At 39.9% G+C, this 113,820-nt stretch carries 103 protein-coding genes, 1 pseudogene and 2 riboswitches; of the genes and pseudogenes, 82 read left to right on the top strand and 22 right to left on the bottom strand.

Annotation, left to right across the window (positions count from 1 at the left end; translation table 11 throughout):
- Nucleotides 1-556: 556 nt before the first annotated feature.
- The 4 genes from FFR60_RS18600 (at nt 557) to FFR60_RS18585 (ending at nt 4,904) form a co-directional block, all read left to right on the top strand.
- On the top strand, nt 557-3,778 hold the full coding sequence (locus FFR60_RS18600; protein ID WP_137665307.1) for an InlB B-repeat-containing protein: 3,222 nt from the start codon (nt 557-559) through the stop codon (nt 3,776-3,778).
- A gap of 193 nt (nt 3,779-3,971) precedes the next feature.
- The gene (locus FFR60_RS18595) at nt 3,972-4,178 is read left to right on the top strand and encodes a helix-turn-helix transcriptional regulator (protein ID WP_137665306.1); all 207 of its coding nucleotides are present in this window, start codon (nt 3,972-3,974) and stop codon (nt 4,176-4,178) included.
- The gene (locus FFR60_RS18590) at nt 4,175-4,498 is read left to right on the top strand and encodes a hypothetical protein (RefSeq protein ID WP_137665305.1); all 324 of its coding nucleotides are present in this window, start codon (nt 4,175-4,177) and stop codon (nt 4,496-4,498) included. Before FFR60_RS18595 ends, FFR60_RS18590 begins: the two co-directional genes overlap by 4 nt.
- An 85-nt stretch (nt 4,499-4,583) precedes the next feature.
- On the top strand, nt 4,584-4,904 hold the full coding sequence (locus FFR60_RS18585; protein WP_137665304.1) for a hypothetical protein: 321 nt from the start codon (nt 4,584-4,586) through the stop codon (nt 4,902-4,904).
- A gap of 177 nt (nt 4,905-5,081) precedes the next feature.
- On the opposite strand, the gene FFR60_RS18580 is transcribed toward FFR60_RS18585, so the two are convergent.
- Nucleotides 5,082-5,894: a chitosanase gene (locus tag FFR60_RS18580; protein WP_137665303.1), complete on the bottom strand. Its 813-nt coding sequence runs from the start codon at nt 5,892-5,894 to the stop codon at nt 5,082-5,084.
- Between the two features lie 636 nt (nt 5,895-6,530).
- On the opposite strand from FFR60_RS18580, the gene FFR60_RS18575 reads away from it, so the two are divergent.
- From FFR60_RS18575 to FFR60_RS18560, 4 genes are all read left to right on the top strand, one after another.
- Nucleotides 6,531-7,640: a peptidylprolyl isomerase gene (locus FFR60_RS18575; protein ID WP_137665302.1), complete on the top strand. Its 1,110-nt coding sequence runs from the start codon at nt 6,531-6,533 to the stop codon at nt 7,638-7,640.
- 232 nt (nt 7,641-7,872) lie between these two features.
- On the top strand, nt 7,873-8,232 hold the full coding sequence (locus FFR60_RS18570) for an MmcQ/YjbR family DNA-binding protein (RefSeq protein WP_137665301.1): 360 nt from the start codon (nt 7,873-7,875) through the stop codon (nt 8,230-8,232).
- 313 nt (nt 8,233-8,545) lie between these two features.
- A riboswitch (glycine riboswitch) is annotated at nt 8,546-8,649 on the top strand.
- A gap of 3 nt (nt 8,650-8,652) precedes the next feature.
- Nucleotides 8,653-8,736: riboswitch (glycine riboswitch) on the top strand.
- A 292-nt stretch (nt 8,737-9,028) separates the two neighbouring features.
- Nucleotides 9,029-10,306: an MFS transporter gene (locus FFR60_RS18565; RefSeq protein WP_137665300.1), complete on the top strand. Its 1,278-nt coding sequence runs from the start codon at nt 9,029-9,031 to the stop codon at nt 10,304-10,306.
- Nucleotides 10,307-10,342: 36 nt separating this feature from the next.
- Entirely contained in the window at nt 10,343-11,545 is a 1,203-nt protein-coding gene (locus tag FFR60_RS18560) for a M20 family metallopeptidase (protein WP_137665299.1), read from the top strand.
- A 73-nt stretch (nt 11,546-11,618) separates the two neighbouring features.
- Here FFR60_RS18560 and FFR60_RS18555 read toward each other — a convergent pair whose 3' ends face one another.
- The gene (locus FFR60_RS18555) at nt 11,619-13,121 is read right to left on the bottom strand and encodes a DUF1846 domain-containing protein (protein ID WP_137665298.1); all 1,503 of its coding nucleotides are present in this window, start codon (nt 13,119-13,121) and stop codon (nt 11,619-11,621) included.
- 261 nt (nt 13,122-13,382) lie between these two features.
- On the opposite strand from FFR60_RS18555, the gene FFR60_RS18545 reads away from it, so the two are divergent.
- Both FFR60_RS18545 and FFR60_RS18540 read left to right on the top strand, forming a co-directional pair.
- On the top strand, nt 13,383-14,735 hold the full coding sequence (locus FFR60_RS18545) for an FAD-dependent oxidoreductase (RefSeq protein ID WP_249355041.1): 1,353 nt from the start codon (nt 13,383-13,385) through the stop codon (nt 14,733-14,735).
- A gap of 201 nt (nt 14,736-14,936) precedes the next feature.
- Complete coding sequence (locus FFR60_RS18540) at nt 14,937-15,614, top strand: type 1 glutamine amidotransferase domain-containing protein (protein ID WP_137665296.1); 678 nt, start codon at nt 14,937-14,939, stop codon at nt 15,612-15,614.
- 45 nt (nt 15,615-15,659) lie between these two features.
- Here FFR60_RS18540 and FFR60_RS18535 read toward each other — a convergent pair whose 3' ends face one another.
- Nucleotides 15,660-16,673, bottom strand: a complete 1,014-nt coding sequence (locus FFR60_RS18535; protein WP_171004976.1) for an NADP-dependent oxidoreductase — start codon at nt 16,671-16,673, stop codon at nt 15,660-15,662.
- A 185-nt stretch (nt 16,674-16,858) separates the two neighbouring features.
- On the opposite strand from FFR60_RS18535, the gene FFR60_RS18530 reads away from it, so the two are divergent.
- Nucleotides 16,859-17,176, top strand: coding sequence for an ArsR/SmtB family transcription factor (locus tag FFR60_RS18530; RefSeq protein ID WP_088935696.1), 318 nt, complete (start codon nt 16,859-16,861; stop codon nt 17,174-17,176).
- A 73-nt stretch (nt 17,177-17,249) separates the two neighbouring features.
- Here FFR60_RS18530 and FFR60_RS18525 read toward each other — a convergent pair whose 3' ends face one another.
- Nucleotides 17,250-18,179 carry a helix-turn-helix transcriptional regulator gene (locus tag FFR60_RS18525; RefSeq protein WP_137665294.1) on the bottom strand — a complete coding sequence of 310 codons (930 nt, stop codon included), beginning with the start codon at nt 18,177-18,179 and terminating at the stop codon, nt 17,250-17,252.
- Nucleotides 18,180-18,304: 125 nt separating this feature from the next.
- On the opposite strand from FFR60_RS18525, the gene FFR60_RS18520 reads away from it, so the two are divergent.
- The 6 genes from FFR60_RS18520 to FFR60_RS18495 all read left to right on the top strand — a co-directional run bounded on the left by FFR60_RS18520 (nt 18,305) and on the right by FFR60_RS18495 (nt 25,893).
- Nucleotides 18,305-18,946 carry a type 1 glutamine amidotransferase family protein gene (locus FFR60_RS18520; protein WP_137665293.1) on the top strand — a complete coding sequence of 214 codons (642 nt, stop codon included), beginning with the start codon at nt 18,305-18,307 and terminating at the stop codon, nt 18,944-18,946.
- A 238-nt stretch (nt 18,947-19,184) separates the two neighbouring features.
- Complete coding sequence (locus FFR60_RS18515) at nt 19,185-19,793, top strand: hypothetical protein (protein ID WP_137665292.1); 609 nt, start codon at nt 19,185-19,187, stop codon at nt 19,791-19,793.
- A 377-nt stretch (nt 19,794-20,170) separates the two neighbouring features.
- Complete coding sequence (gene licT / locus FFR60_RS18510) at nt 20,171-21,004, top strand: BglG family transcription antiterminator LicT (RefSeq protein ID WP_249355042.1); 834 nt, start codon at nt 20,171-20,173, stop codon at nt 21,002-21,004.
- A gap of 103 nt (nt 21,005-21,107) precedes the next feature.
- Complete coding sequence (locus tag FFR60_RS18505; RefSeq protein WP_137665290.1) at nt 21,108-22,541, top strand: glycoside hydrolase family 1 protein; 1,434 nt, start codon at nt 21,108-21,110, stop codon at nt 22,539-22,541.
- 12 nt (nt 22,542-22,553) lie between these two features.
- On the top strand, nt 22,554-24,005 hold the full coding sequence (locus FFR60_RS18500; protein ID WP_137665289.1) for a 6-phospho-beta-glucosidase: 1,452 nt from the start codon (nt 22,554-22,556) through the stop codon (nt 24,003-24,005).
- A complete protein-coding gene (locus tag FFR60_RS18495) occupies nt 23,995-25,893 on the top strand; it encodes a beta-glucoside-specific PTS transporter subunit IIABC (protein WP_171004975.1) in 1,899 nt (632 codons plus the stop codon). The genes FFR60_RS18500 and FFR60_RS18495 overlap by 11 nt, the downstream gene beginning before the upstream one ends.
- A gap of 137 nt (nt 25,894-26,030) precedes the next feature.
- Here FFR60_RS18495 and FFR60_RS18490 read toward each other — a convergent pair whose 3' ends face one another.
- Both FFR60_RS18490 and FFR60_RS18485 read right to left on the bottom strand, forming a co-directional pair.
- Nucleotides 26,031-26,630: a DUF2922 domain-containing protein gene (locus tag FFR60_RS18490; RefSeq protein WP_137665287.1), complete on the bottom strand. Its 600-nt coding sequence runs from the start codon at nt 26,628-26,630 to the stop codon at nt 26,031-26,033.
- 23 nt (nt 26,631-26,653) lie between these two features.
- Nucleotides 26,654-27,046 (bottom strand): hypothetical protein, encoded by a 393-nt coding sequence (locus tag FFR60_RS18485; protein WP_137665286.1) that lies wholly within the window; start codon nt 27,044-27,046, stop codon nt 26,654-26,656.
- A gap of 523 nt (nt 27,047-27,569) precedes the next feature.
- Here FFR60_RS18485 and FFR60_RS18480 point away from each other — a divergent pair.
- The 3 genes from FFR60_RS18480 (at nt 27,570) to FFR60_RS18470 (ending at nt 31,485) form a co-directional block, all read left to right on the top strand.
- A complete protein-coding gene (locus FFR60_RS18480; RefSeq protein ID WP_171004974.1) occupies nt 27,570-28,559 on the top strand; it encodes a LacI family DNA-binding transcriptional regulator in 990 nt (329 codons plus the stop codon).
- A 108-nt stretch (nt 28,560-28,667) separates the two neighbouring features.
- Nucleotides 28,668-30,062 (top strand): sucrose-specific PTS transporter subunit IIBC, encoded by a 1,395-nt coding sequence (locus FFR60_RS18475; protein ID WP_137665284.1) that lies wholly within the window; start codon nt 28,668-28,670, stop codon nt 30,060-30,062.
- Nucleotides 30,063-30,069: 7 nt separating this feature from the next.
- Entirely contained in the window at nt 30,070-31,485 is a 1,416-nt protein-coding gene (locus FFR60_RS18470) for a glycoside hydrolase family 32 protein (protein WP_137665283.1), read from the top strand.
- A 98-nt stretch (nt 31,486-31,583) separates the two neighbouring features.
- On the opposite strand, the gene treR is transcribed toward FFR60_RS18470, so the two are convergent.
- Nucleotides 31,584-32,306, bottom strand: a complete 723-nt coding sequence (treR, locus tag FFR60_RS18465) for a trehalose operon repressor (RefSeq protein WP_137665282.1) — start codon at nt 32,304-32,306, stop codon at nt 31,584-31,586.
- A 315-nt stretch (nt 32,307-32,621) separates the two neighbouring features.
- On the opposite strand from treR, the gene treP reads away from it, so the two are divergent.
- Together treP and treC are read left to right on the top strand one after the other, a co-directional pair.
- Entirely contained in the window at nt 32,622-34,571 is a 1,950-nt protein-coding gene (gene treP, locus FFR60_RS18460) for a PTS system trehalose-specific EIIBC component (RefSeq protein ID WP_137665281.1), read from the top strand.
- A 15-nt stretch (nt 34,572-34,586) separates the two neighbouring features.
- The gene (gene treC, locus FFR60_RS18455) at nt 34,587-36,152 is read left to right on the top strand and encodes an alpha,alpha-phosphotrehalase (RefSeq protein WP_137665280.1); all 1,566 of its coding nucleotides are present in this window, start codon (nt 34,587-34,589) and stop codon (nt 36,150-36,152) included.
- A gap of 149 nt (nt 36,153-36,301) precedes the next feature.
- Here the strand turns inward: treC and FFR60_RS18450 are convergent, their stop codons facing one another.
- Nucleotides 36,302-37,081, bottom strand: coding sequence for a glycyl-radical enzyme activating protein (locus FFR60_RS18450; protein ID WP_137665279.1), 780 nt, complete (start codon nt 37,079-37,081; stop codon nt 36,302-36,304).
- A gap of 301 nt (nt 37,082-37,382) precedes the next feature.
- Between FFR60_RS18450 and FFR60_RS18445 the strand changes: the two genes are divergently transcribed.
- The 8 genes from FFR60_RS18445 to FFR60_RS18410 all read left to right on the top strand — a co-directional run bounded on the left by FFR60_RS18445 (nt 37,383) and on the right by FFR60_RS18410 (nt 45,184).
- The gene (locus tag FFR60_RS18445) at nt 37,383-38,141 is read left to right on the top strand and encodes a DeoR/GlpR family DNA-binding transcription regulator (protein WP_137665278.1); all 759 of its coding nucleotides are present in this window, start codon (nt 37,383-37,385) and stop codon (nt 38,139-38,141) included.
- 12 nt (nt 38,142-38,153) lie between these two features.
- Nucleotides 38,154-38,903: an N-acetylmannosamine-6-phosphate 2-epimerase gene (locus FFR60_RS18440; protein ID WP_137665277.1), complete on the top strand. Its 750-nt coding sequence runs from the start codon at nt 38,154-38,156 to the stop codon at nt 38,901-38,903.
- A 1-nt stretch (nt 38,904) separates the two neighbouring features.
- Nucleotides 38,905-41,190 carry a pyruvate formate lyase family protein gene (locus tag FFR60_RS18435; RefSeq protein WP_137665276.1) on the top strand — a complete coding sequence of 762 codons (2,286 nt, stop codon included), beginning with the start codon at nt 38,905-38,907 and terminating at the stop codon, nt 41,188-41,190.
- Nucleotides 41,191-41,301: 111 nt separating this feature from the next.
- The gene (locus tag FFR60_RS18430; RefSeq protein WP_137665275.1) at nt 41,302-41,754 is read left to right on the top strand and encodes a PTS sugar transporter subunit IIB; all 453 of its coding nucleotides are present in this window, start codon (nt 41,302-41,304) and stop codon (nt 41,752-41,754) included.
- Nucleotides 41,755-41,777: 23 nt separating this feature from the next.
- The gene (locus FFR60_RS18425) at nt 41,778-42,548 is read left to right on the top strand and encodes a PTS mannose/fructose/sorbose/N-acetylgalactosamine transporter subunit IIC (protein ID WP_137665274.1); all 771 of its coding nucleotides are present in this window, start codon (nt 41,778-41,780) and stop codon (nt 42,546-42,548) included.
- Complete coding sequence (locus FFR60_RS18420) at nt 42,541-43,365, top strand: PTS system mannose/fructose/sorbose family transporter subunit IID (protein WP_206919390.1); 825 nt, start codon at nt 42,541-42,543, stop codon at nt 43,363-43,365. The genes FFR60_RS18425 and FFR60_RS18420 overlap by 8 nt, the downstream gene beginning before the upstream one ends.
- A 21-nt stretch (nt 43,366-43,386) precedes the next feature.
- The gene (locus FFR60_RS18415; RefSeq protein ID WP_137665272.1) at nt 43,387-43,803 is read left to right on the top strand and encodes a PTS sugar transporter subunit IIA; all 417 of its coding nucleotides are present in this window, start codon (nt 43,387-43,389) and stop codon (nt 43,801-43,803) included.
- Nucleotides 43,804-43,963: 160 nt separating this feature from the next.
- The gene (locus tag FFR60_RS18410; RefSeq protein ID WP_137665271.1) at nt 43,964-45,184 is read left to right on the top strand and encodes an ATP-binding protein; all 1,221 of its coding nucleotides are present in this window, start codon (nt 43,964-43,966) and stop codon (nt 45,182-45,184) included.
- 185 nt (nt 45,185-45,369) lie between these two features.
- Here FFR60_RS18410 and FFR60_RS18405 read toward each other — a convergent pair whose 3' ends face one another.
- Nucleotides 45,370-46,365 carry an ROK family protein gene (locus FFR60_RS18405; RefSeq protein ID WP_137665270.1) on the bottom strand — a complete coding sequence of 332 codons (996 nt, stop codon included), beginning with the start codon at nt 46,363-46,365 and terminating at the stop codon, nt 45,370-45,372.
- Nucleotides 46,366-46,906: 541 nt separating this feature from the next.
- Between FFR60_RS18405 and FFR60_RS18400 the strand changes: the two genes are divergently transcribed.
- The 14 genes from FFR60_RS18400 (at nt 46,907) to FFR60_RS18335 (ending at nt 62,496) form a co-directional block, all read left to right on the top strand.
- On the top strand, nt 46,907-47,221 hold the full coding sequence (locus tag FFR60_RS18400; RefSeq protein WP_137665269.1) for a PTS cellobiose transporter subunit IIB: 315 nt from the start codon (nt 46,907-46,909) through the stop codon (nt 47,219-47,221).
- A gap of 22 nt (nt 47,222-47,243) precedes the next feature.
- Entirely contained in the window at nt 47,244-49,280 is a 2,037-nt protein-coding gene (locus FFR60_RS18395; RefSeq protein WP_137665268.1) for a BglG family transcription antiterminator, read from the top strand.
- A 5-nt stretch (nt 49,281-49,285) separates the two neighbouring features.
- Entirely contained in the window at nt 49,286-49,612 is a 327-nt protein-coding gene (locus tag FFR60_RS18390; RefSeq protein WP_088935709.1) for a PTS cellobiose transporter subunit IIA, read from the top strand.
- 12 nt (nt 49,613-49,624) lie between these two features.
- The gene (locus FFR60_RS18385) at nt 49,625-50,143 is read left to right on the top strand and encodes a hypothetical protein (protein WP_137665267.1); all 519 of its coding nucleotides are present in this window, start codon (nt 49,625-49,627) and stop codon (nt 50,141-50,143) included.
- A 9-nt stretch (nt 50,144-50,152) separates the two neighbouring features.
- On the top strand, nt 50,153-51,520 hold the full coding sequence (celB, locus tag FFR60_RS18380) for a PTS cellobiose transporter subunit IIC (RefSeq protein ID WP_088935711.1): 1,368 nt from the start codon (nt 50,153-50,155) through the stop codon (nt 51,518-51,520).
- Nucleotides 51,521-51,809: 289 nt separating this feature from the next.
- A complete protein-coding gene (locus FFR60_RS18375) occupies nt 51,810-52,082 on the top strand; it encodes a SemiSWEET family sugar transporter (protein ID WP_137665266.1) in 273 nt (90 codons plus the stop codon).
- A 66-nt stretch (nt 52,083-52,148) separates the two neighbouring features.
- Nucleotides 52,149-52,472 (top strand): hypothetical protein, encoded by a 324-nt coding sequence (locus FFR60_RS18370; RefSeq protein WP_137665265.1) that lies wholly within the window; start codon nt 52,149-52,151, stop codon nt 52,470-52,472.
- A 204-nt stretch (nt 52,473-52,676) separates the two neighbouring features.
- Complete coding sequence (locus FFR60_RS18365; RefSeq protein ID WP_137665264.1) at nt 52,677-55,154, top strand: Cna B-type domain-containing protein; 2,478 nt, start codon at nt 52,677-52,679, stop codon at nt 55,152-55,154.
- 293 nt (nt 55,155-55,447) lie between these two features.
- Nucleotides 55,448-58,189 (top strand): sigma-54-dependent transcriptional regulator, encoded by a 2,742-nt coding sequence (locus tag FFR60_RS18360; protein WP_137665263.1) that lies wholly within the window; start codon nt 55,448-55,450, stop codon nt 58,187-58,189.
- A gap of 207 nt (nt 58,190-58,396) precedes the next feature.
- Complete coding sequence (locus FFR60_RS18355) at nt 58,397-58,885, top strand: PTS sugar transporter subunit IIB (protein WP_137665262.1); 489 nt, start codon at nt 58,397-58,399, stop codon at nt 58,883-58,885.
- 19 nt (nt 58,886-58,904) lie between these two features.
- Nucleotides 58,905-59,657: a PTS mannose/fructose/sorbose/N-acetylgalactosamine transporter subunit IIC gene (locus tag FFR60_RS18350; protein WP_088935714.1), complete on the top strand. Its 753-nt coding sequence runs from the start codon at nt 58,905-58,907 to the stop codon at nt 59,655-59,657.
- 1 nt (nt 59,658) lies between these two features.
- Nucleotides 59,659-60,498, top strand: a complete 840-nt coding sequence (locus FFR60_RS18345; protein WP_137665261.1) for a PTS system mannose/fructose/sorbose family transporter subunit IID — start codon at nt 59,659-59,661, stop codon at nt 60,496-60,498.
- Nucleotides 60,499-60,542: 44 nt separating this feature from the next.
- Nucleotides 60,543-60,935 (top strand): PTS sugar transporter subunit IIA, encoded by a 393-nt coding sequence (locus tag FFR60_RS18340; RefSeq protein WP_137665260.1) that lies wholly within the window; start codon nt 60,543-60,545, stop codon nt 60,933-60,935.
- Between the two features lie 43 nt (nt 60,936-60,978).
- Nucleotides 60,979-62,496: a carboxylesterase/lipase family protein gene (locus FFR60_RS18335; protein WP_137665259.1), complete on the top strand. Its 1,518-nt coding sequence runs from the start codon at nt 60,979-60,981 to the stop codon at nt 62,494-62,496.
- Nucleotides 62,497-62,726: 230 nt separating this feature from the next.
- Here the strand turns inward: FFR60_RS18335 and FFR60_RS18330 are convergent, their stop codons facing one another.
- Nucleotides 62,727-63,560 carry a MurR/RpiR family transcriptional regulator gene (locus FFR60_RS18330; protein WP_137665258.1) on the bottom strand — a complete coding sequence of 278 codons (834 nt, stop codon included), beginning with the start codon at nt 63,558-63,560 and terminating at the stop codon, nt 62,727-62,729.
- A 175-nt stretch (nt 63,561-63,735) separates the two neighbouring features.
- Between FFR60_RS18330 and FFR60_RS18325 the strand changes: the two genes are divergently transcribed.
- From FFR60_RS18325 to FFR60_RS18300, 6 genes are all read left to right on the top strand, one after another.
- Nucleotides 63,736-64,218, top strand: coding sequence for a PTS sugar transporter subunit IIB (locus FFR60_RS18325; protein WP_137665257.1), 483 nt, complete (start codon nt 63,736-63,738; stop codon nt 64,216-64,218).
- Between the two features lie 11 nt (nt 64,219-64,229).
- Nucleotides 64,230-64,985, top strand: a complete 756-nt coding sequence (locus FFR60_RS18320) for a PTS mannose/fructose/sorbose/N-acetylgalactosamine transporter subunit IIC (RefSeq protein ID WP_088935720.1) — start codon at nt 64,230-64,232, stop codon at nt 64,983-64,985.
- Nucleotides 64,985-65,815 carry a PTS system mannose/fructose/sorbose family transporter subunit IID gene (locus FFR60_RS18315; protein WP_088935721.1) on the top strand — a complete coding sequence of 277 codons (831 nt, stop codon included), beginning with the start codon at nt 64,985-64,987 and terminating at the stop codon, nt 65,813-65,815. The genes FFR60_RS18320 and FFR60_RS18315 overlap by 1 nt, the downstream gene beginning before the upstream one ends.
- Before the next feature lie 9 nt (nt 65,816-65,824).
- A complete protein-coding gene (locus tag FFR60_RS18310) occupies nt 65,825-67,024 on the top strand; it encodes a M20 family metallopeptidase (RefSeq protein WP_137665256.1) in 1,200 nt (399 codons plus the stop codon).
- 13 nt (nt 67,025-67,037) lie between these two features.
- Nucleotides 67,038-67,421 carry a PTS sugar transporter subunit IIA gene (locus FFR60_RS18305; RefSeq protein ID WP_088935723.1) on the top strand — a complete coding sequence of 128 codons (384 nt, stop codon included), beginning with the start codon at nt 67,038-67,040 and terminating at the stop codon, nt 67,419-67,421.
- Nucleotides 67,422-67,659: 238 nt separating this feature from the next.
- The gene (locus FFR60_RS18300; protein WP_137665255.1) at nt 67,660-68,178 is read left to right on the top strand and encodes a GNAT family N-acetyltransferase; all 519 of its coding nucleotides are present in this window, start codon (nt 67,660-67,662) and stop codon (nt 68,176-68,178) included.
- A 103-nt stretch (nt 68,179-68,281) separates the two neighbouring features.
- Here FFR60_RS18300 and FFR60_RS18295 read toward each other — a convergent pair whose 3' ends face one another.
- On the bottom strand, nt 68,282-69,232 hold the full coding sequence (locus FFR60_RS18295; RefSeq protein WP_137665254.1) for a sialidase family protein: 951 nt from the start codon (nt 69,230-69,232) through the stop codon (nt 68,282-68,284).
- Between the two features lie 200 nt (nt 69,233-69,432).
- Here FFR60_RS18295 and FFR60_RS18290 point away from each other — a divergent pair, with 200 nt between their 5' ends.
- The 6 genes from FFR60_RS18290 (at nt 69,433) to FFR60_RS18265 (ending at nt 74,472) form a co-directional block, all read left to right on the top strand.
- Nucleotides 69,433-70,125 carry a response regulator transcription factor gene (locus FFR60_RS18290; RefSeq protein WP_137665253.1) on the top strand — a complete coding sequence of 231 codons (693 nt, stop codon included), beginning with the start codon at nt 69,433-69,435 and terminating at the stop codon, nt 70,123-70,125.
- Entirely contained in the window at nt 70,118-71,440 is a 1,323-nt protein-coding gene (locus tag FFR60_RS18285) for a sensor histidine kinase (protein WP_137665252.1), read from the top strand. The genes FFR60_RS18290 and FFR60_RS18285 overlap by 8 nt, the downstream gene beginning before the upstream one ends.
- A gap of 61 nt (nt 71,441-71,501) precedes the next feature.
- Nucleotides 71,502-71,690: a hypothetical protein gene (locus FFR60_RS18280; RefSeq protein ID WP_088935732.1), complete on the top strand. Its 189-nt coding sequence runs from the start codon at nt 71,502-71,504 to the stop codon at nt 71,688-71,690.
- Nucleotides 71,691-71,906: 216 nt separating this feature from the next.
- The gene (locus tag FFR60_RS18275; protein WP_137665251.1) at nt 71,907-72,824 is read left to right on the top strand and encodes an ATP-binding cassette domain-containing protein; all 918 of its coding nucleotides are present in this window, start codon (nt 71,907-71,909) and stop codon (nt 72,822-72,824) included.
- 13 nt (nt 72,825-72,837) lie between these two features.
- Nucleotides 72,838-73,629, top strand: coding sequence for an ABC transporter permease (locus FFR60_RS18270; RefSeq protein WP_171004973.1), 792 nt, complete (start codon nt 72,838-72,840; stop codon nt 73,627-73,629).
- Nucleotides 73,630-73,668: 39 nt separating this feature from the next.
- Nucleotides 73,669-74,472 (top strand): CPBP family intramembrane glutamic endopeptidase, encoded by an 804-nt coding sequence (locus tag FFR60_RS18265; protein WP_137665250.1) that lies wholly within the window; start codon nt 73,669-73,671, stop codon nt 74,470-74,472.
- Between the two features lie 81 nt (nt 74,473-74,553).
- Here FFR60_RS18265 and FFR60_RS18260 read toward each other — a convergent pair whose 3' ends face one another.
- Nucleotides 74,554-74,694 carry a hypothetical protein gene (locus FFR60_RS18260; protein ID WP_171004972.1) on the bottom strand — a complete coding sequence of 47 codons (141 nt, stop codon included), beginning with the start codon at nt 74,692-74,694 and terminating at the stop codon, nt 74,554-74,556.
- Between the two features lie 187 nt (nt 74,695-74,881).
- Here FFR60_RS18260 and FFR60_RS18255 point away from each other — a divergent pair, with 187 nt between their 5' ends.
- The 7 genes from FFR60_RS18255 (at nt 74,882) to queG (ending at nt 81,323) form a co-directional block, all read left to right on the top strand.
- Nucleotides 74,882-75,586, top strand: a complete 705-nt coding sequence (locus tag FFR60_RS18255; RefSeq protein ID WP_137665249.1) for a Crp/Fnr family transcriptional regulator — start codon at nt 74,882-74,884, stop codon at nt 75,584-75,586.
- A 118-nt stretch (nt 75,587-75,704) separates the two neighbouring features.
- Complete coding sequence (locus FFR60_RS18250) at nt 75,705-76,313, top strand: ECF transporter S component (protein WP_137665248.1); 609 nt, start codon at nt 75,705-75,707, stop codon at nt 76,311-76,313.
- Entirely contained in the window at nt 76,306-77,043 is a 738-nt protein-coding gene (locus FFR60_RS18245; RefSeq protein ID WP_137665247.1) for an energy-coupling factor transporter transmembrane component T, read from the top strand. The genes FFR60_RS18250 and FFR60_RS18245 overlap by 8 nt, the downstream gene beginning before the upstream one ends.
- The gene (locus FFR60_RS18240) at nt 77,040-77,876 is read left to right on the top strand and encodes an energy-coupling factor ABC transporter ATP-binding protein (protein ID WP_137665246.1); all 837 of its coding nucleotides are present in this window, start codon (nt 77,040-77,042) and stop codon (nt 77,874-77,876) included. Before FFR60_RS18245 ends, FFR60_RS18240 begins: the two co-directional genes overlap by 4 nt.
- The gene (locus FFR60_RS18235) at nt 77,876-78,673 is read left to right on the top strand and encodes an energy-coupling factor ABC transporter ATP-binding protein (RefSeq protein ID WP_137665245.1); all 798 of its coding nucleotides are present in this window, start codon (nt 77,876-77,878) and stop codon (nt 78,671-78,673) included. Before FFR60_RS18240 ends, FFR60_RS18235 begins: the two co-directional genes overlap by 1 nt.
- Nucleotides 78,670-79,596, top strand: coding sequence for a nucleoside hydrolase (locus FFR60_RS18230; protein WP_137665244.1), 927 nt, complete (start codon nt 78,670-78,672; stop codon nt 79,594-79,596). The genes FFR60_RS18235 and FFR60_RS18230 overlap by 4 nt, the downstream gene beginning before the upstream one ends.
- Before the next feature lie 584 nt (nt 79,597-80,180).
- A complete protein-coding gene (queG, locus tag FFR60_RS18225; protein ID WP_137665243.1) occupies nt 80,181-81,323 on the top strand; it encodes a tRNA epoxyqueuosine(34) reductase QueG in 1,143 nt (380 codons plus the stop codon).
- A gap of 206 nt (nt 81,324-81,529) precedes the next feature.
- Here queG and FFR60_RS18220 read toward each other — a convergent pair whose 3' ends face one another.
- Nucleotides 81,530-82,831, bottom strand: a complete 1,302-nt coding sequence (locus FFR60_RS18220; RefSeq protein ID WP_137665242.1) for a PTS sugar transporter subunit IIC — start codon at nt 82,829-82,831, stop codon at nt 81,530-81,532.
- Between the two features lie 11 nt (nt 82,832-82,842).
- Complete coding sequence (locus FFR60_RS18215; RefSeq protein WP_137665241.1) at nt 82,843-83,460, bottom strand: AAA family ATPase; 618 nt, start codon at nt 83,458-83,460, stop codon at nt 82,843-82,845.
- Nucleotides 83,461-83,499: 39 nt separating this feature from the next.
- On the opposite strand from FFR60_RS18215, the gene FFR60_RS18210 reads away from it, so the two are divergent.
- The 4 genes from FFR60_RS18210 to FFR60_RS18195 all read left to right on the top strand — a co-directional run bounded on the left by FFR60_RS18210 (nt 83,500) and on the right by FFR60_RS18195 (nt 89,004).
- Nucleotides 83,500-84,192, top strand: coding sequence for a MurR/RpiR family transcriptional regulator (locus FFR60_RS18210; protein ID WP_137665240.1), 693 nt, complete (start codon nt 83,500-83,502; stop codon nt 84,190-84,192).
- 207 nt (nt 84,193-84,399) lie between these two features.
- Complete coding sequence (locus FFR60_RS18205; RefSeq protein WP_137665239.1) at nt 84,400-84,984, top strand: hypothetical protein; 585 nt, start codon at nt 84,400-84,402, stop codon at nt 84,982-84,984.
- Nucleotides 84,985-85,053: 69 nt separating this feature from the next.
- Nucleotides 85,054-86,964, top strand: coding sequence for a hypothetical protein (locus tag FFR60_RS18200; protein ID WP_137665238.1), 1,911 nt, complete (start codon nt 85,054-85,056; stop codon nt 86,962-86,964).
- A gap of 282 nt (nt 86,965-87,246) precedes the next feature.
- Nucleotides 87,247-89,004 (top strand): DUF2075 domain-containing protein, encoded by a 1,758-nt coding sequence (locus FFR60_RS18195; RefSeq protein ID WP_137665237.1) that lies wholly within the window; start codon nt 87,247-87,249, stop codon nt 89,002-89,004.
- A 300-nt stretch (nt 89,005-89,304) separates the two neighbouring features.
- Here FFR60_RS18195 and FFR60_RS18190 read toward each other — a convergent pair whose 3' ends face one another.
- Nucleotides 89,305-89,910 (bottom strand): rhomboid family intramembrane serine protease, encoded by a 606-nt coding sequence (locus FFR60_RS18190; RefSeq protein ID WP_137665236.1) that lies wholly within the window; start codon nt 89,908-89,910, stop codon nt 89,305-89,307.
- A 594-nt stretch (nt 89,911-90,504) separates the two neighbouring features.
- Complete coding sequence (locus FFR60_RS18185) at nt 90,505-90,666, bottom strand: CPBP family glutamic-type intramembrane protease (RefSeq protein ID WP_283205012.1); 162 nt, start codon at nt 90,664-90,666, stop codon at nt 90,505-90,507.
- Nucleotides 90,667-90,955: 289 nt separating this feature from the next.
- Between FFR60_RS18185 and FFR60_RS23005 the strand changes: the two genes are divergently transcribed.
- The 3 genes and pseudogenes from FFR60_RS23005 to FFR60_RS18170 form a co-directional block, all read left to right on the top strand.
- Nucleotides 90,956-91,093, top strand: a complete 138-nt coding sequence (locus tag FFR60_RS23005) for a hypothetical protein (RefSeq protein WP_249355040.1) — start codon at nt 90,956-90,958, stop codon at nt 91,091-91,093.
- 214 nt (nt 91,094-91,307) lie between these two features.
- Entirely contained in the window at nt 91,308-91,727 is a 420-nt protein-coding gene (locus tag FFR60_RS18175) for a DUF6680 family protein (protein ID WP_137665235.1), read from the top strand.
- Nucleotides 91,728-92,006: 279 nt separating this feature from the next.
- Nucleotides 92,007-92,564: pseudogene (locus FFR60_RS18170) on the top strand (C39 family peptidase); the annotation flags it as partial.
- Between the two features lie 133 nt (nt 92,565-92,697).
- Here FFR60_RS18170 and thyA read toward each other — a convergent pair.
- Complete coding sequence (gene thyA, locus FFR60_RS18165; protein ID WP_137665234.1) at nt 92,698-93,573, bottom strand: thymidylate synthase; 876 nt, start codon at nt 93,571-93,573, stop codon at nt 92,698-92,700.
- Nucleotides 93,574-93,816: 243 nt separating this feature from the next.
- Between thyA and FFR60_RS18160 the strand changes: the two genes are divergently transcribed.
- A complete protein-coding gene (locus tag FFR60_RS18160) occupies nt 93,817-94,590 on the top strand; it encodes a Cof-type HAD-IIB family hydrolase (protein WP_137665233.1) in 774 nt (257 codons plus the stop codon).
- A gap of 67 nt (nt 94,591-94,657) precedes the next feature.
- Here the strand turns inward: FFR60_RS18160 and FFR60_RS18155 are convergent, their stop codons facing one another.
- The gene (locus tag FFR60_RS18155) at nt 94,658-95,977 is read right to left on the bottom strand and encodes a sensor histidine kinase (RefSeq protein ID WP_137665232.1); all 1,320 of its coding nucleotides are present in this window, start codon (nt 95,975-95,977) and stop codon (nt 94,658-94,660) included.
- A 4-nt stretch (nt 95,978-95,981) separates the two neighbouring features.
- Nucleotides 95,982-96,656 (bottom strand): response regulator transcription factor, encoded by a 675-nt coding sequence (locus tag FFR60_RS18150; protein WP_137665231.1) that lies wholly within the window; start codon nt 96,654-96,656, stop codon nt 95,982-95,984.
- 440 nt (nt 96,657-97,096) lie between these two features.
- Here FFR60_RS18150 and FFR60_RS18145 point away from each other — a divergent pair, with 440 nt between their 5' ends.
- The 8 genes from FFR60_RS18145 (at nt 97,097) to FFR60_RS18110 (ending at nt 105,730) form a co-directional block, all read left to right on the top strand.
- A complete protein-coding gene (locus FFR60_RS18145) occupies nt 97,097-98,584 on the top strand; it encodes an ABC transporter permease (protein WP_137665230.1) in 1,488 nt (495 codons plus the stop codon).
- 489 nt (nt 98,585-99,073) lie between these two features.
- Entirely contained in the window at nt 99,074-99,733 is a 660-nt protein-coding gene (locus tag FFR60_RS18140; protein ID WP_137665229.1) for an ABC transporter ATP-binding protein, read from the top strand.
- Nucleotides 99,734-99,852: 119 nt separating this feature from the next.
- The gene (locus tag FFR60_RS18135) at nt 99,853-101,481 is read left to right on the top strand and encodes an aryl-sulfate sulfotransferase (RefSeq protein ID WP_137665228.1); all 1,629 of its coding nucleotides are present in this window, start codon (nt 99,853-99,855) and stop codon (nt 101,479-101,481) included.
- A gap of 734 nt (nt 101,482-102,215) precedes the next feature.
- Nucleotides 102,216-103,181, top strand: coding sequence for a trypsin-like serine peptidase (locus tag FFR60_RS18130; protein ID WP_137665227.1), 966 nt, complete (start codon nt 102,216-102,218; stop codon nt 103,179-103,181).
- 18 nt (nt 103,182-103,199) lie between these two features.
- Nucleotides 103,200-103,436: a hypothetical protein gene (locus FFR60_RS18125; protein WP_088935764.1), complete on the top strand. Its 237-nt coding sequence runs from the start codon at nt 103,200-103,202 to the stop codon at nt 103,434-103,436.
- A gap of 35 nt (nt 103,437-103,471) precedes the next feature.
- Nucleotides 103,472-104,593: a hypothetical protein gene (locus tag FFR60_RS18120; protein ID WP_137665226.1), complete on the top strand. Its 1,122-nt coding sequence runs from the start codon at nt 103,472-103,474 to the stop codon at nt 104,591-104,593.
- A gap of 101 nt (nt 104,594-104,694) precedes the next feature.
- A complete protein-coding gene (locus FFR60_RS18115; RefSeq protein WP_137665225.1) occupies nt 104,695-105,096 on the top strand; it encodes a PTS sugar transporter subunit IIA in 402 nt (133 codons plus the stop codon).
- A gap of 130 nt (nt 105,097-105,226) precedes the next feature.
- Nucleotides 105,227-105,730 (top strand): universal stress protein, encoded by a 504-nt coding sequence (locus tag FFR60_RS18110; protein ID WP_171004971.1) that lies wholly within the window; start codon nt 105,227-105,229, stop codon nt 105,728-105,730.
- A 300-nt stretch (nt 105,731-106,030) separates the two neighbouring features.
- Here FFR60_RS18110 and FFR60_RS18105 read toward each other — a convergent pair whose 3' ends face one another.
- Entirely contained in the window at nt 106,031-106,867 is an 837-nt protein-coding gene (locus FFR60_RS18105; RefSeq protein ID WP_137665223.1) for an AraC family transcriptional regulator, read from the bottom strand.
- A 130-nt stretch (nt 106,868-106,997) separates the two neighbouring features.
- Here FFR60_RS18105 and FFR60_RS18100 point away from each other — a divergent pair, with 130 nt between their 5' ends.
- On the top strand, nt 106,998-108,494 hold the full coding sequence (locus FFR60_RS18100; RefSeq protein WP_088935769.1) for an amino acid permease: 1,497 nt from the start codon (nt 106,998-107,000) through the stop codon (nt 108,492-108,494).
- Complete coding sequence (gene ebgA, locus FFR60_RS18095; protein WP_137665222.1) at nt 108,491-111,556, top strand: beta-galactosidase subunit alpha; 3,066 nt, start codon at nt 108,491-108,493, stop codon at nt 111,554-111,556. The genes FFR60_RS18100 and ebgA overlap by 4 nt, the downstream gene beginning before the upstream one ends.
- Before the next feature lie 91 nt (nt 111,557-111,647).
- Here ebgA and FFR60_RS18090 read toward each other — a convergent pair whose 3' ends face one another.
- Nucleotides 111,648-112,481 carry a coiled-coil domain-containing protein gene (locus FFR60_RS18090; RefSeq protein ID WP_137665221.1) on the bottom strand — a complete coding sequence of 278 codons (834 nt, stop codon included), beginning with the start codon at nt 112,479-112,481 and terminating at the stop codon, nt 111,648-111,650.
- 395 nt (nt 112,482-112,876) lie between these two features.
- Nucleotides 112,877-113,221 carry a helix-turn-helix domain-containing protein gene (locus FFR60_RS18085; RefSeq protein WP_249355039.1) on the bottom strand — a complete coding sequence of 115 codons (345 nt, stop codon included), beginning with the start codon at nt 113,219-113,221 and terminating at the stop codon, nt 112,877-112,879.
- A gap of 201 nt (nt 113,222-113,422) precedes the next feature.
- Between FFR60_RS18085 and FFR60_RS18080 the strand changes: the two genes are divergently transcribed.
- Nucleotides 113,423-113,820, top strand: a 398-nt coding sequence (locus FFR60_RS18080; protein ID WP_137665220.1) for a hypothetical protein, incomplete at its 3' end; no start/stop codon positions are given.

Here is a 113,820-nt window from a genome sequence, read left to right as displayed (position 1 = left end):
TTTTAGAAAAATAAAAACTGTGAAGCCACCACCTACCTAGGATTAGCGGTTACTTACACAGTTAATATTACACTCTCTAGAAAAGGGATAGATTAAACAAGACCGTTCCTGATTTGTTTAATCTATCTCTTTTTTATTTTAACTACAGCTTCCTCTTAATAAATGATTCGATTCTAATAGACCTCGATCAATCGGAGTAGTTTTTTATCTAACATTTTAGACACATTATGAACAATAATAAAAACTTTTGCAGCTTAAAAGATGTAGAAGTTTTAAAAGAGATTTTTTGATAATCTGATGTAGACTAAAGTCATGAAGGAGGAACCTAGGTTCTTCTTTTTTTTTGGATAAAATTAATCGAAAAAAGTAATAATAAACTATTTCTCCTTTTTTATTAAAAAAAAGAAAATTATTGGGCAAGGTACTTTCATTTTTAGCTATTTATTAGCAGGAGCAAATAGCTAAATTGCTTATAATTAACATAGGATAAAAAGAGCAAAATGGAAAACATTGGTTAGATATAAAGGCAGAAAGACAAAGAAACTGGGGGATCGAGATGAACAAATTGATGAACAGATTGAAAAAGAGGACTGAAAAACGTGTGCCGCGATTTGTTTTAAAGAAGATTAATAAACAATTGCTCAGCGTTGCTGGAAGTGTGTTGATTGTCTTAGGCAGCTACGCGATTGTACCAGTACAAGTATTGGCGACAGAAACAGCGACCGAAGCAGAAACCACGCAAGTACAACAAAGCAACACCGCTTTACCTACCGTAGCAAGCAGCGAGCTTAACTCAGAGACACAACCAACCACCACAACTGATGAAGAGATCACTGCCCAAGAGACACCGCCGAGTACAACCAATGACACACACCGAGCCTCAACAGAAACTGAGCAAAAACCCGCTAATGAGATAAAAAATCCAGAAGAAACGGAACAACAAGCCGACACAGCCAAAGCACAACCGCAAACTCAAACTGCGGATACTATTGAGAATGATTGGCAGTATATAAATCAAGGAACGTATGTAGAAATTACTGATTACAAAGGGAACTGGAGAAATATTACCGTTCCGGCAAAGATTGAGGATTTGCCAGTAAAAATTGATTTAGGGACTGTATTGCATACCCAACTGGTAAATAACAAACAAACAGAAGTTTTCAAGATCGAATCATCTGGTAAAGAGCAGAAACCTGTTGAATTGACAGGTTCGTTTAAAGAGTTGTTTGCTATACCTGATAGTTGGGGAGATTATAACAATAATGTTCTTACTACTGTGGATTTTGGAAACGCGGATTGTTCAGGCATCCAAGATATGAGCGGTATGTTTCGTGGATGTAAACAATTGGAAACACTGAGTATATCAGGTTGGAATACAAGCCAAGTGGAAGACATGAGTCATATGTTTGATGGTTGTAACCAGTTGCAAACGCTGGATATATCAAAGTGGAATACGAGCCGAGTGGAAGACATGAGCTATCTGTTTACGGATTGTAAACAATTGGAAACGCTGGATATATCCGATTGGGTTACGAGTAACGTCCAGAGTATGAAGAATATGTTTTACAATTGTATGCTGGAGCAACTATCTCTATCCAATTGGGATATGAGTAAGGTTGAGAACACGGAAAATATGTTTGGGGTTTGTAAACAACTACAGATGCTAGATATATCCGGTTGGAACATGAGCAGTATAAAAGAAATGTACCAGATGTTTTACAGATGTGAAAAGTTGACCACGCTAGATATATCAGGTTGGAATACGAGTCAAGTAAAGAATATGGAGAATGTGTTTGCAAGTTGTGATATGTTAGAAACGTTGAATTTATCAGGCTGGAATACAAATAAAGTAACGACAATGAACGGGATGCTTCATAATTGTTTAAAGCTTTCGACGCTAACGTTGTCATCGGATTTTAAATTTACGGGAAACCATATGTTACTTTCCCTTCCCAAAAATACTGAAACAACAACCCATCACTGGGTCAAAGATAACTACGCAGAAGTATATGATTTAACCAATGCTTTTACGGAAGCACACAATAAGTTGACTGGGCCAGCTACAGATCACGCATATACAATCCAGAAGAAATACAGGGTTTCTTTTGATGTAGACGATGGAATTGGCGATGCACCTGTTCCTCAATTTGTTTTTGAAAATAAAACGGCAGTCGACCCCAACTATACAGGGATTAAAATCGGGTGGGCCTTTGATTACTGGACGCTCAATAATCAACCGTTCTCTTTTGAGGATACGCTAATCACTGAACCTATCGAGTTGGTAGCGAGCTGGCGCAAGGCCAGATATACCATCCAATATGATGCTAATAAGGGTGATGGGAGTATGGCAGATCAAATGCTGACCGTTGATGAAGAGCAGTCATTATCCGAAAATCAATTTACTCGAATGGGGTATGATTTTGTTGGTTGGAACAAAGAGCCTGATGGCAGCGGAGACAGTTATTCAGATAAAGAAGTAGTCGAAAACTTATCTATGACAGAAGGTGCGCAGATAAAGCTTTATGCACAGTGGAATCCGATCACTTATACCGTCAATTTTGATAGTAATAACGGTTCACCCGTTTCACCAATGACTTACACGATCGAACAAGGAATCGACAAGTTTGATACGCCAACACGAACCGGCTATGATTTTGACGGCTGGTATGATGGGGAAGCTAAAGTATCGAAGATTGAAAAAGGCAAAACTGGCAACCGTACGTTAATTGCGAAATGGACACCAGTGACCTATAAAGTCACCTTCGACAGCGCCGGCGGCAATGCCATCGATCCAATGCCTTATACGATAGAAGAAACTATTTCAACGTTGCCAACGCCTACCCGAAAAGGTCACAAGTTTATGGGCTGGTTTGAAGGTGAAAATCAAGTGACGGAGATCCCAATTGGTGGGACGAGTGATCGTACGCTGACCGCGAAATGGGAGATCATTCCCTACACGATTCATTTTGAGGGCGATGTGCTAAGTCCGATCACGTATACGATTTCCGATCAATCGATTGCTTTACCAGACGGACCAGAACGAGCAGGCTATCGTTTCTTGGGCTGGTTGGTTTCTGAAGAGAAATTAAATCGCAGTGCACAAAGCAATAACGCCATCGTTCGCAGTTTGGCGGCAGGTACGATCGGGAACTTGAGACTATCGGCACAATATGAAGCGATCAAGTATACCGTGAACTTTGACAGTGCAAGTGGCAGCGCAATTGATCCGATTACATTCACCACTGAAAATTCTGTTACTAAATTACCAGAACCAGCACGGATCGGCTATCGTTTCCAAGGCTGGTATGATGGTGAAACGAAAGTGACCGAACTGCCGAAAGGAACGATCGGCGACAAAACCCTAACCGCTAAATGGGAAAAAATAAAAACAATAGAAGTCATTGAAAATATCCTAAAAGAAGAAAATCAAAAGAACCGCAAGGAACAGGATTATACTGAAGACAGTTGGAAAGTGTATCAAGAAGCCAAAAAAGCTGCCAAAGAATTACTGAAAGAAGTCAGTCCTGATCCACTCAAAGCCGAACAGGTACTGGCGAAGCTTCAATCTGCTATCCAAGGACTGACCTTGAAAAAAGCCGCTGTACCGACAGCACCTGTAGCGAAGATGACCAATATACCTACAAGTAAGAAGGTGTATCCAACATCGCAGGCAAAACAATATCCACGGATGAATATGGTCACAACCATTTGGCCAGGATTCATAGGAACAGGATTAGTTGCGGCGGTCATTGCTTTGATTAAGAAGAACAAGAAATAGGATGAGTTAGAGAAGAACTTGGGGCGTATGTCTCAGGTTCTTTTTTTATGCGCTAGGTATTATTAGTAATAGAAAAATGGAAATCCTGCGTCCTGTATCTTTTTAAACGTGTATTACCTTATTGACAAAATGTAATCAAGTGATTACTATTAGAATGTAACCACTTAGTTACATTTAGGAAGGGGTTAGCAACATGATAAAGAATCGTATTAAAGTATTACGGGCTGAACGGGACTGGACTCAAGCAGATTTAGCAAATTATGTGGGTATTTCTAGACAAGCGGTTATCTCAATCGAAAAGTATAAGTATACACCTTCTTTAGATTTAGCATTCTCGATCGCTAAAGCTTTTGGCGTTGATATTAATGAAGTTTTTAAACAGGAGGATGATGAAAAATGAGTAGATGGATTGCTCTTATAGGGTTATTGATTATGTTTATTTTTGTATTATTAAGTGATTCCTTTAGTAAGAGAAAAGAAGCCGAATACAAAAATGACGAACGCTGGCAGCAGATTAAGTTGAAGTCAAGCGGCATTGTATTAAAATTCTTTAACGTGATCGTAGGGATTAATTGTCTAGCCTTTCTCTTTGCGGCTTTATTTGCTGCCCCATCTGCTTCGATCTCTTTAGTAATGGTTTTTCGCTATGCCTTTTACATATTTGCGCTTCGTTATCCCTTTGAATACTTTGCTCTAAGATATTACGACAACAAACTATAATCTTCCTAGAAAAATAAAAATATGCGCGATCTTTAGAGTTAGTGCTTGATATCAAGCATGTATTCATGAAAGAGGAGGACTCCAAATGAAACAACCAGTACAGCTATTATTTATCGTATCTTTATTAATAGGCATTTTTTACAATGGCTATTATCGAGCTAGAAAGCAAACTCAATACAAAAATGACGAACGCTGGAATATGATCCAGGTAGAAGCTAGAAAAATCGGTTATTTGTATTTTGAAGCTTTGATCGTAGTTTTTTCTGTGATCATAGGCTATTTAGTATTTCGACCTTCAAGCTATCAAATTCCGCTACAAAAGGCTTGTTTCTATGGTTTCGGCATCATCATCATTGGACAATTGGTTGAACTAGTAGCGCTCAAGCATTTTGATAAAAATATGTGATACTAAGAGTTTCTAATTTATGACACGTAAAAGGCAAGTCTGATTTCAGACTTGCCTTTATGTGTAAACACAAGAGAGGTTTCGCTATTGATTTCCACAGGTAAAATTTTTCATCCATGCATATCATTTTCAACCATCACATTTTATTGATGGGCTACAAGTCGTTAAATCTCGCATTTAGAGCTTAAATTTTTCGCCATACATGACCCAATGAAGAGGTTGTTTCATTGTAAAATTTTCTTCTTTAAGGAATTTTCGTTGAGCAATTGTCCGACTTAAGTCTTCATGAACATCTTCTAAAGCCATCACTTTGTCGCGTGCATCTAAAAAACTAGTTAAGTACTCTGTTTCGTCGCCGCCTTCAGCAGGTGACTTTACTTTTTTCAACGCAGCCTTGCGAATGCCGTAGAAACATTCTTCATAAGGAACAGAACCGTCTCCAGGACCATGCATCACTATGGCATCATAATAGATGAATTGTCCTAAGACGGATAAACCGTCTTTTTTTGCTTGTTTTACCGCAGGATCAAAATATTGCTCATCGCGTATTTGGTTTTGCGCTTTTTGAAATTCTGGTTCTTTACTAGCCTTTTCCCAAGCAGAAGTAAAATCAGGATCTAGACCGCTATGAGAGTCAGAGCCATTTACTGTTTTTAGCGCAGGTAAATAAGCAGCTAACGGATTCTCAGGCTGGGTTTTCGTATATTTTTCTACTAAATCTAACATATCTCCCGTTCCTGAACAAAAACCAATAATTCCAGCGGTATAGCCTCGACCATCTTGAATATCCTCAATGTAATTGTATTGCGCCTTCCAATCAAGTGAAGAATTTTCCGCACTGGAAACCAGCGCCATTGCCTGTTCCTTTTTCTCAGGATCTTTTAGCGATACAGTAGATGTTTTTGCAGGTTTCTCGGCGGTTTGTTTTGTGCAACCCGTTATACCTAACGTGCTGCATAACAATAAGGTAAGGCAAATTTTTTTTAGCATGTTATTTCTTCCCTTCTTTTTTATCTAACTACTAATATAAAGAAAAAAAAGAAGATGTAAACGTTTTATAAGCATCTAGGCACGCGTTCCATTAATTGGCATTTGTGACAGAAAAAAAACAACTTGTACCATAGCTTTCTTTATTTGAAAACAGTATTTTCTAGTGGTGTTAACTTCGGCAGCGTTTCTTTGATAATTGGCAGAAAGTAAAAGAATCTAAGGATGTAGGAACAGTGGGGCGGTACAAACTGTTAATTTAATGCTTGTTTTACATAAAGATGATAGAAATGTGAGTACTATTATGCAAAATAAAAAGATGTTTTAAATATAGCAGTTGTGATAAACATAAATGATGATCGATTTCAACATTAGAAGACTACAATAAAATAACGTTAATCTTAATATTTTCGCATTCAAATATTCAAGAAATGCTTTCGATTATGCTGATAGTTTGTGTTTTAGCTATTTTGATAGTTTTTACAATTATGAATCTAATGATTGAAATCGGATTTATTTATACCTTGTTTGATGTAGTTGACTCTCAAGATTAGATTTCTCTAAGAAAAATTTAAAATAACGAATAATCAAGATATTTTACGATAAAATGTAAGCGATTACAAAATAAGGAGGTTTCTTATGAAATTCAGAAAAGGATGGTTATGTTTTGGCGCGCTGCTTATGTTAGGGAGTGTATTTTTTGGGTTGGCAAGTTCGACGGAGGCAAAAAGCAAAGTGCATGATTATTCGAAGGAAAAGACGGTCGAGCAATTGATTGGCCGCCATTGGGATGAGACAGAGATCAAGGAACAATATGAGAAGTTTTCGAAAAAGTTGACAGATGAAAAGAGTATTAAGGGCGAGATCGTCAGTGATATTTCAAAGGCGGATAAGAAGAAGATCACTGATTACTTTGACAAATTTGCTGGAAAAAAAGTGGAGTATGTTTACACGAAGTTCGATCAGTTTTATAAGGTGAAAGCTGACGATGACTACAATGATTTAAGAGCCATTTTGGAGTACAAATTCAAAGTGACGGAGAAGAAAAAGACGACGGAGTACAGCGTCTTATTGAAGATGGCACGTTTGGGTGATAAAGATGGTGTCAAATGGCAGATTTACGATATCTTATGGCAGGACACAGGCGTGGATGTTTCTGATATTGAGTTGACACAATTGGAAGCACCAAGTAAAGGTGAAGAAGTTTGTGTGATGGATACGGACGCGGGAGTCATTAAGATGCGTTTGTTCCCTGACCAAGCGCCTAAAGCTGTGAAAAATTGGATCGAGCTTTCCAAAGATGGTTTCTATGATGGTACGCCTTTTGCCCGTGTAATCAAAGACTTTGTGATTCAAGGCGGAGCGTTAGATGGTTCTGGTGATGAATCAAAATCAATCTATGACGGCTTTTATGAAGATGAGGTGGACAAAGGATTATACAACTTTGACGGCGCTCTTTGTTTAGGAAACAATGGGCCGCATACGAATGGAAATCAGTTCTACATTGTCCAAAATACTAAGATCGATGAAGAACAATTACCAATTCTTTCTCTTCCAGGAAATGTGGAAGAAAAATATAAAGAAATTGGCGGGCTGCCGGAATTAGACGGACGCTATACCGTTCTAGGGCAGGTTTATGAAGGAATGGATGTAGTTAAAAAAATCGCGGAACAAGAAACAGATGATGACGACGCACCAGTTTCAGACCCAGTAAAAATCAAGAAAATCACTTTTGAAAAAGTAGAGTAAAGTTAGAATACTGCGATCCTAGCTGTAGGGTCGCAGTATTTTTTTTTACGTTGTTGATCATTGTGTTCTGGAGCGACTGTGGTTAGTTCAGGCTCGCATCAATGAAAAGCGGTCTGAACTCGGATTGCTGAATGAGGCGATTTGCCATACAATTAGCTTGTAAGACAAACGAGGAGAAATGAGCACTTAGGGGATGCCCCAACACTACTTTTGTATAAAGGGATGATGTTTTTTGGTTACTAAAAATGAGATGATTGAAGCTATCGAGACGAGCTACAGGAGTTCGCCGGAGTATCTATTTAAAAAAAGCCCCGGTTTTTGTATTTTTCGTCATGAAAGAGGACGAAAATGGTTTTGTGCCGTAATGACGATTCCTCAAAATAAGTTATATGGAGAAAGTGAAGAAGAAATCGACGTGATCAATTTAAAGATCGATCCCAATTTAGGCGATATTCTTAAAACGAGTCCAGCGATTTATCCGGCGTACCATATGAATAAGCAGCATTGGATCACGGTTGATCTGTCCCAGATTGATCATTTTGAACAGGTGGCTGGTCTGATTGAAGACAGCTATCTGCTTACCGCCAAGTAGTGGAAAAAACAATTATGAGCAATTGCTAATAATTTTTCTCAATTTTATCTTAGTATCAAATAGGGGGATAGAAGAAAACCTTTTTACGCAGCCTAATAGTCTTTATTAGAAGTTATTGATACAGGTTGATGGCCGGTAGTCATTTTCGAATGATTACGCCTCAACTTTATTAAATAGGCTATTTTCGTGGAGGTCGTTTTATTCTTTTTTTATAGATTTCTTTTTATTTTAGAGTTATTTTTCAAAAAAAGAACTTGCGGTGTTGAAAACAAACTGGTAGTATTACTCAATAAGTGAAAGCGTTTACTTTTGAATGAAAATTACGAGAGAGTGTATTAAAATGCCGCCGAAGGAATAAGTATGGATGTTACAGAGCATTCATATGAAGATCTCAGGTAAAAGGATCGTAGTTGGACAAAACTCTGGAAAGTATAATTATACACCGAAGGGGCAATCATAGGAGATTATTGGCCTAATGAGAATCTCTCAGGTTAAATGACAGAGGATACCTGTACAAGGGACAGTTATCCTCTTTTTTGATGTGCGTAAAGGGAAACGCGAAGGTATATTTGTTACCTTTTTCACATGCAAATATATTATTTAAATAACTTGATTATAGTTATATTTGAAAGGACGCTTAATCGATCGAAAGGCTCAGGCAAGCGTTAAAAGAAAGAATATCGGACTGTTAAACGCGCCATGCTTTTGAACGTGTGGTTCGTTAAAACAGCCGTTAGCTATATAAATTTATGAGGGAGGGCAGGGTTACATCAATCATTAAAAAAGGAGATAGGATATGAAAGAAGGAAAACGCATTTTTTATGGCTGGTGGATTGTTGCGGGGTGTGTCGCAATCACGGCGACGATGGTCCCGTTGGTTATGTCCTTATCAGGAAAATATGCGCTGGCCGTGATTGACGAGCTGCAAATCAGTCGTAGTCAGTTTATGCTGGTAAACACCATCGTCCAATTGATCGGTATCTTTTTATCACCGATCGTATCGAAACGAATTGCCTCTGGTCAAATGAAAGTATTGCAAGTTGTCGGCGTTATTGGCTTTTGTATTAGTTATTTTACTTATTCGCTTGCTCAAGGAGCGGTCCATCTGTATATTTCCTCTATCTTTGTGGGGCTCTTTTATTGGGCATCTACGATAATCCCAATTACTTACATGATCACGATGTGGTTTAAAGAAAAACGCGGGTTAGCCATGAGTATAGCGATGGCCGGAATTGGTCTTGGCGGAACGATCTTTTCTCAAGTCATCACCATGTTTTTGAATAATTACGGCTGGCGCACAACCTATCAATTAATGGCGGGAATCGCGTTAGTGTGTTCATTGCCGATCGTTCTATTTGTTTTTAAGAGCTCTCCTGAAGAAAAAGGTCTGGTGGCTTTTGGCGCAAATGTTGCACCTGCGAATCAATCAGAAGGCGCGATTGAAGAAAGTAAAAATTCTTCCATCACGGTCAAGGCATCCTACAGCAAAGTGTTCTTCATATTAGCCATGATGGGGATGTTTTTAAACGGTCTGATCAATACAGGGGCGCTATCCAATTTCCCGGCGGCTATCCAAGAGATGCACGATCCAGCAACTTCGGCCAATATCATTTCTATTTATTCCTTTGTGGGGATTTTTGGGAAACTGATTTTGGGATGGGTAAATGACCGCTTCGGTGTGGTTGCCAGCAGTGTTTTCGGCTGCGGCTCATTTCTGTTGGCCTTTATTTTGATGTTGTTCGGTGATAGTTTAGGAATCATGTATTTGATGGCCTTTGCCTTTGGTCTGGGAACGCCAATCGGCACCGTTTCTCCGCCATTGATCACTGCCGGCGTTTTTGGACAAAAGAATTATCCCGAAGCGTACGGCTTAGTCAGCAGTGTAGGCACGATCGGGACGGCCTTAGGTTCTGTTTTTGTAGCTAGCATTTTGGATGCGTCTGGCTCATACCAGACCGCTTGGTTATTTATGATCGTCTTTACCGCATTAACCCTGTTCGGATGGGTCGGCTCTTATATCACTTCACGAAAATATTTTACTGGAAATGCAGAACTGTCAGAAACGGTTGATTAAGAAATTAATTTATAGAGCACTAGCAAAAAGGAGGAAATGAATTTGAATTTAAAAGAACAGCTATTTACGGAACTGCGTAAAAAAGAAGATCGAATGATCGAAATTCGCCGTTATTTGCATGAGCATCCGGAATTGTCTTTTTACGAGACAGAAACGGCAAAATATATCGTCGATTTTTATAAAAACAAAGATTTGGATGTGACGGTGGAAAGTCATATCAATGGAGAAAATGGCGTCATTGTGACGATTGATTCAGGAAAGCCAGGAAAAACATTAGCCATTCGCGCTGATTTTGATGCTTTACCAATCGAGGAAGCGACTGATTTGCCTTTTGCCTCTAAAAACGAAGGAGTTATGCATGCTTGCGGTCACGATGCGCATACTGCTTATATGCTGGTTTTGGCGGAAACATTAGCGGAGATGAAGGATCAGCTTCATGGAAAGATCAAGGTTTTCCATCAGCCGGCGGAGGAAACACCTCCCGGAGGCGCTATCGGAATGATCAAGGCAGGCTGTTTAGAAGGGGTAGACAACGTTGCCGGAATTCATGTAATGAGCAACTTTCCTTTCGGTAAAGTATTTTATCGCGAGGGTGAAGTCCAAACAGCACGTTCCTTCTTCAAGCTGACGATTAAAGGCAAGGGCGGTCACGGCTCTTCGCCTCATGAAGCCAATGATGCGATCGTTGCGGGAAGTTATTTTGTGACGATGCTTCAAACGGTGATCAGCCGTCGGATCAATCCTTTTGATATGGGTGTGGTGACGATCGGTTCCTTTGATGCAAAAGGACAGTTTAATATTATTAAGGACCAAGTCGTATTAGAAGGTGACGTCCGTTCCATGAGTGCGGAGGCGCGGAAAGTTATTGATGGAGAAATAAAGAAAGTCTGCGAAGGCGTCGAAGCAGCCTTTAGTGTGAAGTGTGAATTAGATTACACAACCGATTATCCGGTCTTGTATAATGATCCAGCATTCACTCGACAAGCAGCGGAAATCTTGAAAAATACGAAATTGGATCGCGTAGAATCAGTTGAGATCACCAAACCGATTCCGCCATCTGAAGATTTCTCTTATTTCGCTGAAAAAGTACCAAGCACCTTCATTTATGTCGGTGCCGAAGTGGAAGACAAAGCAGTCTATCCGCATCACCATCCTAAATTCGACATCAATGAAAAATCACTTTTGATCTGTGCCGAGGTCATGGGCAGTATCGTTGTCGATTATTTAAATGAAGAATAGTGAATTGAAGCCGCAGACAAGTGCATGTCTGCGGCTTTTTTTGTGAGCGATCTTCACCTAACCAAAGTGTCTTTTACTGATAATACAGCTGCTCGGATGGATAAGCTGCCGCTGAGGTAATATCGATTCCTAAGTTTCTAAAGGACTGTTCATTGGCTTTACTCAACATCACCGTCGAATGTGCCTGAGTGCCTTCAAGCTCGACCAGCTTCTCATAAGCGCACTGGGCTGTTGGATTCGTGACGGCACTAATGGCTAATGCAAGTAATACTTCACGAATATCTAGCATGTGATCTTTCATGTGCATCTCGTTTTTTTTCAAATTTTTGATTGTTTCTAAAATGATCGGCGATAATAAATGAATGTCGTCATCAATTTTAGCTAAAACCTTTATTGCATTTAAGATGACTGAAGCGGAAGCCTCCATCAATGAAGTTGTTCTGCCGGTGATAATTTTTTTGGAAGGAAGCTCCAAAGCAATCACGGCGGCCGATTCTTTTGACAAGGACTCTAATTTTTCGGAATATGCGTGAGCCGGAGTGACTACCGTCCGATCCTCTGGCTTCAAATCGATCTCTTCCATGATCAAATTGATTCTATTTACGGCTTCCTCATCAACCAGCCCTTTTTTGAAATCACACTCTGTCTGGAAAAATCGTCGAATGATTTCCTGACGGGAAGCTTCTTGAACGACTGCATCATTTACAATACCGGCTTTGACCTGATTCACGCCCATATCTGTTGGGGACTTATAAATCGATTCTTCGTCGGTGATTTTTTCAATGATCCGTTTGATTACTGGAAATGTTTGGACATCTCGATTGTAGTTGACCGCCATTTCTCCATAATAATCTAAATGGAAGGAATCGATCATGTTCACGTCTCCCAGATCGACGGTTGCTGCTTCATAAGCGATGTTCAATGGGTGCTTTAATGGAACATTCCAGACGGGGAAGGTCTCGAATTTTGAATATCCGGCTTTTTTCCCCAGTTTGCTCTCATGATAAAGCTGGTTTAAACAGGTGGCCAGCTTGCCGCTGCCTGCCCCTGGTGCGGTCACGATGACGATCGGCTTCTCTGTTTTGACATACTCATTTTTGCCGAAGCCTTCGTTGGAAACAATTTTATCTACATTTAAGGGATAATTTTCGATGGCTTCGTGTTTGTAGACTTTGATATTTTGGCGTTCCAGTTTGTTGATAAAGGCGTTTGTCGCCGGCTGATTGTTATAACGGGTAATGACCACACTATTAACCAGCAGATCATAGCCTCTTAATTCGTCAATTAAGCGTAAAACATCCATATCATAGGTGATGCCGTAATCGCCGCGGATTTTATTCCGTTCAATATCCCCAGCATACAAACAAATAAGGATCTCCGCTTGATCCTTGAGCTTTTGAAGCAGCTTCACTTTGACATCTTCCTGAAATCCCGGCAACACTCGTTTGGCATGCTTATCGTCGACCAATTTTCCGCCAAATTCCAGATAGAGTTTGTCATATTGATTTACTCGTTCCAAAATAAAGCGAGACTGCTCGATTAAGTATTTTTTTGAATCAAATCCTAGTTCCTTCATTTACTTCCTCCATAACATTGAGAGTGCGTTGCATTAAAAACAGACGTAATATTATAAGCCGTAACTAATCCATAATATTCTTTCATTAAATGCCTCATCCGTCAATGAAAAATCGCAGTGTTTTTTCTTTTTAAAGAAGCGTTCTGATTTGATAATTCCAGCCTGAAAAAAGAAGCGCATTTCACCATGAGCCAATATGTGTCTTTTCCTATTGGAAGTACGCTACAATGGAAGGGTATCAAATGATAGGAGGGATTTTTTATGAAGGTTATCGTTTTAGGATCTTCACACGGCGGCTATGAAGCAGTCGAAGAATTACTCCTTTCTCATCCCAATGCGGAAGTGCAATGGTACGAGAAAGGCGATTTTGTCTCATTTATGGGTTGAGGCACGCAAATGTATCTCGAAGGAGTCGTGAAAGACGTTAATTCAATTCGTTACATGACAGCCGAAGAGATGGAAAAACGCGGGGTTCGCGTTTTCACAAATACAGAAATTACCAAAGTAATGCCTGACCAACACGAAGTTGAAGTCTTGGATCATGTCAGCGGGCAGACTAGAACGGAAAGCTATGACAAATTGATTTTAAGCCCTGGGGCGAATCCATTTATCTTGCCTGTTCCGGGTCATGAGCTGGAAAATATCGAAACGATGCGCGGGCGTCAAGATACAATCGACCTTAAATTGCATTCAGTTGATCCAGACATCCAAAATGTTGTTGTAGTCGGCGGCGGCTATATCGGGATCGAAGCGGCCGAAGCTTTTGCGATGGTTGGAAAAAACGTGACGGTCGTGGATATTATCACTCGTCCATTAGGTGTTTACTTGGATCAAGATTTTACCGATATTTTAGAAAAAGAAATGACCGACAACGGTATGCATTTAGCGATGGAAGAAAAAGTCGTTGAATTTATCGGTGACGCTGGAAAAGTGACGAAAGTCGTGACAGATAAAGGCGAATACCCGGCTGAACTCGTTGTGATGTCAGCAGGTGTTAGACCGAATACCGCTTGGTTAAAAGACGCCGTGGAGATGCATCCAAATGGAATGATCAAAACGGACGAATATATGCGGACAAGTGCGGAAGATGTTTTCGCAGTCGGCGATGCTACCTTGATCAAATACAATCCGGGAAACACAGAAGTCAATATCGCGCTGGCAACAAATGCGCGTCGCCAAGGACGCTATGCGGCGAAAAACTTAGTCGAAGCAAACAATCCATTCCCAGGTGTACAAGGCTCATCTGCGCTGCGAGTCTTTGATTATAAATTTGCCTCAACTGGCTTGAACGATCAAATGGCAGACCGTTTGAAGATTGAGACGAAATCCGTGCTCTTGGATCAAGATACGTTAATGGACTTTATTCCAGCAGACAGAAAAGAACGAATGCTGTTCAAATTAGTCTATGATCCAGCTACACATGAGATTTTGGGCGGACAAATCATGTCGAAAGAAGATCTGACTGCTAATATCAATGCGATCTCGATCGCCATCCAAACAAAATTCACCATCGAACAGCTCGCTTACGCGGACTTCTTCTTCCAGCCAGAATTTGACACGCCGTGGAACTTGCTTAATATGGCGGGGTTAAAAGCATTGGAACAAGAAAAATAGAACAAATGATTACGCCGGAGGGAAGATTCCTCCGGTTTTTTTATGCAACATCCAGCCTTTGCAAGCAAGATAAATTGACAAAATCATCGCCCGATAGTTTAATAGTTTAAAAACATGAACGGATAATAATTTCGGCAGACTTTTTGCTGTTAAAGTCCTGCTTAATCATGTTGCGGAAATTATAGATGAGGGATGAAGGTTATGAAAAAGGTATTGATTGTTGAAACAAATGTCACGCGCTATCAAGGAACGAAGGACCCGACCGGTTTGTGGCTGGGTGAAGCGGCAGAGTTTGTTGATGAAATGCAAAAAAATGGCGTAGCGGTAGATTTCGTTAGTCCAAAGGGCGGATTTGTTCCCCTTGATCCGCGAAGCATGAAATATACGGATGAATCGATCATGCGGATTTACGAAAGTCAGGATTTTATTGATCGTGGATTGAAAAATACGCTGTGTCCTGATCAAATCGATCCGAACGACTATGCGGCGATCTATTACACAGGCGGTCATGGCGTGATGTGGGATTTTCCAGATAATCCAGAACTTCAGAAGTTGGCATTAACCATTTATAACAATGGCGGCTACATCAGCTCGGTCTGTCATGGAATCGCAGGACTGTTCAATATTAAGAATGAACAAGGCGAGTATCTGATCGCGGGTAAGAATATTACGGGCTTCACGACGGCTGAAGAGATCCTTGCCAGCAAGAAATCGGTCGTGCCCTTTCTAAATCATGAGGTGGCGGAAGCTCGCGGAGCCAAATTCTCGAAGAAACGCTTTTATAGCGAATATGCGATAAAAGATGGTCGACTGTTAACCGGACAAAACCCTTTTTCTGTACGTGCCGTAGCAAAATTATTACTAAATGAAATCAAATAAAAGGGTCCCGATAAAGCATAAACTTTGTCGGGACCCTTTATTTAGCTATTTTTCAGAATCATCGGTCATTTGCAGGATGATTTTTCCTTTGGCCCGACCGGATTGTGAATAGGTGAGGGCTTCTTCGATATCGGCAAAGGGCACGACGCGATCAATTATCGGTTTGATCACGCCGGTTTCGATCAACTGACCTAGTAGGGACAGCTGCGGACCGCTTGGCTTCATGAAAAGAAAGGTGTAGGAGGCACCTGTTTGCTTCTCCAATTTAGTAATCTTCCGAGTCACAAAGCGAAAGCCTAACTTTTTCCATAAAGGCACTCCGTATTCTTGCCCGAAGCGATAGTTGGGTAATCCAGAGATGCTGACGACTTTTCCGCCCGGTTTCACAATGCTGAAGGCATCCTCCAGCGCTTTTCTGCCCCGCGTATCAAAGACATAATCATAATCGGCAAGGATTTCTGTAAAATTAGTCGTTCGGTAATCAATCGGGTAGTCGGCGCCTAATGATTGGACCAGTTCAAAATTTTTCGCTGAGGTAGTGGTCGCTACATATGCGCCTAGGTGCTTAGAGATTTGGATGGCGATCGTTCCAATCCCGCCAGAACCGCCTTGAATCAGGACCTTTTGTCCCGGCTGGATATTCATGATGTCATGCAAAGCCTGATAACTAGTGAGTCCAACCAGCGGAATCGCGGCCGCTTCCTCAAAAGTAGTATTCTTCGGTTTTAGAGCGATATCGCCTGTATCAACGGCGATATATTCCGCAAAGGTGCCGATCCGGTTCTTCTGAACACGGCCATAAACAGCATCGCCGATAGCAAAATCATTAACCTGTTCACCAACCTCAACGATGATCCCGGCAAAATCACTCCCCAGAATCAGCGGCATATCATATTTCAGCAGCATTTTAAGTCCGCCGTCCTTTGTTTTTAGATCGATAGGATTGATGCTGGCCGCGACGATCTTGACCAAAACATCATTTGGCCGAACTTTTGGGAGCGCCACAGCCTTTATTTCTGGCATTGGTTGTTTATAAGAATCAATTACGGCAGCTTTCATTGTATTATTCATCTTTATTCCTCCAGCGTTTGAGTTTAAGCGTTTAACCTTTTAAACGCTTACGGATTAGAGTTTAGTTTATTGGTTTAAAAATGTCAACGGATGTTTCTTGACAATTTTTCCGATCTAGCGTTTAATAGTTTGAAATCATAAACATAAGGGCAACATGAAGGGGATCAGGACCAATGGCAGAACAAACATTAGATATTTTTAAAGAGAGTATCCCGATTTTCACGATGCTGCAGGATGAGAAGCGGCAGCAGATTCTGGTGATGCTTTGTAAAAATGGCCAAATGACGGTCAATCAGATCACAGACTCGATGTCATTATCACGCCCAGCAATATCGCATCATTTAAAGCTAATGTTAGGCGCGGGAATTTTGGCGGTGACTCAGATCGGCACCGAGCGATATTATCAAGCCAATATGGGGAATACACTGGATCTGTTGAAAAGACTGACGGCATCATTAGAAGCAGATGTTGAAAAGAAAGCTGGGGAGTAGGCATCAGCTTCATGGATAAACTAAAAAACCTTTTAGCGGTCGAAACAACGAATCGCTAAAAGGTTTTTGTGGTTCAATCATATAACTCCGCAATCTCACGGACTTTGCGCTGCATCTCCTCGCGTACATGCGGCGGCGCTAAGCACTCGCATTTATTGCCAAAGCTGAAAAGAATATTGTAGTGATAGTCATTTTCGATAAAAGGAAAACGAACGAGGTAATGGTCTTCGTCCTCTGGCGTAAAATGTTCAAAGGCACAATAATCAAGCACCTGATCCATGACCGAGCGATGAATTCGCAGTGTGATCTCGGTCTGCAGCGTGGTCAGGATATCCGAAAATTCCAGCTGCGGCTTTTGAAATGCGCGCGGCGTAAAGTCTTCGTCTTGTAGCTTCAGTCGAGACATACGAGCCAGCTTGAATAGGCGAAAGTCACTTCTTTGCTGGCAATAGGCTTGCACATACCAATGATTTCCCTTTAGGACAAGCTGATAAGGCTCGACGATTCGCGCGGTTTTATTGCCGCGGTGGCTGACATAATCAAAGGCAAGCAGCTTGTTTTCCTGCAAAGCGGTTTTGATAAGCTCTAAAAAAGGCTGGATGTTTTGATTGCCCATCCAAGGAGTCAGCTCGATATGGATTTGGTTCATTTTTACATCAATATCTTTGGCTTGGTCGGCGGGGATAAAACTTTTGACCTTCGCAAGGGCATTGACTAGCTCATCGCCCCGCATCACATTTGAAAGACTGGAAAGCCCCATCAAGAGGGTGGAAATCTCAGTCGTCGAAAAAACCTTTTTATCAAGCTTGTAGTTCTCCATGATCTCAAAACCGCCGCCCACGCCAGAGGTTGAGCGGATCGGGATTCCTGCCATACTGATCGAATCAATGTCGCGATAGATCGTACGGGGAGAAACTTCGAACATCTCTGCTAATTCCTGTGCCCCGATTCGTTTTTTATCCAGAAGTACCATAATGATGCTGACAAGCCGATCAACCTTCATCAAAAAACCGCCTTTACTAAAAGATCTTTTTTTAATTGTAGATTGTTGCCATACAGCTGTCAACAATTGCTAGGTATACTATAAACAAATCAACCAATCTTTTACAACGAAAATGGAGGAAAACAATGAATACTATTTATGTTTATGTACTTGATACTTTAGCTGACTGGGAATTAGGATATGTGACAGCGGAGCTGAATTCTGGCCGCTTTTTCAAAAAGGATGGACCGTCGGTGACGCTGAAAACGGTCAGTTCTTCTAAAGAGCCGATCAAAACCATGGGCGGGATGACGATCGTACCTGATTGCTTGATTGCTGACATGGTGGCAGATGAAAAAAGTATGCTGCTGTTGCCAGGGGCAGATACATGGAATGATCCAAAACATACTGCGATCCTAGAAAAAGCCAGCGAGTTTCTTAATACAGGCGCGACAGTGGGCGCAATTTGCGGCGCTACGACTGCCCTTGCCAGTTATGGGCTGTTGGATAATCGTCCCCATACCAGTAATGGAGCAGGCTTTCTTGAAATGTTTGCACCCAATTATCAAGGTCAGCAATTTTACGTAGACCAGCCAGCAGTAGCAGACGGCAATCTTATTACTGCCAGTCCCACAGGCGCTTTGGAGTGGGCTAAACAAATTATCGAACGCGCAGATGTGTTTCAAACGGACACCTTAAACGCGTGGTATGACTATTTCAATACTGGCAAGCCGGAATACTTCTATGCGTTGATGCAAACTTTGCCGGTTAATGAGGAAGCAAACTAGTTGGATAAAACAAAATAGCATATAAAGGACAGCGTGATTTCACGTTGTTCTTTTATTTTGGTGATTTTTAATTAACTTATTCTTTTTTTAGCGCTGTAAATATGATTAAAAGTTATTTTTTATATTGACTTTGCTGTTTCGCAACCTTAATCTGTTATTAAGTAACATCGGTTATAAAAAAGGTTTTGTAACCATTGCTTCAATGTTGGTCAAAATAAACGTGTTAGGGGATTAATGAATGAAAAAGTGGATTATTTTTACGGTAATGGCAGTTATGTTAGCAGGGTGCGGTTCTGGCGGCACAAAAGAAACGAGCAAGTCAGAAAAAGGTACAGCATCAGCCTCTTCAACAGAACAAACGACTTCCGCGCCAGAAGTTTCTTCTTCTGAAAAGAAGATTGAATTGAAGGAGGTCGATTTTGATGTCGAAGGAACGCCTTACAAGATGAAAGTGATAGACAGTTGGGAGATCATACCAGATGAAGAATTGTCTTTTAATGCAGAAGATGAGGATAAGGTACAAGGCTTGATGATCTATGGGTTCAAAAAAACAGATTTTGAGAGTTTAGCGGCGTTCAAAGATTTGATAAAAAACCAGTTTGTCTCAACCGAAGAGATTGAAATAAAGGAAGAAACTGTAAGTGAAACAGCTTATAAAACGGCACATTACGAGGGCTATCTGTATAATTTTACCGGTACCTATGAGGGCGCAAATGTACAAATGAACTTTTATTTTCTGGAGACAGAATCAGACTATGCGCTTGTAAATCTGATAGCATTTCCTTCATTTTATGATAAAAACGGGGACCTTGTTACAGAGATGCTGAACTCTTTTGTGGCGGAGTGAAGCGGCGGACTGGTTTTATTGTATTAGCGATAATGGTGAACGAAAAAGCAGATCGAGAGCTGGTCTGCTTTTTAGACGTTTGCTGAAGAACTAATGATTGTAAAGAATAAAATTTCCATTTTTTTAGCGATTTTTTGGGAGTTAATAGAAAATGTCATTATAGGGCAGCTCGCCTTTAAATGTTCTTTTGCCAAATTATTATTTTATTATAAAAAATAGGATGTTGACAATAATCGGGTATGCTGATATATTTTAGTTGTAGGCGTTACCAAATAATTAAATTAACAGGATTGTTACTGGCGAGGCAGGCGATACCACAATGATATGTGTGTATTTGCGTGTTCTTTTTTTTGCCTAGAGAGGTGGACTTATTGAAGATGATTATTAAGAAAAAGTTCAATAATAATGTATTGATGACCACCGATAAGGAAGGAAATGAAATCGTTCTGATCGGAAATGGTCTAGCTTTCAATTCTCGCCCAGGAGAACTTGTTGATGAGGAGAAAATCGAAAAAATATTTCGAATGGAGTCGACAAAGAATGCAGATTCCTTTGCAGATTTTTTGATAAACATTTCTAAATCCCAATTAGAGCTGATCGAGAAAATCATTGAATATGGTGAAGAAAAATTAGAGATACAACTCAACAAGTATTTGTATCTGAGTCTAAATGACCACATTGAAAATGCGCTGGAGCGCCATAAGGCTCAAATGGATCTAACTAATCCGCTGCTGTGGGAGATCAAGAAAATTTATCCAAAGGAATTTGAAATTGCCGCTCATGCCCTTGAGCTGATCGAGGAAAAAGAGGGAATCAGTTTATTAGAAGACGAGGCAGGCTTTATCGCGCTGCATTTTGTGAATGCACAGCAGAAACAAGAAAAAATGCATCAAACGATGCAGATTCCGAAGATCGTGAAGGATATTCTGAGTATCGTAGAGTATCATTTTTCAATTGAACTGAGTAAGGACAGTCTTTCTTATGAACGGTTTTTAGTTCATTTAAAGTTTTTTGCCCATCGAGCAGTCACCCATGCTGATTTTCCGAATTCGAATATTTCTATGTTAAAGCAGCTGGCTGCAACGTTGCCAAAAACCTATGCCTGTGTTGAAAAAATTAATCAATACATGCAGGAAAATCACGGGATTGAAATTAGTGATGATGAGAAGTTCTACTTGATGGTACATCTTCAGCGTGTGACTGAAAATTAAATAATAATAGGATTGTTACTGTTCGGCAGGCGATACCTTAGATGGGTCTTTAGCAAAGACTTTATTTAAGGTATCGCCTTTTTATTTTGAAAGGAGCGATAGGATGGCTAAAAGTAGTTTTCCTGAGAAATTTTTATGGGGCGGGGCGATCGCCGCGAATCAAATAGAAGGTGCGTGGAACGAGGATGGAAAAGGAATGAGTATCGCTGATTTGTTTTCTTATGATCCCGAAAGTGATACCTCCCAATTACATGTCTCCAATATGACCAAAGCGCAAGTACTAGAGGCACTGCATGATGACCAAAAGTATTATCCCAAGCGACATGGCATTGATTTCTATCATAGCTATCCGCAGGATTTGAAGTATTTAAAGGAAATGGGCTTTAAAACCTTCCGATTATCGATTAACTGGGCACGGATCTTTCCAAAGGGTGACGAGCTTCAACCAAATGAGGCTGGGTTAGCTTTTTATGATCGTTTATTAGATGAGGTGATTGCCAATGGAATGGAACCGATCGTCACGATGCTGCATTATGAAATACCAGTGAACATTACGCTAAACTATGGCGGTTTCCATAATCGTCACGTCATTGATTTATTTGTTCAATATGGAAAAACACTTTTGGAACGTTTTGGTGAAAAAGTGAAGTACTGGATTGTGATCAATCAGATCAATCTATTTCAGATCGAACCCTTCAATTCGACTGGAATCTGTATCGATCAGGTAGAAAATATGCAGGAAGCTTTGTATCAGGCTATTCATAATCAGATGGTCGCCAGCGCACAGATCGTCAAGGCTGCTCGCAAGCTCAATAAACAATTAAAGATCGGTACCATGCTGGCTGATTTGACGGCCTATCCAGAAAACAGCGCGCCAGAGAATAATGTGCTTGCCCTGCAGCATAATCGTATGAGCTATTACATGACGGATGTCCAGTTTCGCGGGAAATATCCGGGTTACATCTTACGGTATTTTGCTGAAAAGCAGTACACGATCACACAAACGGAAGCAGACGAGGAGTTGCTGGCGGAGTACACGATGGATTTTCTGGCAATTTCTTACTATTTTTCTCAGATGGTTTCCACCGAGAAAAATGGTGCCGATCGCTTTGCGGCAAGTCCGAATCCATATCTAAAGGCGAACCCGTGGGGCTGGGCGATCGATCCTAAAGGCTTATATCACTGTATTTCTCATTATTGGGATCGCTACGAAAAACCTATCATGATCGCTGAAAATGGATTAGGGATGTATGACAAACTGGAAAACGAGACGGTTAAGGATGATTATCGCATCGATTATTTAAGAAAGCATATCCAACAGCTAGAGGAATGTGTCAAGGATGGTGTCGACGTATTTGCCTACTGCGCTTGGGGTCCCATCGATTTAGTCAGTGCTTCTTCGCAGGAAATGGAGAAGCGTTACGGTTTTGTTTATGTGGATTACGATAATTTTGGTAAAGGTACTGGAAAACGGTACAAAAAGGAATCATTTGATTGGTATAAAAAAGTCATTGCAACAAATGGCGCAAAAATATAAGGGGGAAAACACATGTCAATATTTAATGAAGATTTTTTATGGGGCGGAGCAATCGCGGCGAATCAGTATGAAGGAGGCTATCAGGAAGGCGGAAAGGGACTTGGACCAGTGGACCTTTTACCGAACAAAGATGAAAATCGCGTTCATGTCATGTATCATCCAGAGTTGGCGATGAAGGAAAAGTTCAATTATTATCCTAGTCATCAAGCCATTGACGGCTATCACTACTTCAAGGAAGACATCGCCATGTTCGCTGAGATGGGCTTTAAGTGTTTGCGGATGTCTGTCAGCTGGCCTCGGATTTTTCCGAATGGTGATGAGGAAACGCCAAACGAAGCAGGATTGAAGTTTTATGATGAATTATTCGATGAGTGCTTGAAGTATAATATTGAACCAGTCGTTACCTTGAATCACTTTGATACGCCGATTTATTTATATGAAAAGTACGATGGCTGGACGAATCGGAAGCTGATTGATTTCTTTGTTCGTTATGCTTCGGTGATGTTTAACCGATATAAAGGTAAAGTCAAATACTGGCTGACCTTTAATGAGATCAATATTTTACAAGTTCTGCCATTTTTAGGCGGCAGCTTCGATCCAGAAAAATTTGAGAATCCTTTACAGACCAAGTATCAAGCGGCGCATCATCAATTAGTCGCTTCCGCCCTTGCAACAAAGCTGGCAAGAGAGATTGATCCGGCCAATAAGATCGGCTGTATGTTGGCAGCAGGCGAAGCGTATCCAAACACCTGCAATCCAAACGATATTTGGGCCGCAAAAATGTTGGATCGCGAGGGCTTCTTCTTTATCGATGTTCAAGTACGAGGCAAGTATCCTAGTTATAGCCGCCGCTTTTTTGAAGAACAGCAGCTGGAGATCAAGCAGGAAAAAGAAGACGCAGAAATTTTAAAAAACACTGTCGATTTCATTGGCTTCAGCTACTATTCAACCAAGGTTGTTTCCGCAGATGAACAAGTCCTTTCGAGTTCTGAAAAGACCGACGGCAACATTTTTTCTAGTTTAGAAAATCCATATCTTCCGAAAAGTGAGTGGGGCTGGATTATCGACCCAATGGGCTTGAGAATTACAATGAACACGCTGTATGATCGCTATCAAGTGCCGCTTTTTGTAGTAGAAAACGGTCTTGGTGCTGTCGATAAGCCAAATGAAGCAGGAATCATTGAGGACGATTATCGCATCAATTATCTAAGTGAACATATTCAGGCTGTGGGCGAAGCGGTTAAGGATGGTGTAGAGGTTTGGGGATATACGCCGTGGGGCTGTATCGATATTATCAGCGCAGGAACCGGTCAAATGTCTAAACGCTATGGTTTTATCTACGTTGATTTGGACGATAACGGAGTCGGCTCATTCAAACGCAGTAAAAAAGCCTCGTTTGATTGGTACAAACAAGTGATTGCCAGCAATGGTGAAAAAGTTGGGAGGAATAACGATGAATTTTAATGAATTAGCCAAAAAAATAATTCAAGAGGTAGGCGGCGCTAAAAATATTGAGCAGGTCTGGAACTGTACAACGAGACTTCGATTCAATCTGATCGATCACTCCGTTGTTGATGATGAAAAAGTTCAGGCAATCGATGGCGTGCTAGGGACACAGGACAAAAAGAATCAATACCAAATCATTATTGGAACCGATGTTGCTGAAGTATACAAGGAAGTTGAAAAATTATTAGGCGATCATGCCCCACAAGAGCCAGTGAAAAAAAGTAAAAAAGGTGTCAATCCCTTTAGCGAAGTTTTAGAAGTCATTTCAGGAATCTTCACACCGATCCTGCCGGCTATCATTGGAGCGGGGATGATGAAGTGTATTCTGACGGTTCTTTCACTTGCGAAGCTGGTAACACCGGAATCCGGCGTCTACAATGTTTTCTTTATGATCTCAGACGCGGCGTTTTATTTCTTGCCATTCTTGATTGCCGTTTCGGCTTCAAGAAAGTTCAAAGTCAATGAATATATCGGATTATCCGCAGCGGGCGTACTGCTATACCCAACGTTGATCAACGGCGCAGCAGAAGGCTTGGCGCCAATGAAATTCTTTGGTCTTTCGATTCCTTACCTGAGTTACAGCTCCTCTGTTGTACCGATCATTTTGACGATCTGGTTGATGAGTTATATCTATCATTTTGCAGATAAGCATATTCCAAACGTTTTCCGTTTTATTTTAACGCCAGTATTAACATTGATCGTCACAATTCCGATTGCCTTGATCGTATTGGCACCTTTAGGAAACTACATTGGGACTTATTTATCAATGGGCTTGGATTGGCTCTTCTCAACGGCTGGACCAGTTGCCGGATTCGTCTTATCCTGCTTCAATCCATTGTTGGTGATGACTGGGATGCATTTTGCGATTATGCCGATCGCTATTCAAAATTTGGCGATTACTGGATATGACAACTTTTGGCTTCCGTTTTGTTTGATTAGTAATATCGCGCAAGCAGGAGCAATCTTTGCTGTCTTCATGAAGACCAAAAATAAGGAACAAAAATCAATCGCTGTTTCCACCGGAATCTCTGCACTATTTGGTATTACAGAGCCAGGGATGTTCGGTGTCACCTTTAAATTGAAAAAACCATTTTATGCCGCAATGCTGGCAGGAGGAATCGGCGGTTTGATCGGCGTGCTGTTAGGAGTCAAAACGTATTCCTTCAGTGCACCTAATATTTTAGTCTTGCCAACTTATATCGCACCTGATGGAAATACCCAAAGCTTGATTGCGATCATCATTGCTCTAGCGGTGAGCTTTGTCCTTTCCTTTGGCTTTACGATGTTCTTGAAATTCGATCCATTGGAAGGAACTCAACCTGCCGATAAAAAAGCTAAATCTGAAGGTCCGGTCGAAGTAGGCGATACAGTGATCGGTACGCAAGGCATTTCTGAAGAGGTGGCGAGTCCATTAAGAGGTGAACTGTTAGATATTCAGCAAGTGCCAGATAAAACCTTCTCAGATGAGATTGTAGGAAAAGGTGTCGCCATCGAACCGACTGAGGGGAAACTGTATGCACCCTTTGATGGTGAGATTGCCTTGGTATTCCGAACAAAGCATGCGATTGCCTTCAAATCACTGAATGGGTTAGAGCTGTTGGTCCACATTGGTATTGATACCGTAGAACTTGACGGTGATGGCTTCACAATGCTAAAAGAAGCGGGTGATCCAATCAAAAAAGGTGAATTAGTGATGGAATTTGATCTTGCTGGATTGAGAGAAGCCGGTTACCAGACAATCACGCCGATAGTCATCACGAATTATGCCGAGTTTCAAGAAATAAATAAAAACAGCTTTGATCACCCTGTTAATGAAGATTCGATTCTACTTCAAGTAAGTAATTAATTCTGACTAAAAGGAAGGTGGAAAATTCTAGTAATGGATTTTTCACCTTTTTAAGTCATTAAGCCACCTTAGAAAACCAGTTCGTCACTCAATAGATCAATAACTGCGGTTATCCGCGGAATCCAGCTTTCACCTAGTTAGGGAGAGCGCCCCAGCAACAGACCTTTTATTTTATTCAACATTTTTTTACCGTTGCTTGTTTTCTGGGCTTGTTCTTTAGACGACGGTTCTGTTGGCTTTTCTACTGTGCATAAAGGGACACTAGAGTCAGACAAATCAGTGAATGGTTCAGGATATACTGTTGGCTTCGCTTCGGCGGCATTATTAATTGGTGCTAAAGCTGACTCTACATTTATGTTAGGTAACTTCTCTAAGGTGCGTGGGCAAACCAGATCAATATATTTCTCGTACTTCGGCTTGGGACCAGCAAAAACGATAGGTGCTTTAACTGACTTCGGTGTAACCGATGGTTCGGTCGCTTCTACAGGGTGCTCCTTGTCAAACTGGATATACTTAGTAGTTTCGACATATTTACAGGTATCGACCTCGGCATAGGTCTTCACACCGTCGTCCTCCTCAAAAATATCAAGGGTGGTCAATAGCTCCATGGCTTCGCGGATTTCTTCCGCAGATTTTTCGACGGTTGGATTTTTGATGATCAGATTTTTCTTCTTGCCGTTGCTCTTCTTAAAAGTGAAGACTAATTTTTTGGTTTTGATCGTTTTAACAGCGTACATTTTTTTTCATTCCCTTCTTATGATTATTCAACCTGCGCTTCTTGAGCGCCAAATATATTACTGATAGAGAAGCGGCTTCGCACAGCGGTGATCGCTTTTTCGGCGTATTGGCGAACAGGGAAGACGCGTAGATTCAAGTATTTCCATTCCTTTGAAGTGAAGTAATGCTTGAAATAGAAAAAGAATTTTTTGATGATCTTAGTAACTTTTCGTTGGGAGAATAAATGTTGGACAAGTTCTTTTAAAATTAAATGAAACTCACTATCTCCCAGACGCTCGCGAACTTGCAGCGCGACTAAATATTGCACGGTGCTGTCGGTATCTTTGGAAAGGTTGTAAAAGTCGTAAATTCGTTTTTCCAAAGTCTTTTTCTTTAAGCTAAAGAGTTTTTTGGCTGAAAATGCTTGTTCATTCATAATTAATACCTCCATAATTGTTTTTGGTTCCGATCGGTGACTAAAGAGTAGCAGAATTACTAAAAATCCACGATGTCCAAAATCGAAGTGAGATGTCCAATTTCGAAGTTTTAGGCCTTAGAAACGTTGAGTTACCGTTTTAGAGGCCGGTGATTGAACATTTTTGGCTGTGATTGGACTTTGACTTGACAGGGGTAAAAGGAGTAATATGAAAGGTTTGTCATTTATCGGACAACAGAAGGCATTAGAACTGGAAAGACGGAATCATCGAATCAGAAATGAAGTTGCCAAAAGCTGAGGAAATAACTTTACTCAGATATATGGTTCAACAAGTTAATCAAGCTAGTCAAGTTATCGTGATGACAGATATTTAGAGATTTAAGTCGCTATCTTAGATATAATGTTAAGAGATAGGGTGAAGCTATTTTTGATTTTCCAATATTTTTCAGATTTGTATATAATGAAGCTTGAATATACTTATCCGAATTTTGTAAATAATACATCGGGGAAAGGGTTGCTGCGAATGGTTACGATTCGTTTTATAGCGAAAGAGGCGGGCGTGTCAAAGAGTACGGTGTCCAGATATCTTAATAATGGACAGGTTAGTGATGACACAGCTGCGAAAATCGAAGAGACGATAAAAAAATATAATTATAAACCCAATGATTTTGCACGGAATTTGAAAAGTAATCATAGTGATTTTATTGGAGTTATTATCCCACGCTTTGATTCGGCGGCTACGATTGACATCTTAGAAGGAATCGATGATTTTGATTTTGGAAAAGAGTATCAAAAACTAATTGTGAATGCGAAACAAGACAGCAAAAAGGAAATAGAAGCCATGTATGATTTTGAAAAGAATAAAGTTGCAGGAATCATACTATTGGCGACCGAGATAACAACAGATCACATTGAGGCGATTCAAAAGATTGATATTCCAACGATAATTGTTGGACAATATGATGAGAAGCTCTACTGTGTAACACACGATGACTATCAGGCAGCGCAGGATTTAACGAAGCATCTGTTAAAACACCAGCCAAAAAAAATTATCTATATTGGAGTATCTGAACGCGATGTTTCAGTCGGACAAGAACGAAAATCCGGAGTGATAGATGCAGTCAAATCTTTAAAATCTGTTCCTTTCAAATTTATCGAAAGCACGTTTAGCGGGGACGAAGCCTACGAGTTGGGGAAAAAAGTTTTATTGCATGAGAACAATACCTTTGTTATTTGTGCGACAGATAATATCGCCATTGGGATGATGAAAGCAGCAAGAGAATTAGGGAAAAAGATACCTGAAGAAATCTCCTTGGCTGGTTTTGGCGGATATGGAATTGGTGAGCAAGTTTACCCAACATTGACTACTGTTGATTATCATTTCTATCAGACGGGAACTGCCGCCGCAAAAAGCCTAGAGAAACTCATTAATGGGCAGCAATTAGCTCATAAGGTTGTTATTGAAACAAGTGTTTTAGAAAAAGACAGTATAAAAAAGACAGAAAAGGCTTGAAAGCCTTTTCTTTTCGTGTTAAAGTATGACCAAACAAACCGGGACCGGTCCCGGTTTTAAAATATCTTTGCAGGGACCGGTTCCAGTAAATTGAGGAGGAGTTAAAAAATGTCGGAAAATGAAGTGATTGCAAAAGAAATTATTACAGCAGTTGGTGGTAAGGAAAACATTTCTTCCGTTGCTCACTGTGCCACGCGTTTACGATTAGAGGTGAAGAATGAGGAGCAGATCGACAAAGATACCGTTGAGAATATCAAGAAGGTAAAAGGGGCATTCTTCAATTCGGGTCAATATCAAGTTATTTTAGGTACGGGTACAGTAAATAAAATTTATGATGAAGTAAATCTTTTGTTAGGCAACATTTCCCCGAATGAAGGCTCTGAAAAGGTGCAGGATCAGCAAAATCCTGTAAAAAAAGTAATTCGCATTTTTGGCGATGTATTTGTGCCGATCATTCCTGTTTTGGTTGCTACGGGCTTGTTCATGGGCCTGCGCGGTTTACTTACTCAGCCGCAGGTGCTCTCAATATTCGGAATGACGCCTGATACGATTAATGAAAATTTCTTGATGTACACTCAGATACTTACGGATACCGCTTTTGCGTTTCTGCCAGCACTGATTGCGTGGTCTACTTTTAAAGTTTTTGGCGGTTCTCCGGTTATCGGTATCGTCTTAGGATTGATGCTGGTTAATCCAGTTTTACCAAATGCTTATAGTGTTGCGGCAGGCGACGCAGCACCTTTAATGTTTTTCAATTTCATTCCGATTGTTGGCTATCAAGGCACAGTCTTACCAGCATTTATTAGTGGCATACTAGGTGCGACGCTAGAGAAAAAATTACGGAAGATGGTCCCTGATACCTTCGACTTATTAATAACGCCATTTATCACCTTACTTGTGATGAGTCTGCTTTCATTGATGGTGATTGGTCCGATCTTCCATTCATTAGAAACCGTTGTTTTAAATGGTACCGAAGCGATTCTCGCTCTGCCATTTGGACTTGCGGGCCTTATTTTAGGATTTTTGAATCAGTTGATTGTGGTAACCGGTGTTCACCATATTTTCAACTTTTTGGAAGTGCAATTATTAGCTAATACGGGTAAAGATGCGTTTAATGCGATTATTACTTGTTCTATCGCGGCTCAAGGCGGTGCAGCGATTGCCGTTGGGGTCAAAACGAAATCAACAAAATTAAAGGCATTAGCTTTTCCTTCGGCATTGTCAGCTTTCTTAGGCATCACAGAACCGGCGATTTTCGGGGTGAATCTACGTTATGTTAAACCGTTTGTGATGGGCTTGATTGGTGGTGCAGTTGGAGGATTTGTTGCGAATCTGATTGGATTAGCCGGTACAGGGATGGCAATTACAGTGATTCCTGGAGCGTTGCTTTATATGAACGGACAGCTATTTCAGTATATTTTAGTAAATCTGATCTCCATAGCGGTAGCGTTTGTCTTGACGTATATGTTTGGCTATAACGATAAAATGTTGAAACAAAGGTAGGAAGAAAATGGATAGAAAAAGTTGGCAAGATAAAGTTGGCTATCATATTACGCCAGATTACGGCTTAATGAACGATCCAAATGGATTGATAAAATTTAAGGACGACTATCATGTGTTTTATCAATTGAATCCAAATGGCTTTGTTCATAAGAATAAAAGTTGGGGGCATATGGTTTCGACAAATATGGTGGATTGGGAACAACAACCCATCGCGCTCCATCCAGATTCTTGGTTTGATAAGGATGGTGTCTATTCTGGATGTGCCATTGAACACGAAGAGAAAATCTATCTCTTTTACACCGGAAATGTGATCGATGATGGTGTCAATAGAAGTTATCAGTGTGGGGCTGTTTCAGAAGATGGTCAACGTTTTGAAAAATTAGGACCGATCATGGAGCATCCTGCTGGCTACACTCGTCATGTCAGAGATCCGAAAGTTTTTAAAAGTCCTTTTCAAGCAGATGAATGGTACATGGTTTTAGGGGCTCAAACCAATGATTTGAAAGCAGATTTATTGGTGTACAAATCATCAAACTTACTAGAATGGGAGTTGCTTTATAACCTTCGGAGCGATCATGATACGGAGCTGGGTTATATGTTGGAATGTCCGGATTTGATCAAAATTGACGATCAATATGTTCTGATCGCTTCACCGCAGGGACTGAAAAAAGAGGACTACCGCTTTCAGAATAGGTATCATTCTGGTTATTTTATTTGTGATTTTTTTGAGGACGGCTCGATTAAATTGTTACAACCGTTTAAAGAGCTGGATTACGGCTTTGAATTTTACGCGCCGCAAACATTCAGAGATGGGAATCAAAACATTCTTTATGCTTGGATGGGAGTGATGGAGGATGAGCAAGAACGGCTGGTTCCGACCATTGAATCCTCTGGCTGGCTGCATAACTTGACCATACCTAGATTTTTGGAGTTGAAGGAAGGCGAGCTGCGACAGCAACCAGCCGCTGCTTTGTCTCAGCTGCGTGAAGGAAAGGGAAATAAAATGACTTTTGATAAAGCAGGTCATTTTCCCCTGCAAAGTCTGCAAACGGAAATCATTTTAACCTTTGAAAAAGAAACCGATCAATTCAACCTAACGTTAGATCGCTTATTCTCGTTATCTTTCCAGCTAGAGGAAGGAGTGCTGTCATTTACTCGTCAGTCATGGGTTACGGATGAAAAAGAACAACGAAAGCTCCTTTTTGATGAGGGATTGAAAGAGGTGCGGATCTTTATTGACCATTCAATCGTAGAGATATTTATCAATGGCGGAGCCTGCGTCTTTTCCTCGCGTATCTTTTCTAGAGCGGGGAGTACCAACGAACTATCCTTTGAGTTTTCAAAAAAGACTTCAAGTATGTCACTTCAAGTCTTTGACTTAAAAACGGTAGATTTTTCAGCAAAAGCGATAAACTCTATGTAAGAATGAATGCGATGTTTGAGAAATATCTATCGTAGGAAAACTATAAAAGCGCCCATAAACCTAAAAATGGTTTATGGGCGCTTTGCTATGCACTAATTCTAAAGAGTCGAAGGATGGCGTCTTGCGAAGTCAAAAAAGCGGAATTTATCGACTTGATGCCGACTCTCAGTAAATTGAAATTGACGAGCATTCTTAGTGAAAATACGGCTCTTTACAGAAACAATATTGATGTCGTTTTGATTAAGATCTAACAGCTTGTGATCCTCATCAGTAAGAGCATCAATAACAATTTCTTTTTCAGCAAAAGCAATGTTTAATCCTAAGTGGTCTTCGAAATAACGATAAAGAGAGTCACTGGCAATTTCAGCAGTCAGGTCGGGTGTGACTGACGTGAGAATCAAATCTTTATCTACTATGACTTTCTTTTGATCGATCGTACGAATCCGGATCAAACTCCAACAAACCGCCCCCTGCTCAAAGCCAGTAATAAGCGATAAATTATCATCAATCACGATTTGTTTTAGTTCAATCACTTCAGTTTTACTGCTGTAACCGTAAGAATTATGCAGCTCTGTGTAACTAGTTAATCCTGAAAGAGGGAACCGTAGCTGCTCACGTTTCAACACCAAAGAGCCCTTACCTTGAATCTTTTGAATATAGCCATTAGCCATCAAAAGGGATAAGGCTTTTCGAATCGTATCACGGGAAACGCGATAGGTTTCTCGCAGCCTGCTTTCACTTGGTAGAAAAGTTCCGGGTTCGTACACATTCTTCAATATTCCCCGTTCGATCGATTGGTAGATGATTTCATAGGTTTTCATCACGATTTCCTCACTTATGTCCGTAGAATTAAGTTCATTATAGAATAAAAAAAGTGGAAGTAAAGAACCTTTATTAGAAAACAAATGAGAAAAATCTTATTTTAGACGCAACCTGTATGTCTATCCACAAACCTCTTTAGGCGAATCAGAATGGTTTTTCCAGAATAACAAAAAGGAAGGGTCTGAAGATTAGATTGTTCTAATTTTAGCAGGCTGACAAAAAAAGTAAGCGGTTTACAATGTCCGTGAATGAATTTATAGTTATGCCATTAATCGAACGTATCTATGCAGGTTAAATTTCTGGGAGGGAAAAAAATGGGTAAATATGAAAAGGATACAGCCGAATTATTGGAGGCTGTCGGCGGAAAGAAAAATATTTCTGCCGTGACACATTGTGCAACGCGTATGCGTTTTGTTTTGATTGATCCTAAAGCAGCGAATGAAAGTCGGATCGAAGATATTCCTAGTGTTAAAGGGATGTTTACGAATGCAGGGCAGTTTCAGGTAATCATCGGTAACGATGTTGCTGTATTTTACAATGAGTTTGTTGCTATATCGGGAATTGAGGGTGTTTCTAAGGAGGCGGCAAAAGCTGCCGCAAAGCAAAATCAGAATCCGGTGCAACGCGCCATTACAGTTTTAGCCGAAATTTTTACCCCAATATTACCAGCAATTATCGTCGGGGGGTTGATTTTAGGATTTCGTAATATTTTGGAAGCTGTACCCATGGGCTGGCTCAACGGACAGACAATCGTTGAAGCTTCTACATTTTGGAGCGGGGTCAATGGCTTTTTATGGTTGCCGGGAGAAGCAATTTTTCATTTCTTGCCCGTCGGGATTACTTGGAGTATCGCTCGCAAGATGGGAGCAACCGAGATTTTGGGAATCGTACTGGGTATCACACTAGTGTCACCGCAACTATTGAATGCATATGTGGTGAATAGTACCACTGCTGCAGAGATCGCCAAGAACTGGACGTGGGATTTTGGTCTATTTACCGTCGATAAGATCGGTTATCAAGCGCAGGTGATTCCAGCTATGTTAGCAGGCTTTCTCTTTGTGTATTTGGAACGATTTTTCCGTAAACATATTCCAGAAGCCGTTTCAATGATCTTTGTGCCGTTTTTCTCCTTGATTCCGACGATTTTAGCAGCTCATATTATTTTAGGACCGATCGGTTGGAAAATAGGGACAATTATATCAGCGGTAGTAAATGCGGGCTTAACTTCTAGCTTTAGCTGGCTATTTGGCGGAATTTTAGGAGCTTTGACATCGCCGTTAGTTATCACAGGTCTGCATCATACGACTTTAGCGATCGATTCGCAATTGATTGCTGACTTTGGCTCAACGAATTTATGGCCGATCCTTTGTTTATCAAATATCGCACAAGGGGCATCTGTACTAGCGATTGTATTTGCGCATCGCGGGAACAAAAAAGAAGAACAGGTATCCATTCCATCAACTATTTCAGCCTGGTTGGGTGTAACGGAGCCAGCTATGTTCGGTATCAACTTGAAGTACACCTATCCGTTTATTGCAGCCATGATTGGCAGCGGGATTGCAGGATTGTTCGTTACACTATTCAAGGTTCGCGCATTGTCGATTGGGGTTGGTGGCTTGCCAGGGATCTTGTCTATTCGGCCGCAGGATTATTTGGTCTTCATCATTGGGATGATTATAGCCATCGTAGTACCGTTCGTTCTCACACTGCTTTTTCGCCGAATCGGTCTGTTTAATAAAATCGATAGGGTTGAAGAAGAGATTGTTCCAACATTAGGCAATGACAGTACGAAAAAAGCGGGTTCCATTGTGGAGTTATTTTCGCCGATCACAGGTGTTTTACATCCGCTAGGCAGTGCGAAAGATCCGGTTTTTGCAGAAGGGATGATGGGTCAAGGTGTTGTGATTGAACCTAGTGAAGGAAAGGTGGTAGCACCTTTTGATGGGCAAATTAGTTTGCTGTTTCCGACAAACCACGCGATCGGCTTAATTAGCGGAGAAGGGACGGAAATTCTCATTCATATTGGGATCGATACCGTTCAATTAGACGGGAAGCATTTTACCAGCTACGTGAAGCAAGGCGATAGTATTAAAAAGGGACAACTATTAATGGAGTTCGATATTGAGGCCATCAAAGCGGCAGGATATGAGGTTCAAACACCGATTATTGTAACGAATTCGACTGATTTTCAAGTTGATCCATTGATTGAAGCGGCTTCGCCTGTCGCAATTGATGAAAAAATATTAATGGCAACACCATTGTAAAGCTGGAGGGGCAAGATGAGTTTTAAAGAGAAGGTAATTTATCAAATTTATCCAAAGTCTTTTTTGGATACAAATCAGGATGGCGTAGGGGACCTGCAAGGTATCAAAAATAAAATCCCTTACTTAAAACAATTAGGCGTGGATATGCTCTGGTTAAATCCGATCTATCCAAGTCCGCAAAAAGATAATGGCTATGATGTCGCTGATTATACGGCGATTCATCCGATGTTTGGTACCATGAAAGACTTTGATGAATTAGTGGACATTGCAAAATCGAATGGAATTGACCTCATGTTAGATATGGTTTTTAATCATGTTTCTACTGAGCATGAGTGGTTTCAAAAGGCCTTAGCAGGTGAAAAAAAATATCAAGATTATTTTATTTTGCGCGATGAGCCCACAGACTGGCTATCCAAGTTTGGTGGAAATGCCTGGGCGCCTTTTGGGGAAACCGGAAGATATTACTTGCATCTCTTTGAGCAAACACAAGCAGATTTAAATTGGCGGAACCCAGCAGTGCGAGAAGAATTATTCGATGTTTTGCGTTTTTGGATGAATAAAGGGGTCAAAGGATTTCGTTTTGATGTTATCAATTTGATCGGTAAAGATGAAGTGCTAAAAAATTGTTCTGAAAATGATGGGAAACCGGCCTATACGGATCGTCCAATTGTTCATGACTATATTAAGATGATGAATCAAGCTTCCTTTGGAGACGATAAGGACATTATTACGGTCGGTGAAATGAGTTCCACGACACCGGAAAATTGTATTTTATATACAAGTCCTGATCGAGAAGAGCTAACGATGACCTTTAATTTTCATCACTTGAAGGTTGATTATCAGGATGGGAAAAAATGGACTAAAATGCCTTTTGATTTTGCCGCTTTAAAAGAAACGTTTCATGATTTTGGCACAAAAATGAGTGACCAAAATGGCTGGAATGCGCTGTTTTGGAATAATCACGATCAACCGCGTGCCTTGAATCGATTTGTGGATGCAAAAAATTATCGTGTTGCTGGTGCTAAAATGTTAGCAAGTGCGATCCATTTGAATCGTGGGACTCCATATATTTATATGGGTGAAGAGATCGGGATGCTTGATCCAAATTTTGATTCGATGACACAATATGCCGATGTGGAAACAGCGAATGCGTATCAGGAATTACTTGATTTAGGAAAATCTGAGGAAGAAGCGTTTGAAATTGTTAAAAGCAAGGCCCGTGATAATTCTCGTACCCCGATGCAATGGGACGATACAGAATTTAGCGGATTTACGGAAGGCACACCGTGGTTAGCTTTAGGGAAAACGGCGAAAGAAATTAATGTCGCGAAAGAATTGTCTGAAGGCTCAATTTTTAACTACTATCAACGACTCATTCAATTACGGAAAGAATATCCAGTTATTGCAAGAGGAAGTTACGAAGCCTTTTTGCCAGAACATCCGCAAATCTATGGCTATATCCGCCGATTCGAGGACCGTTCACTACTGGTGGTGAATAATTTTTATTCTCAGAAAACGAGCATCGAGCTGCCAGAAGAGTTTCAACAAGGAGAAGTTTTGATAGCAAATTACGATAATTGACTTCTGGGAGAAAAAATCAATTTAGAGCCGTATCAATCAATAGCGATTTATTGCTAAAAACAGGCTGAACACCCGATCCAATCTGGATCAGGTGTACAGCCTGTTCTTTTTTTTCACAGTAGGATTTGAGCAGCCCAGATTAACTTGCACTAAGCGATCGAACAAGTGATGCCAAACTTTTCAATGATTGCCGCGTAAGGCAGCAAGTCTTTACTTGTTAGCTGAGGAACACCTTCATACTCGTACGCTCGTTTCAAATAGTTATATTTACTTTTGCCAAACTGGTGGAAAGGGAGCAGTTCCACTTCTTTTACTTGATGGTGAAGGAGTAATTGCCCGAAAGCTTCGGCATCTTCCAAAGAATTATTATAAGCGGGAATAATCGGAATTCTTAATAGCATTTCCTTTTGACTATTGATCGCTTGATCTAGATTTTTTAGGATCGGTTCCAGTGAAACGCCTGTTTTGGCTTTATGAGCATCCTCTGAATGATGCTTGATATCCATAATCAATAAATCCAGAGGTTCGATCAATTCGTTAAAGTCGGAGCTTGATGAAAAAGCAGAGGTTTCACAAGCGGTGTGAATGTTTTCCTCTCGACATTTTTTTAGTAATTCAATGACAAACGCCTTCTGAGCCAGCACCTCACCGCCAGTGACCGTGATGCCTCCTTTAGATTCTTCATAATAATCTATGTCTTTGCGGATGACTTCCATCACTTCTTCGACAGTATAGTAAGCGCCGGTGATGATTTCTTGCTTCTTTTGATTGTCCCAGATAGGTTCAGGCTGCCTTTTTTGAGACTCTGGATTCGAGCACCACGTACAGCGAAGTGGACACCCTTTAAAAAAAATAGTTGTTCGGATTCCCGGACCATCATGAATACTGAACCTTTGAATATTAAAAATACAGCCTCTTCTTTCACTCATTACAAGCGCCTCCTCTTTCAAGTTCCTCTTTAGTATACGCCAATCCTCCTTGGAAATAAACGCCTTTTGACCTAAAATGAATCATAATGATTCAAAAAGATTGAAAAAGACTTGAAATGGAATGGACGTGGTGTTACACTACAGATGTGATAAAGAAGCAGTTGTACTAATAAAAGGGCTTTCAAGTTCTTGAGAAGGATGAATCAAAATGATTTGAAATGAATCAAAATAGTCTTTCTAGCTTTAAAACTCTCATTTTCATTTGTATAATAAAATAAAAGACCAAAAAGGAGAGTTAACTATGTTAGCAAAAGAACGTCAAATCTATATCTTATCTCGTTTGAAATCACAACCCATGATCAGTATCAGCGATCTATGTAAGGAAATGAATGTCTCCAAATCAACTGTTCAACGGGATCTAAAACTTTTAGAAGAGCAGGGGAAAGTCGATCGAGAACGCGGCGGAGTCGTTCAGATAGGATTGGAAGAAACCATCAGCGATCTGACAGAAGGACCTGTTTTGGAAAAAGTGAATATTCATCAAGAGGAAAAGAAGCAGATTGCTGAGATAGCTGCGAAGGAAATTAGAGACGGCGATTTGATCTTTTTAGATTCTGGAACGACACCGATGCAGATGATTCCATTCCTGCATAATAAGAAAATTAAAATCGTTACAAACAGCTATTTTGTTTTGAATCGTTTGAACCAGCTGGATGTGGAAGTTTACATGCTAGGTGGAAGGTATAGCAAAAAGCATGAGATATGCTATGGACCATCAACGATTGAACAGATGCAGGAGTTTCGTTTTGATAAATCATTTATTGGAGCAAACGGCGCCGATATAGATTTTGGCGAAGTATACACTAGCGAGCTGGAAATCGGCAGTATCAAAAAGGCGGTCATCAAACGCAGCAAGCATGCTTACCTGCTAGTTGATGATTCCAAGTTTAAATTAACGGCTTTAAGCACCTTTGGCAGTTTTGAGGATTTTGAAAAAGTCTTTACCAACAAAATACCTGAAGGTGGAAAAAAATATAAAAATATTATCTCGACAGAGTAAGGAGAATGTGAAATGAAAACAAATGATCCAAAAAAGCGTGAATTGCTTGAATCGTTAAAAAACGGTTTAATCGTTTCTTGTCAGACTCAAAAAGATGAACCGATTTACACGGATGACATGTCGATTAAAATGGCTGAATGTGCGAAATGGGGCGGGGCCGTGGCAATTCGCGCGAACATGCCTGAACAAATCAAAATGATTAAGGATAATGTCGATCTTCCGGTAATTGGTCTTTGGAAAATCTGGCATGAGGATACAGATGTTTTCATTACACCAACCTTAGATGCTTGTAAGGCAATTTGGGAAGCGGGGGCTGAGATCATTGCGCTAGACTGTACGACTCAAATCACCCATGAAGGCACAGTTGCAAGAGACTTACTGCCTATTCTAAAAAAGGAAATTCCGGAAGCAATCATTTTTGCGGATGTCTCAAACTATGAAGAAGCACGTTGGGCGGTTGACCATGGTGCGGATATCGTAGCCCCTACTTTATATGGCTACACCGAGGAAACAAAGCATATTGAAGGACCTGATTATCGTATGTTTGCTCAAATGTGCCGTGACTTTAAAGATGAAGCGTATGTCATGATGGAAGGGCATATTTATACGCCGGAAGATGCAATGAAAGTATTGTATTTGGGCGCTCATTCAGTAGTTGTTGGCAGTGCGATCACTAGACCTCACTATATTACCAAGCGCTTCACTGATCTGTTAAGCGGCTACCAAAATAATTGGCGCGAGGCTGAAAGGAGCAAACACTAACATGAAAAAGGCAAGTATTGCTGGGGTTCAAAATGTTGAAGTCAGTATCAAATTGCCAAGTGAAAAAACACCCAAAGAGCAGCTGGAAATCATGGAAGCTTATACTCAGGCTCACCAAGACTCTGAGGGGCTTTCCAAAGAAGCTAGAGAAATCAATTGCTTGAAGGTGATTTATCCGACGCTTTTTCGCAGCATCGAACCAACAGATTTGGTAGCTGGACGTCTTGATTTTCTGCCAATTGGATTTGGTTGTGTGACTTCTCTAGGTGGTGTCGGTCATTATTGTGTTTTTGACAAATTGGCAAAATTCAAAAATGAACTTGATTCTGAAGAAGATAAAGCCAGAGTTGATGCCATGTATGAATACTGGGAAGACCATGATGTTAAGGCGTTATATTGCGGAGATGTTTTGCAGGAAAATATCATCAACCGATTTATCGATGGAACAGCACCGCTAATGGCAACGGCACGCTTGAGTGGAATGATGCTCGATTATCCGAAGCTTTTAGATAATGGGATCGAGGGTTTGAAAGAACTCGTTTTAGAAAAACAAAAAGAGCTCGGTCCCAATGAGTTTCTGCAATCATCGATTGATGCGTTAAACATTTATCAGGCTGTTTGTGATCGTTTAAGAGAATTGGTCAATCAGGCTAAGAGTGGTGCAACTACTGAAAAACGGCTGCAGCAGCTTGGAATGATGGAAAATGACTTAAAGGTGATTACTTATCAAAAACCGCAGACCTTCCATCAAGCGCTTCAAATGGTTTGGGTCTATGCGTTATTAGCCGGTTGTATCAACTATGGACGATTAGATGATTACTTAGGTCCATACTTAAAACGTGATTTAGACAATGGGCTGATCACGGAAGAGGATGCCTATGATTATCTGAAATCCTTGTGGACACTGATTGAAAATCGTCGAACGACCGTCAATGGTCGGATCATTGTTGGCGGGTACGGGCGTAAGAACCCAGAAGCCGCGGACATTTTTGCCAAAATCGCTATGAGAGTCACGAAGGATTGCAAGTACGTCGAACCGCAATTTACACTGCGGTTTAACAAAGATACCCCAGAAGAAATTATGGATCTGGCCTATGACTGTATCGGGGCTGGTGCGACCTACCCGACGTTATACAACGATGAAGTCAATGTACCAGCGGTGATGCATGGTATGCGAGTCGATCGAAAGACCGCTGAGCAGTATGTTCCCTTCGGTTGTGGAGAATTTGTTATTCAAGGTCAGAGCGTCGGCACACCAAATACGCTGTTAAATCTTTTGATGCTATTGAATATGACCCTGAATGAAGGGGTTGATCCAATGGATGGCATCAAAAAATCAGGACCCGTACCGATTAAAAAGATTGAAAATTTCGAATATTTCGACGATTTGTATGCGAATTATAAAGAATTGTTGGATTACTATTTCGATCTCTCTGTTGACGCGCAATATTATAGCTATGAATTGATGAATCGAGAAGTTTCCTTCATGTTTGCGAGTATCCTGATGGATGACTGTATCTCAAGGGGCAAGGCGATCTTAGATGGCGGAATCCGTTATTTGGGCGGCACGAATGAAACTTACGGAAATATCAATAGCAGTGATGCTTTATATGCAATTAAGAAACTCGTCTTCGATGAAAAGAAATACACACTTAAAGAGCTGAACGAAGCAGCGAAGCATAATTTTGCAGGCTACGAAGCGATTCGTGAAGAGCTTTGGGCTCAAGGAAAATATGGCAATGATCTAGCAGAAGTTGATGAACTGGCAAATGACTTGTATGAATTTGTCGCAAACGGAATTCGCGATCGAGGGATTGAAAAGGGTATGCAATATTACCTGATCGTAATTTCTAATAATCAAACGAATACAGAATGGGGACGAGCAACCTCCGCCTCTTTAGATGGCAGGTATGCCGGACAGTTTATGAACCCGGCAAATAACCCACAAGGCGGCGCGGCGCAAAGCGGTCCGACAGCAGTCTTGAATTCGCTGGCAACCTTTGACGCGAAATATCATGGCGGCGCGGTTCAAAACATCAAGTTTACACCCAATATGTTCAACAAGAATAGAACGAAAATCAAGTATTTGTTCAATACCTATTTCAAAAAAGGTGGCTGTCATTTAATGGTAACCATCGTGGATCACGGGATTCTAGAAGATGCGCAAAAGCATCCTGAAAAATACCCCAATCTGATTGTTCGCGTCAGCGGGTTCAGTGCGATCTTTGTCAATTTAGATAAGGATGTACAAGATGAGCTGTTGAGCCGAACACTTTATGATGAATAACCTAATAAGAGATAGCAAACGCTATCTCTTATTTAAAAAAGGATCATGTGAATGAATCCCCAAGCTAAATAATTGACAAAAAACGCCTTTGGCGAAAAAAGGAGAATGACTATGTTTTTTAGAATTGATGACAGATTAGTACATGGACAAGTAGTGACGGCGTGGATCAAACAATTAGGAGCCAAGAAAATCGTGGTAATCGATGATCTTGCAGCTAGTAATCCAATTATTTCGAAAGCGCTAACAATGGCAACGCCCAAGCATGTAGAACTGGTTATAAAAAAATTGGATGAAGCCACACAATGTGTCAATGAGTATCCTGAAAATGAAACGCTATTTATCGCTAAGGCACCGGTTAGTGCCAAACAAGTCATTGAAGCAAACGATCAGTATGATTGGAAATTAAATGTTGGAAATGTCGGGATGGCACCAGGGCGAAAAAAATATGCACAAACCGTTCATTTAGACGACGAAAATTATCAAGCGATCGATGCATTGAACTGCAAAGATTGTGTAGAAGTATTTATGCAAACAGTGCCAGGGCAGCCTGTTTCAACATTTTAAATTAAACTGGGAGGAGCAAACAAATGAACTTATTGCAAGCAGTATTAATTTCACTTTTCACTTATTTAGCTTGGATCGCGACACCTTGGCTTGGCGGGCAGGGGATTGCCTATCATGTTTTTGGCAAACCTTTAGTTGCGGGATTAATCGTTGGGATTATCATGGGAGATGTACAAAATGGCGTAATCATCGGGGCAACGATCAATGCGTTATACATTGGTGCAGTGACTCCAGGCGGGGCTATGGCGTCAGATATAGGAATTGCAGGCTACGTTGGGACTGCCTTGGCGCTTTCAACAGGGGTATCGGCTGAAATGGCTGTCTCCATTGCTGTTCCGTTAGGGTTAATCGGGACTTTTGTTTGGCAATTATTCGCGACGATCAACTCGTTCTTGGTTCACAAAACAGATGAATATGCTGCTGAGGGCAATGTAAGAATGCTGACCTTTATGACACTCGGCCTGCCACAGATAATCGCCTTTGTTTTTCGTTTTGTACCAGCATTTTTAGTTCTTTATTTTGGTGCTTCGGCTGCACAGGACATCGTAAAAGTCATTCCTGAATGGTTAACAGCAATTATTACAGTTATTGGCGGCATGTTGCCAGCGTTGGGGATGGCCGTATTGTTAAAGATGCTGCTCACAAAACCAAGTTTGATGGGATATTTCATCGTCGGTTTTATCGCTGTTACAGCCTTAGAACTACCAATTTTCACTGTAGCGCTCGTTGGAATTGCGTTAGCGATGATTAGTTTCTTAAATCAAGAAAATGCGGGAGGACATGAACATGCCTAGTACAGCTCAAGAGGTGACAAAAAAAGATATTTATAAGGTTGGTTTTCGTTGGATCATGTCCAATACTTCGGCTTGGAACTGGGAACGAATGCAGAATGTGGCGTTTGCCTGGAGTCTCGTTCCGGTTTTGAAAAAAGTTACGAATGGTGATAAAGGTGAGATGGGGCATGCGTTAACAAGGCATATGGCCTTTTTCAATACTGAACCAACGATTGGTTTGCCGTTGATCGGAGCCGTTTGTGCGATGGAAGTTTCAAAAGCACAGGGTGAAGATATTCCTGATGATGTTTTTAATGCGATCAAATCGGGGCTGATGGGTCCTATGGCCGCGTTGGGAGATTCTTTATTCGCAAGTACAGGAAATGCGCTGCTGCTAAGCTTTGGTATGGGATTGGCTCTTGAGGGAAATATTTTAGGTCCGATCATCTTTCTTGTGGGCTGGACTGCCATCACATTAGGCTTTGGTCTTTGGGGCGTTCAGTTTGGCTTTAGAGAAGGCATGAAGATTATGGATTCTGAGATATTCTCTCCTGCGATGATTGAAAAAGTCACTGGGTTTTTATCCATTCTCGGATTAACCGTTGTCGGTGGCTTATCCGCTCAATTTGTTTCATTAAGCACACCAATCAAATGGGGCAGCGGTGGCGCTGTTACTAAATTGCAGGATATTGTCGATGGTCTAATGCCAGGCTTGCTGCCATTCATTTTAGTGATGGTTGTATGGTATTTGCACGATAAAAAGAATGTTTCGGTCATCAAGCTGTTGTTAATTTTAATTGTCTTAGGGGCAGCAGGTTCGTTACTGCATGTATTTTAGACTATAAATGAGGAGAATCAGATGGAAACCAATATGAGTAATGTTCTAGTTATGACCCACGGTGAATTCGCGACAGGAATAAAGAAGTCGGCCGAAATGATCATCGGTAAGCAAGACAATTTTGAGACCTTAGTTTTTACCCCTGAGATGTCGCTGGATACTTTAGTCAGCGCATTAAAAGAGACACTGAGAAAATTCGATAACGATTATCCAACACTTGTCTTTGTTGACCTGTTCGGTGGTTCGCCTTCAAACGCAGTGGCGCTGTTACTTGCTGAAGGATATGATGTTCAAGCAATTTCGGGAGTAAACCTGCCGATGCTTTTAGAAGTACTAGGCGGAAGAACCATTTTTCCACTGGAAAACCTCGTTTCGCAAGGAATCACTGCTGGAAGCGAAGGTGTGATCAATATTGTAAAGAAATTTACGGAAGAATAAAGTAAGGCTGTCTATTGTTTGCAATAGGCAGCTTTTTGCGATTTTCAATTGATTATTTCTTTGTACTCTAGTCTCAACAAATGACAATATTTCCAAATGTTTAACTTTAAGTCACAACATGGTATGATAATGATGGGAGTTTGGAATTGAGGTGAAACATATGAAGAGACTAGTGGAACGATCTGAATATTTAAATTTTTTGAAAAGACATCAGGACAAGCCATTAATCAAGGTTGTTTCAGGGGTGAGACGTGCGGGGAAATCCACGTTGTTTCAGCTTTTTCGAGATTATTTGACAGAAACAGGTGTGTCTGATGAGGCGATCATCAGTATTAATTTTGAGGATATGGCGTATGATTCTCTGAGAGGTGTGCGTTCTTTATACGATTATTTAATAAAGAAAATAGCAGACAAGAAAAAGGTCTATATATTTTTAGATGAGATCCAGCATGTTGAGAATTTTGAACGTGTTGTTGACTCCCTGTTCATTAAAGAAAATGTTGATTTGTATATTACGGGCTCCAATGCTTATTTTTTAAGCGGGGAAATCGCAACATTGCTGTCTGGCAGATATGTTGAGTTGAAAATGCTGCCGCTATCCTTTTCAGAATTTGTGGAATGGAAAAAGCAAAATGAAGACGATCAGCCCAATGCCCAGTATTTTAATGAGTATCTAAAAAGTTCGATGCCCTACACGCTGTTTACGGAAACGGATCAAGAAGCTTTAGAATATCTGCAGGGATTGTATTCTACGGTCGTTTTGAATGATATTGTTGCAAGGTTGAATGTTTCTGACGTTAGAGTGTTGGAGCGTTTGATCGAGACACTTTTCAGCAGTGTCGGGAGTCTGGTTACAGTGAATAAAATCAAAAATACGTTGGTTTCTAAAGGAACGTCAATTTCCAATAAAACGGTAGAGAAATATCTGCAGGGGATTTTGGATAGTTTAATTCTCTATGAGGCTAAGCGTTATGATGTACATGGGCGTGAACTGCTGGATACACAATCGAAGTATTATGTTGTAGACAGTGGGTTGAGGAGATTGATCTTGCGGGATCATCATCAGGATTTTGGTCATGTCTTGGAAAACATCGTGTATCTAGAATTGCGACGCCGTGGGAATAAAGTCTATGTTGGTAAGGTTGATCGGTATGAAGTTGATTTTGTAGCCATCAATGAAAAACAAGAGGTGTCCTATTATCAAGTAGCTCTGACCACTTTAGATGAAGCTGTCCTAAAAAGAGAATTGCGATCACTTCAAGCAATCAAGGATTCCTATCCTAAATACCTGCTGACCCTAGATGAGTATAATAAAGAAGCGAACTTTAATGGAATCAAGAAAATGAATGTGTTGGATTGGCTGCTGAGTGTGGATTCCTAGCCTTGCGCGAATTTTTTATCTGTCAATTGACCTTTTTGAGATCAAAAAAATCTCGAAAAGGTTTTTTGTGTTTAGAAAAGTACAATCAAGAGCAGCCTTTTCCCATTCAAACCCCCTTCAGATAACTGGTTATCAAACAAAAAATCAGTCGCAAAAAAGATCGTTTTTTTTTGCGACTGATTAAACTAATCAGAAAATGAAAATGGGGTGTTTTGAAACAGCATCCAGTGGATACCGAAGCGGGCGCTGTCTTCAAAATCCTCAACAAACTGCAAATTTAATTTATTTTTTTGCTGAGGGAAGATCGCATCTGCTGCGACTCTTTCCAGTATTGTGCTTTGATCGAGACCATCAACGTAAAGGACAAAGTTTTTAGGCGCGAAGGCAGCATTGTAAAATCCGAGGATATCAATCAAGCATTCCAGCATTTCTTGTTGATTTTGCGGGGCGCCGTTACGGATCAAAAAGGGCAGGTATTTAGCCTCGCCGGCAAGGGCATTGTTTCCCTCGATCAAATCGTTGTTGGCAATCAAAGTGATGCCGGGCATACTGTTTTTCGGCAAAAAAATGCCGACGATTGCTTGGTTCAAACTAATTCTATTTTGGATACAGTGTCCGATTGTAAGCAGGTGGGCATCATTTTGGATCGCCACCGGCACGGAAGTAAGCTCAGAAAAAATCTTTGCGAAATTCCATTGATTAAAAACATCGTGCAAGCTGGATACTGCGATGCCATTTGAAATTTTGCCGGGAAACAGGATTCCTATTTTATAGATGTCTTCATGAGAAGCGATCTGTTCCTTCATGATTGCCTGAAAGCCTGACTCTGTCACGTCTGAAAAAAAGATTTTCTTTGTCTCTAGGACGCGGCCTCTCACGTCGACATAATAGGAGTAGACATAAAGCTGCGCATCAATAGCACGGATCGAAACAAAGAGCGAGTTGAGTATCTGCGTATTTAATGAGTACTCGACAGCAGGTCGGCCAATTTCCTTTTGGATCAGCTTGCCTTCTAATACCTTGTTTTCTTTGACTAAATCCTTCAGCAGCGAATTAATGGTGACCATGCTTATTCCTGTCAGTTTGACCAGATCAGCGGCTAAGAGCCGCTCGTTTTTAAAAAATTGCCGCATGACAAGTGCTAGATTTCGCTCTCTGATAATGTTTCGATTTTTCGCCATGGTATACACCCCAATTTAATGAACTTATTTAATTAAGTATAGTATGCGAATTTTTGAAAGTAAACAGAAAAGAGTGAAGACTCGCGGAATGTGATCAAAGAGAAAATCATGAAAATGGGTGACGGCTTAAACGATATTGAGCGGATCTAGTCTGGAAAAAGCGTTTAATTTAAAAAATTTTTTTATAGAATATAGTGACTACAGCAGTCTTTTAAAAACACTTGAGGAGAGTTTATCGCTCCATTGATTCGTCTATTTAAGCCATGGGAAAAGGGCAGCCTGTAAATGTAGTTGTCCATTTAAAAACACTTAGTAAAGAAACTTAATTAAAGGTATTAAAAAATGCCGTATAGATGTGGTAAAATCCTGTATTTGGATTGTAACCGTTCTCTTGTACGATAGCAGTAACAAATGGAAGGAGCGAAATTTTGTAGGGAGTTTGGGGAATAATAGAACGCGTCAAACAGAAGGTGACTTCGAACAGGAAAAGGACAACACGGCATCTTCGCAGGTTCAAAAAAAATAAGGGGGGCAACATATTATGAAAAAGGCACTGATTATCTGTGCTGCAGGGATGTCTTCTTCAGTCATCGCCAGAAAGACAACCGCACATTTAAAAGAGCGAGGCAACGATATTGAAGTAAACGCCACTTCGCAAAGTCAAGGCGCGACGGCCATCGCCAAAGATGAGTACGATCTCTATCTGGTTAGTCCGCAAACAAAAATGTATTTTAATACTTTAGAAACCGCCGCAAAAAAGCAAAATAAGCCAATCGTGAACATTCCGCCACAAGCATATGTACCAATTCCGATGGGGATCGAGAAGTTGTCAAAAGTAATCACTGACCATATTTAGTTTAATCAAAGGGCTGAGGAAAATGTTGAGTAAAAAGGAAACATTGATTTTAAAACTTTTATATGAGAATAAGCATCGGTACTTAACGAGTCAAGAAGTTGCCAGCGGGATCAGTATGTCTAACCGGACAGCGCGAAAATACCTGCATTCACTTAATGAACAGCTTGAACAAATTCGGATGGGGAATATCAACGCGAAGCCTGGACACGGGTATCAGCTGAAGCTTTATGACGGTGAAGTCTTTGAAAGCTTTTATTTATCAGAGCTGAAAAATAAAAAAATTACGCAGGATAGCTGCATCGTTCAGGAATCAAAGGACCGGCAGTATACGATTTTGAAGCATCTATTTTTTGACCAAGGTCCCGTGTATGTCGATCATATAGCAGAAGAACTATTTGTTTCCCGCTCAACGGTTTCTAACGAACTGGTAGAGATAAAAAAGCAGCTCAAGCCCTACAATATCGTCCTTAAGCACAAAAGCAATAAAGGAATATACTTAGTCGGCAAAGAACAGAGTATTCGTCATTTCATTATGAACTACTTTTTTGTGAGTCGGCTGCACGATAATTTGTATACCTTTTCAATCTATGGACACCTGTTGGAAGGCATCAATATCGAGGAGATCGTTATTATCGTGTTGGATGAATGTCGCGAAAATAAACTGCGGCTGTCAGATTTTATCATTTACAACTTGGTGCTGCACATTGGCTTAGCGGTCAAACGAATCAAGTCAGGCTTCAAAATGGACAGCTCCGTGATAGTGGATATTACGCCAGATTTACCGGAATATCAGACCGCTCGAGCGATCATTCAGCGGATCGAAGCGAGCCAAGGCATCGTCGTTCCGACAGAAGAGGCACATTTTATTGCGCTGCACCTGTTAAGTAAGACTAGTTCGGCCAATGTTTTTAAAAAGACCGAATACAAGGAAAGCGAGATTCGGCAGCAGCTTTTAGCGGTGCTGAGCGAGATCGATCAGTCGACAGGATACAAGCTGCATAAGGATTCGATCCTGATCGAAGGTCTCATGCTGCATTTCATCCCTTTATTTCGCCGCTTACAGGAAAAGCGAACCAACGAAAATCCTTTGATGGCTGACATAAAGCAGCAGTATCAAGACATTTATGAAATGACCGTCAGCCATTTGAACCAAATGGCGATTTTCCAAACGTATCCAATGAACGAGAATGAGTGGGCGTATATCGCGATCCATTTCATTGCCGCAGTCGAACGGTTTTGCAACGAGCAAAAAGCGCATGTTTTAGTCATTTGCGCCACCGGCTTAGGCAGCTCTCAAATGCTGAAAAATCGTTTGGAAAGAGAGCTCGGTTCAAAGATCTATATTGAGAAGGTCATCAGCTGCTATGAGATCGTTGATCAAGATTTGAGTGAGATCGATCTGATCATCTCTTCGATCAATGTCTCAACGATCCTTCTAGGTGTACCGATCGTTACCGTCAGTGTCTTGTTGGATGAACAGGATATCGAAAGCATCAATCAAGCCATTGCCGCGGACAAAATCACTAAAAAAATCGACAATCTGCAATTTCGCTGCAATCAAATAACCATCAACGATCGTTTTTCAGCCTTTGAACAATGCGTGTCAGAGGAGCTGTTCTTTGTAGCCAACGAGTACGCGGATAAAACGACGATCTTAACAGAAATGCTCCGGCGGATCGAGCAAAAGGAGGAAAGAACGCTAAAAGAAACCTTTATGAAACAGATCAAATTAAGAGAATCCTATAGCAGTGTCGCTTTTTCCAACTACTTGGCAGTGCCTCATCCGATCGAACCGCTGACAAATGCGGCACATGTCGCAATCGCGATCCAGCCAGAAGGCTTCTATTGGGATCAAGCACACCCAAATATTCAATTAGTAGTGCTGTTGTCACCAGATAAATTCGGCCATTTAAACATGGATGTCATCAGTCAGGCGCTTGAACCCATCTTGGATAATAGAGAGTTCCAGCAAGCAATACTGAAATGCACAAGTTGTCAGTCTTTTATGGAGATATTAAAAAATGAAACGCTCAATGAACGAGTCGTATTGGAGGGATAAAGAATATGAATTCAGAAAAACTACAACAAATTGCTTTCGAACTTATTTTAAGCAGCGGAGATGCCCGGACACTAGTGCACGAAGCTTTTAAAAAGATGCGGGAAGATCAATTTAACGAAGCAGACGAAAAAATCAATGCAGCCAATGATTCTATTGTACAAGCTCATAAGGCGCAAACAGGTTTATTACAAAGCTACGCTAACGGTGACAAGATCGAAATGGAGATCCTCATGGTTCATGCGCAGGATCACCTGATGACTACGATAACTCTGAAAGAAGTCGCCGCCGAACTGCTGTTGATGTATCAAAAAAACTTTGAGCTCGTAAAATAGGGGATCGACTAGATGGAAAAAACGGCCTTTATGAAACAAAAACAGAAAGTCAGTAAAATTAATTTCTATTTCGGCCGATTTCTATTACTGAGATACTTATTAGCGGCGTTTTTCTTCAGTAATATTTACTGGATGCTCATGCTCGTAATGGCCAAAAGCTTCTATTGTATAGTGCCGATCGGTTTGCTTGCGCTGAGTCTTTTCGGTATAGCAGAACATCTAAAGCTTTATGGCGATACTTCAAACACGAAGGACCAAGCATTAAAATATTCTCTTTTGTATCAGAAATGCCAGCTTTTTCTGAACGCAGGACTGATTCTGGCAACGGCATTTGATTCAAGCTATAAGAGTCTATTTCCATTTCTATTGGCTAATTCTTTGGCAAAAGGTATTTTAGTGCTCGTTCTTCTTACAGGAATCGTCTTATCATGGGTGGTCATCAGCCGAATTAATCGTATCCGCAAAAATCAGGACAAGTATTACGGCTATCTTCAGGAGTTTAATAAACTATCAGAAAATGAAAGTGAGTGAGGAAGAAACATGGATGGATCAAACAACAAACTATTTAACTTTTTAGAAAAACGCTTGATGGGACCAATGGGAAAATTGGCGACCTTCAAAATCGTTCGAGCGATTATGGGCGCTGGGATGGGGGCGATCCCCTTTACGATCGTCGGCTCGATGTTCTTGGTGTTCAATATTCTTCCCATGACATTTCCCTTTTTAGAAGGCATTTTTAATTCAACTTTTTTTAAATTCAGTGAACTCTATATGTTGGCAAACAGCACAACCATGGGGATATTGGCCTTATATTTCTGTGTTGGACTAGGATATGAATATACGAAGATCATCGCAGAAGAAGAGGAGTTGAATATGGCGCCGATCACAGGTGCGTTATTATCGATGTTTGCTTTCTTCCTGTCGATTCCGCAATTAGTGATGGATGGCGGGAAAGTGATCCGAGTGACGAATTTAGACGATAGCATCATCAACGGCTGGGCGATCGGCGGCGATGGTGTCGCACGTCTAGGGACGGTCGGAATCTTTACTGGCATCATCATGGCGGCGCTCGCAGTACAGCTTTATCGATTATGTGTCGCTAGAAACTGGGTCATCAAAATGCCGGAGGAAGTTCCGGAAGGTGTATCGAGAGCGTTTACTGCCTTAGTTCCGGCGTTTGTCGTCGCTTTTGTGATTTTGATCATCACAGGGCTTCTCGTCTTGTTGAACACGGACATTTTCCAATTGATCGCTGTACCGTTCGGCTTTGTAACCCAGTTAACCAGCAGCTGGCTAGGTGTTATGGTGATTTATTTCTTGGTCCATGCACTATGGCTAGTAGGTATCCACGGGGCGAATATCATTTTCTCTTTGATCACACCGATCACTTTAGGAAACTTAGCCTTGAATGCTGAAGGCGCACACATTCCCTTAGCCGGAGAATTCAATAATGCCTTTGTCACGATCGGCGGCTCGGGTGCCACCTTGGGGTTATGTTTCTTCCTTGTATACATGGCGAAATCCGAGCAGTTGAAGGTATTGGGGAAAGCCGCTTTGGTCCCATGTATTTTTAACATCAATGAACCGATGATCTTTGGTATTCCATTGATCTATAATCCATACTTAGCCATTCCATTTTTCTTGGCACCAATGGCTTCAGCGAGTATCGGTTATTTTGCGATCCGGCTTGAGTTGATTCGTCCGGTCATCGCCAATATGCCTTGGCCTTCACCAGTCGGACTCGGAGCTTTCATCAGTACCGGAGGAGATTGGAAGGCAGCGGTCGTTGCGATCCTCTGTGCAGGAGTATCGTTCCTGATTTATCTGCCATTTGCCCGATCTTACGACCAACGCTTGGTCAAACAAGAGCATGAGCAAGAACAAGGCCAAGAAGCCAAAATAGCTTAAGCAGCGTGCTGAACACGGCTGTTCTTAATTATCAGAGTTTTGACAAATAAGCGGAAATTTTTAGTTTGAGAGATACAACAATCGTTCCTCGAAGCTGTGCATGAGTTTAAAAGTTGGGCGACTACGCAAGCTTGGTATATGTGATTTACAAAATCTCTGACTGTTTGGTCCGTTCGTATAAATCACATTTTAAGATGAAGCAAAGCTCTATTTCATCAGTGTGCTGAATGATAAGATGAATCTTAATTTGAAAGTGTTCAGCTTGTTTTTATACGAAGGAGGTAAATCCATGATTGGCAGTATCGCAGGAATCTTGACTACATTTGCGTTTGTTCCGCAGGTCATAAAAATAGTAAAAACCAAAAATACCGAAGCCATTTCCTTACAAACCTGTCTGTTACAGGTGATCGGGGTCTTCCTATGGACGATCCATGGAATCATTCAGTCTGACATGGCGATCTTAGGTGCTAATGCGGTCACACTCTGTCTAACAACAACGATCTTAGTCTGTAAAATAGGGTCGAGAAAACGTGAAGACGCAGAGCAGGAAGCATCTAAATAGAAAGAGAGTCCTTCATCGTTTAATGGGGAGGATAAAAACGCGTTAACCAGAGTCAACGGGTCAGAAATGAAAGTAACAAAAGCTGAAGAAAAGAATTGCTCAGTATATGGAACATATACGCAAATCCAATCTGTTTCAGTTATTGGCGATGGATATGTTTATGGAAAAATGGACAGAAAGTTTTGGAATTTTTTCAATAGAATAAAAAGTTACGACTGTTTATTGCTTTGCGATAGACAGTCGTTTTTTGTGGTTTTTCAGTTCGTTCCTAAAGGCTTATTAACAAAATATTTGTCAATTGTGCTATCAAAAACTCTGATTATCTATTTTAAAATATTAGAGAAAAATTATAGTAAAAAAATTTCTTTAAAAAAACAATATCTAGCATAATTTTCTTGTTGAAAAATGGAAATGGAACCCCTTGTATATTCGCTTTTTTGCCATATATTCGTTTTATCAAAATTATCATATATTAACTATTATAGTGATTTTTAAAAGTTTTTAACTTCATAAATAACCCGTTGCGCTCTGTAAATTATACATATATAATCATAATGGATTAAAAACAACCGAAATATAGAAAGGAATTATAAAATGAAAAGAAGATTATCTATCTATTTGAGTCTGCTTGTCATACTAGCATCGCTTCTGACGGCATCGTTAGTTGCTGTAGCAAAAACAACAGATTCAACTGAGAATACACAACAAACTATAGAGAATAGCATTAAACCAGAACCAATAAAAAGTGCGGAGGATGTTTCATTAAGCTCTTCCCAAGTAGAAACAGAGGGGAGTTCCTCTACATCTCAAGGACCAACCGCTTCAAATAGCACAGAAGTTGATCAAAAGCAGCAATCAACTTCAACTGCTAACCAGCCACGCGGACCCTCGACTCGTAAGGCGATTGCTGATATTGTTGATCACATATCATTAACAGACTCAGAGGGAAATTCATTGACCGAGGTCACTCAATATACGGATATTAGAGTCGCTATTGAATTTACATTACCGGATAATGAAGTCAGAAGCGGAGACACTAGTACCATCACACTTCCAGCTGAGCTAATGTTGGAAAGCAGTATTACTTTCAATGTAACTAACGCCGATAGAGAGATAATAGCTGTAGCAAAAGCTGACCCTATCAGTAATACAGTTACATTAACGTATACGGATTTTGTCGAAACGCATTCAAATGTTTCGGGAAAATTATATTTTAGCAGTAAAATTGACACCTCTACAGTGCAAAATAAAACCGATGTACCTATTTATATTGATGTAGAGGGAGAAAAGATATTTGCCGGGGACATTCATTTTGAGAATCAAGGGGATGACGAGAATGAAAAATTTTCGAAGTATTCTTGGTTTACAAATGATGAAGGAACCGAAATATATAATGAATTGCGAGTAAATCCATCTGGGAATACCTACACGGATGTCACCATAGAAGACATTTTAAAAACGGATGGGTTGTCTTATATGAAAGATACCTTTTCCATCAAAGTAGGAAATTGGGAATTAAATAGCAATCATATTTGGATATTTGAAGAAGAAGCCGATGTGACGAACCAATATAATATTGAGTTTAGTGAGAACGGCTTTTCGATCCATTTAGGAAATATAGGAAACAAAGAGTATAAAATATCTTATAAAACACAGTCCGATCATGAGCCGGTGGATGGTGAGACATTTACGAATTATGCTCGTATGACCGATAATCAAATGATCATAAAAGAAGTAGAGACAACTCGAAAATATCAATCTGGTGGCGGAGAAGCTGATGGGTATAACTACACAATTAAGATTCATAAGGAAAATGAAGCGAATGAAAGCCTAGCCGGTGCGGTATTCGAAATTATCCGCGACAGAACCGGATCAGTGGTAGGAACTATTGAGACAGACGCGAATGGTCTTGGCTTCGTTAATAATTTATTGAAGGATAATTACACCCTGAAAGAAACCAAAGCTCCGGATGGGTATATTTTATCAAATGAGGAAATCAAAATTTCTCCCGATGATTTTGGAAGTGATCAATCAGTTCTAAAAACAGTTCTAAATAAGAAAGACGAGCCTACATTAGAAATATCTGGTACAAAGAAATGGGAAGACAACGATAATCAAGCAGGGAAACGGCCAGAGAAAATTACAGTAAATCTATTAGCAGACGGTCAGCAGGTTGCTTCTAAACAAGTGAGTCAAAGTGAAAATTGGACTTATACTTTTTCAGATCTTCCAAAATTTAATAATGGAAAAGAGATTGTCTATACGGTAACAGAAAACATTGTTCCACATTACAATACTGAAATCAAGGGATTTGATATCACCAATACCTATTCACCGGAGTCAACGATTGTTAAGGGAACTAAGACTTGGGAAGACAACGATAATCAAGCAGGGAAACGACCAGAGAAAATTACAGTAAATCTTTTAGCAGATGGTCAACAGGTTGCTTCAAAGGAAGTAAGTGAAGTTGATGACTGGCGTTATGAGTTCAAAGATTTACCCAAGTTCAAGAAGGACCGGGAGATTGTCTACACGGTGACAGAAAACAGTGTCGCAAACTACACGACTAAAATTGAAGATTTCAATATCACGAATACGTACCAACCTGGAAAAATCAGTGGAACGGTTACGAAACAGTGGCAGGATAATGACAATCAAGCCCAGCTTCGTCCAGATAGCATCAAAATTCAGCTGTATGCAAATGGACAAACGCAAGGCGATCCGGTGGAATTGACTGAAAAGAATAAGTGGACATTTACTTGGGAAACGCTCGATTTGAATGATAAAGCTGGAAAATCTATTCAATATACTATCAAAGAAGTGGCTATTCCAGCTGGCTACACCTCATCGGTTACTGGAGAAAATAGTGGAAACCTGTTGATTACCAATACGTATACACAAAAAGCGATAAATAAATCAGAAAAAACAGACCACCCAGCAAATTCGATAACTAGTAAGTGGCTGCCGAAAACAGGTGAAGAAAAAACTATTTGGCTGACCATCATAGGTGCACTGTTAATTTGTGGGACAGCTGGATATCTTTATTTAAGAAAAAAAGTCAGACAGCCTTAAAAAATGAACGACGCTAACATCATGTTTTATTTATAAACGACGAAAAGATCATCTGATTTTCTAAATGGAAAATTAGGATGATCTTTTTGTATTTTAGTGCTATTAGGATCGATTTCTTTCTAAATATAGGCAATTTGCGTCACCTTGAATTTGAAAACTTGCGCAGGTACTTTATGATAAACTGAAAGTGTAGCGATTACATAAGGTTCGTCTAAGGTGAGGATAGATACTAGTCAATTGTATTTGAACTTGAGTATTTTGGATTTATCGCTATTGGGGGGAGGGGGATAGTTATGTACAGAAAAGACAGAGTATACAACTTCTTAGAACGATGCGTTAGCCATATTGGATATGCCGATATAAAAAATGGATTTAACGGAATTGGAACGACTGAAATATCTGAAGCAATCAATATTGACCGTACGAATTGTAGTAAAGAATTGAACAAGCTAGTTAACGAAGGGAAGGTCTTAAAGATTGAAGGCAGACCTGTTAAATTTTTTCCTACTAAAAAGGTTAACGAACTTTTTAATTTGGAGGTAACAGAAACAAGTATAAAAAAACTTAGCGACTTCTGTAGCGCGGAAAACTCGATCAACGCTTTTGATAAGGTGATCGGCAATCAAGGCAGTTTAAAAATGGCAATCGAAAAAGCTTGTGCGGCTATGATTTATCCGCCTCATGGATTAAATACTATCTTATCAGGTGAAACTGGAACTGGAAAAACAATGTTTGCAGAGATTATGTACAAGTTTGCAAAGTCGCATGGAATATTAAGTAAAGATGCTCCTTTTATTATATTCAACTGTTCTGAATACTCGGATAATCCGCAATTATTACTCTCTACGCTTTTTGGGTTTAAAAAAGGCTCATTTACAGGGGCAGAGAATGATCAGGAAGGTTTAGTTAGTAAAGCGAATAACGGAATCCTTTTCCTAGATGAAATCCATCGTCTGTCTTCTGAAGGTCAAGAGATGCTTTTTCATTTGATTGATACGGGAAATTATCGAAAATTAGGCGATAACGATAGCTACAATTCTTCCAAGGTATTAATCATAGGAGCTACGACAGAACCGCTCGAATCTGTATTATTATCAACTTTTCTCCGTCGGATACCGATGGTGATTGATCTGCCTAATATTAGTGATAGAGGAATGGATGAGAGACTAGAGCTGATCAGCATCTTTTTCAACTTGGAGTTTGATAAAATCCAAAAACCAATAACGATAAAAAAAAGCGTCTTAAAATCATTACTTGGCTACCAATGCGTGGGGAATGTTGGTCAATTGAAGGCAGATATCAATTTGATATGTGCTCGAAGCTATTTAGATTCCATCTCGAATCACGAGGAAAGGATCCAAGTAACTAAAAAGGTTCTTCCTAGTTATATATTGGAAGGCATATTGAATGCAGATAAGAACAGAGAGATTGATTTTTTATTAGATAAGTTAAAGGGAGATTTAGTGATCGATGGCACATCCATGCCAAAAACCTTAATAAATAGTCAAATGTGGTACAAGCGACTCGATAAGAACGCAAGCCTAAGTACAATAAAAAAAGAATTGGAACAAAGTATATTAGAAGAATATCCATCCTCTCCGTATAATCGAATGGAGCACGAAAATATTTTCAAGGTCATCGAACCAAGCATCTATTATGAGGTTGATATTATTCTAAAAATTGCGGAAAGGAAGCTGCAGAAGAATTTTTCAAAGCGAACCTACATTGCCTTTGCGATGCATATCAATTCGTTGATCAATCAGCCAGTGGTACATTCGGGCATTGATATTAATATTGAAGAGCTGAAGGCTAAATATTCGCAGGAATTGGAAGTCGCGCGTTTAGTGAAAAAACATCTCGAATTTGAGCTTGGTATCGAGTTCTCACCTGAGGAAGAGTATCTTTTCGCGTTGTTTCTGTCAATGGATGAACACAATAGCGAGGCAAATGAAAGTAAGCGAGTAGGTCTGTTACTAATGGCACATGGAAACGGTGTCGCTAAAAATATCGCAAAGGTTGCGAATTCTCTGCTCGATACAGACCATACACATGCTTTGGATATGCAGCTGGAAAAACGTGTCGATGAGTTTTATTTAGAATTTGAAGACACTGCAAATGAAGTGAATGAAGGAAACGGAATTCTGATTATGACAGACATGGGGTCATTGAATTCTTTCGGCGAATTATATACGGAAAAAACTGGAGTGCCAACGAAAACGATTAATTTCTTGTCGACGCCCTTTGTATTAGAAGCTTTAAGAAAGACACTAATATCAGATTACAAATTGGATGAAATCTATACAGAAGTGAAAGAGATCATGCATGCCTACGTTGAAGGAAATGTAAAAAAGAGCAAAATAAAAAAAGAGCCAAGAGAAGTAATTATAACCACTTGTTTGACAGGACAGGGAGCGGCGATTACGCTAGCTAATTTCTTAAGAAATTCAATCTCTTTGATTTCAAAATATAATATCGAACTATTCCCGACAAACAGCAGCGATTATCGAATAGAGGACTTCAAAAATAAAAGGATTATAGCGGTAGTTGGGATTAGTGACTTGAATATAGCTCAAGTTCCTTTTATTCCATCAGAAAAAATTCTTTTGGATAATGGTTTATCCCAGTTAAATGAAATCATCGAAAACTATTATTCTGATTCCAATGGACAGCAATCTTTTGAAATGACGAATGAAAATGGCCTAAGAATTATTCTGGAAGAAACACTGACATTTTTAAATCCGCAGAAAACAATTACTACTCTTGTTCATTCCTTTGATGGCATGAAAAAGGATTTATTGATGGGAGAAAATTCAGAGAGATATCTTATTATGTTTGTCATGCATGGTGCTAGTATGATTGAACGAGTCATACGAAATGAATGTATCGACTATCCAGACATAGAGTCTCTTATACGAGCTAAGTCGGATACTTATGCTATTTTGAAGAAAGGAATGGAAGAAATTGAGAGTACGTTTATGCTGAAAGTCCCAGATGTTGAAATCGGCTATTTAATGGATCTTTTTGACACGGAATGACACACAAGCTAAGTTCTTAATAATATTTTAACACGGTCTTTTACGTGGCAGAGTCAAATGCTGACTTTGCCACGTTTTTTTGACTTGATAAACTGGCACAGAATTTGCTCTATAAAAAGTACAAAGACAACTTTTAGGAAGATGGTAACGAGAGCATTGATCGGATTGTTGCAATTGAGAAAATGAATACGGAAGGAAATGAGGATAATGGGAAAAATAAAATTGATTCGAGCAGATTTTAGATTGATTCATGGACAGGTCATCACAAAATGGTTAAAAGAATCAGGCGCAAAAAAGATAGTCATTATCAATAATGAGTTGGCGAAAGACAGTTTTTTAGGAAATATCTATGTAATGGCAGCACCGCCGGGAATCAAGGTTGAGATTAAAACAATTGAGGATGCTGTAAAACAATGGGAAGAGGACGCGTTTGGTCAGGAGGAATTATTGATTCTATTTAAGGCAGTTAAGGATATTTATCAAGCGCAATTATTAGGATTTCCGATTGAGGAGCTGCAGATTGGCGGATTGGGCGGCGGACCTGGGAGAGTAAATGTATTAAATCAAATTTCACTCGATAAAGAAGATGCAGAATTATTAAGGGAAATACAAACAAAAGGGACTCATGTATACTTACATGTTTTACCAACGGAGCCTAAGGTTGAACTAGATGCTGCACTAAACAAGATGAAGTAAGAAAGGGGTAGGATGAAAAATGACTTCAAATTTCGGGATGGCATTAACAGCAGGACTACTATATTTTATGGGACACTGCAAAATCGGCTATTGGTTTTATGATGTTTTTGGACAGCCATTATTTATCGGGATGATTTTTGGGTTGGTCGCAGGGGATTTAAAAACCGGATTACTGTTGGGCGGAACGATCCAGCTCGTTTATTTAGGAATGATCATGCCTGGAGGAAACATTCCATCTGATCCTGCTTTAGCTTCGGTGATCGCCATTCCAATTGCACTGAACACGGGATTGACGGCGGAGCAGGCAGTAGTTTTAGCGGTACCTTTTGGTGTACTTGGCGTATTTATTGACCAAATTAGACGAACAATGAACGCTATGTTTATTCATAGAGCGGATAAATTAGCAGAAAGTGGAAATGGTAGTGGGATTTTTCGAGAAGGTGTTATTTTTCCGATTATCCAAGGGTTTGTTCTCAGATTTCCAATTGTCTTTCTCGTGACATTGTTTGGTTCAGATGTTGTAAACACGGTGATGGATTTTTTACCGGAATGGATCATGCATGGTTTAGAAGTAGCAGGAGGACTATTGCCGGCACTTGGTTTTGCAATTGTTGTTTATACGATCGGTAAAAGATCAATATTGCCTTATTTCATCATTGGCTATTTTTCGGTCGTTTATTTAGAACTAAATACCATGGCAGCCGCTGTATTTGGCTTATGTATCGCAATACTAGTCGTTAGCTCAAGAAAAGTTGAAAGTGAGGGTGCCTAATATGGATAACAACATCGTAGAAAACGAGAAGAAAAAGACGCTTTCCAAAAAATCCTTGAAAAAAACTTATTTCTGGTGGGTTTTTACTACGGAACTGAGCAACTCCTATGAACGCTTACAGGCATTGTCCTTTTGTGTTAGCCTATTGCCGTCCTTAAAAGAGCTTTATGGAGGAGAGACAGAAGAATACAAAGCTGCACTTAGACGTCATCTGCAATTTTTTAATTCAGAAGGAACCTTTGGGGGACTCATTTTAGGAGTTATTTGTTCTTTAGAAGAGGAGCGAGCTGGCGGAGCTGAACTCCCCGACGAAATGTTTTCAGGTTTGAAAACAGGATTAATGGGACCTATGGCAGGGATTGGCGATACGATCATTTGGGGAACTTTGCGACCAATCATCTTTTCGATCGCAGTGACTCTGGCTCAATCGGGCAATATTTTAGGCGGACTTTTTCCATTCCTATTTTCATTTATCAGTTTGGCTCTTGGTTATAATCTTTTCAAATTCGGTTACAAGGTCGGCAGAGAGTCTATTCAGTCTCTACTAAGCTCAGGAATGATAAATAAGGTAATCACCGGATCAAGTATTCTTGGGTTGATTATGATGGGCGCTTTGTCAGCAAGCTACGTCAAGCTTTCCATACCGATCAAGATTAAGCTGAGTAATGCAAATCCAATTGTTATTCAAGAATTATTAGACCAGATTCTTCCAGGAATGCTGCCGCTATTGGTAATTGCTGGAATATATCTATATTTCAGCAAGAAAGGTCAAAGCTATAATTTGGTAATTGGAGTGATCATTGCAGTGTCACTATTAGGCTCATTAATTGGTTTATTTTAAAAGAGAGTCGTTCGTTTGCATGAACCATTGGATTGGAGGAGAACATGGAAAAACATATTCTTGTTTTAACACATGGGGATTTTGGGGAAAGTCTGCTGAGATCAGCCCAAATGATTATTGGCGAGGTGGAAGAGGTGACCTCAGTTTCACTGTCGCAAGATGACTCTGTGGAGACTTTCTATGAAAAGATAGAAAATGAAATTGCTGGAATCTCGAAAGACATTGTTTGTCTAGTGGATATGTTTGGCGGAAGCCCATGCAATACCGCATTGAGACTTTCTCAAAACAGATCGATCAAGATCATCTGCGGGCTTAACTTGCCTATGTTTATTGAGTTGTATAACCAGCTATCCTTGGGTGAGGAAGTTGATAATGAATCACTAATTAAAACAGCGAGAGAAAATATTTTTGATGTTACTAAAAAGGTCTTCCAATAATCAAAAAATCAATGAAATTTTACTGATGAGAGGAGCTTGATAAATGAATAACCCAATTATAGAAACAGCAAAGGGAAAGGTAAAAGGAATAAATGTAAATGGTGTAAACAAGTTTTTAGGAATTCCTTTTGCTAAGCCCCCCATTGGGGAACGGAGGTTTCTTCCACCTATTGAAAATGATCCTTGGGAAGAAGTGTTGGACGCGGGGGCTTTTAAAGCCAGCCCGATGCAGCTGCCTGGAAGTTCTGAAGGGGCGATGTATCCTCCTGAAAAAAGAACACCTCCAAGCGAGGATTGCTTATATTTGAATGTTTATGCTCCGGACAACTCTGCCGGAAAAAGCCTGCCGGTGATGGTCTGGTTGTATGGCGGACATTATATGAATGGCTCTTCGACTTCAGAAGGGTGTGAAGGAAGTAATTTTGCAAAGAATCAAAATGTAATTGTTGTGACCTTTAATTATCGAGTCGGAATCTTTGGTTTTATGGCTCATCCAAAACTAAAAGAACAATCAAAAAATTATACGAATGCTGGACTTGAGGACATGCTGGCAACACTGAAATGGATTCGAACAAATATTGAAAATTTTGGCGGAAATCCGAAAAATATAACTCTGTTTGGTGTATCCGCGGGTTCTTCTGCAATAAATGTTTTATTGACATGCCCGGAGGCAAAAGGACTTTTTCATGCAGCAATAACTCAAAGCGGTTCACCGTTTAATCATGACGAGTGGGATATTGATGAAGAGCAGGAACAAAATCGGTGTAAAAGCTACCTAGAAAAAATCGGAGTGGGTGAGGACGAGCTATTCAGTGTGCCTGCAGAGACATTTCTAAGCAAACCTGAGGAATATGAGGCATCAGAATTTTGCCCTTATGTCGATGGTCGATTAGTCCCAGCCCGCTTAGAAGAATCCTTTTTAGCTGGGAAAATCCATGATATTCCGATCATCCTAGGCTGCACTGCGGATGAAGCTTTCATACTCTTAGGAGAGCGGGAGAAAGTCACCAAAGCTCGGTTTGAAAAAACAGTAGAGACAAAATATCCAGATCATAAGGAATTCATTTACAAAAAGTATGGTGCTTATTTAGAGTACTCGCCTGCTTATGCTCTAGGTCGTTTTAGGTCGGATAATACAATTGCTAATATGAGATATTTTGCATCGTGCTTAGTCGAGCATCGGTCAGCTCCAACCTACTTCTACATTTTTCAAAAAGTCACTCCAGGAAAAGAGCCTTATTATTATGGTGCCTATCATGCTAGCGAAAATGCGTATCATTTTCAAAATTTGACAAGCGAATTTATCAATTATGGAGAAAGTGATGTATTAGTTAGTAATTCTATAGCAAACTATTGGGCTAATTTTGCTGCTCAGCATGATCCAAATAGCGATAATTTACCTGTATGGAAAGAATTTGCGCCAGGGACAAACCAAATGATGTATATTGACGATCCATGTGACTGTGTCCCTTTAAAAACAAAAGCACTTACTGAAGACTTGCAAAAAATACTCGAAGAAAGAACGGAAAAAAGCATTCAAAAGAGGAGGCGTAAAAGTTAATAGACTATTACTGTTGAAAAAATAGAAAAAGCAGATCATCTTATGTTGGATTTTTGCATGAGACGATCTGCTTTTTTGTATAAATAAAGGGATGAAACAAGCATAAAAACGTATAGCAACGACAAATCCGTTTAAGATTAGCAGTTACTTTTACGGGTTTATATCCCACTTTTATTAATTTAAAAGCTTATTAGAATAATATTTCAGAGATAGCGACTGACCATAATTAATTACTTTGTTGAGTGAATCGCATCTTGTATTTTCTCCAGACTAGGAATAGACAGGGTGTCGTCAGAAGTCATGACTAAAGTAAATAAAAGATCCATAATCAGCATTTGTGCCAGTCTTCTTGTATATATCCCCATGTTTTTATATTTCAGCTCCTCAGTAGTAGCGATAAGTGTGTAGTCGGCGACTTTAACTAAAGAGGTATTATTGAAACTAGTTATCACGATAATAGGCACATTGTTTTTATTCAAAATATTCGCAATTCTGAGAATATCAGAATTTTCTCCGCTGTGGGATACGATGATTGCACAACTTTCCTTCGTAAGCTTTCCGGCTTTAAGTAATTGCATATGATAATCCAAGTTGAATTCAACCTCTAAAGGAGAGCGCAAAAATTTGTGGAATCCATCCAAAGCTACTGGCGCGGATCCGCCGAGCCCAAAGAAAACCACTTTTTTTGAATTTATTAAGACATTAACTACTTGTTGCAATTGCTCATAATCAATCAGGCTAGCAGTAGTAGATAAAGACTGAGTAGAAACCTCTAAAACTTTTTCAACGATAGCTTGAATACTATCTTCTTCATATATTCCTTCAAAAATTTTTTTCTTCGAACTATTGGATAAAAGAACAGTCAACTCTTTAAAACCGGACAAACCAATCTTCTTTGAAAAAAGAAAAACAGTTGATTCGGCGACGCCACAAATTTCAGAAATCTCAGAAATTGTTTTGTTTTTAGCCTCTTCTGGACTTTTCAATAAGTAATCAGCGATGCGCTTTTCCTTTTTTGTCATTGTTGGATAGTTTGTTTGAATAACGCTTTCTAAGTACACCATATTTCTCCTCCTGATTTAAAATCGAAAAAATTCGATTAATCTTATTTGCTTTTCGAAAAAATTCTATATAATAAAAATATATTTATTAATCGGTGTTCAAAATAAAAAAATTTCATTTTTAGTATATCACACTTTCATCGATGATTAAATTTTTCAAAAAATAGGGGGAAGCAAGATGACAGAAATAGGTTTGGTAAGAGTAGATAGTCGGTTGTTGCATGGACAAGTAGTCACTCGTTGGATTGGTCAAGTCGGCGCGAGAGAGGTCATCATTTTTGATGATGAGTTGTCACAGGATGAATTTATGATCGAAGTATTTAAAATGGCTGCACCAAGCGGTGTAAATCTAATCGTTAAATCAGTAAACGATGTAGAAAATACTTTGAGTGAGCGGAATTTAAAACACACCATTATTCTTTTCAAAAATATTCCTATGCTGCTCAAAGGAATGAAAGCGAATACAAAAATAGACAGAATTCAGATTGGCGGTATTGGTGGAGGTCCAGGCAGAGTAGTTGTGTTCAAGAATATCACTTTGACAAAAGATGAATATGATGAATTGCAAAATTTAGTTTCGGAAGGTAGCCATGTTTATCTTCAAACAGTGCCCGAAGAAAAGGAAGTAGGTCTTAAAGATATAGAAAATAAATTTAAATAGGAGGAAAGAGCATGACAATTTTTCAGGCAATTATTTTAGGAATTCTATTTTGTTTTTGTCGTATGGGGATTTTGTACACTTGGCCTAAAAATATTCCTTTATTTGGGGCGCTGTTGATTGGAATCGTATTAGGAGATGTTCCGCAGGCCATGATTATCGGAGCAGCGATCCAAGCCATTTATATGGGAGTAATTCAACCCGGAGGAAATATTCCCACAGACCAAGTATTAGCTACGTTTATTGCGCTTCCGATTGCGATCCAAACGAATTTATCACCTGAGGTTGCTGTTACTTTAGCGGTACCAGTTGGATTATTGGGAGTTTTACTAGATTATATTCGCAGAACTGTCAATGCTGCTTGGGTTCACATGGCAGATAGTTATGCCGAAAAGGCCAATACTAAAGGGATTATGCGGGCGCATTTTCTATATCCGACCTTATCGCTTATTTTCATATACATTATTCCAGTAGCCATAGCGATCTATTTAGGACCAAATGCCGTAAAAAGCTTTATGGACATCATACCTGATTGGATCATGACCGGTCTTCAGGTTGCAGGTGGAATTCTTCCGGCTTTAGGGTTCGCAATCACAATTTCTGTTATAGGTAAAAAAGGAATCCTGCCATATTTCATCTTGGGATTCTTCTTATTCCAATACGCGCAGCAAGTAAACACTATTGCTTTCGCGTTGCTAGGAATCTTTATGGCATTTCTGCACATCACATTTACTAAACCAAATTCATCTGAGGAAGCGGGGATCTTATAATGAGTGAAAATCAGGTAGATACAAAGAAATTATTAACAAAAAAAGATATTCGACGTTCATGGATGCTTTGGCTAGGTACTTGTGAGTTATCTAATTCATTTGAACGACTGCAAAGCTTATCGTTTGTCGGCTGTCTCGCACCAATTTTGAAAAAGCTGTACAAAGACGATGAAGAATTAAGCTTAGCTTTTAAAAGACATTTAACTTTTTTTAATACTGAGGGTATCTGGGGGAGCTTGATCCACGGAATCGTGATAGCGATGGAAGAGGAGAGAGCGAAAGGCGAAGATATTTCAGATGATATGATTACTGGTCTGAAAACAGGCTTCATGGGTCCGTTGGCTGGTATCGGAGACACTGTGGATTGGGGAACAATTCGGCCAATTGTTATTGGATTATTTTTACCTTTAGCTTCTGCTGGAAGCTGGATTGCCGGATTAGGACCATTTATTGTGGTCAGCCTCATTACCTCGTCAATTAGCTACTATTTATGGCACTTAGGCTACAAGGTAGGACGGAAAAGTATCCTGCAAGTATTGAAGGATGGTCGTATTAATCAATTCATTATGGCATCGAGTATTTTAGGAATGTTTATGATGGGAATCCTTTCTTCGCAGTATGTAAAGCTGGAACTGAAGCCGTTTCTCATGGTGAATGGGGAAAAGACCACAATTCAATCCTATGTTGATCAGATTCTTCCAGGACTTTTACCAATAGCAGCTGTATTCGTTCTGTACTATTTAATTAAGAAAAGAAATGTTAAGTATACGACGATTTTATTGGGTGTATTGGTCTTTTCATTACTAGGGGCACTTGTCGGATTATTTTAGGAGGAAATTATGCAGCCACATGTAAAAAACACAATTTATGAAAATGTTGAAGAGAATAAATCGGATTTAGTCCAAATCAGTGAGTTTATCCATGAAAATCCTGAGTTGGGTTACAAAGAATTTAAAGCAGTAGAAAAATTAACAAGCTATCTAAAGGACAAAGAAAATGAAGTTAGTATGCCATTCGGAGGATTGAATACATCCTTTAGAGCAACTCATATACAAGGTGGGGGAGAAAAACATATTGCTGTATTAGCAGAATATGATGCACTACCTAAGTTAGGACATGCTTGCGGCCATAACATTATCTGCACATCTGCTTTAGGGGCCTATTTAGCTGCAAAGAGAGCTATGGAAAAATTCAACATTTCGGGAAAAGTTTCTATCATAGGGACTCCTGCAGAAGAAGGTGGTGGCGGGAAAATAAGATTATTAGAAGCGGGTGCCTTTGAAGATGTAGATGCTTCGTTAATGGTTCACCCCACCTCTGGAACCACTCGAATAGCTGGGAGGTGCACCACCACCTATTCATTTACGATCGAATTTTTTGGGAAATCTGCGCATGCTGCCAGTCAGCCGTTCAAAGGAATTAATGCCTTAGATGCAGCACATCTGTTCTTCAATGCTATTGGATTTTTACGGCAGCAGGTAACATCGGATGTGCGTATGTCTGGATATATAGTGGACGGTGGGACTGCCAGTAATGTAATTCCTGACTATACCAAAATTCAATATAGTATTCGCTGTATGGAAGATCAAGAAATGTCTAACCTAGTTGAAAGAGTTAAAAGTTGTATTCAAGCCGCTGCTTTGGCAACTGGATGTGAGGTAAATATTAATGAAGAGAAGGGCTATGCAGCACGGACTTTTAGTGAAACATTAGGGAATATTTGCCGCGCCGCCTTAGAAGAACAAGGAGAAAAAGTTTTATCAGGATTTCCAGATGACTTTGGATCGACTGATTTTGGAAATGTCAGTCAACTAATCCCAACAACTAATCCATATTTTAGTTTAAATGAAACAAGAGTCTCTCTTCATACACCAGAGTACGAAAAACTAGCAAATCAACCAATTAGTCACATAGCGATTGAGCGTTCTGCAAAAGCGATGGCCTGTACAATAGTTGAATGCTTTTTAGACGATTCGATTTTAGAACGAGCCAAATCAGAACAAACAAATGAAGTCAGTGTAGATATGAGACCAAGATAAGGGAAGTGATAAAATGATCGCAATACTCGTTGGCAGTCACGGAAACTATGCAAAAGAAGCATTGAAAAGCGCTGAAATGGTAATTGGTGATCAAAGCAACACAGCTTCTTTCACACTCACAGAGACAATGGACTTAGCAATGACCATAGAAGAGGCTCAAAACGCCTATCATTCATTGGATAATGAAGCGGGTACATTGATCTTGACAGATATTGTCGGAGGAACACCTACAAATGTTGCTACGGTTCTAAAAAAGAAAGAAGAGAATGTTTCTTTGTTGGCTGGCTTCAATATGCCTTTACTGTTGGAGGCCTTGTTAAACAGAGAGAAGGAGTTGGACGATCTAGTTTACTATTTAAAAGAGCTGTTTGAAGATACATTAACAGAGATCAATTGAGATGGAATGATGACTGGTTCCTTTGATGGTTTTGTAGCAAAGAGTAGAGACTGAGCAAAAATGGTCTCTATTCTTTTTTACTTTTTTTTATCACGTCTATTGAAGGTATTTAAAGATCAAGGCGGTGAGGTATTTCGCTAGGTGAAAAGTTCCTTGACAACCATTTTCCCCAAATATACAATTTCCTTAGCATAAAATGAATTCGTTTTCACAAAGAGGGATTTTGAAAGGGGATAAAATGATTTTGAAAGATGAAGTGATTTATAGAAATCCAGTTCCAGAAGATGCGGAGGAGATTGTCGCATTTTATAATCGTGTGGGTGGCGAGACCACCTATTTGAGCTTTGTAGAGAACGAGTATCCACTCAACGTGGAGGAGCAGAAGGCGAATATTATAAGTACCGACCAGCAGCCGAATTCGGTCATGATCTTAGCGATAGCGGCAGATCAGATCATCGGCCTCGGTACCATTACTTCCGGTAATAAAATCAAGGCCAGACATTGCGGGGAGCTAGGGATCGTGGTGACTGAAAAATTCCAAGGAAAAGGGATTGGCAGTGAATTGATCCGGCGCATGATTGAGTGGTGTAAATCAAATGGCATTACCACCAAAATTCAGCTGGACACCAGAAAAGATAATACAATGGCGGTGGAATTGTATAAAAAATTTGGTTTCCAAATTGAAGGGGAATTGAAGAATACGACATTGATTGATGGCAAATATTACGATCTCTATGTGATGGGTCTGATGCTGTAAGGTCCCTTGAAAAGAATAGAATGATCAAGAAAGTATTAACGTTTAACAAACCAAGCCAGACCTCCCTTTAATCATGAGGAGGTCTGGCTTGGTTTTTCTGATTTTAAATTGCCGTTGACTGTCCTTCTCCTAAATCTTCATCCTTCGGCAATAGTTCATCCGGGATGGAATCTAAGATATCTTCAACGTTTGGGATTTCAAAGCCTTCTGGTTTTTCCTCGGACCAAGTCTTTCCGCCATCCGTGGAGTAGAGAGTTTTGCCGTCTTCAGATTGTTTAGTGATGACGGATTTTTTGTTATCTTCAAAGCCTTCTGGTGCTTCTTCGGACCAAGTTTTTCCACCATCTGTTGAGTATTGGATCTTGCCATCTTTGATTTTCATCGAGACACCTCCTTCAACTGGGACAGTGAAGCCATTCTCAAGCCAATCTTCTATTTCTTTTAATGGTTCCGACCAAGTTTTTCCGCCATCTTCGGAATATTTCCATTGATTGTTTTCTGGATCAAATTCCGAGACGTTTTGGTTATCTTCGCTTTTCCAAGTTAATTTGCCATTCTTATCGATTTCTACACCATCTGGTTTTTCTTCCGTCCAAGTTTTCCCGCCATCCGAAGAGAATTTCCATTTATCGTCTTCTCGTTTCATGATCACACCGTTGCCATTTTTATCGCTGAATGGGAATTTGAAGGTATCCTCAGTAGCGGAGCTGGTTATGTTCTCTGAGGTAGAATTTTTATAGCGCAGCCGACCGTTCTCGTCTTCATAGATACCTTCGGGCGGTGTTATGGACCAAGTAGAGCCTTCATCGGAAGAGAATTCCCATTTTCCGTTATTGCGACGGATTTTTACATCATCCAATTTAGTTTTTTGCGTCTTTTTGTTGGAGAAGGAGACATTCGCTTGGCTATTGGCCTTTGCCTCGGTGACAGCTTTACCGATGTTATAGGAGACAAGGGAAAGCCCTACTAGAATTGTGACCACGACGACTCTGACTGTGAAGGGAATATTCCTTAAGATAGTGGACCAAGCTGATTTTGGTTTTCTGTTATTCATATTAACGACCCCATTTCAATTTTGATGATTTCAATATAACGGGCGAACCTATAATGAAGCTGTACTTCAGAGATCGGATCAGGATTTTGGCTAAAAATGAACCAATTGTTTTTATTGATTTAGTTATTTTTATAATTCAAGGTTCATTAGAGCTTGATCCTTTATAATGGAAAAGAGTCTAGTGTTAAGGAGGACGATGAATGAAACTTTTACTAGTTGAAGATGAAGCGATGTTGGCTGAGGCAACGGCGCAAATTTTAAAAAAACAAGGATACATGGTAGATATCGCGGCAGAAGGAGAATATGGATTAGACTGCCTGCTTTCTGGTGTGTACGATTTAGCGATTTTAGATATCATGCTTCCTAAAAAAGATGGGTTAGCGATCTTAAAGGAGGCACGAGAAGCAGGGATCGAGATTCCGATTCTGATGTTAACGGCAAAAGGAGAATTAGACGATCGAGTCGCTGGTTTGAACAGCGGAGCGGACGATTATTTGAGCAAGCCCTTCCAATATCAGGAATTATTGGCGCGTTTAAAAGCTTTAGGCAGACGCAAAGGGGCTTTTAAGATCGATGGCATTCTTGCCTTTGGTGATTTTGAACTGAATCCGTACAATTTAAGTCTGAAAACTCAAACAGAAGAGCTGGGGTTAACCAAAAAAGAAGCCAATATTTTGGAAATGCTCGTGGCAAATTATCCGCAGCTATCTTCAAAGGATCGGATCATTGAAAAGGTTTGGGGCTATGATTCCGAGGCGGAATACAATCATGTGGAGATGCATGTGTCGCTTTTACGAAAAAAATTGAGGCAGGTCGAGAGCGTGACTCAGATCAAGGTTGTACGAAATTTAGGCTACCGTTTAGAATTTACCAGTGGTGAAGGCGATGATTAATCAGTTTAGAAAACGCTTGATCAAGCTGACGACTATTTTTGTAGCGATTATTTTGACAACAGCTTTTGCGGCGATTTTTCTCACCACGTATCTAAAGCAAGAATCGGATAACCTTGAAAAATTGAATCAGGCGGAGCAATTACGAATTACCGGCGGCAAGGTAACCTTTGACGAAAAGAGTGATGATACGGTGGAAATTAATCGCATCGTTCCTGGCGCAGGAGTCTATTTCAATATGCTAGTAGATAAATCCGGCAAGCCGATGATGATCGATTCCGCCTTGAAGCTGTCCAAAAAGCAATACCACAAGGCCGCCAAATACGCGTGGAAGAACCGAGCGGGCGGAGTTGTGAAAATAAATGGACGAGAATGGCAGTACGTTGTCGCGCCTGCGATTGCGAATTTTGATTATGGCAGCAAGGAGCAATCTGTCGAAAAAGATGACGAAACCTATCTCATGCGCTTTTTAGATATTACCGACTCGAAAAAGAGTCTATCTTCGCTGGCGATTACGTTGATTATTGTAGGGATCGGACTAATGCTTCTTTTCTTTTTGGTTATTATTTATTTTACCAACCGTGCGATCCGGCCAATGGAAGAGGCCTGGCAAAAACAAAAGCAATTTGTCGCCGACGCCTCGCATGAATTGAAGACACCGCTAAGTATTATTTCAACGAATGTTGGCGTACTTTACACTAGTAAGGACGAGACGATCAGCGAGCAGTTAAAATGGTTAGACAATATTTCTAGCGGCATCGACCGAATGAATGGCTTAGTCAATAACCTGCTGAGAATCGCAAAAACAGATACCAGCTTTGAGCAGCTGATGATTTCTGAGGTGCAGCTTGATCGAGTTTTGGAGCATTCGTTTTCGCATTATGAAGCGAAGTTCGAAGTAAAACAGATCACTGTAAATAAAACGATCGCGAAGGTTACAGCGAGAACCGATGAAAACCTATTAGGTCAGTTGTTCGATATCTTTATGGACAATGCCAGCAAATATACCAATAAAAATGGTTCCTTTGATCTTTTCCTAGGAACAAAGGGCAAAGAAACCACGATCAAATTTATAAATACTGGCGATGGAATCGCTGAAGAGGATCTTCCGAAAATTTTTGACCGCTTTTATCGAACGAATGAGGTTCGGCAAAAATATGCAGGCAGCTACGGCTTAGGACTGTCGATCGCTCAAAGTATCGTGGAGCAATTGGGCGGGAAGATCGAAGTTAAAAGCAGTGTGAAGGAAGAGACGGAGTTTACTATCTGCCTGCCTTCGAAGAATAGCAGAGATGGAAAATATAAAGTAATTTCGTGATATAGAAAAATATATTAAGAGAAAGTTGCGTATCTTCTTTAAAACAAAGGAGGAATTTAGTATGTATTTTAAAAATGATTTTGGTAAAGCCTATTTAGAAAATGAGAAATTATATGTCGACACAGATGTTTGTACGATCACCATCGAGCCAAAGGAAAACCAAGCAGGAAAAAATTTCTTGCGGGACCAGTTTAAAATGGAAGTGTCGAGGCTTCAAATGGCCCAAATGGTTTTACCACCCAAAAAATAAAGTCTAAGCAAAAACTCACCAACAATAAAACCGCTCCTCCTAACTAGGACAAAGAAACATTTAAGTTCTAGTTGGGAGGAGTTTTTTTAATTGGTGAGTTTTTTGCATCGTGATCAACGCGAGATTGACGATTCAAGGTTCATTATAGGTTGAATCGCTATAGTGAGATCAGCACATTTCAAAAAATCATAAGGCAAATAGAAAAGAGGTCGCAATATGCAGGAAACCACTTTAAAAACGAATGATTTAACAAAAAAATATTCTGGCGGAGCCGGCATTAGAACGATAAATATGGCGTTAAGAAAAGGTGATATCTATGGATTTATTGGTCAAAATGGGGCCGGGAAAACCACCTTATTACGGATAATCACCTCGTTGATCCACCCAACCAGCGGGAATCTTGAACTTTTTGAAAGCAGCGAAGAACGCGAATTGATTCTAGCTAGAAAAAGAATTGGCGCGATGATCGAGACCCCAGCTTTTTTTCCAAAAATGACTGCACGCGAAAATTTAGAATATTATCGCATCCAAAGAGAGATCGCGGATATAAATGAAATCGAACGGGTTCTGAAATTAGTAAATCTAGACAATACCGGAAGTAAACGATTCAATCAGTTCTCTCTTGGTATGAAGCAACGGCTTGGACTAGCATTAGCAATCATGGGTGATCCTGAATTATTGATCCTAGATGAACCGATCAATGGATTAGACCCAAGCGGAATGATCGAGTTTCGCGAAATCATCAGTAAGCTGAATCAAGAGAAACAGATTACGATTCTGATTTCGAGTCATATCCTTTCAGAGCTTGCGCAGGTAGCGACAAGGTACGGAATTATTCATCAAGGCAAGCTCATAAAGGAGTTTACTAAAGAAGAATTAGAGAAAAACACGCAAGGATACATCACTATGAAGGTGAGCAGTGCGGTGAAGGCAGGAGAAATTCTCAGTTCGACGATGAATCCAGAACGCTTTGAAGTTCATTCTACTGAAGAAATTCGGCTTTTCGACTGCCATAAGGATTCCTCGAAAGTAATCGAACTTTTAAGCTCAAACGGCATAAAAATCTATGCATCAAACGAAGTAAAAATAAATTTGGAAGACTATTTCATCCATGTTATCGATGAAATAGCTTGAGGGAGCACAAGATATGACGAGTATTATTAAATCAGATATTTTTCGCATAAAAAAAGGATCAGCCGTGCGCAATGTCTTTCTCGCAGGAATGGTCATCATCATTATTACAGGGATCAACATGTTCAATTCACGCAGCGGATTTGGCGGTGTGGGCGTTCAATCTTCGGCCAGTGCTGCTCGAAGCTTACCTGCAAACGGCGCGCAGTTTGTTCAGCAGATGCGCGATGACGGGTTATTCCCATTCTTTATCTTAGCGTTTGCGGTGGCGGTTTTAGGTGCAGATTACTCAGCAGGAACGATCCGCAACAGCTTATCTTATTTCGTGGATCGAAAAAAAGTATACTTTGCCAAATGTATTACCGGATTTCTATGCTGTTTAATCTATACGCTGGTTTGCTTAATCGTAAGCTGCATTGCAGGAGTTATTCTTTTTGGATTTGGCGGCTTCAGTCTAACTATGATCTCCAGAATTTTAACTCAACTGATACTTTCCATCCCGCTATATTTTGGGATGATCGCTATCGGGAGTGGACTGCTGGTTTTTACCAAGAAAACAAGCATCACCATTGCTTCTTATTTAATTGGATTAATCATTTTTCCATCCGTCACTTATCAAATCTATCAGCTGTTTCCAAACGCAGAATGGCTAAAACTCTGCGATCCTTTGTCAGCCTTTTCCTTGCTGTCGAGATTTTGGGAATTTCCACTGATGTATGTAGGGATGGTTCTGCTGTTTTGGATTATTTTAGATGCGATCGTACTGTTCCTTGGTATGCGTGTGTATTCTGAAGCAGATGTGATCTAGTTCTGTAGGCATTCTTTTATAAAACCTAAGGAGACTTTTATGCTAAATACAAAAAAATCAATCTCATCATTTCTTATGATCTGTTTTGCTTTAAGCGCAATCTTCTACTTTCTTATTATCCACTACCAATGGATGAATATGGCTTATCTATTAATGTGGTGTCCTGGAGTGGCGGCAATAATTGTCAAAAAAATCTATTATCCAAAAGAAAAGATTTTCAACTTAAAGAAATTTAAACTGCGATATGTCTTATTAGGCATAGGTATTCCACTTATTTATAGTATTTTGTCCTATGGTATCTACTTATTCTTGAGTGGAAAAGATGTAATTTCAGGAAATATGGCTTGGACGCTTTTAAAAAATCCATTTACGTTGATTTTGTATATGTTGATATTCTTAATCACAGCACTTGGAGAAGAGTTGGGTTGGCGCGGCTTTTTAAATCGTGAACTATACAAGCTTTTGGGGTATCATAAAGGAGCATTTCTCACAGGGGTAATATGGGCGATTTGGCATCTGCCGTTAATCATCACGGGGTACGTTTCTAGCATTCCAATTTGGTATCAACTCCCTTTATATGTTATCCAATGTATCGCCATGTCTTATCCAATGTCATATTTGAGTGTTAAAGCAAAAAGTGTGTGGCCAGCAGCATTCTTTCATTTCACTCACAATTTTGTCATTCAAATCCTATTAGATCAATCCATTAGTGGTGAGTACAAATCGTATTTAGTAGGTGAAACAGGGTTACTGACTATCGCAATTCTTTTGATGGTATGTTTTATGTATGCTAAGAAGCCGCTTAATTCATTGGATGAGAGTCGAGCGTTTGAAAATTTATAAACAAATGAAAAGGTTATGCAGGTTAATCGATAATCTGCATAACCTTTTTCATCTTACTTCCAAAATTTGAATAAAAAACTGTTAATGATTGTTTATCAGATGATCTTGAAGAAAGACCGTGATGTTGCTTTTAAGATTATCAAAATCCCCTAAAAACTCTGTTGATACCGAGATCACAACAGAATTTCCAATCAAGCGAAGTTTTCTTTTCTTAATATTCATAATAATGATTCCTCCCATTCTTTAGCTTGAATATACAATGTATAGACGGAATAAATAAGGTTTTGGAATTTTCATCAATGTATGAGAGCATGGTTCTACTATTTTGATTCTATTTTCATTTTTAATCTAAGCCTCCCATGCTATAGTTAATAAAAAGTACAAGCAAGTTTTGCGAAGGGAGCGCACCGTGGAAGAGAATCGATTGAAAGCAATGTGGCAAACCTATGGCAGTGAAAAACACTTCAACTACACGAAAATTCAAGATCGATTGGGCGATAATTATTCGATCGTGAAATTTAAGGCGAACGAGCCAATTGTTTTGCGGGGTGATTTTCCTGAATATATTTATTTTATTCGCAGCGGTGTAGCGGTTGGGATTAGGGATTATGAAGATGGCAGTGAGTACGATTATTTTCAATTGGACGAAACCAATGGAAGTATCGGTTTGCTGGAGACCTTGGCGCAAAAAGAGGAAATAATCGCAACAGTGACTTGTGTTACAGAGGTGGAGGTCGTGCGGGTTCCTTCTGCGACTGTTTATCAATGGATCATGCAGGATTTGGAGCTGCTGCGCTTGAGCGCCAATCTTTTGGCAGACGATCTTTATCATCGATCGGGCAGCGATGGGCTATTTTATCAGCTGGATGGGGTCGATCGGCTGCGTTACTATCTAGTGGAATATTATGATAAGCAGGCTAAAAGTGCGGATGATCAGGTTGAGGTCAGAGAGCTGCGGGAAAAAATCGGAAATAAACTAGGAATGAGCGTTCGAACCGTGGGGCGTTCATTGAAGAAGCTGCGGGAGAATCAAGAAATTGTCAGTATCGATCGAAAAATCTATGTGGGACCAAATGAACGGCAACGATTGCAGAAGCATTTGATTCGTATTTGAGGAAAGAGACGATTTCACCATGAAGGGTCACGTGACCTTTCGTGGCTTTTTTATTTTAAATATACTAAGGGCATCAGGAAGGAAGCCCTTCCAAAATAAAATGAAAGTAGGAAGAGAGATGAAACGAGGATTAAGGTATGATTTCGGATTACAGGCATTGATGCTGATTCCTGTAGGTGTTTCTTTGAATGTGGTCGGTTATCAGCTCTGCACCATATTGAAGCTGCCAGTTTTTATTGATCAAATCGGCACTTATTTAGTAGCAATGGTAGCGGGTCCATGGGTAGGCTTGATGACGGGATTTTTAGGAAATGTTGTGAACGGGATGCTGAACCCGGTTGCGATTCCTTATGGATTAGTCTCCATGAGTATCGGGTTGTTTGCCGGCTATTTCTCACGCTTCAAATTTTTTAACCACCTGATCGGTATGATCGTGGCTTGCGGTGTGCTGACGGTCGTCTCTGCTGGAACGGCAGCGATCGTGACGGTGTTCATGTTTGGCGGGATTACTGGAGCGGGGACGGATTTGGTGACGGCGGCATTTCTAGCGGCTGGGCGTCAATTATGGGATTCTGTATTTTCGACCAACATCATTACCGGCACGATCAATACGATCTTGAATTTTGCCATCAGCTATTTAGTCGTCAAACGGATTCCTCCGCGTTTTTTAGTCAAGTTAAATTACGGTGCGCCTTATATCAGCAAGGAGGTGTTGAAGCATGGGTAAAGCCATCGACAATTGGTATCCGTCTACAAAACTTATGATCGTTTTAACAGTAATCATCATCAGTATGTTTTCAACAGCTCCTATCGTGCAATATGTGCTGTTTGGTTTAACCCTCTTATTAAGTGTATGTTCGGGAAAAATCCTGCGCTTTTTAAATACCTTTTTCAAATCGATCTTTATCATTGTATTATTCATTTTTCTAGTTCAAGTTTTTATTGTCAAAAATGAAGACAGTCGTCCGCTGTGGTGGTTTATAAGCTATTCGCAAATCGGACTGGACACAAGTATCGGCTTGTCTTCGCGGATCGTTGCCATCAGCTCAGTGATCATTTGGTTCTTTCAGGTCACTAGTGTGAAGGATATCGTGGCGGCACTGGAAAAAGCGCGAATTCCTAAAAAAGTAACCTTTGTCATTTCCGCGACGATTCAGCTAGTTCCTCAGATGACTAAGCTTTCTCAGACGATCTCAGATGCGCAGCGTGCCCGCGGGATCGAAACAGAAGGCTCTGTCCTCGTTCGGATGAAGGCCTTTATCCCAATGATGGGGCCATTAGTGCTGACCTCGATCCAACAAACCGATGAACGGGTATTAACGCTAGAGGCTCGCGGTTTTTCCGCTCCGTTAAAAAAGACCGCCTATTATTCACTTAAGAAAACGGCGTTAGATTACGTGATCGTCCTTGTTTGTCTAGTCGGTTTGATCGCTTATTTTGTAGGAGGTCCGCTATGAGTTTAATTGAATTAGAAAAGGTGACGTATCAGTACCCCTTGGATTCTGAAGCGATTATCAAGAATATCGATCTATCGATTGAAAAGGGGAAAGTTTATGGTCTGATCGGCAGTAATCAAGCAGGGAAGACGACCCTGTGTAATATTATTCGCGGATTTATTCCCGAAATGTTTCTCGGGGAGCTTGCAGGAACAGTGACCTATAAAGGAAAAGCAATCCAACAATACAATATTGGAGCTTTAGCCGCGGAGATCGGCTATTCCTCGCAAAATCCTTTTACTCAAATCTCAGGCGTCAAGGACACTGTCGAAGAGGAGATCGCCTATGGCATGGAAAATATCGGCATCGCCCCAGAAACTATGCGCAAAAAAGTGCAAGAATTACTGGACCTTTTCAAGCTCCATGAGTTAAAAGACAAGAATCCCTTCGAACTTTCCGGCGGACAAAAACAGCGGGTGGCACTCGCTTCGATCGTGGCATTAGATCCCGAGGTAATCATCCTTGACGAACCGACGTCTCAATTAGACCCGCAAAGTACGGAAGAAGTTTTCGAGATTATCGCGATGCTGAAGCAGCAGGGAAAAACTATTATCGTGGTGGAGCATAAGGTGGACCTGTTGGCGGAGTATTGTGACGAGATCATTCTTTTGGAAAATGGGCGAATAGTGATGAATGGACCAGCTCACCAAGTGCTGAGTAATCCAGATATTCTGAACCATGGCGGCGCTTTACCGCAGGTGTCACTGTTTTTCCTGCAATATTTAAAGAAAAATACCGCTGTGCCGATTACAATGGCAGAGGCAATCAATAGACTGAAAGGAGACTTCGCGTGATGAGCTTTTTAACATTAGAAAATGTCAGCTTTAGTTATCCCAACGGCTTTGAGGCGACTCAGAATGTTTCCGCTGAATTTCAGTTAGGCGAAGCCGTGGCGATCATTGGACAAAATGGAGCTGGCAAAACGACGACCGTCAAGTTAATGAACGGCCTGCTGCGGCCAACGAAGGGACAGGTTTTGATCGATGGGAAGGAAACCAAGTCATTGACCACCGCCCAAATGGCAAAGCGTGTCGGCTATGTCTTCCAAAATCCAGACGATCAGATTTTCCAAGAAAGTATCGAAAAAGAGATCGCCTTTGGACCTAAAAAGCAAAAATTAGCCGCCGCAGTTGTCCAAGAACGAGTCCGTGAAGCCGCAGAGCTTTGCGGGTTGCTAGATGTTTTGAAGGAGCATCCTTATAACTTGCCCTATTCAAAACGAAAATTCATTACGATCGCTGCGGTGATGGCGATGGACCCAGAAGTCATCATCCTCGATGAACCAACAGCCGGACAAGATCGCGAATCAACCGAATTACTAGGAAAGCTGATCAAAGGCCTGACCGAAAAAAATAAAGCCGTCATTACCATCACACACGATATGGATTTTGTGGTCAAGGAATTCCAACGCGTGCTGGTTTTCGCCGAAAAACAGCTGCAAAAAGAAGGCACACCAAAGGAAATTTTCTGGAATGAAGAGCTACTGCAGATCAGCGCCTTAAAACAGCCCTATATTTGTCAGCTGGCAAAAGCACTTGGCTTCCAAGACATCCTAACGATGGATGAGCTGGGAAAGAAGGTCTTAGCATGAAGCATCTTCTGATCGATTGCGATCCCGGGCATGATGACGCATTAGCGATCATGGCTGCCCTTGCCAATCCTAAATACTTTAATGTTTTAGGAATCACCACCATCGGCGGCAACCAAACACTAAAAAAAGTAACCGAAAACGCCAAAAACATTTTGAGCTTTTTAAACGCAGATGTCCCATTAGCCGCAGGACAAGCCGGCCCATTAGTCAAACCGCTGCAAACAGCTCCAGAAGCGCACGGTGCAACTGGAATGGACGGTCCATACTTTGATGGCGCCGATTATCCAATCGCTTCAACCAACGGCGTTCAATTTCTAGCAGAAAAAATTCGAACAAGCAAAGACAAGGTAACGCTAGTCGCCTTAGGCCCATTGACGAATATCGCGCTGCTGATCAAAAACTATCCCGAGCTGCTCCCTCAGATAGAAGAAATATCTCTAATGGGCGGTGGCATTCATCACGGCAACCAAACACCACTTGCCGAGTTCAACATCTACGTCGACCCAGACGCGGCAGAGATCGTTTTCCAAAGCGGGATACCGATCATCATGTCAGGATTAGATGTGACCGAAAAAGCAGAGATCACTGTGGAGGAGATCAATCAATTAAAAAATCAAGGCAAGGTGAGCCACCTAGCCTATGAATTACTGTCCTTCTATAACCAATCCGGACGACAATTCGGCTTCATCAACTCACCGATCCATGACCTATGTGCAGTTGTCTACCTATTAAAACCTGAGCTATTCCAAGGCAGCTACGCTGATATCCATGTTATTACCGATGATTCACCTGCACGAGGAATGACCTATGGCGATTTTCGGAGGATCGCTCCCGAGCCGAAGAACACGTTTGTTTTGGAGGATGTGGATCGTGATGGGTTTGTGGAGGTTTTGAGAGAGGCTTTAGTTAAACTTGACGAATAATCAATAAAACATGAAGAGACACTCACTATTTCAATTTGTGAGCGTCTTTTTTGGGGTGTCCAGTTTATTGCCAACTACAATTCAATAATAAATCATTGAAACTAGTGTTGCCGAAAGTTCTTCAGGAAAACCATCGCCTTATGTAAAAAATGTCGAAAATATTTCTCGCACAGCCCTCTGACCAAACAGGTGATTTCTTTTGCAAGCCAGGAACATATGATATAGTAGGGCCTGTAAATTCGTATCAGAATCTCAGTTCTCCTTCCTGCTTTAGCAGGTCTAGTAGAATGACATACGTGGAGAGAAACAGATTCATTTTTTCGGTTTTTGAAAAATGAATCCCTTAATACGAACTAGGATCTCAGTTCTCCTTCCTGCTTTAGCAGGTATAGAAGAATGACATACGTAGAGAGAAACAGATTCATTTTTTTGTTTTTGAAAAATGAATTTCTTAATACGAACTAGGATCTCAGTTCTACTTCCTGCTTTAGCAGGTATAGTAGAATGACATACGTGGTGAGAAACAGATTCATTTTTCGATTTTTGAAAAATGATTTCCTTTAATACGAACTAGGAGTGGAACTATGCAAACCTTAAAAGAACGGATCATCGCTGAAAGTAAGCAGCTAGGTATAGATAAAATCGGCTTTACAACAGCTGAACCTTTTGATTATTTGGAGGAGTCATTGTTGGAGCAGCGCTCGCTGGGGCATACCTCTGGTTTTGAACATCAAAATATCAAAGAACGGCTGTATCCAGAAGAAACATTTGAAGATCCCCAAAGTATCATCGCAATTGCTCTGGCGTATCCGACCAAAATCCATGAAAAAGTCCCACGTGATGAAAAACGCGGGCAATTTGCTCGAGCTTCGTGGGGGACGGATTATCACTTCATTTTAAAAGAACGGTTAACTAAGCTGATCGATTTTATCAAAGAGCAGGCTGAAACGGAGCAAATTCAAGCTCAGTGGCGTTTTGCTCCGCAAGTCGATACGGGTGAGCTGGTCGATGTCGCAGTCGCACAACGAGCAGGTCTGGGATTTATCGGTCGCAATGGACTTTTGATTACGGAAGAATATGGTTCCTTCGTGTACCTTGGCGAAATAATCACGAATATTCAATTTGAACCAGACCAGCCGGTACCAAACGGCTGCGGCGATTGTACACGCTGCATTACCGGCTGTCCAACTGGTGCCTTGTTGGGAGACGGTCGGATGAATGCGAAAAAATGTCTTTCCTATCAAACACAAACCAAAGGCATGATGCCAGAGCAATATCGAAAGAAAATACGCAACGTTATTTACGGCTGTGATATTTGCCAGCTAGTCTGTCCCTATAACCGCGGCAAAGATTTTCATTTTCACGAAGAGATGGAGCCAAAAGTCGATGAGGTCTATCCAAAACTGACACCGCTCCTATCCATCTCAAATCGCGAGTTCAAGGAACAGTTCGGACATTTAGCCGGCTCTTGGCGCGGGAAAAAACCGCTACAGCGTAATGCGCTGATTGCCTTAGCCAACCTCGGTGGGAAAGAAGCACTCCCAGAAATTCGCTCCTGCCTACAAGACCAGCGCCCAGTCATTCGCGGCACCGCTGTCTGGGCATTAGGTCAGCTGACAAAAAAAGCACCTGATGAGACGATTAGTTTGTTGCAGGAATTAGAAAAAAATGAAGTTGATCCAGAAGTTTTGGATGAGATAGCGAAGGTTTTGGAAAAGCTAGGTTAAATTAAAAAAGATCGAACACGTATTATTGGTGTTCGGTCTTTTTTCGAGATATTTTCTTAGAACTTGCGTAGAAAATTTATGAGCAGATTTGACTATTTCGTTTTTGTTTAGAGGGAGTAGACTACTTTTCTGCAAAAGGTTAGTTAAATAGCTCAATTATCAGAATCAATAATTGAGCTAACTTGTATTTAAAGGTAGGATGTATCCTACAGCTCTTCATCCACCAGTTTGGTTTTATTATTCTCCATAACCTTAAAGAATGGATAGTAGATAATAGCACTAATTAGGATCAACACTAAACAGAAGACGATATTTCGCCAATCCATACTTGAAAGATACGCTTGTGCAAAGAACGGGGTGAAGGAAGGATCAACGATAAATCCAATTCCAATCAAACCGATACTTTGAGCGAAATAAGTCAGTAGCAAGGAAACAATCGGTGTTAGTAAAAATGGAATAGCCAGAATCGGATTAAAAACGATTGGAAGTCCAAAAATGACTGGCTCATTGATTGAACAAATGCCAGGGATCAGGGATAGTTTCCCGATTGTTCGGTATTCTGAGACTTTACTTCGCATCATCAAAATAATTAAACCTAGGGTTCCACCCGCACCACCTAAAACTGAAATACGAAACATTTGTAGATTCATTAGGTGAGTCATCGTTTCCCCGTTAGACATTTGTTCAGCATTCAGTCCTGTTTGCGCCATCCCTAGAGTAAAGACGATCGGGAAAATGATCGATGAACCATTAATACCGAACAACCATAAGATATTTCCTAGGGTCACGATCAGTAAGAAACCACCGAGACTTCCAGCGATATTCGTTGCCGGTGTCAAAACGTCCATCACCGTTTCAGGAAAAATCTTTTTTGTTGTGACTAAGAAAATCAGATTAATTCCATAAAAAAGGATGATGTTCGTTAATAGTGGAACGAGCGTGTTGATGAAGGTGGCAACCATGGGTGGTACAGTATCCGGCAATTTTAATTTGATATTTTTTACTTCAAAGATCCTGTTTACTTCCACCACAAGCAAACCAATGATGATTGCAACGAACAGCCCATTTGTTCCTAAGTAATTCAGGTTGATGTTTCCCTCTTTAACCGGAGTACATACCATCAGGAAAATGACGGAGGCCACCATCCCATTCATGGCTGGGTTAATCTTGTATTCACTGGCAAGGGAGAAGGCGATTCCGAAAACGCTGATCAGTCCAATGATCCCCATGGTCAAATTGTAGGGAGCGGTGATTAAATCATAATTGGCTACCGCAAAATCCTTCCAACCAGCCATGAATTTCATAAAAAAATTGGCTGTCGCAGGATTGTATTGATCTATGTTAATCGGTGGATTCGCAAAAATCAGAAAAAATGATCCAATCACGATAAAGGGCAGCCCAAACATCATTCCACTCGAGATTGCTTTAAGGTGTCGCTGATTCCCGATTTTTGCTGCAAAAGGGCTAAGCAAATCATTAAGCTTCGTTATGACTGTAGAATTTTCCATGATATTTCCTCCTATACTTGCCAAGGATTGAAAACAAAGGTACTTGGCACGACATGCTGCGGGTCATATTTTTTTATGATTTCTTCATATTGTTCTTTATAGTCATTTTCGACCTTTGCTTGAGGAATGACTTTGCTTGCTTCATGTAAAAAATGTTCTGATCCGCGTCCCATTTCTTGTCCACGCGTGGTGTGTTTGTCCAACGCGATGTCTGGTATTTCAGGCACATACCCCATGGCGAAGCTTTTTATCACGATATTCTTGAGCAGGTCGGATGAACGATCCTTTTCTGAATCGCATAAGTAACGAATGGCATGAAAGAAAAACATTGCCCGATCAGATTCATTATATTGAAATTCTTTGCGCATCTGATTTAAGTTGTTGATCATAATGGCTGCATACGGATTTCCCATTCCTACATCCTCAACGCTGATGGCTAATAAACGTCTCCATAGTTTCTCTTCAAACTGAGGTGAGGTAATATACATTTCATAGGCAAATTCGCAGGCCGCTTTTTCTTTTCCTCTGCGGATTGATTTCTGTAATGCTGAGATGACTTCATCACCTTGAAGGCCATTTCGTGTCGTCATTTTTGCCCATGGATCTTGAATAAAATTATTTTTTGTCATGTTATAATACTCCTAACTAAAGAATTTGAGGTGGATCTTATGGATACTGAAACGTTGATTGATAAGTATCAGTTGAATGATTCAGAAGCAGCCGTTTTACGTTTTATGGATAAAAATCGTGATTCACTAAGAGATTTAGGCATTCGCGATGTCGCCAGAGCCTCTTATGTCTCAACCGCGACCATCGTCAATATGGCGAAAAAAATCGGGTATTCCGGTTATAGTGAACTGGTCTTCGCATATGGAAGTAAACCATTAGCAACGAATCTGACGAAGAATTTCTCAGATGAAGAAAGAGACGCATTTGTACGCCTATTAACTGAGTATCGAGAGAAACGAATCATGATCCTAGGCTCAGGCTTTTCACAAAATATCGCGAATCATTTTTCTGAAACACTGAATCTTTATGGCTTCCGAGCAACGGCTAATAGTCATCTTGAGTTCCTGCGGGAAAACGTTGAAAAGGATGTGCTGATTTTTATTGTCTCTAACTCAGGAGATACCTTTCGTTTAGCTGATCTCGCCCAAATGGCGAAGGACCATCATATTGATCTGATCGCATTTGTTGGCGAGAAAAATTCAAAAATAGGACAGTTAGCAACTTTGACCATTAGCACGGAAACATATGCCCTGCGAGTCTTGTCTGCGTACCAGCCCAACCTTTTCTTTGGAACGACGCTGAATCAATTCGAACTATTACTAAGTGAAGCGTTAAGATCTATCTTTGATTAGAAGAACGATGTGGCCACTGTTTCTTCACTTATCAGTATAAATATCGGATAGCGAAATGTAAGTGTTTTCCTCGGGATATGAACATGTTTAGACATTTGCAAACGGGTTTAAGGAGATAAGCGAAAAGCGATTATTCATAAATAAAAACCGCTTTTAGTTTGACTTGTCCGCGTAGGTAGCGAGAAGAAATTGATAGTAGGTGATGGTATGAGAAAATACACAATAGCAAAAGTAATCAGTATTGATAATAGAGTTCCTATGGGAGCATCTAAGGCCTATTATGGTCACAGTGTGATTTTTCAAGATATTTCTAGTGGTACACTTTTACAGTGGGATACTAAAACGAAATTGAAATACGAAAAAGATGAGATTATCAATTTTACTTATGATGAATTAGATCAAGTAACACCTATGGACTTGTTCAATGAGGATGAGGAAAGAGTGGCTATCTCAAATCCAAGAAAAGTACAGTCCTTGGACTTACTTCTAGGTAGAAATCCTGTTCAAACACGGACCGACTATTTCTTTGTTACGAGTGTTCGAACCATAGGAGAGAAGTCTTATGTGGTGTTGGTTGACAGCTATTTAGATCAAGCATTATTTGAAACAGAGGACCCGGATAGTTTTAAAAAAGGGAACGTTGTCAAACTTAGGTATAAACAAACAACAAGTGCAATTGAGGCAGATGTAACAGAAGAGGACTTGCAGCATGTCGTCTATTATTTAGTGGATGTTGAAGTGAAATACAATGTAAGTAATGAGAGAAATGTGAAATTAAAGGATCGTAGATAAGGTTGTGTTGGATTTGTAAGAATAGGTATGTAGAGAAAATACCTAAATAATTATTAGGAGATGGAATTTTTGGAAAAAAAGCAAGGTATTCGTTCTATTGAGGAAGTATTAAAATGTAATCCAAGTAAATTTTATAGCAAATTGAATTCACTTTGTGAAAATGGGGAAATGAATGAATTAATTAGGTATTTAAAAATCTCGAAAGTGTCGGTTGATTTGTATGGATCAGGAAAATCTAGAAATAAATATTTTCTTGAATTTATAGACAATCTATCTAATGAAGTAAAAAATAAAAAAGAGTTCTTAAAATTTATGGATGAGGCAATGATATTTAACAAGATTTACCATGATTACTATATCCATTATATGCAGGTAGTTGACAATTTAGTTTGTGATGAAGATAAGTTCATGTCTTTTCTGATTGCTATGAATGAGAATTTAGAAGATGTTTCTCATTCGGCTCTATTTCGTGGTGAACCAGACTTGTACGGGCATTTACACGAAGTAATTATACTTTCAAGTTCGACAATTATAAAATATTTTAAATACAAAAAATATCCAATGATAATAAAGAAAGTTAATCGAAGTAGTATTGAAAATAGCTATGAACATTTTGTGAGTATAGGCATAAAAAATCAGATAGAGACATTATTTGATTTATGGAGTTATTCTGATTTAGAAGTATTTTATAATTCTGATGGAACTATCTGTACGTCCCTAAATAAGTGCGTAGACAATTTAAATCTTATGATTTCAAAAAGTAACTTCTATGATGCAAGAAATGCTAAATTCGCTAGACAAGTTTATGAGGAATCCCTAAAAAATCAATCACCTCTTGAGCAATCTAACTATGTAAAAGATGCTGAAGAATTCTTAGAAAAAGTTTCCTATTTGAACGATTGTAAAAAAAAATTTGATGGTATTCCTCTAGACAATTATATCAAGGCTTACCGTGCTGTGAATAAAGTAAGCCATAATAAGATATTGCAAAAAATATACAGAAAATCAGCAAAAAAAATGACTGATAAAAATTTGATTAATTTAAAAAAATACCAATTAACAAACTTACTCATTGAAGAAGGAATTGAACGCAGATATACAGAAAGACTGATCGAATTTTTAACCTTTGATTATGATTCGAACGATTTACTTGAAACGCCACTAATAAAACTTGAAGATTCAAGTTTCCTCATTCTTCCTCAAATTGGCATAAGTCCAGAGCCAGCTAGTTGTATTGTAACTAATTTTTCTAGGTTAAACATAGATATTGGTGAAAAAGGAACAGAATTTGAACAGTATATCTACTCAATTTTATCGGAAAAGGAAATTAAATACGTATGTCCAAAACAAAGATATGTAAAAAATACAAATGGTGACTATCAATGTGATTTAGTTTTTTCATTAGATAAAACTATTTATTTTTGTGAGATTAAACATTGGTTACATCCAATGAATGAACGAGAACTGGCTCTTTTTAAGGAGAACATTGATAGTGCAACTTTTCAGTTGAACAGACTAGTAGATTATTATACTGATGAAAAAAATAGAAAATCTATTGAAGAAGAGTTAGAAATAGAAATTAAAAATATGGAGATAAAAAAAATGATTATTACTAACGTGTACACGGGTACTTATATCAATAATTCAGGCACGAATATTGTTTCATCTCACGATTTCGTATCCTATTTTGAAAAGAACCATGGACAGTTGGTTGATGTTAAAGGGAGAGATATAAAAATAGAAATGAAGAATGGTTGTGCTTTGCCCGTTTACTCTTCAGAATCTTTTTATTTTTGGATTGAAGAACGCGTAATAAAACAAGCAGAAAACCAAAAGGAACGTTTTGAAATTGAAGAAACTCACTTAGAAGATATGAACTTTTTAATGTCTCGCCGTAAACTTGTAATAGGATCAATTATCAATCCAGAAATTGCACAAAGAGATAAAGTTGAGAGTTTTAATCGAGTTCATAGAAAGTAATACTAAATAATAATGATAGAAAGCTTAGAGATATTACTGATAAAAAAACGAATACAATATAAATTACGAGGTTAAAATAATACTCATTTAAGGAACAAGCAGATATGTGGCTCATTTATGCGTAGTCTGCAGAATAATACTTCTCATAAGAGAATAACTTATGAAATGAAGTTGAGAGATCGTTTTTATTTAAGATGAAAAGGATCAATACTATCATAGTTACACATACTTCGAAATGTTATAATTAAATCAATATCAGAAAAAAAGTTGTTGAGGTGTAGCATGGAAGTATCAAAACCAATTATCTATGAAGTTGATTATTCAAAAGAATCTCTGAATCATTTAGAAGGGAAGATTCAGAGTAAAGGGAAGAAAGAACAAAAGGTGATGCTTGGTTATCCAACGGTTTATATCGTAAACGATAAGAAGACTCCATCGAAGTATTCCGTTTACATTGGGGAAACGAATGATATTAAGCGGCGTACTATTGAGCATTTAAAGGAGCTTCGTGATGATTGGCAGGAGCTATCAAATTCTGATCAGGCCAAGATGTTTGTAATAGGTCATGAGCATTTCAACAAATCTTTAACCTTAGATATAGAAAATCGTTTAATGCAGTATCTGTCGAGTGTTGAAGCGGTTGAGAATTTAAATAATCGCAGAACAAATCCGCAGAATGATTATTATACTTCAGAAGAACTAGGAAGTATTTTTTCGGAAATTTGGAAGAAGCTCCAACGGAAAAATAAAGAGTTGTTTCCGCTTGAAAGAATAATTCGGGATTCAGCTATTTTTAAAGCCTCACCTTTTCACAAGTTAACTAGAGAACAAATGAACGCTCGTGAGGATATCATTCTTAAGGTAACTGAGGCGTTAAACCGAAACAGAGAAGGTCAATTAATCATCGTTGAGGGTGAGGCTGGGTCTGGGAAAACAGTATTGATGAGCAGTCTGTTTTATGAATTAAATCAGCTTTCTTTAGAAGACTCCGAAAATATAGTACTTCAGAATACGAGTCAATATTTATTAGTCAATCATGATCAACAGCTAAAGGTTTATGAACAAATTGCTTCAAAGCTAGGGATTTTGTCAAAAAGAAATCCGGACGTTGTTTCAAAACCGACGAGATTCATTAATAATCATTCAGAAGATGAGAAGGTAGATATTGTTATTGTTGATGAAGCTCACTTATTATGGACTCAAGGAAAATACTCCTACCAAGGTCAAAATCAGCTTAGAGATATTTTAAAACGAGCTAAAGTAGTTGTGGCAGTACTTGATCGTAATCAGATTCTTTCTCGGGAACAGTATTGGGATGTGGAAGATATGACAATGATGATCCAAGAAGCGAATCTCAATGGAAATCACATCCAACTTGAAAATCAATTACGAATTAATGCGGATAAGGAAACTGTAAACTGGATTCGAAACCTTATTGATAACGGGACAATCGAAAATATCCCTGTTGACTCTAAAAAATATGCGATTGAAATATTTGATAATCCTGATGAAATGTATCAAGAGATTCAAAGGAAAGCCCGGAATGAGGAATCTGGTATTTCTCGTATTCTAGCAACCTTTGATTGGGCATATATAGATAAGAAAAAGCCAGAAAATGAAGATTACTGGAATGTAAAAATCGGAGATTGGCAGTTACCTTGGAACTTGCAGCTTCCACAAACCCGTCAAGAGAAACGAAAAAATCGCAATCGTGCTTGGGCGGAGCAGCCTCAAACAATTGGAGAAGTTGGATCTACTTTTACGATTCAAGGGTTTGATCTTAATTACGCGGGCATTATTATTGGTCCATCAGTAAAATATCGAAATGGGAAAATAATTTTTGATAAAACGGCAAGCAAAAACAAGAAGGCTGTCGAAATGCGCAAGGGGAAAAATGGCGAAAAACTGGATATTTCTGATTTTCTGCTTAAGAATGAGTTGAATGTCTTACTAACTCGGGGTGTTAACGGCTTATATATTTATGCCGTGGACGATGAGCTTCGAAAAGCTCTTAATGAAGCAAAAAAAGAGAAAGTTTGAATCAATATGAAAAGTTGTAATGCGGAGAATTTTTGGAACGTAAGTATTATCCCACTTTTCAAAGTTTGGAGACATAACTGTAGCTATGTCTCCAAAAAAATCATTATTTCATTCAAATCCATAAAAACAAGCTCATCTCAAAAGCCTCGTTTTAGAAATGAGGGCTTTAAGTTGAGCTTGTTTTTTGTTTAGAAATGACTTGAATGTCAGCTGATAATGGATAATTGTTTACTAAATAGTTGTTAAGGATGTCGTATAGAATGCAATCCTTGTTGTTCCACTGATTTTAGTCTAAGCCTCTTAATAACGATACTTTCCCTTCTTACTTTGAAGTCCGTTCGTATGGTACAGGTATCCAAACAATGCACCTAACAAGCCGCCAATGATATGGGCCATTCTCGAAATATTGTCATTGGATAGCACATCGCTTACGATTTCATTTCCGATATAAAGCGTGCCTACCAAAATAACTGTAAGGGGAATCCTGCCATCCTTCATGTTAGCGAAGGATGCTAGCAGTATAAACATAAACACGATGCCGCTTGCGCCCAAAAGCATTGTACGCGGAAAGAAAATGACATTGATCAAGCCGATGATTGCAGATGTAGTCAGTATCATGATCAACACATTTTTACTGCCATACTTTTCTTCCACTAATGGTCCAACTGCTAATAGTAGTAGAAAGTTTCCCGAATAATGGCTCAAATCCTGATGGGCAAGTGTGTGGGTGAATAGGCGTAAATACATCATTGGGTCTGCCCAGGATGAATAGTATACGGCAAATAATTTGTTGATTTCTCCATTCGTCACTACATTTAGAATCAGTACGATAAACGATGCTATCGCCAGGCCTAAAATAACTGGTGAGTTGAAGCTGATTAACTTATTTATTTTTCTTTTTTCCATGTCATGCCCCTTTTTTAGGTAATCTAGCTAGTTGAGCTGCTCGCTGTACGTTTAAAATAATTTGGACAAGTTACATCTGGCATTGGCATGATCCTGTTCTGATCTAGTTCCATTGAATAGTCAGATATGACAAGTCACGATAGTCAACCGATCGAAATCGAAGCTTTTCTTATTTATGAAATAAGCTTTACCAGAAAAAAAGTGTTTTAGAAAAAACGACTAGTCAATGCTTAATCCAAATGCAAATTATATATAAAGCGATGATAGCATTCAATTTTTTCTTATTCAATAAGACTTAAGTTGTATTGCCCCAAGTAAACTAGGATACTTGGTACTTTTCTCTACACTAAGTTCTGCTTCGAACAGGATAAGAAGGGCATACAAAATAGGAGGGGTGGTAACAGTGAAGACCTATTTGTACGAGAAGCAATAGAAGACGGTGAAATGCTCGTCAGTTTATGGTAGGATCTATTGCGCTTGTTCCCTACATTCGATTTCTTTTAATACTCTCATGTTGCCTGCTGTTTATTGATTCTACTTTCTCGTCAAAATCCTTCGCAGAACAACAAAAAGACAGCTCCTAGCTGCCCAAAATTACTGCATCAAAATCATTGCGATCGCGCCTATAGCGTTATTGAAAAAATGAACCATAATTGAAACTTCCAGTCTTCCGGTTTTGTAATAAGCCAACGCGAAGACTAATCCCATTATCAATATAGAATTTTTTCTATATTGATAATGGAAAAGGGAAAGGATTGTTAAGTGTAATTAAAAAGAATGTTAGAGCTGGTATAAAGTCCCGTGAAGCGAAACCTTTTCCTGTTCGATAGTAAATGCAAATGCCTGAAACATAAAGACAAAGGAGGTGTGCTTAATCTAAGCTCGCTTGTCTATTTTAACAACAATCATTTATCGGTGTTTTTCTTTCCGACATCCTTGAATCGCTTATTAATCAGAATACGTGTCTAGTTTGTAATAGAAAAAATAAATCAAATTAAGTCCAATTGCCGATATCGAAAATATTAGAGACCAGACAGTCAAACTAATGGAAACGATCCCAAGCGCTTTTGTCATCGTTGAGTTAGCTAAAGGTGATCCACTAAAAGCGGCACAATTAAGTGCCTCGCTTGGCTGGGGTACAGATACCATCGAGCAATCAGGGCGGCGATTTGCGGAGGGATGAATCCTGAACTGCCAGAAGAAATGATTCGACAAATAGAAGAAGTTGATCAGTTGACGGAGGATGTCTTGCCATTTGTGAAGAATGACAGGTTTGTTAGGAAGAGTGTTCAATTGTGAGCACTCTTTTATGATTCGATGAGTAAAAAAAGCTACGAAATATAAGAAAGTAAGTATGCTATACTTGAATGATTAATCTAGGTGGGAGGGGCATGTCTATGTCGATTGATGGTATTCTAGGAGGTTTGTTAGGACTATTAGGTGTTGGGATATCCCTTTGGTATTCAAAAAAGTTGAACCAGCAGAATCAGATTTTTCAGGAAAAAATTGAGAAACAAAATAGAGATTATGATCTGTGGAAGAAGAAATACGATGTTCTGGTACAGATGATAAGCTATCGTTATGATGTTCGTTCAAAAGAATACTCAGCAGCTATGAACGGTGTCACTGCTACTTTTTATGACTCTAAAAAAGTCATTGACGCTACTAAGAAAATGTATGATTATTTATCAAATACCAACAGTGATGCTTCTATTGCAAACGAAAAATTAATTGCTATTTATTCAGCGATGTTTGAAGATTTAGGCATTGATCAAAATATAGATGAGTCTTTTTTAAATAAAGTTTTTAATGACTAATTTCAATAACTTGAAACCAATCATAGGTTTAAACTCCAAAAATCACAGTGATATGATTATGCATATTAACCGGCACTTTTATTTCCAAATGTTTATAGAAGGATTTTGCTCTACTTAGTCCCGATAAATAAACGTGCTATATAAACTAATCATTTTTTTTGATGGACATTTTAGTCTTACATCAGATAAAGGAGTTTTGAAGAATAGATGAGGTTCACGCTAAAATATAGTTAAATAAAAAGGTTTAGCACAATAATACTAATCTAAAAAGACTCAAATCGTGTCTTTAATCCGAATTCAAGAGGTGCGGGTTCTCACAATTATACGATGCTTTTGAGTGAACGGAATTCGCTATTAAAAGCGGGTTGGAGAAACGAGGGAATTTCTTGGTACACGCTAGGCGGTGCTCAACCAATCGCACCAGTATCGCGAACATTTGACAAGGGCGGACAAAAGGGCAATGTTTATTCCGGCGCTGGATTCGGCTGGGTCATCACACCGGGCTCATTGGCGAATTATGCAAAGAAATGGTATAGCAATGTCTCAAATATCAGCAATGTCAGCACACAAAACATCGTTGATCGGATCATCAATGGTAATCCTGTTTTATATTATGGCTATTCTTCTTATCAAGCCAATACGATCCGCAATCACTGCAAGGTCATTGCTGGATACAAGGACAATAAGTTCTTAGTGTACGATCCGTTGTACTATAGCTCAAGCGCGAAGGCTGGATCGGGCGGTCCAAATAAAACCTACGATCGTGGCGCGATGGCTTGGGTATCGATCACCGACTTTACTAAGGAGTGGGATGGCCGAGCTATTGGGATTAGTTAATAGATAAAAAGAGCAGTAAACGATTGTCAAAAATCGTTTACTGCTCTTTTTGTTTTCTAAAGTATTCAAAAATGAAATTGACTTCAAAAATCGATTGTTTTTAGTGAAATTTGAAGTTTAGTTCAAATTTTAGTTATTCCGCTATCTCATATTTAAACACGCCATTATTTTCATAATTTTCCAGCTTCACATCAGATAACCGTCGTTCAAAGAATGAACGTTCTTTACCATTTTCGTCATATTTATCTGGTAAGACTAGTGTTGGCTCGCTATCTGGAACTGGTTGCGACAATTGTTCTTTTAAGGCATCGATATGTCGGTCGTAGACGTGGGCATCATCGATACACCAGTGCATCGTGCCCAGTTCGAAGCCTAATTGATCAGCGATCAAGCGATGCAGTACTGCGTATTGGTAGGTGTTGAACGGTTGTCCTAGAGCCATGTCGGCTGAACGTTGCTTAACGTGGAGGTCAAGTACGCCATTGTTAACCTTCCAGTTAGTTGCCCAAACGCAGGGTTCCAAGGTCATATCGTCTAAATCGTCCACATCCCACAGACTAGTCATGATGCGGCGTGAGCCGGGATTGTTTTCTAGCTGATGCAAAACGTATTCGACTTGGTTTAGTTTTTCTTCGTGATCCGGCAGCTTGCGGCATTTTTTGGCCAATTGGTAGCCGTACGCTTTACCGATCGTATTGTTTTCATCGGCCCATTCGTTCCAAACTTTACATTTATGATCTTGCAGCCACGTTACGTCGTTGGACAATTCTTGCCAGATCCATTCCAATTCGATCAAAGGTGTTTTTTGAAACACGCGCTTTGATTTCAAAATCGGGATACCGTCGGCTGGTGTGATTTTAAAGTTGACGCCTTGAATAAAACGAGTGGGGGCAGGGCTGCCATCAGCGTATTTTGCCCGAACTAAAGCAGGGTCTTGATCCGTGCCGTTTTCAATGATATCCATGACGATGTCGCGATAAATTTTGTCGAAGCCAGTATATTCAGTCACAAGAATTCTCCTCTTTTTATGCTTTTGTCTGAGTTTAACATATTCCGATGGATTCGTGGATTAAAAATTCTCTTAATTACTCAAAAGAGGAAGGAGGCTTTATGGATAGTGTTTTTGGATCGGAATACGAAGCATTCACATTGATTTTTTACTTTTCACTGATGCAGTCAAGGAGATTTCCCATCCTCCCGGGTATGATACAATAAGTCACGAGTGTGATGAAATTGAAGGAGCGGGTGGAAAATGGAGAAAAAGCTTTTTTTCTTTGATATTGATGGAACGCTGACGGATCGAAAGACGAGGGAAATTGTGCCTAGTGCGAAGCGAACGTTGGAGCTTTTGCAGGAGAACGGACACTTTGTTTCGATCGCAACAGGGCGTGCGCATTACAAATGTCGCAACTTGTTGGATGAGCTTGGGCTGGAAAATATGGTTTGTTCAGGCGGCATGGGTGTCGTGATCGAAAATAAATTGGTGAAAAATACGCCGCTGGATAAAGAAGAAGCGGTAGCGGTTATTCGGCAGGCTGAGGAAAAAGGGATCGGTGTGTTGGTCGCACTTGATGATTCGGAGAAGGTCTATGCTCAGAATGATTTGTTTAGACAACAGGTTGGACCAAGACAGGAGCCGACGGAGTATTTCATTGATTCGGCATTTAACATCGCTGAAGTGGAGAATATTTATAAGTTTTATTTGGCGTTGTCTAAGGAGCAGGATCATTTGATCCCTGAGCCGAAGAGCTTTGCGAAGCTGCGGTTTGTGCCTGAATATATTATGTGCCAGCACGATAATAAGAAGCAAGGAATCCTTGATGTTTTGGATTATTTTGGCAGACCGCAAAAGGATGTCGTAGTCTTTGGTGACGACGTGAATGATCTGGTGATGTTTGATAAAGCTTGGACCAGTATTGCGATGGGAAATGCGGTGGATGAATTGAAGTCAAAGGCGGATTATGTGACCGATCGAAATGTTGATGACGGGATCTATAATGCCTGTCGCAAGTTTGGCTGGATTTAGCAGAATGTTAATAACAGAAAAGCAAGTCTCTTTTTTGATAGAGGCTTGCTTTTTTCGTGCTGTGAATTTATTTCATCGGCAAACGGATCTGGAACACGACGCCTCTTGGTTCCCAATCACGTACTGTCAGCTTGCCTTTATGTTGAGTAATGATTTGTTTAGCGATGGCAAGGCCGAGACCGTAGCCGCCGGTTTCTTTGGAGCGGGAGCGGTCTTCGCGGTAGAAGCGTTCGAAGATGTGTCTTTTGTCTTCGTCACTGATGGAGGGACCGTTGTTTTTGACCTCGATCAGCCAATTGTCATTGGATATTTCGGATTGCAGAATGATTTTTTCTTTGTCTTCGGTATATTTTAATGCATTATCCAACAGGATCACCAAAACCTGATGGATGCGTTTCTCGTCGATCATCATGGGTTGATCCGCGTAGTTTTCCAGCACGAACTGTTTGTTGTTCATTTCGGCAATCTCTTGGAAAGGCTGAGCCAACTGCTTGATGAAGATTTTTGGTTCCACAGCTTCTTTGTGCAAAAGCAGCTGGTTGGAATCACTGCGAGCCAGAGTCAGCAGGTCTTCAGTCAAGCTATTCATTCGCCGCGTCTCATTCAGTGCTTGGGCGATTGGTTCGGATTCCTCTAAAATCGTGTGATCCGGTCGGGTGAATAGTTGCTGCAGGCTATTTTGAATGATCGTTAACGGCGTACGCAATTCGTGAGAAGCATTTTCGACAAATTCCTGCTGCTTGCGCCAAGCATTCATGATAGGGCGCATATTCATTTTGGAAATATAGAAACTAATCCCGATTGAAATCAGCCAAAAGACTACCATACAAAGAATCAAGGTCATCTCAAAATTTTTCATCGAGTCGGCGATTTGATTAGTGTTGGCTAAAAATTGGATATACGCAACACCGTTGTCTTCATGATCGGCCCTGATCGTATAGGAATGAAAGGCTAATTTTTGTGCACTGTCAGCCGAATTTTCCAAGCTCAAGGACTGAATGGCATTCAACTGTTTCTTATCCAAAGTCAAATTCTCCAATTCAGTGAATCGACCGCCCAGCACTTCTTTGTTTAAGATTTCGCCATCCTTTGACCATAAGATAATTTGAGTATTGAAACGGTTGTTGCCATCAGGACCTTTGATCATTCGCTGATCATCCGGTATTTGTGATAAAAAAGGGTTGTTTTGCTGATAGCGATTAATTTCCATTTCAATCAGCCGATCATTTTTTGCCATTTGCTCTAAGGAATAATCCGTTTGGCGATAGGCCGAGCTTTGCAGCAGCTGCAAGGTAATAAAGCCCAGCAGAAGGAAAATCCCCGCGAAGGCGGCGACATTGATGAAGAAAAATTTTAAACGTTGCTTTCTTGATATTTCGGTATTCATAGCGTCAATCCTTTTGTAAGATATAGCCGACGTTGCGCAGTGTTTTAAATAGCTGGTCGATACCTGCCGGCTTCAAATGTTTTCGTAAATGACTCATGTAGACCTCCACGACGGTGATCGTCGTATCAGAATCAAAGCCCCAAATCCGATCGAAAATCTGCTCCTTCGTCAAGATCACGCCTTTATTTTGGATGAAGTAGACCAAAAGATCAAATTCCTTTCCTTGAATCGGCAGGATCTGATCGTCGAAGGAGGCTTCCTTAGTCGCGAGGTTGCAGGTGATCGTTTTATAGACTAATTGATTTTCAGCGAAAAGTCCCAACGAGCGCTTCAATAAAGCTTTGACCCGCAGGATCAGCTCTTCGCGATAAAAAGGTTTCGTCAAATAGTCATCGGCCCCTTTTTGAAAACCGGTGACTTTATCTTCTAACGCATCTTTGGCGGTTAAGATCAATACAGGAGTTTGGATATTTTTTTCCCGCAGCTCCGCTAAGACTTCATAGCCATTTTTCTCCGGCAGCATCAGATCCAGCAAGATCAGGTCATACATCCCGCTTTCTGCTTCAAACAAGCCTTCTTCGCCATCATAGACCTGCGTGATTTCGCCGAGGTCGGCCAAAATTTCTTTTATATTATTTGAAAGAGTTACTTCATCTTCTACGATTAATAAGTTGATCATGGATTGTTTCCTCCTATCCTTATTCCGCTTCCAGTGTACCATGCTTTCCTAAATCAACCTTAAAACTTTTTTTGCTGCGCTTAAGTTTAAGTTAAGCCAGCTTGACTATTCTACAAGCAGTCACATGAAGGATGACGAAGCAACGGTAACTCAAAAAAATCTATGAAAAACTTCAGCCGTAATAACCAGTGCACTTGACAACGAGCCTCCATCATTGAGCGTTCTGACATTAAAAGCTCAGCAAATAATCGCGTCAGAACAGGCACTGTAGCTCAATGATGCTCATTGTAAAGTGTTCGCTACGCCACCTAAGATAACAAGATTTAGTTCGGCATAGGGGGGACCAGCTAAAAACATGCTTGAATCCCTGTGGTATCAAGTTTTAGAAGTATTTTGTTAAATAGATTTTGAATTACTAAGCAACTAGAGGAGGAAGCAGTATGAATTACATCAAACGGGCTACACAAAGCCTTTGGGCCAAGAAAGGACGCAGCGTCATTATGATCGCCGTTTTTTCAGCTATCTTAATTTTTGTTCTAGCGGGTTTGACGATCCGCAGCGGCGCCGAGCTGGCGACAACGAATGCGAAAAAGAGTGTCGGGGCAACCGTCACCTTATCAACGAATCGGGAGGCGATGTTTGGCCAGAAATCTGATTCAGATACGGAAGAAGAAACAAGACCTGATCCAGGCAGCTTTGAACGCACACCAGTTAATTTGAGTGATGCGGAAAAAATCGCCAAGCTTTCAAATGTTAAATCCTATTCATTTGAAGCAAGCACCTCAGCCGATAAGAGCTCTGGAATCACACCCATCTCAAGCGACAGTGAAGAGGAAACTTCCTCTGATGAGCAGGCCGCTGGTTTTGGCGGACAAGGGGCACCGGGAGGTATGAGCCAAGGTGATTTCCAAATCAAAGGTGTTTCTCAAAGCAGCTCTTACAGCGATTTTTCTTCTGGCACGGCCAGTCTGGTGGAAGGGAAGGCGATCACTTCTGATGATGAGGGAACAAATAATGTACTGATCGAACAAAGCTTGGCAGAGGCCAATGAGCTAAGTGTCGGTGATACATTCAAAATCAAGGATACAGATGATAAAGACGTGGAAGTGACGATTAAAGGGATCTATAAAACCAGTGATTCCGGCGACAGCATGGGCGCTCGATTCAACTTTATGAATCCAGTGAATACGATCTTCTCTTCTTATACAATGGTCAATACTTTGACAGGTTCAGATGGCAAAACCATCGATTCAGCAGTTTATAACTTAGACGATCCAAAAGACATGGAAAGCTTCGTTAAGCAAGCCAATAAATTGATCGATACAGATACCTTTAGTTTAGAGACTAACGACCAAATGTATCAGCAAATGCTGCAGCCGTTAAATAATGTTTCAAGCTTCGCGAAAAACATCGTGCTTTTAGTAGCGGCGGCCGGCGTGATTATTTTGACGCTGATCATTATGCTGTCGATCCGCGAACGGAAATATGAGATCGGCGTCTTGCTTTCATTAGGCGAATCACGGGTCAAAGTCATTTCACAATTTTTCGTTGAAATTTTTGTCTGCATGATCTTTGCATTAGGGATCGCCGCAGCCAGCGGAAATATTGTCGGAAATGCTGTGGGAAATCAGTTATTGAGCCAACAAACAACCACGACGCAAAATGCGGAAGGGCAAGCGGATGCCGCAGGCAATGGCGGACCGGGACAAGGTCAAGCGCCTGGTGGCGGAAACGGCGGACCTGGCGGCAGACAAATGACCAGCAATCCATTTACTCAAACAGAGGAAATCCAAGAGCTGAATATCTCTGTGAAGCCAATGGAAATTCTCAGTTTAGCAGGTATCGGATTAGGCATCAGTTTATTCTCGATCGTTCTATCTTCAGCGGGAATCCTGCGATTGAATCCGAAGAAAATCTTGATTTCGTAAATGAAGGGATGTCAGTCCAACTTTTCCCAGTTCATTTGAATTGAAGAACGAAAGCACAAGTTAAGAAAATCAAAAAGCTAAGAGCATAGTTGGATGATATACGGCATGAAAATCGAACTTGTTTTTCCTGATTTTGGAAAAATAAATACATTAATAAGAAGAAGGATGTCAGTCCAACTTTTCCCAGTTCGCTTGAATCGAAGAACGAAAGCACAAGTCACGAAAATCAGAAAGCCAAGCACATAGTTGGATGATATACGGCATGAAAATCGAACTTATTTTTCCTGATTTTGGAAAAATAAATACATTAATAAGAAGAAGGATGTCAGTCCAACTTTTCCCAGTTTATTTGAATCGAAGGACGAAAGCACAAGTTAAGCAAATCAAAAAACCAAGCACATAGTTGGATGATATACGGCATGAAAATCGAACTTATTTTTCCCGATTTTGGAAAAATAAATACATTAATAAGAAGAAGGAGAAATCTTTATGACATTATCAACGAAGGATTTAAGTTACTGGTATGAAAACAATGGCCCATTGTTTGAAAAGGTCAATCTGACTTTTGAAAAGGGCAAAATGTACGCTATTTTAGGCACGAGCGGATCAGGGAAGACGACGTTTCTTTCCTTGATCGCAGGATTGGATACACCGAAAAGCGGGGAGATTCTTTATGATGATGTTTCCTTGAAAAAAATCGGTCTGCGAGAGTATCGCCGCAAGGATGTTTCGATTGTCTTCCAAGCATATAACTTATTGCCGTATTTATCAGCAGTAGACAATGTAGTTACGGCAATGGAGATCGCAAAAAGTCAGCAGGCCGATAAAAAAGCCTACGCTTTAGCTAATTTGGAAAAGGTCGGCATCGGCAAGGAATTAGCCGAGAAAAAAGTGACCTTATTATCTGGCGGTCAGCAGCAGCGGGTCGCGATAACGCGGGCTTTATGCTGCGAGCATGAATTAATCGTTGCCGATGAACCGACTGGAAATCTTGATGAAGCGACTTCAGGTGAGATCGTCAGGCTATTCCAAGAGATCGCCCATGAGCAAAAAAAATGTATCATCTTAGTCACCCACGAACAGGAAGTCGCCAAAGCGTGCGATGTGGTGTATGAGTTGAAAAACCAAGAGTTCAGTCAAGTATCTTAAGGGGATGCTCGTCCAACTTTGCTAGTTGATGAATGTGCGAGTGAAAATAAATTGGAGAAAGCAGTTCGAAACGAAACACCAAGTTTTCCCGCAAAAAAATGAGCATAAGGAGAATGCAAATGAAGACAACATTAAAAAAGGTGACCTGTTTTCTTGGAATGAGCATTTGTTTAGCTGGCTGCGGAGTAAGCGGCTCGGTATCGAATGACGTGGAGGCGGAAGAACTTTCCGTGACTTTGAATTCGGAGTGGAAAGAGGATCAGGATGACGAAGAAGCAGAGTACCAAGCGCTTCTAGACAGCGGTGAATACAATGAAGAGAATATTTATGTGAAGCTTGATCCATACGATGCCAGTCCGCTTTCGGCATTGCTGCTTTTTCAAACGGATGAAGCGATGAAGGTCGATATTTCCGTGGCAGGCAAGGATGAGGAAAGTACGATCAAAAATAGTTTTAGCGAATACACGACGGCCCACAGTATTCCAGTTTTAGGTTTATACGCGGATACGGAGAATGAAGTTACAGTGACTTTGACCAATGAAACAGGAGAAAGCATGGAAAAAACGGTAACGATAAAAACAGGAACGTTGCCTAAATCCATTGCCAGCATTGATGTCAAAGAAGCCGATACACAAAAAATGGAGATCGGCGACAGCGAGCTGACCTTTGCTGTTCCGAGTACGAGAAGACCGTATGCCTTCGATGCGAATGGGGATGTCCGCTGGTATTCTACGCGCTATAACAGCCATATTTTCCAAGAATTGAACAACGGCAATTTACTATTTCTGACTAAAAAAGCCAATGATGCCAATACCTATAACGTGCTGCTGGAGACGGACTACTTAGGAAAAATCTACAATCGCTATGATTTTTCAAGCTCTAGTGCTTCAAACGATACTGGCACAAGTGAAGGCGAAATGACCGTCATCCATCATGATGGCATCGAGCTGCCAAGCGGCAATTTCCTCTTAACAGTCAATGATGGCAGTAATTACATTGAAGACACGATGATCGAGGTCAACCGTGAAACAGGCGAAATCGAGAAAACGATTGATTTGAAGGATCTTTTGCCGGAAAGCTTTTATGAGGATTACGATTCGACTAGTCGTGAGGATGGCAAGGTCGATTGGTTCCACCAAAATTCGGTGGATTACGATGAGGCGGATAACAGCATCATTATTTCAGGGAGGCATCAAGATACGGTTATGAAAATTGATTATGCCACGAACGAAATCAAATGGATTATGGGAGACAGCAGCGGTTGGCCAGAGAGTTATCAAAAATATTTTCTAGATGGCGATGTCAAAGCCAGCGGCGGACAGCACGCGGCGATCGTCCTGCCGGATCAGGATGATGATGCAGCAACAACGGATGTACTTTTCTATGATAACAATATCTCTGTCACGCGCGGCGATAAAGACACCTCCGAAAAATATTCGGAAGCTCGTCAAGTTCGTATTAACGAAGAAGAGATGACGATCGAAGAAATTTGGAGCTTTGGTGAAGAACTAGGCGAAGAGTACTTTACTAAAATCATCGGCAGCGCCCGCTATCTATCAGCTACCGGCAATCGCTTAGTCAATTTCGGCTATCGCGACGAAGGCAAGACCAGCTCCATCATAGAGGTCACTGAAGATGGCGAAACAGTCTTCAATGTCGATCTCACCGATTTTCCAACCAGTGCGTGGTCATACCGAGCAGAACGCTTCTCACTTTATAATGAGAATTGGGAGTATCAGTTGGATTAGAAATAGTATTATTATGATGGTTGAACGAACGATTAAGTGAATTTTTCCCCCATTGCTTTAATTAACATGAAAGCAATGGGGAATTTTTTGTCTTCAGAAGATGAAACACTAGTCTTGAAGTTGCATCTAAATCAGTGACAGATAATTGATAAAGATCAGATGAAATCAGGCGAAGTTGCGGTTCAAAATTTATCCACACACAAATCTATCTACCACATATTTAACAATTCATTTGGGGTAACTTTTATGCTAGGACTTTGTAATAACTTATGAGAGAAGAATCCTCAGTTATGGCGAAGAGTACCATTTTCTTATAACCCCATAATGGTAGTTAATACTTTATAGTTTTACGGACATATCTCAAAAAATAAAGAGCTTCTTTCCAGAATGACCAAATAACTTGCGTCGTTTTAAAGGTTATGGAATTAACAAAAATAACGTTTGATGTCTAGTTAAGTTTTGTTATTAGTTTATTTTTAACGAGATAATAATTTAATTAGATTTTTCTTTTTAAATTTGATAAATGTAAGCGCTTTAAATTATAGTTTGTATACCAATAAATATTTATATTTTACAAAGGCTTTATTGATGCACATTGTTTTCTTTTTCATTCTTTATCCTGATTTTAAAACGAACGCACTAGTAATAAGGAAAAGGGGGAGAACATATGAAAGTAAAAGTCATCGAAAGAAGTTTAAAGTACCCGCCAAACAGATGATAAAGGAGCATTGGGCATGGTCATTAAAATTAAAACAACCATTTTATTCTTTTTTTTCGTGGTTTTTCTCTTTTCTGGCAATGAAGCTATACATGCGGAAGCTTCATTGGATCTGGTTACTAATCATGAAGAAATCATTTCATTTAAAAATTTTCCAATCAATGATACATCTAGCTATAAAGGTATTGAAACAAGTCAAAATGAAGAAACTATCTGCGTAAAGGATTACTTCATCCAAGAAGAAACCACTATTGGTAGAGATGATAGAGAAAAAATAATTAATACTAAAATTTTCCCTTATTCTGCATGCGTCTTTGTGACAGCCACTTATCGGAGTGGTGAGACTTATATTGGTTCAGGAAGCATGATCTCGCCCGATACAGTGTTAACAGCAGGTCATGTAATCTACAATAAGAAATTAAAACAATGGCCGAGATCCGTTACTGTATATCCTGGTGTTAATGGGTCCCATGCACCATTTGGACATTCAAGCAGTTCGAAGCTGGCTTCTTTGTTGGGGTGGACCAGAAGATTTGATCCCCAATATGATATTGGAATGATTAAATTAGATTGTCCATTAGGAATAACTACCGGTTGGTTTGGTTTAACAAGTATAGCTAGAGCCGGTTTGAAAGTGACAAGTACTGGCTATCCTGGAGATAAGGCGCTACAAACGATGTGGACGAATTCTGGGGAAATTTCATCCGTAACACCCAATCATGTCTATTATCGACTCGATACATTTGGAGGACAAAGTGGGAGTGCGGTCTATAATTCAGCTAATCAAATCGTTGCAGTCCACGCTTATGCACAGGATCGTCAAAACTTTGGTACTAGAACAAACGCAGCAATCATTAATTGGATCAAGAACGATTTGAAAAATATGAGCTCTTTTCCTGGGACGTATGGTCCAATTTTGGATAAGCATTTTCGTGTAGAAAGAAATCCAAAACTGAAACTATTGACAGACTCTCCGATGTAGATGAAGGGACTGACAAGTATGTTAAATAATACTTCGACTAGACTTACTATTAATGAAAAGGTGGCTGTCAAAACTATTGACGGTGTATTTCGATTAGGCACAATTGCAGCGTTTGGTGAGCACACGGTGGTTATTTCGTGTGGTGCCTATCGGTATTTAGCAAGAAAAGAAGAGTTGCTGAAACTAGGTTATAAACTGCCGCCATATAAGAAAAAGATGGGTGAAAAGATAACTAGAGGGATAATGTGGTATTAATACGGGAGTTTTAATCGGAAAGGGAAAAAATTATATTGCCAAAAAAGAATAAGCAGTGTTTATTGGGTCTCATTATAGCTCTAATGTTTATAAAACCCAATTTCATTACGAAGACTTCTAGACTTGATACAGATGAATTTGGGCCAGTAGAAATTGAAAAGTTAACGAATGATACAACGGAACCAGAGATTGAAGCATCGGGTACTAAAGCGATTACTGCTAGAATTCCGGTCTATCATATTTTTAATTCAAACTCAGGAGATTCTCTTTATACAACGAATTCATATGAACGAGATAACTTAACGAGATTGGGGTGGAAGGATAAGAAAACCAATCTGTATTGTACAAATTCTGGTCAGAAATTGTTTAGGCTGTTTAATACAATTTCAGGAGAGCATTTTTACACACTAAATATAGAGGAACGAGATACTTTAAAGAACTATAGTTGGCGGTATGAAGGGATTGCTTGGCTAACGCCTCAAAGCGGACAACCTGTATACAGATTGTATAATGGAAATCCAAAAGGTTCAGGAGCCCATCAGTTCACAACATTAATAAGTGAACGTGATGCATTAATAAGAGATGGCTGGCGAGATGAAGGTATTGCTTGGTTTACAGAAACAACGAAAGATTCAACTCCTGCTAATTTAAATTTTTTAGGGATTAATAGACAGCTCATAATTGACGAACTAAGTAAACATGAACGTGATAGTTATTATCTGGGAACACCATATATAAAACTAGGTACTAATGATGCTTCTAAATATATGATTCCTGAAGTAGGCATGAATTGTACTGGATTTGTAGCAAAAGTGATTCAAAATGCAGGAGGGGATTTAACTCAAATTACTAAAAGCTCTGATAATTGGGGCGGAGCAGCGAATGCTTATAATTGGAGAAATACTTTAAATTTAAAAGTTCGGTCGTATTCATTCAATAATGTATGGGAGCTGTTGAAAAGTAATAAAGTGAAGAAGGGGGATATCATTTATTTTGAAGCCGATTATTCAGAACGCAATCACGATTGTCATATCGGCTTTTTTTGGGGAGATAGCCCCAGTGACAATCAGATGTGGCACTCAGCTCCTTCAGAAAATAAAATAGGGAAGCTATACTCTCCAGCTGGATATTCAAAAATAATTGTCTATAGTATATGAGAATTTAGACACTTGATTGTTGCTGCTGTAAAAGTTTGTCGTGGGTACATGGCTTGTTATTCTATCATTTAGAATAGGCCGAAAGAAAGGATGCGGTTAAGATGAAAGGGATTTTGTTAATTAGCCAAGGAAATTTAGCCGAAGGGATGAGAGACACTCTCGAGCTTTTTTCGGGAAAAGTAAATCAACTTGATGCAGTGACGCTATTTGCCGGACAAGATATTTCCGAATTTAGTGTAAATCTCGAAAGAAAAATAAACGGGATTGATACAGGTGAAGGAGTAGTAATTTTTTGTGATCTAGCTTTTGGTGCTCCAACAAGCATTGTTATAAAATTGTTGGTAAATCTCGAACATAGAGAAAAAAATCAAGTCATTACAGGAATGAATTTACCACTAGTTTTGGCATACAGCCAACTGAGATCAAAAAAAATTGATTTCAACGATATTGTTGAAGTGGGAAAATCAGGCATCATTAATTTAAATGAGAGCTTAATTAGCTAAGACAATTATTCACTTATTAGAAAGTGATGTCCTCGGATTTAAGACTAAATAAAGGATGCTGTTAAAAAGAACTGCTGCAAAGAAAAAGCAATGTTTATTGGTGAATGATAAGTAAAAAAGGGTGATGACGATGGCAATTAAACACAACAAAACACTCGTTGCGGTGAATAGCTCAGAGCAATCGAGATTAACTTTACATGGATCGTTAGCAACGGAGTATAATAAAATTTTAGTTGCAGTGGATGGTTCAGAGCAGTCAAGGTTTGCAGCACACGAAGCGATCGCAATAGCCAAAAGAAACAAAGCAGAATTGACGATAGTCACTAGTATAGATCTTTCCGCAATTTCTCATGAACCGTTGATGGTAAGAGGAATTAGTAACGCTCTGACAATAGAAGCAAAGGGGATGCTGAAAGATTTCACCAAAATCGAGGCTAAAACTCCGATTGACAAAAGAGTTCTAATAGGAGTGGCTAAACATGAGATTATCAATCATGCCAAAGAGCAAGAAATTGATCTGATTGTCATGGGCGCAACCGGTAAAGGTGCAGTTGAAAAAGTATTTATCGGTTCAACGACAGATTATGTTTTAACTCATGCGCCCTGCAGCGTTTTGGCTGTGCGGTCTTTGTAAGAGTTATCACTTTAATTATTGTGAAAAGAGGACTATCGATTTGTAAAAAGAATCAAACGATCAATAATAAGCAGAAACCAAAAAGAAATTTTTGGCTACGCTGGCTTGATCGGCTTATTATTACTTATCCCATAATTGGTTATTTTATCTAGTTCATGGTTAAAAAGCTAATCATCAAGATAGCGAGCATTAACTTTTTCCTTACAAAAGTGGTACGATTCCACAAGTTAATTAATGCTTTTTTTAAATATGTTCGAAAGAAAAAAGCTGCGGAGAATTTCCGCAGCTTTTTGTATGAAGTCAATTAATAATAAATTGCTTCCGATAGGTTGATGGTGAAATAGCGAGTTTTGAATGGAAAAACTTCGAAAAATAGGAGGAAGAGGAGAAGCCTGTTTCGTAGGCGATCTCGGTAATTGTTAATGAGCTTTTCCGAAGTAAGGAGCAGGCCTTTTGAAGCTTCAGATTTTGAATATACTCGCTGGGCCCGATTCCTTTATAGGTTTGGAACAGCTTATAGAGATACGTGCGATCAATGCTGTTGGCTTCTGATATTTGATTGACACTGAGATTTTCTGACATATTGTCATCAATGTAGTTCAGAATATTTTTAAAGAGGTGCTCGCTTTGTGTCGTATCATCTGTTTTTAGATTCATTCTGTCGATGGTATCGAATAGAATGAAGGAAGAGGCCATCGTGCGAAAAAGATTTTCCTGTTTAAACGATTCGTAAATATCCTGAAAGAGAACGTCTATCCGATGATCAAAGGTGTGGCTGATGACACAATTAGATTTGTCCAATTTTAGTTTAGAAAAAAATTGATCCATTAGTTTTCCAGTAAAACCGACCCATCTGTACTGCCAAGGGTCTTCACGATTGGGATAATACACATTTTTACAATTCGAAGGAATGATAAAAAAATCGCCAGCGGTGATTTTTCTTTCCGGAAAAAAAGGCGTCGAGAAAAAGCCTTCACCTTCGATACAGTAGTGGATTACCCAATAATCGATCGGAGCGTACTCCGTAGGCTTGGTTGAGCGACATTTCTCATACCCAACCTCGCAAATATGGAACTCTGAGCTTAAATTTTCATTATTGATTAAAATACTAATATCGTTTGGCACCGAGCTGTACATTCCATTCCTCCTTTTAAGTAATTAATGAAGAGTCAACATTATTACAAGTATTTGGAAACATTTCTTATTTTTTATATCATGAAAGCGCTATAAAATCAATGTGTAAATAAATATTGAAAGGATGTTTGAGATGGAAAATTCTAATTCAAGACAGCGCTTGGGGTCGGTGGCATTAATGCTGATGACCTTTTCGGCAGTATTCGCTTTTCCCAGCATTGTCAACAACAGTATCCAGATTGGGTTAGCGACAATTCCCGGTTATTTGTTCGGCAGTATCTTTTATTTTTTGCCGTTCATTCTAATGATCGCGGAGTTTGCTTCTGCTAACTCAGGAAAGGAGTCGGGTGTTCACAGCTGGCTGCAATCGGTTTTGGGAGAGAAATGGGCATTTTTAGGTGCCTGGTCCTATTTTTTTGTTAATTTATTTTACTTCTGCTCTTTGCTGCCGAATACCTTGATCTACGGTTCCTATGCTTTTGGCGGCCGTAATGTCTTTCAAGGCGGGAAGAGTACGATCATTATCGCAATTATTTCGATTCTGTTGTTTTGGCTGATGACGTGGGTTTGTATCAAAGGTGTTTCTTGGATCTCTAAGGTGACAAGCTTTGCCGGCAGCGCGCGTTTATTTATGGGAGTGGCTTTTGTCGTTTTAGCCTTTATCGTTGTTTTTGGTTTTGGCAACGAACCGGCCCAGGATTTTACGATGCAATCAATTACGCCTAGCTTTAACTGGACTTTCTTCATGACGATGGCTTGGATTTTGCAGGCAGTCGGAGGCGGTGAAAGTATCGGAGTTTACATCAAGGATGTGAAGGGCGGCAACAGTACCTTCGTTCGGACGATGATCGGCGCTACGATCATTGTTGGGATCATGTATGTTTTAGGTGCTGTAGCAGTTGGATTTGTTGTACCTGTCGATGTGTTAAAGGGGAATTTCTCCAATGGGATATTCGATATCTTTAAAATTTTGGGGACTCATTTCCATATTCCAAGTGGCGTGATGGTGCGGCTTGTGGGCTTGATCTTGTTTATCGGCAGTCTTGGATCGTTAGCTTTGTGGACTGCAGCTCCTGTTAAAGTCTTTTTCTCAGAGATTCCAGAAGGGGTCTTTGGTAAGTGGCTGGTGAAAACAAATGAAGAAGGAAATCCTACCAATGCCTTGATCGTTCAAGGCTTTATCGTAACGCTGCTGCTGATTATTCCGGCGTTAGGTATCGGCAACATGGACAGCTTTCTTTCTACCTTGATCAATATGACAGCGTCTACATCCTTATTGCCGGTGCTATTTTTATTGATCGCCTACATCGGCTTGCGTTTGAAAAAGGATGACATGACCCGCAGCTTCCGCTTCGGTAGTCGTTCATTTGGGATTTTTGCAGGGGTCGCATTACTGTTGATTTTCATTTTTGTCTTCTTTATGTCAACGGTTCCTGATCCACAGCTAATCATGGCTGAGATAAACGGGACGCTGCCGGCAGGAGAGGCAAGTCCGATCGGAATGCTGGTCTACAATATCGTTGGACTCGTAATCTTTATGGGCTTTGCTTGGATCTGCTGGATTCGCTATGAAAGAAAATCAAAAGGATTAAACAACGAAGAAACTAATGTTGAGGTGACAGGTAAATGAAAATTTGGGAAAACTATCAAGTAGATCAGATCAATCGTTTGGAAGGACGAGCACATTTTTTATCGTTTCCAACCAAAGAGCAGGCGTTGTTAAATGAAAATAAATATACACATGCCTTCAAAAACTTAAATGGCATCTGGAAGTTTATGCTAGTAGATGCGCCGGAATACAGTCCAAGCAAGTTTTATGAAGCGGACTTTGATACGGCTGAAATGGCGGATATCAAGGTTCCTGGCAATTGGCAGGTGCAGGGCTATGGCAAGATGCATTATTCCGATCTTTGGTATAACTTTCCAATTAATCCGCCATATGTGCCAACGGAAAATCCAACGGGGATCTATAAGCGGCAGTTCACGATCGATGAGAGCTTTAAAGGCAAGAAAATGATTTTACGTTTTTGCGGCGTTGATTCGGCTTTTCACGTTTGGGTCAACGGGCGTGAGGTTGGTTACAGCAAGGGTGCAAGAAATGAAGCCGAGTTTGATATTACCGAGTTTGTGCAGGAGGATGCCGCTAACGATTTGACGGTGCGCGTCTATCAATGGTCTGACGGCACGTATTTAGAGGATCAGGATATGTGGTGGCTCAGCGGCATCTTTAGAGATGTGGAGTTACTTGGTGTACCTTATGCCGGGATCAATGATTTGACGGTAGCCGCTGATTTGGATGACGATTATAAGAATGGTCTGCTGGATCTATCATTCAAGTTCCGCGAAGCAAAAGGACAGCAGATTGAAGTGAGCCTGCTCGATCCGTCTGGCAAACAGGTATTGGGTCAAAGAATCACTAGCGAACAGGAGAGTCTTCATGCAGAGATTCCTGATGTCAGACATTGGACAGCGGAAACGCCTGAATTGTATCAACTGCTGATTTCTGTGTACGACGGGGAACATTTGGTTGAAGTCATTCCGCAAAAGGTAGGCTTTAGAAATATCCGTTTAGCCGGTGAAGTCTTCCTAGTAAACGGTGTAGCGATCAAATTTAAAGGAGTCAATCGTCATGATTACAATCCTCGAAATGGCCGTGTCGTTTCGAAGGAGGAAATCGAAAAAGATATTCTTTTAATGAAGCAGTTCAATATCAATGCCATTCGAACCAGTCATTATCCTGCATCTTATTATTTGTACGATCTTTGTGACGAATATGGTATGTACGTGATCGATGAAACGGATCTGGAATGTCACGGCTTTGAGTTAACTGGAAAATACGATTGGATCAGCAACGATCCAGAGTGGGAAACCGCGTATGTTTCCAGAATGGTCAGAATGATCCAGCGGGATAAAAATCACCCGTCGATTATTATGTGGTCCTTGGGCAATGAATCGGCCTTTGGCACTAATTTCGTGAAAATGACCGAGGTCGCAAAAGAAATGGACCCTACACGACTGGTTCATTATGAGGGAGATTTTGACGTAGAGGCTGCTGATATTTATTCCTCCATGTATACCTGGTTGGAGCATCCGAGCAAGAAACCATTGATGGAAACAATCATTCAAGAATCGAAGAAACCGCATATTCTATGTGAATATTGTCATGCGATGGGAAATGGGCCGGGAAATCTAAAGGAATATCAAGACCTCTTTTATGCACATGACAAATTACAAGGCGGCTTCATTTGGGAATGGTTTGACCATGGGATCGAGTCTTATACCGAAGACGGTGAAAAATATTACCGCTATGGCGGCGACTTCGGCGATGATCCTTCCAATAAAGATTTCTGTATCGATGGCATGCTGATGCCGGATCGGACACCTTCGCCGAGTTTGTATGAATACAAAAAGGTGATCGAACCGATCCAGACAACAGCGATTGATATAAAAACTGGCGAGATCGAGTTGCTAAGCCGTTTTGATTTCCAAAATCTGCAAATTTTCGATTTGTATTATTCCATTTTTGAAGATGAAACCTTAATTGAAGACGGAACGATCTCATTGCCTTCGATTCCAGCACGGGAGAAGGCGACGTTAACCTTGCCGTATAACTTGGATTTTGTGCCTAAACCTGGGGCAAGCTATTTCTTGAACATTTCCTATCAATTAAAGGCAACAACGGCTTATGCACCAAGAGGATTTGAATTAGCTTCAGCGAATTTTGAGCTTCCGATCAAAGCGGCAGGCGTAGAGATCACGCCAAGCGGTCGTTTGCAGGTTGAAGAGACTGAAACTACGCTAAGTATTACAGGCGCGAACTTTTTGGCAACCTTTGATACAGTTAGAGGAACGCTTCAAAAGCTGATAAAAGATGGTCAGACGATCATTGAACGGGGACCGAAATTCACTATGTGGCGGGCACCGATTAGTAATGACATGGAGATTATTGACGAAATGAAGAAACAATACTTCCTTCATTTAGAACATGAAATCGTCAATTCGTTTGACTGGAAAGAAACTGATCAGGCGGTTCAGATCACCGTCAAAACAATCAATTCAACGACGAACAGCGCATGGCATTACAAGTGTACGTATACGTATACTATCTGCGGAAGCGGCGACATTCTGTTCAACTTAGCGGGGGTTCCTAGCGGGAAGATCGATACCGCGCCAAACATGCTGCCGCGTTTAGGTGTCACGATGCATGTAAATAAAGACATGAATCAAGTAAAATATTTAGGACGCGGACCAAGAGAAAACTATGTAGATTCAAAAGAAGCCGGTTATCTTGGTGTCTATCGTTCAACAGTTGCGGAGATGTTTACGAATTATGTTGTTCCGCAGGCGAATGGCAACAGAATGGATACAAGATGGGCTGCATGGACGAATGATCGCGGGCAGGGATTATTTGCGGAAGCTGCCAAAGGGTTCAACTTCAGTACTTCTTATTACGAGGAAAGTGATCTGGATAACGCGAAGCATACCTGTGATTTAGCAGAACGCGACTATGTTGTCGTGAATCTTGATTACAAACAAAACGCCTTAGGCAGCTATTCTTGTGGACAATGGCAGTTAGAAAAATATCGAACAACTTTTGAAGAGTTTGAGCTGTCCTTCCGCTTGACTGGATTTAATGCAAAGGAAGTGGATGCTGTAGCACTGTCTCATGAAGACCTAACATTATTGTTCTAAAAATTAAGTAAATACTCCCTGCAATTTTAGAAAGTGGCTGAGTTCCACGGGATAGATTGAAGGGAGTTTTTTGTATGGATACGTTCATTTTCTACAATTTTATGCTACCGACTGGAGGTAGTATTATGTCATTCTCTTCAGCAATTCTTTTTATACGCTCTCTTGTTTTTGCAGAAAGATAGTCTCGTTTCACTACTTTATAATATGTGCCATGTGTTTGAGAAATTGATGCAATAGCTTGATTTAAACTCATTTCGGCGTATTTTCCTCTCCTAGCAAAAATCCTGAGTAATCTTTCAATTTGATTATCAGTTAATGAACAACCACCTCTTGCATGGGCCTTATTTTTTGTGAAACAAACTTTATCCTCATTTTTCAATGGTTGTTGTTCTGTTTTTAATTGCTTATTTTCCTTTTGCAATTGTTGAATGCTCTGTTTGAGTTCATCATTTTCAATTGAGAGTAACTCCATTTTTTTCAGTAATTCTTCACAAGGACCAACTTCTCTTTCCTGTAATTTACAAATATCTTGTAATTCAAAAATTATTCCTGGTAAGAAACCATTTGTTTCCGATATCTGAATTTGCAGCAAATGAGATGAATTATAATATAAATCAATCTCTGAAGAGTACTCTGAATGCTTCGTGTATATTCTTCTTGGCTTCCTTTTATCCATTTCAGAAAGTAATTTTTTAATCGATGAAGTAACAGGATAGTCTATCACTAGTGGTGAAATATTTTTCAAGATTTGTGAAATTTCTGATAGCCGATCATAGCGGTCATTGTACATTTCTTTATAGAATTCCAACTTTCCAATTTTATCAATTTTTTCAGAGTAAGGTTCTACAGAACGTAGTTTTGAATGACTTTTTTTCAGCTGTGAAATAAGTGATTTTAAGGCTTTGAATTGTTTTTTTGAAAGCAAAATTTTCTCCCCCTTTATGGGTGTCAAAATATCAAATTATATTTATAATTTAACATGGATTAATAAAAAATGAAAAGGAAATTTTTTCGTAGTGTAGTAATGAAGATCCAAAAATTTGAATCTATTATCTATAAAAAAATATTTGACAATATTGATGATTGAAGAAGATCTCTTTGTGGGATGAATGTCTAAATGAAGACAATATCATATCCAAGAATAGTGAAACATACAATGATTACACGCGTTGGGTTGAACTTAATTGAATTGACGTATGGCTATTTAAAGGTTGGAGAGATACGCATGCTAAAAAACTTGAATTGTATATTAAAACAGACTCCCATCTCAATTATCAAAATGGGAATCTGTTTATTTATGGTTTGTTTTATCAAGTTTGATCATTCAGATTCTTTAAAATTTGTTTTTAAAAGATTCAATATGGACTCAATAATAAGAAGCTGCTTATCCTTTTCGAATTTCGCAATTGTATCCAAAAGTTCCTTCAGTTCATCACTGCTTGAAGTGAATTTGAAATTGAAAAACTCTTCATAGGAAACATCTAGAGCTTTAATGATTTGTTCTATAGTGTCAATTTTTAAATCATATTTTTGATTTTCCAACTTGTTAATGTATTTAACTCCCAGTTCAGACTGTTCTGATAATTTTTCTTGGCTCATCTTTTTTTGAAGACGGAAGTATTTTACTCTTTCCGAAATTAGTTTTCTTAATTCGTATTCTTCCATAGTCACCATCCCTTTAATAATAGAATAGAGTGGTTTACAAGCCACTTTAACTACCTTGTAGAGCACTATTTATTTATAAAAGTATTGCAAAGAACACTTTTCAGTGGTATTATTTGCTCATAATGATTAGTATCAATATTAAGTTGAATGATTTCTTAAGAAATGGTTCTTAAAAAGAAAATAAGAAGGGGGGATTAACTGATGTCAGAACATAAAACCAACTATAGTAACTTGAATTATCTGTCTGTTATACGATTTGGACATTGTATGGGGGCTGGATGGTATCCGATAGTGGCAAGAGCTGATATGAAGCTACGAAAACTAGGGCATACGATTGAAAAAATTGAAAGAAGAGATGGTGCTCTTTCCATCTTTACTGAGCTTGAAGCAGATAAGCTAAACTCTCGGGTCCAGAATATTTTGTATGAAGCAGAACAAGAAAGTGAAATGACTTGTGAATGGTGTGGTAATTATTCGGTCTCTCAAATTTTTCTTGATAAAGAGTGCCTTACTCTTTGTGAGGCATGCCAAGAAAAGTGTGACAGTCGTGAAGGGGTAGAAAAAAGATTGCATATGTACCATCTACAAGAACTTGAGAA

This window comes from Enterococcus hulanensis (genome assembly GCF_005405485.1).
Classification (GTDB): Bacteria; Bacillota; Bacilli; order Lactobacillales; family Enterococcaceae; genus Enterococcus_A; species Enterococcus_A hulanensis.
Note: the sequence above shows the minus strand (reverse complement) of the source record. Positions and strands in the feature narration are given on the sequence as shown.

What these genes read in the sequence shown, in the direction of transcription:
- FFR60_RS18600 (WP_137665307.1), top strand. Translation starts at nt 557, where the DNA reads ATGAACAAATTGATGAACAGATTGAAAAAGAGGACTGAAAAACGTGTG.
- FFR60_RS18595 (WP_137665306.1), top strand. Translation starts at nt 3,972, where the DNA reads ATGATAAAGAATCGTATTAAAGTATTACGGGCTGAACGGGACTGGACT.
- FFR60_RS18590 (WP_137665305.1), top strand. Translation starts at nt 4,175, where the DNA reads ATGAGTAGATGGATTGCTCTTATAGGGTTATTGATTATGTTTATTTTT.
- FFR60_RS18585 (WP_137665304.1), top strand. Translation starts at nt 4,584, where the DNA reads ATGAAACAACCAGTACAGCTATTATTTATCGTATCTTTATTAATAGGC.
- FFR60_RS18580 (WP_137665303.1), bottom strand. Translation starts at nt 5,894, where the DNA reads ATGCTAAAAAAAATTTGCCTTACCTTATTGTTATGCAGCACGTTAGGT.
- FFR60_RS18575 (WP_137665302.1), top strand. Translation starts at nt 6,531, where the DNA reads ATGAAATTCAGAAAAGGATGGTTATGTTTTGGCGCGCTGCTTATGTTA.
- FFR60_RS18565 (WP_137665300.1), top strand. Translation starts at nt 9,029, where the DNA reads ATGAAAGAAGGAAAACGCATTTTTTATGGCTGGTGGATTGTTGCGGGG.
- FFR60_RS18560 (WP_137665299.1), top strand. Translation starts at nt 10,343, where the DNA reads ATGAATTTGAATTTAAAAGAACAGCTATTTACGGAACTGCGTAAAAAA.
- FFR60_RS18555 (WP_137665298.1), bottom strand. Translation starts at nt 13,121, where the DNA reads ATGAAGGAACTAGGATTTGATTCAAAAAAATACTTAATCGAGCAGTCT.
- FFR60_RS18540 (WP_137665296.1), top strand. Translation starts at nt 14,937, where the DNA reads ATGAAAAAGGTATTGATTGTTGAAACAAATGTCACGCGCTATCAAGGA.
- FFR60_RS18535 (WP_171004976.1), bottom strand. Translation starts at nt 16,673, where the DNA reads ATGAAAGCTGCCGTAATTGATTCTTATAAACAACCAATGCCAGAAATA.
- FFR60_RS18530 (WP_088935696.1), top strand. Translation starts at nt 16,859, where the DNA reads ATGGCAGAACAAACATTAGATATTTTTAAAGAGAGTATCCCGATTTTC.
- FFR60_RS18525 (WP_137665294.1), bottom strand. Translation starts at nt 18,179, where the DNA reads ATGAAGGTTGATCGGCTTGTCAGCATCATTATGGTACTTCTGGATAAA.
- FFR60_RS18520 (WP_137665293.1), top strand. Translation starts at nt 18,305, where the DNA reads ATGAATACTATTTATGTTTATGTACTTGATACTTTAGCTGACTGGGAA.
- FFR60_RS18515 (WP_137665292.1), top strand. Translation starts at nt 19,185, where the DNA reads ATGAAAAAGTGGATTATTTTTACGGTAATGGCAGTTATGTTAGCAGGG.
- licT (WP_249355042.1), top strand. Translation starts at nt 20,171, where the DNA reads ATGATTATTAAGAAAAAGTTCAATAATAATGTATTGATGACCACCGAT.
- FFR60_RS18505 (WP_137665290.1), top strand. Translation starts at nt 21,108, where the DNA reads ATGGCTAAAAGTAGTTTTCCTGAGAAATTTTTATGGGGCGGGGCGATC.
- FFR60_RS18500 (WP_137665289.1), top strand. Translation starts at nt 22,554, where the DNA reads ATGTCAATATTTAATGAAGATTTTTTATGGGGCGGAGCAATCGCGGCG.
- FFR60_RS18495 (WP_171004975.1), top strand. Translation starts at nt 23,995, where the DNA reads ATGAATTTTAATGAATTAGCCAAAAAAATAATTCAAGAGGTAGGCGGC.
- FFR60_RS18490 (WP_137665287.1), bottom strand. Translation starts at nt 26,630, where the DNA reads ATGTACGCTGTTAAAACGATCAAAACCAAAAAATTAGTCTTCACTTTT.
- FFR60_RS18485 (WP_137665286.1), bottom strand. Translation starts at nt 27,046, where the DNA reads ATGAATGAACAAGCATTTTCAGCCAAAAAACTCTTTAGCTTAAAGAAA.
- FFR60_RS18480 (WP_171004974.1), top strand. Translation starts at nt 27,570, where the DNA reads ATGGTTACGATTCGTTTTATAGCGAAAGAGGCGGGCGTGTCAAAGAGT.
- FFR60_RS18475 (WP_137665284.1), top strand. Translation starts at nt 28,668, where the DNA reads ATGTCGGAAAATGAAGTGATTGCAAAAGAAATTATTACAGCAGTTGGT.
- FFR60_RS18470 (WP_137665283.1), top strand. Translation starts at nt 30,070, where the DNA reads ATGGATAGAAAAAGTTGGCAAGATAAAGTTGGCTATCATATTACGCCA.
- treR (WP_137665282.1), bottom strand. Translation starts at nt 32,306, where the DNA reads ATGAAAACCTATGAAATCATCTACCAATCGATCGAACGGGGAATATTG.
- treP (WP_137665281.1), top strand. Translation starts at nt 32,622, where the DNA reads ATGGGTAAATATGAAAAGGATACAGCCGAATTATTGGAGGCTGTCGGC.
- treC (WP_137665280.1), top strand. Translation starts at nt 34,587, where the DNA reads ATGAGTTTTAAAGAGAAGGTAATTTATCAAATTTATCCAAAGTCTTTT.
- FFR60_RS18450 (WP_137665279.1), bottom strand. Translation starts at nt 37,081, where the DNA reads ATGAGTGAAAGAAGAGGCTGTATTTTTAATATTCAAAGGTTCAGTATT.
- FFR60_RS18445 (WP_137665278.1), top strand. Translation starts at nt 37,383, where the DNA reads ATGTTAGCAAAAGAACGTCAAATCTATATCTTATCTCGTTTGAAATCA.
- FFR60_RS18440 (WP_137665277.1), top strand. Translation starts at nt 38,154, where the DNA reads ATGAAAACAAATGATCCAAAAAAGCGTGAATTGCTTGAATCGTTAAAA.
- FFR60_RS18435 (WP_137665276.1), top strand. Translation starts at nt 38,905, where the DNA reads ATGAAAAAGGCAAGTATTGCTGGGGTTCAAAATGTTGAAGTCAGTATC.
- FFR60_RS18430 (WP_137665275.1), top strand. Translation starts at nt 41,302, where the DNA reads ATGTTTTTTAGAATTGATGACAGATTAGTACATGGACAAGTAGTGACG.
- FFR60_RS18425 (WP_137665274.1), top strand. Translation starts at nt 41,778, where the DNA reads ATGAACTTATTGCAAGCAGTATTAATTTCACTTTTCACTTATTTAGCT.
- FFR60_RS18420 (WP_206919390.1), top strand. Translation starts at nt 42,541, where the DNA reads ATGCCTAGTACAGCTCAAGAGGTGACAAAAAAAGATATTTATAAGGTT.
- FFR60_RS18415 (WP_137665272.1), top strand. Translation starts at nt 43,387, where the DNA reads ATGGAAACCAATATGAGTAATGTTCTAGTTATGACCCACGGTGAATTC.
- FFR60_RS18410 (WP_137665271.1), top strand. Translation starts at nt 43,964, where the DNA reads ATGAAGAGACTAGTGGAACGATCTGAATATTTAAATTTTTTGAAAAGA.
- FFR60_RS18405 (WP_137665270.1), bottom strand. Translation starts at nt 46,365, where the DNA reads ATGGCGAAAAATCGAAACATTATCAGAGAGCGAAATCTAGCACTTGTC.
- FFR60_RS18400 (WP_137665269.1), top strand. Translation starts at nt 46,907, where the DNA reads ATGAAAAAGGCACTGATTATCTGTGCTGCAGGGATGTCTTCTTCAGTC.
- FFR60_RS18395 (WP_137665268.1), top strand. Translation starts at nt 47,244, where the DNA reads ATGTTGAGTAAAAAGGAAACATTGATTTTAAAACTTTTATATGAGAAT.
- FFR60_RS18390 (WP_088935709.1), top strand. Translation starts at nt 49,286, where the DNA reads ATGAATTCAGAAAAACTACAACAAATTGCTTTCGAACTTATTTTAAGC.
- FFR60_RS18385 (WP_137665267.1), top strand. Translation starts at nt 49,625, where the DNA reads ATGGAAAAAACGGCCTTTATGAAACAAAAACAGAAAGTCAGTAAAATT.
- celB (WP_088935711.1), top strand. Translation starts at nt 50,153, where the DNA reads ATGGATGGATCAAACAACAAACTATTTAACTTTTTAGAAAAACGCTTG.
- FFR60_RS18375 (WP_137665266.1), top strand. Translation starts at nt 51,810, where the DNA reads ATGATTGGCAGTATCGCAGGAATCTTGACTACATTTGCGTTTGTTCCG.
- FFR60_RS18370 (WP_137665265.1), top strand. Translation starts at nt 52,149, where the DNA reads ATGAAAGTAACAAAAGCTGAAGAAAAGAATTGCTCAGTATATGGAACA.
- FFR60_RS18365 (WP_137665264.1), top strand. Translation starts at nt 52,677, where the DNA reads ATGAAAAGAAGATTATCTATCTATTTGAGTCTGCTTGTCATACTAGCA.
- FFR60_RS18360 (WP_137665263.1), top strand. Translation starts at nt 55,448, where the DNA reads ATGTACAGAAAAGACAGAGTATACAACTTCTTAGAACGATGCGTTAGC.
- FFR60_RS18355 (WP_137665262.1), top strand. Translation starts at nt 58,397, where the DNA reads ATGGGAAAAATAAAATTGATTCGAGCAGATTTTAGATTGATTCATGGA.
- FFR60_RS18350 (WP_088935714.1), top strand. Translation starts at nt 58,905, where the DNA reads ATGACTTCAAATTTCGGGATGGCATTAACAGCAGGACTACTATATTTT.
- FFR60_RS18345 (WP_137665261.1), top strand. Translation starts at nt 59,659, where the DNA reads ATGGATAACAACATCGTAGAAAACGAGAAGAAAAAGACGCTTTCCAAA.
- FFR60_RS18340 (WP_137665260.1), top strand. Translation starts at nt 60,543, where the DNA reads ATGGAAAAACATATTCTTGTTTTAACACATGGGGATTTTGGGGAAAGT.
- FFR60_RS18335 (WP_137665259.1), top strand. Translation starts at nt 60,979, where the DNA reads ATGAATAACCCAATTATAGAAACAGCAAAGGGAAAGGTAAAAGGAATA.
- FFR60_RS18330 (WP_137665258.1), bottom strand. Translation starts at nt 63,560, where the DNA reads ATGGTGTACTTAGAAAGCGTTATTCAAACAAACTATCCAACAATGACA.
- FFR60_RS18325 (WP_137665257.1), top strand. Translation starts at nt 63,736, where the DNA reads ATGACAGAAATAGGTTTGGTAAGAGTAGATAGTCGGTTGTTGCATGGA.
- FFR60_RS18320 (WP_088935720.1), top strand. Translation starts at nt 64,230, where the DNA reads ATGACAATTTTTCAGGCAATTATTTTAGGAATTCTATTTTGTTTTTGT.
- FFR60_RS18315 (WP_088935721.1), top strand. Translation starts at nt 64,985, where the DNA reads ATGAGTGAAAATCAGGTAGATACAAAGAAATTATTAACAAAAAAAGAT.
- FFR60_RS18310 (WP_137665256.1), top strand. Translation starts at nt 65,825, where the DNA reads ATGCAGCCACATGTAAAAAACACAATTTATGAAAATGTTGAAGAGAAT.
- FFR60_RS18305 (WP_088935723.1), top strand. Translation starts at nt 67,038, where the DNA reads ATGATCGCAATACTCGTTGGCAGTCACGGAAACTATGCAAAAGAAGCA.
- FFR60_RS18300 (WP_137665255.1), top strand. Translation starts at nt 67,660, where the DNA reads ATGATTTTGAAAGATGAAGTGATTTATAGAAATCCAGTTCCAGAAGAT.
- FFR60_RS18295 (WP_137665254.1), bottom strand. Translation starts at nt 69,232, where the DNA reads ATGAATAACAGAAAACCAAAATCAGCTTGGTCCACTATCTTAAGGAAT.
- FFR60_RS18290 (WP_137665253.1), top strand. Translation starts at nt 69,433, where the DNA reads ATGAAACTTTTACTAGTTGAAGATGAAGCGATGTTGGCTGAGGCAACG.
- FFR60_RS18285 (WP_137665252.1), top strand. Translation starts at nt 70,118, where the DNA reads ATGATTAATCAGTTTAGAAAACGCTTGATCAAGCTGACGACTATTTTT.
- FFR60_RS18280 (WP_088935732.1), top strand. Translation starts at nt 71,502, where the DNA reads ATGTATTTTAAAAATGATTTTGGTAAAGCCTATTTAGAAAATGAGAAA.
- FFR60_RS18275 (WP_137665251.1), top strand. Translation starts at nt 71,907, where the DNA reads ATGCAGGAAACCACTTTAAAAACGAATGATTTAACAAAAAAATATTCT.
- FFR60_RS18270 (WP_171004973.1), top strand. Translation starts at nt 72,838, where the DNA reads ATGACGAGTATTATTAAATCAGATATTTTTCGCATAAAAAAAGGATCA.
- FFR60_RS18265 (WP_137665250.1), top strand. Translation starts at nt 73,669, where the DNA reads ATGCTAAATACAAAAAAATCAATCTCATCATTTCTTATGATCTGTTTT.
- FFR60_RS18260 (WP_171004972.1), bottom strand. Translation starts at nt 74,694, where the DNA reads ATGAATATTAAGAAAAGAAAACTTCGCTTGATTGGAAATTCTGTTGTG.
- FFR60_RS18250 (WP_137665248.1), top strand. Translation starts at nt 75,705, where the DNA reads ATGAAACGAGGATTAAGGTATGATTTCGGATTACAGGCATTGATGCTG.
- FFR60_RS18245 (WP_137665247.1), top strand. Translation starts at nt 76,306, where the DNA reads ATGGGTAAAGCCATCGACAATTGGTATCCGTCTACAAAACTTATGATC.
- FFR60_RS18240 (WP_137665246.1), top strand. Translation starts at nt 77,040, where the DNA reads ATGAGTTTAATTGAATTAGAAAAGGTGACGTATCAGTACCCCTTGGAT.
- FFR60_RS18235 (WP_137665245.1), top strand. Translation starts at nt 77,876, where the DNA reads ATGAGCTTTTTAACATTAGAAAATGTCAGCTTTAGTTATCCCAACGGC.
- FFR60_RS18230 (WP_137665244.1), top strand. Translation starts at nt 78,670, where the DNA reads ATGAAGCATCTTCTGATCGATTGCGATCCCGGGCATGATGACGCATTA.
- queG (WP_137665243.1), top strand. Translation starts at nt 80,181, where the DNA reads ATGCAAACCTTAAAAGAACGGATCATCGCTGAAAGTAAGCAGCTAGGT.
- FFR60_RS18220 (WP_137665242.1), bottom strand. Translation starts at nt 82,831, where the DNA reads ATGGAAAATTCTACAGTCATAACGAAGCTTAATGATTTGCTTAGCCCT.
- FFR60_RS18215 (WP_137665241.1), bottom strand. Translation starts at nt 83,460, where the DNA reads ATGACAAAAAATAATTTTATTCAAGATCCATGGGCAAAAATGACGACA.
- FFR60_RS18210 (WP_137665240.1), top strand. Translation starts at nt 83,500, where the DNA reads ATGGATACTGAAACGTTGATTGATAAGTATCAGTTGAATGATTCAGAA.
- FFR60_RS18205 (WP_137665239.1), top strand. Translation starts at nt 84,400, where the DNA reads ATGAGAAAATACACAATAGCAAAAGTAATCAGTATTGATAATAGAGTT.
- FFR60_RS18195 (WP_137665237.1), top strand. Translation starts at nt 87,247, where the DNA reads ATGGAAGTATCAAAACCAATTATCTATGAAGTTGATTATTCAAAAGAA.
- FFR60_RS18190 (WP_137665236.1), bottom strand. Translation starts at nt 89,910, where the DNA reads ATGGAAAAAAGAAAAATAAATAAGTTAATCAGCTTCAACTCACCAGTT.
- FFR60_RS23005 (WP_249355040.1), top strand. Translation starts at nt 90,956, where the DNA reads ATGGAAACGATCCCAAGCGCTTTTGTCATCGTTGAGTTAGCTAAAGGT.
- FFR60_RS18175 (WP_137665235.1), top strand. Translation starts at nt 91,308, where the DNA reads ATGTCGATTGATGGTATTCTAGGAGGTTTGTTAGGACTATTAGGTGTT.
- FFR60_RS18160 (WP_137665233.1), top strand. Translation starts at nt 93,817, where the DNA reads ATGGAGAAAAAGCTTTTTTTCTTTGATATTGATGGAACGCTGACGGAT.
- FFR60_RS18155 (WP_137665232.1), bottom strand. Translation starts at nt 95,977, where the DNA reads ATGAATACCGAAATATCAAGAAAGCAACGTTTAAAATTTTTCTTCATC.
- FFR60_RS18150 (WP_137665231.1), bottom strand. Translation starts at nt 96,656, where the DNA reads ATGATCAACTTATTAATCGTAGAAGATGAAGTAACTCTTTCAAATAAT.
- FFR60_RS18145 (WP_137665230.1), top strand. Translation starts at nt 97,097, where the DNA reads ATGAATTACATCAAACGGGCTACACAAAGCCTTTGGGCCAAGAAAGGA.
- FFR60_RS18140 (WP_137665229.1), top strand. Translation starts at nt 99,074, where the DNA reads ATGACATTATCAACGAAGGATTTAAGTTACTGGTATGAAAACAATGGC.
- FFR60_RS18135 (WP_137665228.1), top strand. Translation starts at nt 99,853, where the DNA reads ATGAAGACAACATTAAAAAAGGTGACCTGTTTTCTTGGAATGAGCATT.
- FFR60_RS18130 (WP_137665227.1), top strand. Translation starts at nt 102,216, where the DNA reads ATGGTCATTAAAATTAAAACAACCATTTTATTCTTTTTTTTCGTGGTT.
- FFR60_RS18125 (WP_088935764.1), top strand. Translation starts at nt 103,200, where the DNA reads ATGTTAAATAATACTTCGACTAGACTTACTATTAATGAAAAGGTGGCT.
- FFR60_RS18115 (WP_137665225.1), top strand. Translation starts at nt 104,695, where the DNA reads ATGAAAGGGATTTTGTTAATTAGCCAAGGAAATTTAGCCGAAGGGATG.
- FFR60_RS18110 (WP_171004971.1), top strand. Translation starts at nt 105,227, where the DNA reads ATGGCAATTAAACACAACAAAACACTCGTTGCGGTGAATAGCTCAGAG.
- FFR60_RS18105 (WP_137665223.1), bottom strand. Translation starts at nt 106,867, where the DNA reads ATGTACAGCTCGGTGCCAAACGATATTAGTATTTTAATCAATAATGAA.
- FFR60_RS18100 (WP_088935769.1), top strand. Translation starts at nt 106,998, where the DNA reads ATGGAAAATTCTAATTCAAGACAGCGCTTGGGGTCGGTGGCATTAATG.
- ebgA (WP_137665222.1), top strand. Translation starts at nt 108,491, where the DNA reads ATGAAAATTTGGGAAAACTATCAAGTAGATCAGATCAATCGTTTGGAA.
- FFR60_RS18085 (WP_249355039.1), bottom strand. Translation starts at nt 113,221, where the DNA reads ATGGAAGAATACGAATTAAGAAAACTAATTTCGGAAAGAGTAAAATAC.